Origin of the sequence: Aestuariibaculum lutulentum, assembly GCF_032926325.1 — a bacterium.
Taxonomy (GTDB): Bacteria; Bacteroidota; Bacteroidia; order Flavobacteriales; family Flavobacteriaceae; genus Aestuariibaculum; species Aestuariibaculum lutulentum.
In genome coordinates this window covers 2952229-3067571 of record NZ_CP136709.1, presented here as the reverse complement: position 1 = coordinate 3067571, position 115343 = coordinate 2952229, and the positions used below count along the sequence as shown (strand labels likewise).

The 115343-nt window shown below is 34.7% G+C and carries 94 protein-coding genes and 2 tRNA genes (2 of these 96 only partly in view); 36 read left to right on the top strand and 60 right to left on the bottom strand.

What is annotated here, in order from left to right:
* The 26 genes from R1X58_RS13130 to R1X58_RS13005 form a co-directional block, all read right to left on the bottom strand.
* Window positions 1–1526: the 5' portion of a glycoside hydrolase family protein gene (locus R1X58_RS13130; protein ID WP_240574408.1), read on the bottom strand. Its footprint begins 337 nt before the window's first position; only the first 1526 of its 1863 coding nucleotides appear in the window; the start codon lies at window positions 1524–1526; its stop codon lies beyond the left edge, outside the window.
* Window positions 1527–1545: 19 nt separating this feature from the next.
* A complete protein-coding gene (locus R1X58_RS13125; RefSeq protein ID WP_240574411.1) occupies window positions 1546–3870 on the bottom strand; it encodes a beta-glucosidase in 2325 nt (774 codons plus the stop codon).
* 88 nt (window positions 3871–3958) lie between these two features.
* Window positions 3959–4378 (bottom strand): DUF2141 domain-containing protein, encoded by a 420-nt coding sequence (locus R1X58_RS13120; RefSeq protein WP_240574414.1) that lies wholly within the window; start codon window positions 4376–4378, stop codon window positions 3959–3961.
* 11 nt (window positions 4379–4389) lie between these two features.
* Window positions 4390–5202: an SDR family NAD(P)-dependent oxidoreductase gene (locus R1X58_RS13115; protein ID WP_240574418.1), complete on the bottom strand. Its 813-nt coding sequence runs from the start codon at window positions 5200–5202 to the stop codon at window positions 4390–4392.
* Window positions 5203–5212: 10 nt separating this feature from the next.
* Entirely contained in the window at window positions 5213–5977 is a 765-nt protein-coding gene (locus tag R1X58_RS13110; RefSeq protein WP_240574421.1) for an SDR family NAD(P)-dependent oxidoreductase, read from the bottom strand.
* Window positions 5978–6225: 248 nt separating this feature from the next.
* Window positions 6226–7350: an AraC family transcriptional regulator gene (locus R1X58_RS13105; RefSeq protein WP_240574424.1), complete on the bottom strand. Its 1125-nt coding sequence runs from the start codon at window positions 7348–7350 to the stop codon at window positions 6226–6228.
* A 182-nt stretch (window positions 7351–7532) separates the two neighbouring features.
* Window positions 7533–10472, bottom strand: coding sequence for a TonB-dependent receptor (locus tag R1X58_RS13100; protein ID WP_240574427.1), 2940 nt, complete (start codon window positions 10470–10472; stop codon window positions 7533–7535).
* 429 nt (window positions 10473–10901) lie between these two features.
* Complete coding sequence (uidA, locus tag R1X58_RS13095) at window positions 10902–12758, bottom strand: beta-glucuronidase (RefSeq protein ID WP_240574430.1); 1857 nt, start codon at window positions 12756–12758, stop codon at window positions 10902–10904.
* 98 nt (window positions 12759–12856) lie between these two features.
* Window positions 12857–13282 carry a hypothetical protein gene (locus tag R1X58_RS13090; RefSeq protein ID WP_240574432.1) on the bottom strand — a complete coding sequence of 142 codons (426 nt, stop codon included), beginning with the start codon at window positions 13280–13282 and terminating at the stop codon, window positions 12857–12859.
* A gap of 208 nt (window positions 13283–13490) precedes the next feature.
* The gene (locus R1X58_RS13085) at window positions 13491–14540 is read right to left on the bottom strand and encodes a GntR family transcriptional regulator (RefSeq protein WP_240574451.1); all 1050 of its coding nucleotides are present in this window, start codon (window positions 14538–14540) and stop codon (window positions 13491–13493) included.
* A gap of 24 nt (window positions 14541–14564) precedes the next feature.
* Complete coding sequence (uxuA, locus tag R1X58_RS13080; protein ID WP_240574459.1) at window positions 14565–15743, bottom strand: mannonate dehydratase; 1179 nt, start codon at window positions 15741–15743, stop codon at window positions 14565–14567.
* A 19-nt stretch (window positions 15744–15762) separates the two neighbouring features.
* Window positions 15763–16590 carry an SDR family oxidoreductase gene (locus tag R1X58_RS13075; protein WP_240574461.1) on the bottom strand — a complete coding sequence of 276 codons (828 nt, stop codon included), beginning with the start codon at window positions 16588–16590 and terminating at the stop codon, window positions 15763–15765.
* 32 nt (window positions 16591–16622) lie between these two features.
* Window positions 16623–17483 carry an alpha/beta hydrolase gene (locus tag R1X58_RS13070; RefSeq protein WP_255802933.1) on the bottom strand — a complete coding sequence of 287 codons (861 nt, stop codon included), beginning with the start codon at window positions 17481–17483 and terminating at the stop codon, window positions 16623–16625.
* A gap of 10 nt (window positions 17484–17493) precedes the next feature.
* On the bottom strand, window positions 17494–19716 hold the full coding sequence (locus R1X58_RS13065; protein WP_240574464.1) for a glycoside hydrolase family 3 N-terminal domain-containing protein: 2223 nt from the start codon (window positions 19714–19716) through the stop codon (window positions 17494–17496).
* 30 nt (window positions 19717–19746) lie between these two features.
* On the bottom strand, window positions 19747–21891 hold the full coding sequence (locus R1X58_RS13060) for a hypothetical protein (protein ID WP_240574466.1): 2145 nt from the start codon (window positions 21889–21891) through the stop codon (window positions 19747–19749).
* Between the two features lie 16 nt (window positions 21892–21907).
* Complete coding sequence (locus tag R1X58_RS13055; protein ID WP_240574468.1) at window positions 21908–25687, bottom strand: beta-galactosidase small subunit-related protein; 3780 nt, start codon at window positions 25685–25687, stop codon at window positions 21908–21910.
* Between the two features lie 44 nt (window positions 25688–25731).
* On the bottom strand, window positions 25732–26397 hold the full coding sequence (locus tag R1X58_RS13050) for a LamG domain-containing protein (RefSeq protein WP_240574470.1): 666 nt from the start codon (window positions 26395–26397) through the stop codon (window positions 25732–25734).
* A 55-nt stretch (window positions 26398–26452) separates the two neighbouring features.
* Window positions 26453–27331 carry an alpha/beta hydrolase gene (locus R1X58_RS13045; RefSeq protein ID WP_240574481.1) on the bottom strand — a complete coding sequence of 293 codons (879 nt, stop codon included), beginning with the start codon at window positions 27329–27331 and terminating at the stop codon, window positions 26453–26455.
* 18 nt (window positions 27332–27349) lie between these two features.
* On the bottom strand, window positions 27350–28675 hold the full coding sequence (locus tag R1X58_RS13040) for a family 43 glycosylhydrolase (RefSeq protein ID WP_240574483.1): 1326 nt from the start codon (window positions 28673–28675) through the stop codon (window positions 27350–27352).
* A 6-nt stretch (window positions 28676–28681) separates the two neighbouring features.
* Window positions 28682–30451, bottom strand: coding sequence for an alpha-L-rhamnosidase-related protein (locus R1X58_RS13035; RefSeq protein ID WP_240574485.1), 1770 nt, complete (start codon window positions 30449–30451; stop codon window positions 28682–28684).
* A gap of 256 nt (window positions 30452–30707) precedes the next feature.
* A complete protein-coding gene (locus R1X58_RS13030) occupies window positions 30708–32228 on the bottom strand; it encodes a carboxylesterase/lipase family protein (RefSeq protein ID WP_317292985.1) in 1521 nt (506 codons plus the stop codon).
* Between the two features lie 55 nt (window positions 32229–32283).
* Window positions 32284–33984 carry a carboxylesterase/lipase family protein gene (locus R1X58_RS13025; RefSeq protein WP_240574489.1) on the bottom strand — a complete coding sequence of 567 codons (1701 nt, stop codon included), beginning with the start codon at window positions 33982–33984 and terminating at the stop codon, window positions 32284–32286.
* A gap of 241 nt (window positions 33985–34225) precedes the next feature.
* Complete coding sequence (locus R1X58_RS13020) at window positions 34226–35776, bottom strand: RagB/SusD family nutrient uptake outer membrane protein (protein WP_240574491.1); 1551 nt, start codon at window positions 35774–35776, stop codon at window positions 34226–34228.
* 23 nt (window positions 35777–35799) lie between these two features.
* On the bottom strand, window positions 35800–39081 hold the full coding sequence (locus R1X58_RS13015) for a SusC/RagA family TonB-linked outer membrane protein (protein WP_240574493.1): 3282 nt from the start codon (window positions 39079–39081) through the stop codon (window positions 35800–35802).
* Window positions 39082–39318: 237 nt separating this feature from the next.
* Complete coding sequence (locus R1X58_RS13010) at window positions 39319–40476, bottom strand: FecR family protein (protein ID WP_240574495.1); 1158 nt, start codon at window positions 40474–40476, stop codon at window positions 39319–39321.
* A gap of 184 nt (window positions 40477–40660) precedes the next feature.
* Window positions 40661–41185, bottom strand: coding sequence for a sigma-70 family RNA polymerase sigma factor (locus R1X58_RS13005; protein ID WP_240574497.1), 525 nt, complete (start codon window positions 41183–41185; stop codon window positions 40661–40663).
* 243 nt (window positions 41186–41428) lie between these two features.
* On the opposite strand from R1X58_RS13005, the gene R1X58_RS13000 reads away from it, so the two are divergent.
* Together R1X58_RS13000 and R1X58_RS12995 are read left to right on the top strand one after the other, a co-directional pair.
* Window positions 41429–41953, top strand: a complete 525-nt coding sequence (locus R1X58_RS13000; protein ID WP_240574506.1) for a Crp/Fnr family transcriptional regulator — start codon at window positions 41429–41431, stop codon at window positions 41951–41953.
* 71 nt (window positions 41954–42024) lie between these two features.
* Window positions 42025–42621 carry an NAD(P)H-dependent oxidoreductase gene (locus R1X58_RS12995; RefSeq protein ID WP_240574508.1) on the top strand — a complete coding sequence of 199 codons (597 nt, stop codon included), beginning with the start codon at window positions 42025–42027 and terminating at the stop codon, window positions 42619–42621.
* Between the two features lie 98 nt (window positions 42622–42719).
* Here the strand turns inward: R1X58_RS12995 and mnmE are convergent, their stop codons facing one another.
* The 6 genes from mnmE to R1X58_RS12965 form a co-directional block, all read right to left on the bottom strand.
* A complete protein-coding gene (gene mnmE / locus R1X58_RS12990; protein WP_240574510.1) occupies window positions 42720–44117 on the bottom strand; it encodes a tRNA uridine-5-carboxymethylaminomethyl(34) synthesis GTPase MnmE in 1398 nt (465 codons plus the stop codon).
* A gap of 5 nt (window positions 44118–44122) precedes the next feature.
* Entirely contained in the window at window positions 44123–44953 is an 831-nt protein-coding gene (locus tag R1X58_RS12985) for a CvfB family protein (protein ID WP_240574512.1), read from the bottom strand.
* 108 nt (window positions 44954–45061) lie between these two features.
* Entirely contained in the window at window positions 45062–45400 is a 339-nt protein-coding gene (locus R1X58_RS12980; protein WP_240574514.1) for a DUF2853 family protein, read from the bottom strand.
* A gap of 141 nt (window positions 45401–45541) precedes the next feature.
* Window positions 45542–47302 (bottom strand): 2-succinyl-5-enolpyruvyl-6-hydroxy-3-cyclohexene-1-carboxylate synthase, encoded by a 1761-nt coding sequence (gene menD / locus R1X58_RS12975; protein WP_240574516.1) that lies wholly within the window; start codon window positions 47300–47302, stop codon window positions 45542–45544.
* Window positions 47303–47352: 50 nt separating this feature from the next.
* Window positions 47353–48471: a chorismate-binding protein gene (locus tag R1X58_RS12970; RefSeq protein ID WP_240574518.1), complete on the bottom strand. Its 1119-nt coding sequence runs from the start codon at window positions 48469–48471 to the stop codon at window positions 47353–47355.
* A gap of 3 nt (window positions 48472–48474) precedes the next feature.
* Entirely contained in the window at window positions 48475–48900 is a 426-nt protein-coding gene (locus R1X58_RS12965; RefSeq protein WP_240574520.1) for a PaaI family thioesterase, read from the bottom strand.
* A 98-nt stretch (window positions 48901–48998) separates the two neighbouring features.
* Here R1X58_RS12965 and R1X58_RS12960 point away from each other — a divergent pair, with 98 nt between their 5' ends.
* Window positions 48999–49571: a GNAT family N-acetyltransferase gene (locus R1X58_RS12960; protein ID WP_240574522.1), complete on the top strand. Its 573-nt coding sequence runs from the start codon at window positions 48999–49001 to the stop codon at window positions 49569–49571.
* Here R1X58_RS12960 and R1X58_RS12955 read toward each other — a convergent pair.
* The 6 genes from R1X58_RS12955 to R1X58_RS12930 all read right to left on the bottom strand — a co-directional run bounded on the left by R1X58_RS12955 (window position 49548) and on the right by R1X58_RS12930 (window position 54864).
* The gene (locus R1X58_RS12955; protein WP_240574523.1) at window positions 49548–50156 is read right to left on the bottom strand and encodes a Pr6Pr family membrane protein; all 609 of its coding nucleotides are present in this window, start codon (window positions 50154–50156) and stop codon (window positions 49548–49550) included. The two genes, R1X58_RS12960 and R1X58_RS12955, sit on opposite strands and share 24 nt — an antisense overlap.
* An 18-nt stretch (window positions 50157–50174) precedes the next feature.
* Complete coding sequence (locus R1X58_RS12950) at window positions 50175–50981, bottom strand: hypothetical protein (RefSeq protein ID WP_240574525.1); 807 nt, start codon at window positions 50979–50981, stop codon at window positions 50175–50177.
* Window positions 50982–50984: 3 nt separating this feature from the next.
* Window positions 50985–51413, bottom strand: a complete 429-nt coding sequence (locus tag R1X58_RS12945; RefSeq protein ID WP_240574527.1) for an META domain-containing protein — start codon at window positions 51411–51413, stop codon at window positions 50985–50987.
* A 163-nt stretch (window positions 51414–51576) separates the two neighbouring features.
* Complete coding sequence (locus R1X58_RS12940; RefSeq protein WP_240574529.1) at window positions 51577–52563, bottom strand: aldo/keto reductase; 987 nt, start codon at window positions 52561–52563, stop codon at window positions 51577–51579.
* A 62-nt stretch (window positions 52564–52625) separates the two neighbouring features.
* Window positions 52626–53573, bottom strand: a complete 948-nt coding sequence (locus tag R1X58_RS12935) for an NAD(P)H-dependent flavin oxidoreductase (protein ID WP_240574538.1) — start codon at window positions 53571–53573, stop codon at window positions 52626–52628.
* A gap of 67 nt (window positions 53574–53640) precedes the next feature.
* The gene (locus tag R1X58_RS12930; protein ID WP_240574540.1) at window positions 53641–54864 is read right to left on the bottom strand and encodes a class I SAM-dependent rRNA methyltransferase; all 1224 of its coding nucleotides are present in this window, start codon (window positions 54862–54864) and stop codon (window positions 53641–53643) included.
* Window positions 54865–55032: 168 nt separating this feature from the next.
* Between R1X58_RS12930 and R1X58_RS12925 the strand changes: the two genes are divergently transcribed.
* Window positions 55033–55728, top strand: a complete 696-nt coding sequence (locus tag R1X58_RS12925) for a Crp/Fnr family transcriptional regulator (protein WP_240574542.1) — start codon at window positions 55033–55035, stop codon at window positions 55726–55728.
* Window positions 55729–55873: 145 nt separating this feature from the next.
* On the top strand, window positions 55874–56608 hold the full coding sequence (locus R1X58_RS12920) for a hypothetical protein (protein WP_240574544.1): 735 nt from the start codon (window positions 55874–55876) through the stop codon (window positions 56606–56608).
* Window positions 56609–56674: 66 nt separating this feature from the next.
* On the opposite strand, the gene R1X58_RS12915 is transcribed toward R1X58_RS12920, so the two are convergent.
* Window positions 56675–58708 (bottom strand): tetratricopeptide repeat protein, encoded by a 2034-nt coding sequence (locus tag R1X58_RS12915; RefSeq protein ID WP_240574547.1) that lies wholly within the window; start codon window positions 58706–58708, stop codon window positions 56675–56677.
* Between the two features lie 133 nt (window positions 58709–58841).
* Here R1X58_RS12915 and R1X58_RS12910 point away from each other — a divergent pair, with 133 nt between their 5' ends.
* The 9 genes from R1X58_RS12910 (at window position 58842) to R1X58_RS12870 (ending at window position 70670) form a co-directional block, all read left to right on the top strand.
* Window positions 58842–60686, top strand: coding sequence for a sigma 54-interacting transcriptional regulator (locus tag R1X58_RS12910; RefSeq protein WP_240574549.1), 1845 nt, complete (start codon window positions 58842–58844; stop codon window positions 60684–60686).
* A 186-nt stretch (window positions 60687–60872) separates the two neighbouring features.
* Entirely contained in the window at window positions 60873–61427 is a 555-nt protein-coding gene (locus R1X58_RS12905; protein ID WP_240574551.1) for an OsmC family protein, read from the top strand.
* Between the two features lie 72 nt (window positions 61428–61499).
* Window positions 61500–64949 carry a 4Fe-4S binding protein gene (locus R1X58_RS12900; protein ID WP_240574553.1) on the top strand — a complete coding sequence of 1150 codons (3450 nt, stop codon included), beginning with the start codon at window positions 61500–61502 and terminating at the stop codon, window positions 64947–64949.
* 302 nt (window positions 64950–65251) lie between these two features.
* Window positions 65252–66145 (top strand): c-type cytochrome, encoded by an 894-nt coding sequence (locus R1X58_RS12895; RefSeq protein WP_240574554.1) that lies wholly within the window; start codon window positions 65252–65254, stop codon window positions 66143–66145.
* A 2-nt stretch (window positions 66146–66147) separates the two neighbouring features.
* The gene (locus R1X58_RS12890; RefSeq protein ID WP_240574555.1) at window positions 66148–66822 is read left to right on the top strand and encodes a Tat (twin-arginine translocation) pathway signal sequence containing protein; all 675 of its coding nucleotides are present in this window, start codon (window positions 66148–66150) and stop codon (window positions 66820–66822) included.
* A gap of 18 nt (window positions 66823–66840) precedes the next feature.
* Window positions 66841–67254: a DsrE family protein gene (locus tag R1X58_RS12885; RefSeq protein WP_240574556.1), complete on the top strand. Its 414-nt coding sequence runs from the start codon at window positions 66841–66843 to the stop codon at window positions 67252–67254.
* Window positions 67255–67480: 226 nt separating this feature from the next.
* Window positions 67481–68446, top strand: coding sequence for a hypothetical protein (locus R1X58_RS12880; RefSeq protein ID WP_240574557.1), 966 nt, complete (start codon window positions 67481–67483; stop codon window positions 68444–68446).
* 48 nt (window positions 68447–68494) lie between these two features.
* Window positions 68495–69790, top strand: coding sequence for a DUF418 domain-containing protein (locus R1X58_RS12875; RefSeq protein WP_240574558.1), 1296 nt, complete (start codon window positions 68495–68497; stop codon window positions 69788–69790).
* 139 nt (window positions 69791–69929) lie between these two features.
* Window positions 69930–70670, top strand: coding sequence for a hypothetical protein (locus tag R1X58_RS12870; RefSeq protein WP_240574559.1), 741 nt, complete (start codon window positions 69930–69932; stop codon window positions 70668–70670).
* Window positions 70671–70682: 12 nt separating this feature from the next.
* On the opposite strand, the gene R1X58_RS12865 is transcribed toward R1X58_RS12870, so the two are convergent.
* The 7 genes from R1X58_RS12865 to R1X58_RS12835 form a co-directional block, all read right to left on the bottom strand.
* Window positions 70683–74054 carry a tetratricopeptide repeat protein gene (locus R1X58_RS12865; RefSeq protein ID WP_240574560.1) on the bottom strand — a complete coding sequence of 1124 codons (3372 nt, stop codon included), beginning with the start codon at window positions 74052–74054 and terminating at the stop codon, window positions 70683–70685.
* Between the two features lie 156 nt (window positions 74055–74210).
* Window positions 74211–74396: a YgaP family membrane protein gene (locus tag R1X58_RS12860; RefSeq protein WP_240574561.1), complete on the bottom strand. Its 186-nt coding sequence runs from the start codon at window positions 74394–74396 to the stop codon at window positions 74211–74213.
* Between the two features lie 18 nt (window positions 74397–74414).
* Window positions 74415–74720, bottom strand: a complete 306-nt coding sequence (locus R1X58_RS12855; RefSeq protein WP_240574562.1) for a hypothetical protein — start codon at window positions 74718–74720, stop codon at window positions 74415–74417.
* A 36-nt stretch (window positions 74721–74756) separates the two neighbouring features.
* Window positions 74757–77951, bottom strand: a complete 3195-nt coding sequence (locus tag R1X58_RS12850) for an efflux RND transporter permease subunit (protein WP_240574563.1) — start codon at window positions 77949–77951, stop codon at window positions 74757–74759.
* Between the two features lie 125 nt (window positions 77952–78076).
* On the bottom strand, window positions 78077–79153 hold the full coding sequence (locus R1X58_RS12845; protein WP_240574564.1) for an efflux RND transporter periplasmic adaptor subunit: 1077 nt from the start codon (window positions 79151–79153) through the stop codon (window positions 78077–78079).
* Window positions 79154–79162: 9 nt separating this feature from the next.
* Window positions 79163–80473 (bottom strand): TolC family protein, encoded by a 1311-nt coding sequence (locus R1X58_RS12840; RefSeq protein ID WP_240574565.1) that lies wholly within the window; start codon window positions 80471–80473, stop codon window positions 79163–79165.
* A 138-nt stretch (window positions 80474–80611) separates the two neighbouring features.
* Window positions 80612–81454 carry a universal stress protein gene (locus R1X58_RS12835; protein ID WP_240574566.1) on the bottom strand — a complete coding sequence of 281 codons (843 nt, stop codon included), beginning with the start codon at window positions 81452–81454 and terminating at the stop codon, window positions 80612–80614.
* Window positions 81455–81679: 225 nt separating this feature from the next.
* Between R1X58_RS12835 and R1X58_RS12830 the strand changes: the two genes are divergently transcribed.
* The 6 genes from R1X58_RS12830 to R1X58_RS12805 all read left to right on the top strand — a co-directional run bounded on the left by R1X58_RS12830 (window position 81680) and on the right by R1X58_RS12805 (window position 85813).
* Window positions 81680–82447, top strand: a complete 768-nt coding sequence (locus tag R1X58_RS12830; RefSeq protein WP_240574567.1) for a DUF3108 domain-containing protein — start codon at window positions 81680–81682, stop codon at window positions 82445–82447.
* 7 nt (window positions 82448–82454) lie between these two features.
* Window positions 82455–82967: an FUSC family protein gene (locus R1X58_RS12825; protein ID WP_240574568.1), complete on the top strand. Its 513-nt coding sequence runs from the start codon at window positions 82455–82457 to the stop codon at window positions 82965–82967.
* A 120-nt stretch (window positions 82968–83087) separates the two neighbouring features.
* A complete protein-coding gene (locus R1X58_RS12820) occupies window positions 83088–84143 on the top strand; it encodes a M28 family peptidase (protein WP_240574569.1) in 1056 nt (351 codons plus the stop codon).
* Window positions 84144–84207: 64 nt separating this feature from the next.
* Entirely contained in the window at window positions 84208–85218 is a 1011-nt protein-coding gene (locus R1X58_RS12815) for a M28 family metallopeptidase (protein ID WP_240574570.1), read from the top strand.
* A gap of 118 nt (window positions 85219–85336) precedes the next feature.
* Complete coding sequence (locus R1X58_RS12810) at window positions 85337–85513, top strand: hypothetical protein (RefSeq protein ID WP_240574571.1); 177 nt, start codon at window positions 85337–85339, stop codon at window positions 85511–85513.
* A gap of 215 nt (window positions 85514–85728) precedes the next feature.
* A tRNA-Ser gene (locus R1X58_RS12805) sits at window positions 85729–85813 on the top strand.
* Window positions 85814–85979: 166 nt separating this feature from the next.
* On the opposite strand, the gene R1X58_RS12800 is transcribed toward R1X58_RS12805, so the two are convergent.
* The 3 genes from R1X58_RS12800 to bshB1 all read right to left on the bottom strand — a co-directional run bounded on the left by R1X58_RS12800 (window position 85980) and on the right by bshB1 (window position 87366).
* Window positions 85980–86156: a histone H1 gene (locus R1X58_RS12800; RefSeq protein WP_240574572.1), complete on the bottom strand. Its 177-nt coding sequence runs from the start codon at window positions 86154–86156 to the stop codon at window positions 85980–85982.
* Between the two features lie 271 nt (window positions 86157–86427).
* Window positions 86428–86503 (bottom strand) — tRNA-His (locus R1X58_RS12795).
* A gap of 143 nt (window positions 86504–86646) precedes the next feature.
* Window positions 86647–87366 (bottom strand): bacillithiol biosynthesis deacetylase BshB1, encoded by a 720-nt coding sequence (gene bshB1 / locus R1X58_RS12790; RefSeq protein ID WP_240574573.1) that lies wholly within the window; start codon window positions 87364–87366, stop codon window positions 86647–86649.
* Between the two features lie 355 nt (window positions 87367–87721).
* On the opposite strand from bshB1, the gene R1X58_RS12785 reads away from it, so the two are divergent.
* Complete coding sequence (locus R1X58_RS12785) at window positions 87722–89563, top strand: SLC13 family permease (protein WP_240574574.1); 1842 nt, start codon at window positions 87722–87724, stop codon at window positions 89561–89563.
* Between the two features lie 30 nt (window positions 89564–89593).
* Window positions 89594–91225 (top strand): phosphoenolpyruvate carboxykinase (ATP), encoded by a 1632-nt coding sequence (pckA, locus tag R1X58_RS12780; RefSeq protein WP_240574575.1) that lies wholly within the window; start codon window positions 89594–89596, stop codon window positions 91223–91225.
* Window positions 91226–91299: 74 nt separating this feature from the next.
* Here pckA and R1X58_RS12775 read toward each other — a convergent pair whose 3' ends face one another.
* Genes R1X58_RS12775 through R1X58_RS12760 form a run of 4 tightly spaced genes read right to left on the bottom strand, consistent with a single transcriptional unit; the run spans window position 91300 to window position 95915 of the window.
* The gene (locus tag R1X58_RS12775; protein WP_240574576.1) at window positions 91300–92580 is read right to left on the bottom strand and encodes a bile acid:sodium symporter family protein; all 1281 of its coding nucleotides are present in this window, start codon (window positions 92578–92580) and stop codon (window positions 91300–91302) included.
* Window positions 92580–93242, bottom strand: coding sequence for an aspartate/glutamate racemase family protein (locus R1X58_RS12770; RefSeq protein ID WP_240574577.1), 663 nt, complete (start codon window positions 93240–93242; stop codon window positions 92580–92582). Before R1X58_RS12770 ends, R1X58_RS12775 begins: the two co-directional genes overlap by 1 nt.
* Before the next feature lie 23 nt (window positions 93243–93265).
* Window positions 93266–94663, bottom strand: coding sequence for a four-carbon acid sugar kinase family protein (locus R1X58_RS12765; protein ID WP_240574578.1), 1398 nt, complete (start codon window positions 94661–94663; stop codon window positions 93266–93268).
* Window positions 94653–95915, bottom strand: a complete 1263-nt coding sequence (locus R1X58_RS12760; RefSeq protein WP_240574579.1) for a ribulose-bisphosphate carboxylase large subunit family protein — start codon at window positions 95913–95915, stop codon at window positions 94653–94655. Before R1X58_RS12760 ends, R1X58_RS12765 begins: the two co-directional genes overlap by 11 nt.
* Before the next feature lie 174 nt (window positions 95916–96089).
* On the opposite strand from R1X58_RS12760, the gene R1X58_RS12755 reads away from it, so the two are divergent.
* Window positions 96090–96746 (top strand): HAD family hydrolase, encoded by a 657-nt coding sequence (locus R1X58_RS12755; protein ID WP_240574580.1) that lies wholly within the window; start codon window positions 96090–96092, stop codon window positions 96744–96746.
* Here R1X58_RS12755 and R1X58_RS12750 read toward each other — a convergent pair.
* The 5 genes from R1X58_RS12750 to R1X58_RS12730 all read right to left on the bottom strand — a co-directional run bounded on the left by R1X58_RS12750 (window position 96738) and on the right by R1X58_RS12730 (window position 101640).
* The gene (locus R1X58_RS12750; protein ID WP_240574581.1) at window positions 96738–97160 is read right to left on the bottom strand and encodes a DM13 domain-containing protein; all 423 of its coding nucleotides are present in this window, start codon (window positions 97158–97160) and stop codon (window positions 96738–96740) included. The two genes, R1X58_RS12755 and R1X58_RS12750, sit on opposite strands and share 9 nt — an antisense overlap.
* Window positions 97161–97210: 50 nt before the next feature.
* Window positions 97211–97381: a hypothetical protein gene (locus R1X58_RS12745; protein ID WP_240574582.1), complete on the bottom strand. Its 171-nt coding sequence runs from the start codon at window positions 97379–97381 to the stop codon at window positions 97211–97213.
* 1 nt (window position 97382) lies between these two features.
* A complete protein-coding gene (gene mscL / locus R1X58_RS12740) occupies window positions 97383–97829 on the bottom strand; it encodes a large conductance mechanosensitive channel protein MscL (RefSeq protein ID WP_240574583.1) in 447 nt (148 codons plus the stop codon).
* Window positions 97830–97932: 103 nt separating this feature from the next.
* A complete protein-coding gene (ccsA, locus tag R1X58_RS12735) occupies window positions 97933–101115 on the bottom strand; it encodes a cytochrome c biogenesis protein CcsA (RefSeq protein ID WP_240574584.1) in 3183 nt (1060 codons plus the stop codon).
* A gap of 132 nt (window positions 101116–101247) precedes the next feature.
* A complete protein-coding gene (locus R1X58_RS12730; protein WP_240574585.1) occupies window positions 101248–101640 on the bottom strand; it encodes a group III truncated hemoglobin in 393 nt (130 codons plus the stop codon).
* A 59-nt stretch (window positions 101641–101699) separates the two neighbouring features.
* Here R1X58_RS12730 and R1X58_RS12725 point away from each other — a divergent pair, with 59 nt between their 5' ends.
* From R1X58_RS12725 to R1X58_RS12680, 10 genes are all read left to right on the top strand, one after another.
* A complete protein-coding gene (locus tag R1X58_RS12725; RefSeq protein WP_240574586.1) occupies window positions 101700–102467 on the top strand; it encodes a Rossmann-like and DUF2520 domain-containing protein in 768 nt (255 codons plus the stop codon).
* A complete protein-coding gene (locus tag R1X58_RS12720; RefSeq protein ID WP_240574587.1) occupies window positions 102448–102957 on the top strand; it encodes a KdsC family phosphatase in 510 nt (169 codons plus the stop codon). The genes R1X58_RS12725 and R1X58_RS12720 overlap by 20 nt, the downstream gene beginning before the upstream one ends.
* A 20-nt stretch (window positions 102958–102977) precedes the next feature.
* Window positions 102978–103295, top strand: a complete 318-nt coding sequence (locus R1X58_RS12715; protein ID WP_240574588.1) for a hypothetical protein — start codon at window positions 102978–102980, stop codon at window positions 103293–103295.
* 7 nt (window positions 103296–103302) lie between these two features.
* Entirely contained in the window at window positions 103303–104217 is a 915-nt protein-coding gene (locus tag R1X58_RS12710) for a geranylgeranylglycerol-phosphate geranylgeranyltransferase (protein ID WP_255802937.1), read from the top strand.
* Window positions 104217–104810 (top strand): Maf-like protein, encoded by a 594-nt coding sequence (locus tag R1X58_RS12705; protein WP_240574590.1) that lies wholly within the window; start codon window positions 104217–104219, stop codon window positions 104808–104810. Before R1X58_RS12710 ends, R1X58_RS12705 begins: the two co-directional genes overlap by 1 nt.
* Window positions 104811–104866: 56 nt before the next feature.
* Window positions 104867–105406, top strand: coding sequence for a mechanosensitive ion channel domain-containing protein (locus R1X58_RS12700; protein ID WP_240574591.1), 540 nt, complete (start codon window positions 104867–104869; stop codon window positions 105404–105406).
* A gap of 20 nt (window positions 105407–105426) precedes the next feature.
* The gene (gene corA / locus R1X58_RS12695) at window positions 105427–106494 is read left to right on the top strand and encodes a magnesium/cobalt transporter CorA (RefSeq protein WP_240574592.1); all 1068 of its coding nucleotides are present in this window, start codon (window positions 105427–105429) and stop codon (window positions 106492–106494) included.
* 89 nt (window positions 106495–106583) lie between these two features.
* Complete coding sequence (locus R1X58_RS12690; RefSeq protein WP_240574593.1) at window positions 106584–109109, top strand: PIG-L family deacetylase; 2526 nt, start codon at window positions 106584–106586, stop codon at window positions 109107–109109.
* A gap of 114 nt (window positions 109110–109223) precedes the next feature.
* Window positions 109224–110984 carry a sodium:solute symporter gene (locus tag R1X58_RS12685; protein WP_240574594.1) on the top strand — a complete coding sequence of 587 codons (1761 nt, stop codon included), beginning with the start codon at window positions 109224–109226 and terminating at the stop codon, window positions 110982–110984.
* A gap of 4 nt (window positions 110985–110988) precedes the next feature.
* Window positions 110989–111975 carry a Gfo/Idh/MocA family protein gene (locus R1X58_RS12680; RefSeq protein ID WP_240574595.1) on the top strand — a complete coding sequence of 329 codons (987 nt, stop codon included), beginning with the start codon at window positions 110989–110991 and terminating at the stop codon, window positions 111973–111975.
* 55 nt (window positions 111976–112030) lie between these two features.
* Here the strand turns inward: R1X58_RS12680 and R1X58_RS12675 are convergent, their stop codons facing one another.
* The gene (locus R1X58_RS12675) at window positions 112031–112522 is read right to left on the bottom strand and encodes a hypothetical protein (RefSeq protein ID WP_240574596.1); all 492 of its coding nucleotides are present in this window, start codon (window positions 112520–112522) and stop codon (window positions 112031–112033) included.
* A gap of 215 nt (window positions 112523–112737) precedes the next feature.
* On the opposite strand from R1X58_RS12675, the gene R1X58_RS12670 reads away from it, so the two are divergent.
* Window positions 112738–113430, top strand: coding sequence for a DsbA family oxidoreductase (locus R1X58_RS12670; protein ID WP_240574597.1), 693 nt, complete (start codon window positions 112738–112740; stop codon window positions 113428–113430).
* Between the two features lie 57 nt (window positions 113431–113487).
* Here R1X58_RS12670 and R1X58_RS12665 read toward each other — a convergent pair whose 3' ends face one another.
* A complete protein-coding gene (locus R1X58_RS12665) occupies window positions 113488–114336 on the bottom strand; it encodes a DUF2911 domain-containing protein (protein ID WP_240574598.1) in 849 nt (282 codons plus the stop codon).
* A 178-nt stretch (window positions 114337–114514) separates the two neighbouring features.
* On the opposite strand from R1X58_RS12665, the gene R1X58_RS12660 reads away from it, so the two are divergent.
* Together R1X58_RS12660 and R1X58_RS12655 are read left to right on the top strand one after the other, a co-directional pair.
* A complete protein-coding gene (locus R1X58_RS12660; protein ID WP_240574599.1) occupies window positions 114515–115171 on the top strand; it encodes a TetR family transcriptional regulator C-terminal domain-containing protein in 657 nt (218 codons plus the stop codon).
* A gap of 9 nt (window positions 115172–115180) precedes the next feature.
* Window positions 115181–115343 carry the 5' portion of an ABC1 kinase family protein gene (locus tag R1X58_RS12655; protein ID WP_240574600.1) on the top strand. The gene runs 1151 nt beyond the window's last position, so only the first 163 of its 1314 coding nucleotides appear in the window; the start codon lies at window positions 115181–115183; its stop codon lies off the right edge, out of view.

Sequence of the window (115343 nt, the reverse complement as noted above, 5' to 3'; positions counted from 1 at the left end):
CTTGATACCTCTAACCTGTTTTTCTTCATCTTTGACACCATAAGTACAGAATTTCCATATGGCGTAAATTTTCTTGTATGAATCATATCTCCTCCAGCTGAATCCCTAGTAACTAATTGATCTTTCCTTCCTTCTGTTTGATGTCTTAAAACCCAATTAAAAGGATATGAATTCTTACTATTAAGATACCAATAGTTGATAGACATAACGCCCGCTGCTTGACGCAAACGATCATTTTTCATATTACCATAATCGTCAAATAGAGGTCCTGGATAAACCCCCATTTCTGTAATAAAGGTCGGTATCTCTGTGGATATGCCTCTACTTGTCATTTCCTTTTCTAAGATTGATCTTTGGTCTTTAACTAAACTCGGATTGTCTTTATAAAATTTATATTCCTTTCCTGGTTTTGTAAAATATCCGTGATATGAAATGAAGTCCAATCGCTTATCTTTAGATGAATCCTTACTATATTCCTCTAAAAATGTAGTAATCCAATTTAAATCAAACTGAGCAGTTGAAGGCCCTCCAACTTGTAATGGATATTTAGGGTTAAGGTTTTTATTTACTTCATTAACTGCCTGATAAAACACCTTATAAACACCATAGTATTGTGTTGGAGTTAATCTCTTTTCGTAATCTGGTTCATTTAATACTTCAATGTAAGTGAAAGCAGGATACTTTGATTTTAAATCCGTTAGTATGTTTACCAAAATCTTTTTACTCTCATCTACCGAAACACCCCAATCACCTGTAATTCCACGTCCATTCATATTGAACATTAAGTGATCAGAAAGCTTACTTGTATCCTCAATGTAGTCGGCATACTTACTATAATCGTAGGTTTTAGTTTCTGGATTATAGAAGTCTGCATCATAAATCCACAATTTATAAATTTTACCGTGCAATCCCTGTTCATTATAAAATGTCACATCTGCATCTCTCTGTTCTGTAAATAAGTGGTGATCTGTTAAATTATTATAACGCTCTGTTCTTATTAATTCTCCTATCTTTTTATCGGCATCTACTTTAATAGTTGAATTAACAAAATTTGTTGCCACAGCTGTTGCTACTTCACCTGATCCAGACGCTCCCTGAGCCATTAAATTTCTACGAATTTCTTCTGGTGGACCTCCAGTACTTGGATCTGGGATTTCAAAATCAAAATCACTGCCTTGTGCTAATCTTTCTGCTTTTAAGTTAAACCTGCCAAGCAATTTTGCCTTCATGTAATCTTCATCTCCTTCAACCTTGGTTAGTATAATATTTGCTGGAGTACCTGCCGTTGTAAAGTATACTGTTAAAGTTGAATCTGTAGATTCCTTTTTATAAATTAAATCCGGGTCACCATCGTCATTCTTAAATGCTCCAACTAACTCTTCTCCTTCATATTTAAATTTCAAATACATTTTGCTATGTGCAAACGATCCTTCTCCTTTAAGATGCCATAGACCTTCATAATCTTGATTTTGAGAAAAAGCATTGAATGCAAAAACAAGTAGTATAATTGTATATAATCGTTTCATTTTGTCTTTACTTAATTATTTATTGTTTAGCTGATAATTCGTTAATCTTTACTTGTGGAATAAGCGCCCTATTTACCTTTTGCACTACTCTATCTTTTCCTAGATTAAATGATTTCTCTGCTTTAATATCTTCACTAGACACACCTATTTTCACTATATATTGCCCAGCTTCAGCAATCCAGGCAGATTCTTCTGCGTCAAAAGATGTTAAACTTGAAATATCAATTTTAAAGGTTATGGTTTGTGATTCTTTGGGTGCTAAATTTTTAGTTTTAGCAAAAGCTTTTAACTCCTGAACAGGTTTCTCAAGATTACCAGTTGGTGCTGATACATATAACTGCACCACTTCTTTTCCACTTAATTCTCCTTCATTTGTTACAGTAATACTAGCTTCTAGTTCATCCTTGAATTCTGTACTACTCAAGGATAAGTCACCAAAAGAAAAGTTTGTATAACTTAATCCGAAGCCAAAAGGATAAGATGTTTCTACTCCAAAAGTATTGTAATAGCGATATCCCACATAAATACCTTCTTCATAGATTACGTGTTTAGGATTATCAGCCGGAGTACCTGGGAAATTATTTGCTGAAGGTTCATCTTCATATTTCATAGGAAATGATGCCGTCAATTTTCCTGAAGGATTAACATTCCCACTTAACACATCTGCAATAGAATTCCCAGCTTCTTGACCAGGTTGCCAAGCTATTAAAATTGAATCCGGTAAATCTTTCCAACTGGCTGTTTCAATAACTCCTCCTATATTTAGAACCACAACAACCTTCTTTCCTTTTGCATGAAATGCTTGTGAAACATTATTAATATTACTTAGCTCTACCTCTGTAAGCTTAAAATTCCCTTCGATACTTCTATCTGCGGTTTCACCTGATATTCTAGCTATCGTTATTATTGCTAAATCAGATTCATTTGCCATTGTTTGAATTAATTTTTCATCTAACAACATTTCAGGAGCTCTTTTCTTTCTTCCCCTAGTCATATCTATCATTCCTGTAGGAGGTGTGTTTTCAGAAATATAAGCAGTATATGTATCTTCAAGTGATTTTGAAACATTGAAATTTTGATTTTTCAACCCCTCAATTATATGTACAGTAGGCCCAGCTCTCATCACAAATCCACTACCTGATCCACCTACGATTGTTTCATATGACCCGTTACCGAACAATGCTAAATTTTGCCCTTTATCTAATAATGGTAATGCTTGATTTTCATTTTTAAGTAACACCATACCCTGTGCAGCTGCACTTCTGGCTATGCTGGCATTTTCTTCAAGATTAGGCTTATTTGAATACTTATAATCTTTGAATTTTTGAACTTTCATAGCCCCTTTTAAAATCCAACTTATGTTTTCATCCAATACCTTTTCATCTAATTTCTTATCCTTTACCGCCTGTAACAACACGGTATCTTGATAAGGTCCTGGCATTAACAAATTAAGTCCAGTTTTCATTTGTTTAACAGGATCTTTACCTGCTTCCCAGTCTGACATAATTATACCTTCATATCCCCAATCTTCCCTAGCTACTTTAGTAAGTAAATCATAATTTTCAGTGGCTAAATTTCCATTCACTGAATTATAAGAGGCCATTAATGTCCAAGGATTTGATTCCTTAATAGCAATTTCAAAACCTTTAAGATAAATTTCTCTCAATGCTCTTTCACTTATGATAGCATCTACTTCAATACGATTAGTTTCCTGGTTATTTGCCACAAAATGCTTTAATGATGTTCCAGCGCCTTGAGATTGAATTCCATTTACAAGAGCCGCCCCCATTTTTCCAGACAATAATGGATCTTCAGAAAAATATTCAAAATTACGCCCAGTTAACGGGTTTCTATGAATATTGATAGCCGGAGCTAAAAGGATATCTAATCCATACTCAAGTGTCTCATTACCCATGCACTCTCCAATTTTATGTACAAGATCTACATCCCAAGAACTTGAAAGTGCTGTACCAATAGGATAGGCTGTACTTCTAGACATAAAACTTACTCCTGCCGGGCCATCAACCATTTCAATTGTATTAACACCAAGACGAGGAATTTCCAACGTCCTACCTACTGCACCACTAACATACACCTTCGATTTTGCAGCTAAACTGCCTGGTACTGGTTGATTAGGAATTGGAAAGGGTGAATTTTTATCAATAGAATCTCCAAATTTTAAGCCTGTACCAACAACTAATGCCACCTTTTCTTCTAAGGTCATGGCTTCAATTACATCCTCAATGGAAGATTTGCCTAATAATGGAGTGGTTTTACTTTTACACGATGTTAATGCCAGTACTGATACTGCCATTACCGTGATGTAAACTTTTATTTTTTTCATTACTTATTTGTTTTTGGTCTTTTAGTTTAGTTTGGATGCTTCATTTTACATTCTTCTCCTAAATTAGAATTTATATATACTTATAAAATCACAATAGATTTATTGTTATACTATCAGTATTCCCAACTGACACACTACAATCCTGAAAATCGGGAGAAGAAAATCTTGGTTTAAAATTTTTTGAAAAGCCATACGGCTCTTTTGGTATCCCAAAAAAGTTTTTGTCGATATCTTTATTATTATTTATATCATGATATATTATAAATGCATATTCAGCATTAGGTAAATCTTTTATTGTGAATTTTTGAGATTGTGATGTTACTTTAAACCTGTAAATTCTAAATTCTTTACCTTCCTTCAAAAATGACTCATTAGTATCAAAAACGCTAACTTGAATTTCTCCTACACTTTTTTTTATGTTAGGGACACTAATTGTAAATGCTTGCTGAGAGAATACTGAGAAACTACTCAAGAACATTAATATATAGAGATATTTAATATTTCCCATTGATTAGAATTTTAACTTTGAGGTAACTCTATACCCTTCATTTGTTTTATTATTATATTACTTGCCAATCGAGGTGAAATTCTATATAAAATATCAAGCATCGTTGAGTCCTTTCCAACCGTAGCTCTATATTTATTTTTTTCCATTGCCTTTATAATCATAGTAGCAGCCTTTTCAGGTTCAAGGGCCATTTTACTGTCTTTGGATGTTTCTGGATCTACACTATTCTTTAAACCAGAATTAGCCATGATATTCGTTTTTATCGCTCCTGGATGAATTACCGTTGCTCTCACATTTGTATCCTTTAACTCTGCATATAAGCCTTCCGTTAAGAGTTTTATTGCTGCTTTTGATGCACCATATATAGTTTGCCCCGGAAAAGGCATAAATCCTCCAAGACTCGATACGTTAACAATATGCCCTTCCAGTCTTTCTAAGAAATATGGCAAAAATGCTTTAACCAAATAGAGTGAACCGTAAAAATTAACATTCATAATCTGCTCAATTTTATCCATTCCAAGCTTATCTACATGTATAAAAGGCTGGATAATTCCTGCATTATTAATTAAACCATCAACAGCTCCATGTATTTTTATTACTTCCTCTGGAAAACCATTCACCTTCTCCCAATTGGTAATATTCAAATTATGAATTGAAAGATTTGAATTAAACTTACCTGATAAACTTTTAGTTTCTTCAAGTGCATCTTGATTTATATCAATTGCCGCAACCTTAGCTCCTTTCTCTAGCAGATGTAAAACTAAAGCACGACCAAGACCTCCTCCTCCTCCTGTAACTACAATTACTTTGTTATTTACTTTCATGCTCTCTTAATTAAGATCTCATTATTGCTCCACCATCAACACAAATAGATTGACCAGTTATCCATTCTGATAAGTCAGAAAGAAGAAATGACACTATAGCTCCCATATCTTTAGGTGTTCCTACTCTAGGCGCTGGTATCATTTGTAAAACCATATCCACCAAATGTCCAGAGTTCTGAATTCCACTTTCTGTCAACACTAATCCTGGTGAAACAGCATTACATCTAATTCCTTGTTTACCATATCTTGCAGCAATGTTACGTGTTAAAGCTCCTATTCCCGCTTTGGTAACCGAATATGCGACTTTATCGTGCATACCTGCATAAACAGCATCTGATATAGTATTTACGATTGAACCACCTCCTGAAGCAATAATATGAGGTATGGCATATTTTGAAGTTAACAGATATCCGGTTAAATTAATATCAAGATTCTTTTGCCAAATCTCTAAGTTTATATCCACCGGATCTGTATCCTTAGCAACTTCATCCGGAGCTATATTGGCAGCAACATTAAAAAGACCATTAATTTGACCATACTTATCAATAGCCAAATCTACAAGAGCCTTAACATCGTCTTCTTTTGAAATATCCATTTGTATTGCTACACCATCACCTCCGGCTTCCTGTACTACCTTTACGCATCTTAATGCATTTTCATTGATAATATCACCAACAACTATTTTTGCTCCGTATGATCCTAAAAGTTTAGCAGTCCCATCTGAGATTCCTCCTGCACCTGCAATTACAATAACTTTATCTTTTAATCCTTCCATTTTATATTTAGTTTATTTAAAATCATTTATAGCAGTAATTAAAAAGCAAAAGCCAGTTTAACTACTTTGATTAAACCAAATATAAATAAAGACTATAGGAGAAATGTTTTACTAATTATGCCCATACCAAAAATACGTTCCATATTCTTGGCTAGAGAGAACGCATTTTATAGGACACTGAAAGACAATGTATTACACAAAGAAAACAACACTGTTTTTTAAAAAAACTTTTAAAATTTCCAGGTAATTTAAGAGTGCTTTTTCTTATATTCTGTTGGTGTCATTCCTGTATACTTCTTGAAAAATATATTAAACGCCGTTTTAGAATTAAAACCACTCTCAAATGCAATACCAACAAAAGATAAGGAGTCATATTTTGGTGATACAATCATTTCCATTGCAAGCTTAACTCTATACTCGTTTACGAATGTGTAGAAATTTTTCTGAATATTTTCGTTTAATACCTGGGTGATATGATGCTTTGGTATGTCTGTCGCTTCTGACAATGCCGCAACATTCAATTCGTTATTCTTCCAGGCCTCAGAATGATCCATATAATCAATAAGTCTTAGAGCATATTGCTCTGCCTTCTTAGGTGATAATCCAGACTTCGTATATCTTTTTGACTCAGATTCATCGCCCTTTTTCAAAAAGTTCAATTTAGGAGAACGAATATTTGTTGCTAACTGATTTTGTTTAAAGCCCCAAAAGCTAATAATATAAACAAACAAAAGTAATGCTCCACTTCTAAAGGCTTCTATATGAGGCATTGCTGCTCCTAGATAATATTTTGTACTGATGTAAATAATATAATTGTATATCACCAAAAATGAAACAATTATAAATATCAACCAGTTCAAACTATTCTTGTAGGATTGGAAAGAGAAATAATTCTTAATCTTTCTTCTATAATTAATGATAAAAATTAAAGCTAAAAGACAATACACCCAAATATATAATTTGAAAACATACCCTACCTCATTAGGTGAATTGATATTGTTTAACTCCTCCTTAAATTCTTCTATCCCTTGAGTAAGTGATGGAACAAAATATATTAGAACAACGCAACCAACTAATAGAGGCACAAAATGCAAATAATCAATACGTTGAAACGTCGAATAATCTGAAACGACATATTTTGTATAGATATATAAAAAAATAGGAAAAGATGTAGACAATGTTAATGATATTGGCCAAAAATCCTGAGTTGCTTCGTAATGTAACTTCACAACATTAAGAGCAAACATTCCTCCAATTGCTAAAAGCCAAAAACCCAATATCCGATTAGCTATATTTCTAGGTTTTTTAAAATAAATAATAAATGCAGAAAATAAAGATTGTGCTAATCCAATATAAATAAAAGCAATATCCATGAATGTCTTTTGGTCGATAAGATTTCTAACCAAATAAACAAAATATCAATCAATAATAAAAATATAGTTGTTACTAATACCTCCTAAGAAACAGAGAAATTAAGGTATTATCAAAAACTAATGAATAAAAAAACCGTCAAGAATTTATATCCTGACGGTTTCATATTTTTATTTAATATTTATTAAAATTTAAAACTAGCAGTTAAAAAGTAAGCTCTTGGAGGTATACTCTGCGTGTAATAAACCGCATTTGGATTTGCCAATAACTGTTCCCTAGTAAAAGCCTCTGGATTAAGTGATGTTGGATCTGTTCCTGGAGGCATAAAAGCATTTACACCAATTGAATTAAAAATATTATTCATATTGAATTGTAGTCTGAACATTTTAGAAAATTCATAGCCCATTGATAAATCAAATTGATGATATGCTGGTAATTCAAAAGCTTTAATAGTATTAGCCGGTCTGTCTCCAACAAAAGACCAATCAACCGTTGAATAGAATTTTCCTATATTATATGATGGAGAAATTCTAAAATTCAATGTTGAAGCTCCATCATTGCCTTCGGTTAAATCAATTATAACATCATCGGCTTCTCCTGGAGCTCCTGTATCGTAAGTTTGAGCAATTATAGGAGCACGATGTTGATAGGTAAACACACTACGAAGATTGATATTTTTATGTAACGCAACGTTTCCTTCAAGCTCAATACCATAAGCCTCATTTTTATTATAAAGAACTGGTGTATAATAAATATCTCCAGCATCATCTCTACCAATAGATTGTACATAAATGTTATCCAACAAGGTATAGAATGGCGTTAAAAATAAACTATACTTTTCTCGATTCATTTTTATACCTCCCTCTATTTGTTGAACCCTTTGAGGTTTTGGGGCCAATAAACCTTGAGAACCATCAGAATCAATACTTAAAAACTGAGATAAATCTGCTGGTAATTCACCTTGTGAAAAACGTCCGAAAATAGCAAACTCATCAGAAAACTTATAGTTAAGACCAAGTGAATATGAAAATGCCGTGATAGATTCATCGTAGGCAAATGTAGAAGCATCCCCTACTAAATAGTTATCATATAATGTTAATGGATTGCCATCTGTTCCTCCTGTATCAGACTTTGGTCTTGGATATTGAGGAGTAACAATATTCTCACCGTCTACCCAATCTTTCTCATATCTTACACCCCAGTCAAAATTTAAGTCTGGCGTTATTTTCCAATTTTGTCCAAAAAATCCAGCAAGCTGAGTTTGCTTTAGATTAAAAAACGATGTAGGAGCAATAAAACCACTTCCCCCAACGACACCATCAGGATTTGTAAGTTGAAATTCATTACCATATGGATCTAGGTAGCTTATAGTCGTTAAACTTGGTATAGGAGATGTTAATTGAGGAAATGCTATTCCTCCACTAGATGAAAGTCTGTCTACATTTGATGTAGAAAAGTAAGCTCCAGCAGTGAAACTCATATTCTCAAATTCCTTAGTAATCATCAATTGATCGATTACTTCAGAAACATTGTTATCAAAAACGGTTAACGGATTAAACAATAATGAATTAGGAGCATATTCTCCTGCAAGCTCTCCACTTACATGGTCAAAAGAAAGCCCTGTTGCACTGGCACTAAATCTAACCTGCATTAATTCTTGTCCTGAAGCCTGATCTCTGAAAATTACATTACCAAATGGCGTCACATTTAGTCCTTGATTATCAAACAAACCTAAAGAACCATATAGTACAGCAGCTCCACTTCCTGGAATTACCTGACCAGTAGTTGCTATAGGAGTTGGTATAGAGGTTTGATTCCAGTTACTTCCCTTATCTGAATACCTGAAATTATTTTTAAAATTCCAACCATTATCTAACTCATAATCTAGGTTAGCTCCAACTGAAAAGTCGGTAGAATGAATCAAATCTTCAGAATCAAAAGTACTATAAACACCTGACTGATTTTGTTCATATCTTGATATAACAGAAGGTATTAAAACAGAACTCGTTTGAGTAACCCCAGGTGCCATTCTAGGATTATCAAAATCAACTGTTGGTAAAAACTCAAAAGAGGAGTTTCTATCATTTAAATACTTCGCATAAACTTTTAAACCTCCATTATTAAATGGCATATATAAATTAGCCTTTAATTGACCACCTTTATTCATTTCATAACCCGGGTATCTTGCACCATCTGCTTCTCTCCAAAATCCTCCTATGTTATAAGTTATGGATCCTCCTTTTACCAAAGGCCCTCCTACATTTATATCAGTTCTATAGTATGGATTTTTTCCATCTCCTTCCAGACCAAATTTTGCCTGAACTTCTGCTCCGAATTCATGACCTCCAACTTTAGAAACATAATTATATATACCACCTGGAGCATTATTTCCTAAAATAGATGCTGTTCCACCTCTTACTGCTTCAAGTTTTGATAAGGTAATATCTGATCTTAAAAAGTAATCAGGTCCATAGTTATTATACTTTGCACTTGTTACAGGCAAACCATCTTCCTGGACAGAAACATAAAAATAGCCTCCCAATCCTCTAGATACAATAGTATTTTTAATTTCACCTGCCGAAGAGTTTACATAAACACCTGGTACGTTTTTTAATAAATCTGTTGCACTAACAGGCACCTGACGTTCAATTAATCCTTCCTTAAGTACCGAAATTGCTACAGAAGACTCCATAGCTGTTCTTTTATCAAAAACTCCGGTTATTATAACTTCATCAAGAGTTTCATTACTTTCTTTTAAAACAATATTTAGCTTTCCTGTTCCTGTAACAGAAACCTCTTGCTTCTGATATCCAATATAGGATACCACTAAAGTTACTTTACCTTCTGGAACATCTAAGAAAAACTCACCATCAAAATCAGTCATTGTTCCTGTGGTTGTTCCTTTAACTAATACACTCGCACCTGGCAGTGGCATACCAGATTCATCTACAACCTTTCCTTTTATACTTTTCTGTATTAATTTTAAATTCTCAGATTTATTTAAATCCTTTACATTAATATTATTTTCAATCGCTTCAGAACTCATCGAAACGGAAAACAAAACAATGGATGTACACAAGTACCTTTTAAAAGTGTTTTTAAAACATTCACTTAAATAGTTCATAATTCTTATTCTTTAGTTATTAATTGGTTTTTGTTAATCAAATTGGTATTGCTAAATGTATAAAACAACTTCTTTCAAACTATTCGGATAATTTAGCATACACTACAAATACGTTCCTATTTTATAACAACAATTGTTCATCTAATGTAGGGCCTTGTCAATCAACCAATTACAGCTGATTAGAAAAACCTCTTCAGCTACGTATTTTTAAATTTGATACTAGTAAAAACCATAAACCATTCTTTTAATCTGGATTTCCAAATGCCTATTATTTTCGATATACTGTCTTCTCTTTTATTCCTTATCATTTAAAAACTCTTTGAAAGATAATTTATATAAAATTGAAACAAAAAGGGTCAATTTTCATTTAAAAAAATAAAAATTGACCACTTAAATAAACTCAACAAACATTCTATTTTTTTTAATAGACTACAATTCCTTCCATCTATTTCTAAGAAACCAAGCAGCTAATTTAGGTCTTCTATCTCTTGTAAATACACCTTTAAGATTATACCCCCCAAACCGGATTAAACCTTGGCTTGTTTTAAAATCAGCTAAGTTCCAAACATGCATTCCGGTTACAAAATCCTTTTCATCTGCCACGTCTAAATACGCCTTAATAAACTCCTTTTGATATTCTTCGGTGAACATTTCTGGATTTACCGCATGCAATCCGGCCTGAGCATCAGCTCCAAACTCAGTAATCATACATGGCTTTTTAAATTTTCTATGTAATCTATCCAGTTCCTTACTTATAGCATTCGCACCTGTCTTAATATCTCCTGGCGAACTGTACCACCCCCAATACCTATTAATAGCTATAACATCGGTAAGATTAAACCAATCTACAGGGCCAAACATCACTCCAACATACATGACAAGTCTAGTAGCATCCAATGATCTAACTTGTTTAAATAATTTTTCAAACTCTTCATATGCCATTTTTTTATCATTATCTTCTGTATAACCCATTTGGCCTAATTGAGCTTTATCATTTGGTTCATTTGCAACACACCACATAATTATAGAAGGATGGTTTTTGTCTCGGTAAATCATCTCGGTGATATACCTCTTCATCGCGCGTTGTCTTTTTTCCATCGATTCAGGGTCACCTAAAAAATAAAGTCCAACTCCCGGTGTTTCTCCTATAACTAAAAACCCCTCTCTATCTGCCATATTATAGTTTTCTTCATCATAAGGGTAATGCGTTGTTCTAAAAGAATTAGCTCCTGTCCATTTCATCAATTCAAAATCCTTAACTATCAAAGAGTTTGAGCTTGATCTTCCTAAGACTGGAAAATCTTCATGTCTTCCAAAACCTTTTAAAAAAACGGGCTCATCATTTAATAAAATACTTTTTTCGTTTACACTTACCTTTCTAACTCCTGCTTTAAGCTCATATATATCTACTGGATTTCTTTTGTCGCCTAGTGTTACTTTTACCGTGTAGAGAAATGGATCTTTTGGCCCCCATAATCTCACATTGGGTACTTCTACCTTTACAACTCCTTGATTTTCTATAAATTTTATAGAACTTTCTATAACCTTTTCTCCCCCATAGACATAAACATTCCCTGTTTTATAACTTCCAATTTTCTCAACATTTATATCTATCACTCCCACATATTCGTTATAATCTGTTTTAACAGTAATATCTCTGATAAATGATTTAGGAACGGAGAACAACTCGACAGACCTATTAAGTCCTGAGTAAGGGAAAAAGTCATAGTTTGATGCAGGTAAGGTCTCAAACGATCCTCCTTTCACATTACCTGTTGGAACTCTTTCAGGTGACAATTGATTTTCAACCTGTATTATTATTTTATTTTTTTTATCCCAATTTATATAACCGGAGATATCGAATGCAAAAGGCACATGGCAACCTTCATGGTATCCCACAGAAATTCCGTTTATCCAAATATTAGCCGTGTAAGTTGCATCATTAACTCTTAAAAACACTTTTTGATCTTTCCAGTTTGAAGGAACATAAGTTTCGGTTTCATACCAAACCCAATCTAAGTAATCCCGCATATCATCAAACTGCTCATTCCAACTGCCAGGTACAGCAATAGATCTGGTTTTAGTTAAGCCATTATACCATTGTTCTTTAACTCCAATATTTAAAGAATCCTTTTTAAACTTCCAGATTCCTGAAAGATCCAAAACGTTACGCTTTGTATTTTGTATTGGAGATAAGGCTATATCTTTTGGGTCACTAAGATTATCGTTTTGAGAATTTAGCAAAGAAGAAAATGCTAAAAACAGTAATAGAATAGAATGTTTCATAAGGGTAGATTAAAAAATATTAGACATAAAAATCCCTACCTAAGATTTATACATTCTTAAGTACAAATTTTGTAATAGTAAAAACTGTGAAATATAATTTACTCTACAACACGTTCGCCCTTAGCATCGAACATATCCATTAGAGAACCAGTAATAACATTATCTTTAACTTTTTCTAACTGAAGATATACATTATAGCCACCTGCTAACCAATAAACTTTAAGCTCATTGTCTTTAATTTCTATTTTATCTGCTTTAACAGGATTCGGTCCAGAGCCATCAGTTTGAACGCTCCCCACGTATTTGTCATCTATTTTTTTAATTTCTAAATTCATAATAACATCTCCATTTGGAGTTCCATCAACCTGCACCTTCCATTTACCAATAAAATAGTCATTAGAATTTATATCATTTTCAATAAGAACTAAATTTACATCAACTGGATATTGACTTATATTTGAAGCAAAAGTATTGAATGTTAACAGTGTAAAAATACTTGAGATAATAATTGGTAATTTTTTCATAATTAAATAGTTAAGTTGGTGAAAATTTTTATTTAACTCTCAAAAAAACAGATTCAGTTTCGGAGTCAAATTAAATTTAATTAAATCTTGACAATATCTAGTTTTTCTAAAATGGCTCAATTCTAAAAAGCGTACATGTTTTTTAGCAATAATGTTCATGTATTCTAGGACACTGAATAACAAACACTTAAAACACCCCTAAACATAATCAAACAGAACTACGATCAATAAAAACAAAAGGGTTTTTTCTTCTACCTTTTTTATTATTAAGAATCATATTTGCCGCCGACTCCCCCATTTTTACAAAATTTGTAGATATCACCGCGATATTTAATAATCGCTTGAATGGTGTTTCATTGTACGATATAACCCCTACATTCTCTCCTAAATTTAATTCTTTATTTGCAGAAATACAATCCAATAAACTAACTAAATGATCATCAGTAATAGTGATAAACAAATTACCAGGTTCTATAATCTCACTTTCATCCACTTTGTTTATAATTTTAAAATCAAATGAAAACTCATTACAAAATTTTATAAAACCGTTACATATCTTGTTTAGGTAAGGATAAGTTTCACCCTTTGATATTATTAAATTGATTTTGTTATACTTTTTAATTTTATTAGACCCTTCCTTTAGTGACCTATATATGTCATTTTCAAAATCTTGATAAATCTCAATAATATCTCCATCAATATTCATGTCATTGTTATCCAGTAATATAATTTTATTAGATGGAATACTGTTTATCAATTTGGTGGACTCACTTTTAATACTTGCCTCCTCAGGACTAAGTATTTTAAAATGAGGCATAATCACATAATAGTCGTATTTGTTTAAATTTTTATCTATTAAACTTAAAAATAAAGATTCATTGCAATGATAAACTTCAAAATCTGTATGATAATCATCTCCTATTCTATTGATAAAAGCGTCGTAAACTTTTAATTTATAAGGACTCAACTTATTAATCAAGAATAAAACACTAGCCTTAGAAACAAGTTCATTTGTATTTATAAAAGAACCTAGGCCCTTTTTACCAACAATAATACTTTTTGACTTTAAAACCTTATAAGCCTTTTCTACAGTATCTCTTGACACATTATACTGCTTACTAAAAACATTAATTGAAGGAAGTTTTGTATCATTTTTAATGTTTCCTCTAGCTATATTATCAGTAATACAATTCGCTATTTGTAAATAAAGTGGTGTTTTATTCTCCGTGTTAAAATTTAAGTCCTTAAGTAGATTCATAGTAGAAATTTTAAGGGGTTATAATTAAGCCAAACTCTTACTGATTCCGAATTCCAACCCTCGAAGTTCGGCTAAACCTCTTAGCCTTCCTATTCCTGAATAACCAGGGTTGGTTCGTTTGTTTAAATCATCAAGCATTTGATGTCCATGATCAGGCCTCATAGGTATTAATGCATCCTTTATTCCCAAAGCTTTTCGTCTATACTCTTCAAGAACAACAGCTTTTACAACTCGAAACATATCTACATCGCCTTCTAAATGATTAGCTTCGTAAAAATTACCCTTCTCATCACGTTGCGTACTACGGAGGTGAAGGAAATGAACACGGTCTGCAAATCGATTAAAAATTTTAACCAAGTCATTATCTGCTCTTACTCCTAATGATCCTGTACAGAATGTGATACCATTTGATCTATCCGGCACTTCCGTGAAAAGATGAGCGTAATCCTCTTCAGTGCTAACAACACGTGGTAATCCTAATATTGGATATGGTGGATCATCCGGATGAATACACATTAACACCTCATTTTTTGAAGCCACTGGAATAATCTCTTTTAAGAACGACACCAAATTCTCTCTTAATTTTTGAGCATCGATATCTTTATATGTATCTAAAATGGTTTGAAATTGCTCTAAAGTATAACCTTCCTCTGCTCCTGGTAAACCTGCAATAATATTTTTAACCAAAGTTTCCTTTTGATCATCAGACAAGGTATCTAAATAGGCTTTAGCTTCGACTTGCTGTTCTTTAGAATACTTTGCTTCTGCTCCAGGTCGTTTTAATAAATACAACTCAAAGGCAGCAAATGCATTAACGTCAAAACGCAGTGCTCTTGACCCGTCCGCTACTTCAAATTCTAAATCCGTCCTTGTCCAATCTAAAACTGGCATAAAATTGTAGCATACGATAGTAATGCCACAACTTGCTAAATTTTCAATACTGGTCTTATAATTCTCAATATAAGTTTGAAAATTCCCGGAACGTGTTTTTATGTTTTCATGTACCGGAATACTTTCTACAACACTCCAGGTTAACCCAGCATTTTCAATAAGTTCTTTTCGTTTGTTTATTTCTTCAACTGTCCAAACCTCTCCATTTGAAATGTGATGCAGTGCAGACACAATTCCTGTTGCTCCCGCTTGTTTTATATCTGATAACGACACCGGATCTTTCGGTCCGTACCAACGCCATGTTTGTTCCATTTTCTATTTTCCTTTTTAATTAAACTCCACTATAAGCACTAAATCCCCCATCGATTGGAATTACAACTCCAGTTACAAAGGATGATTTCTCATCACATAAATACATTGTAGTACTAATTAAATCCTCAGGTTCTCCGTAACGTTCCATTGGTGTTTGATTAATTATTTGTTGTCCCCTTTGAGTTAAACTACCATCTTCATTTGTTAGTAAAGTTCTGTTTTGATCAGTTAGAAAAAAACCAGGAGCTAATGCATTTACTCTAACCCCTACTTTAGCTAAATGAACCGCAAGCCACTGTGTGAAGTTTGAAACTGCCGCTTTAGCTCCACTATAAGCAGGTATCTTTGTCAATGGAGTAAAAGCATTCATAGACGAAATATTTAATATACTACACCCTTTCTTTCCTATCATATCTTTAGCGAAAATCTGTGTTGGTAATAATGTTCCGATAAAATTTAAATTAAAAACGAATTTAATTCCCTCTGGATCTAAATCGAAAAACGTTTTAAACCCTTCTGTTGTATTTTCCAAATCCTCAATATTTAGATATGGATTTGAAGTCGTTCCTAAAGGGTGATTTCCACCTGCTCCATTGACTAAAATGTCACATGATCCAAATGTTTTATTCACTTCTTCTTTTGCCTTTTTTAACGACTCTTCATTCAAAACATCGGCCATCACCCCTATAGCATCACCTCCTTTTGACTTTATCATATTAGCCACTTCTTCGGCTGCATCTAGTTTTAAATCTAAAACAGCAACTTTATGTCCTTCTTCTGCAAATGCCATTGCTATTGTGCTACATAACACCCCTCCGGCTCCAGTCACTACAACTACTTTACTCATTATTAGTTTATTTATGGTTAGTTAATTATTGATTAAAATCCTTGATTTATCATCCAATCTTTAAAAAGAGTTGTCCAAATATCAGATGACTTATTTTGTTTGTTTACTGAAAATCCATGGCCTCCATCATAAAAACAATGCATTTCTATCGATTTTCCAGCATCTCTCCATTTCTCGTATAGTCTTGGGTTTCCATTAGCAATAACATCGTCTGAAGCCCAGGCTAAAAACATGGGTGGCGCATCATCCGGAATATCATTTCCTAAAATTGCTCCACAATAAGCATAAATAGGCACTACAAAATCTGGGCGAGTTACAGAATCATAATTTTGAGCTACAGAACTTACAATCGTTCCTCCTGCCGAATATCCTATTATTCCAATTTTGTTTGGATCAACGTTATAATCATCACAATGATTCCTAACATACTTTATAGCCTCTAAACCATCAGTAACTGCTAGTTTTACATAAGGCGTAAATATCGAATCTCTTTGGGTTTGATTTGCTATATTCAATTCTGGATTAGGAAATGGCATTAATCGATATTTTAAGATAACAGCTGTAATTCCATTCTCTAAACACCATTTGGCAGTCGCAGTACCTTCTGTTTGATAAGCTAAACCTTGAAATCCGCCTCCAGGACATATAATCAGAGCTGTTCCTGTAGATTTAGTTGGCTCTGGCTTATATACAGTAATCGTAGGAACAGAGACATTTCTAATAGTAACAATTTCACCATTTTCATCTAATCTAGCACTTTCTTTTAAGGTAAATATTTCCGAACCTGGTGGAATCGAATCTTTATAAAGAGGAATCACTTCTTGACTATTTCCAATCAGACAGCTAAATATTAATATAGCAGTCCAAATTCTTAAATCAATAATTATCTTCATTTTAAATTCTTTATTCTTCTAATAGGTTAATTACTATTTTTTTATTGTCAACAGAAATATGATACTCACCTGATTCAAGTATTTTATTCCCAGAACTATCGACAAAACTTAAATCGCGAATAGGATTCAGATGAAATTCAAAAACTTCTGTCTTTCCTGCCTTAATTGATTTTTTCTCAAAAAACTTTAACTCCTTGTTAGGTCTTGAAATTGAACAAACAGGGTCCGAAACAAACCAATGCACAACATCTGCCCCATCAACATTAGATGCATTGGTTACCGGAATTTCAATTATTAGATTTTCATCTTTCCTCAGGTTAGTTTTTGAAGATTTTAAATCTCCATATTTAAAGTTTGAATAGCTTAATCCATGAGTAAAACCATAAAGAGGCTCTTTTGTAATATCCTGATACATACCTGACGTGGGACGTGCCTTTTTCCTCATATTATAGTAGATAGGTATTTGTCCTGTAGAAAAAGGAAAAGTCATCGCAAGTTTTCCTGAAGGGTTAATTCTTCCTGATAGAATACCAGCAACTGGTTTCCCTCCAATAACTCCAGGTTGCCACATTTCGATAATCCCATCAGAAAGCGGAGCTAAGCGGCTTAAATCTAATGGTCTCCCATTTGATAATAATAAAACAATAGGTTTCCCTAATTCACTTAGTTTTAAAAGTAAGTCCTCCTGAATTTTTGGAAGGGAAATTGTAGAACGTGAAGCATTTTCACCACTCCACGATTTTTTTTCTCCTAAACAAACAACGACTACCTCAGCCTTTCTAGCTACGTTAATAGCTTCAGTATATCCAGAAGTATCATTGCCATCAAAATCACAGCCCTGAGCATAAAATATTTTAGATTGTACAAACTCAGATTCTATTGCTTTATAAATACTTTCCACATCCTTGGCATCGCCATAAGCAGACCATGACCCCAAAAGATCTTCTTGATTTTTAGCCATCGGTCCTAAAACTGCTAAAGAAGAAACTTTGTTATCCAAAGGAAGAATATTATCTGAGTTCTTTAGTAGCACCATGGTTTCTTCAGCCAATTTTTCAGCTGTTGAAATATACTCAGGGAGCAGATAACGATTATTCTCACGAATTATAGGAACATATGGTTTATCAAATAAACCTAGTTGAAATTTAAGCTTTAAAACCCTGCTAACTGCATCATCTACACGATTTATCGAAACCTTGTTTTCTTTTACTAAATCAGAAATATGGTCAAGATAAAGTCGATCAGCCATATCCATATCAACACCTGCATTAATTGCTTTTAAAGTAGCTTCCTTATCTGAACCAGCAACACCTTGGTTTATTAGTTGTTTGACTGAGTTCCAATCCGACACTACAAAACCATCCATTTCCCATTTTTCTTTGAGTATTTCAGTTAACGTATAATAATTTGCACTAGCTGGCACCCCACTAATGTCGTTAAAACCGCTCATAACAGTCGCTGCTCCCGCATTAACTCCTGCTTCAAAAGATGGCAAATAGGTATCCCAAAGTGTTTGTTTTGAAATTTCGGTGTATATATAATCCTGGCCTCCCTCTGAAGCGCCATATCCAACATAATGCTTTAAACATGCGGCAATGGAGTTCTCATCTGCCAAATCATTACCTTGATATCCCTTTACTGAAGCTTTAGAAAAAACAGCATTTGTATAAGGGTCTTCACCATATCCTTCAGCAACTCTTCCCCATCTCGGATCACGAGCGACATCTACCATTGGAGAAAATGTCCAATCGATGCCCGAAACTTTTGACTCTTTGGCTGCCATTGCACAAGCTTGTTCAACCAATTCAGGATTCCATGAACATGCCTGAGCTAAGGAAATGGGATAAATTGTTTTAAACCCATGTATTATATCGTTGGCAAAAATTATTGGGATGCCTAAACGTGACTTCTCCATTGCCTTCTTCTGCAAATCGTTTCTAAGATTTGGATCTTGATTCACATAAATTATAGAACCTATCAATGGTGAAACCTTAGCCATTTCTCCACCAATATTATTCGCTGTCATATGTTTTCCAAAAGCCACCTGATTTAATTGATAAACCTTCTCTTCAAGTGTCATCCTTCCCAATAAATCTCTTACTCTATCTTCTATTGGAGCTTCTTGATTTTTGTAAACAACCAAATCTGAACTCTTCTCTTCAGAAGAACCACATCCAAATTCTGTTAGCAAACAAAAACCAATTACAGCTATAATTGCTTTACGGTATTTCATATATTTTTTCATAAAAAGCAATCAATTAAATTATGGCGCGGGATGTAGACCTTCCCATTTCACTGTCCAACTTCCATCATCAGGAAATCCTGGCGCATGTTTGTCTGGAGCTCCATCCCATCCAGCTGCCATCATAGCAACAGCATACAATAGTCCTCCGTTACCAGGTAAATATGGACAAGGCCCTCCGGTACACACCCCTCTTTCGTCGTAATAATTTTTCGTACCGGCATCAATAAGTAAAGCATCTACTGCCATTTTTGGTTCACCTAAACGAGCAGCTGCCATGGCAGTCCATGGAAAATCCCAACCCCAACAGCGCTTCCATTCCCAGGTTTCCCAAACTTTAAGTAAACTTCGATGAGCCGTTTCATAATCCATAGTATCATTTGGAGGCAACATTCCCCAAACTCCTACGGTATTAGGGTGTTCCCAGTTACGCTCTGTATAGGTATCTTCCCATTCTTTAGAATGAAGATATAAGCCATCCTTTACAGGTAATTCTTCAAGATTAGCTAAAACATCTTCCCAATCAGGGTTACGTTCTAACCCCATACGCTCCCTCCAAATTTGAGCATGTTCTAACCCCCATTTCCAATAGGCCAAATCAAAAATATCGTCTTTAGTTACACCCTGCTCGCTAGGAGGCATGACTGGTTCTAAATGATATACTCCTGTCTCTTCATCTCGAACGGCATAATCTACCATATGCTCCGCGGTTCCGTCAATAATTTCAGCCCATCGCTCAAGAGTTTCCTTATTGGGATTTAATCTATAATCTAACTCTGCAAAAAAGATTGGGTGTGGTTGTTTCCAAATCAAAATTTGATTGCCTACCCAAGGTGCTGTTCGGCCTTCAGGTCCAACAGATTTTTGCCATTTTAAACCTTTATAATCTAATTGTTCTGCTAAAGCACGTGCAGAAGGAATAAATCTTTCATATACATTAAGAGCTTCCTGAGGCAAATCCCATCTATCCCATAAAGCATAATGTGACAAATGCCACCAAATCATTTCCATATGAAACTGACCTCTCCAAGAATCTATTCCCATTAAACCAACTTCTGCCGGAGGATTACTTCCTTTAGATTGTGCAGCCATTAAATATTGTGAAAGCACAATTCGTCTCTCCAATTCCTTCCATCTTGGATCTTTACTTTCAGATAAATCAATAGCCCCACCACTTTTCCAAAAAGATGGCCAATATGCTTCACTTGAAGCTTTAGTCTCATTTACGTCAGGCAAATTATATGATATTGGACTTTTTGAAAAAGCACAGGAAAACTTAATACTATTCGTATTATCGGCTATTAACTGACACGTATTAGGAGCTTTATTACTATCAAATTGAATAGCAGTATCAGAGCTCCAATTAATCGTTGCATAATAACTAACATCATCCATTTCTCTCTTAAAATCAGCCTGATTACTCTCATTTGGGTCATTCAATAAAATTGTATTGTTGCCTTGATGCTCATCGAAATCACCTACCCAAGCAAGTCTTCTATTTATAGATGGATATGGAAAGTCTATGCTTATTTGTAAAACACCTTTTTTAAGCAATTCTGACTCAACATCAACAGAAACCAAATCTTTATCAGGGTGGACACTAGTTGTAACATTAACTTGTTCTCCATCTATGGTAAAACTTGAAGTTAAAACACCAGACCATAAATCATAGGTTCTATCTATGTTCTGAATATCTTTCTCTTCTAATTCATTACCATCTGTTCTGATTAAACGTATTCTTCCTAAGTTGTAACTATGAGGATTATCAAACATCCATTGCCGCAATTCTGATTTATCCTCAGGAAATTCATCAAGACCTGTATTTCTTCCCTGTTGGAAGGTACCTGTTTCAGGTATATCTTCGGCTGAAATACCTTCCGGAAGAGGAAATGAATGCCAAGCCCAATGAGACATGGAACTACCTCCAAATGTTTGCAAACCTGTTCCGTCGGCATTAAAACAAAACTCTCCATTCCCTAAAGGAATTTGTCCATTTACATCATTCAAATTAATATTATGTCTTGTAACCAAAGCATAGCGATCTATTGGTTCATCAGGCTTTTTTTTGTCGTCTGTTTTACAAGAGTAAATTGATAAACACACAAGCAAAAGCATATTTAAAGCCTTTATATTTTTATTGAATATTGAAAATTTATAAGTTTTCATATTTTGATAATTTACCTTAGTTGCTTATTGGTTTAATTGTTATGGTTCTTTCGTATTTTTTAGGAAATACTCTATAAGAATTAAGAACTGGTTGCGACGTATCTCCAACACCAGTGGTGTCATAATCTAAATTAAGAGTTATACCTTCCGCCTTTTTTAATTGAAATGCGTACAGTGCTTTTGTTATATTCTCTGTTGTAAATGCATGCGCATTGAAATTGAAGTGATCATTCATTGAAAATTCTAGACCATTCCCTTCTTTATCAGTCATTCTTAAATAACGATTATCCATTCTTAACCCGTAATCCTGAGGCACTAAATAAGGCTCAAACATATTATCTACAGTAGAATTGTAAATTCCCAATTTATATCCAGTCTTTCTGTCAGGATAATTCTCCTGAGGACCTCTACCGTACCATTCTACCTGATCATAGCTATTATCCAACATCAGAGATATTCCTATTCTTGGTAGAAGCTGCGGCATTTTACCTTGTGGCATCACCTGATGGTTAACCTCTACAAGACCATCTCCATAGAAACTATACTCATAAATACTTTCAAAGCCTCCTAATTGCCCTGCTGCTCCTCCCTCAATAAGAAAATCTAAGGAAGAGGCTTTACTATCCTGACGTGTAAGAGCTACTTCTCGAACATAAATTGAAACCACTCCATCTGCTTCATTTGCTCTAACTTCTAATGGAATAAAATCCAGTTGATCGATACCATTAGAATATAAATCCGTTGCCATAGTTCTTCCATATTCAGGTTTCCATGATGGTGCGATGAAACTATAACCAGCCCATCTGTCATTTTGGTTATTAACCGGGGCTCTCCATACATTTAATTTAATAGGAGCTACGAGTAATTCTTTTCCATTAACAACCATAGACTTTAATTCTCCTGTAGTCTTATCCAATAGGTAGGTAAAATTATCTCCGTGGATTACATAATCTCCTTCCTGATTTTTAAGAGATATTGAAGCATCAGTCTCGTAAGATTTTGTTTTTAAAACATTCCAGTGTTTTAATTCAAATTGATCCCATGAAACCTCATGCCCCTTTACTGCCCATATCTCATCTTTTCTTAAAACGGAACTAATATTTAGTCTATATTCTTTTCCAGGAATAATGTTAGGCTTTGTATAATTTATTATTGTAGTCAGTCTCGATCTAGGCTGTAAATCCAGATCTATAACTCCTTCTTGAAGCACTTTATCATCTTCTGTTAATGTCCAAGTAGTTTTCCAAAAAGAAGCATTTGTAAAATCACTTCTATTCCACACCTCAACAATTCCTTTATCGTTGTTTAATAATCTAAATGATAAAGGTTGTGGAGATTTTTTCATTTGCCATAATTCTGGTTGAGGCTGGCGATCTGGCCAAATACTACCATAGGTTCTTGCGGCCATACCATTGCTGTAATAAGTCCCTCCATTACTTTCTTCTTCAAAATCCAACCATAAAACAGTATCTGAAACATTAATTTCTTCTGTTGGATTTACAGCCTTATCTAATACTCTAACATTATCAATCTGAGCATCACATATATAAACCTTAGTATCCTGAGTATGTATTTCTGCATTTCTTCCAATATTTACAGGGAAAGGTAAATTTTTAATATTACCACTTACAGACTTAACAGCTACCTCAACTTTATCAATAAACAATTTCATTTGTTTACCATCATAAACTGCTGCTATGTTATGCCAGTTATTCTCCCAATCTGATGGTAAATCGGCACTTAATACATGTTTGGCTTTTGTGAAAATGTAAAAATCCAAAGAATCATTTCCATTTTGTACTAAACCAAATTGGTTACTTCCTTTAGTTAAAAATGACCCGGAACTACTATTAAGAGGTCTTGGATATACATCCATAGATATCGATAGTTGATCTCCAGAAATTTCTAAATTGTTATTTCTATAAACTTCTACCCATTCATCATGTCCATTCAGGTCAAGCACTTTACTTGATTCACTATCTACAAGTTTTGAATTACCCATGGCATGCAAAGGTGTATTATATGGAGATTTGTCCTTTAGAATACGAACATTATCTGTAAGTCCATTACTTACGAAATCCCAAATAGCACCTCCCATAACTCTTGGGTGTGTATAAATTCCTCTCCAATATTCATCCAATGCTCCTCCTCCATTACCTGTAACCGATAAATATTCATCCATAAATGAAGGACGACTATCTGTTGTATCTAAACCCAGGTTGATTTCTTCCTGCATTGGTGACGGATAACGAGGCCCAATAATATCCTCTGCCGGGTGAACCATATCATTTCCTCCATACATCCACAATCTCGTTGGATCCAGCTTTTTTCCTTCCTTAACAACTTCTGTAATATTCATGCCTTCACCACTTTCATTTCCGGCACTCCAAAACAAAATACTTGGATGATTACGATCTCTAAGAACAGCTTTTCTAGTTCTATCTTTATACATTTCTGTATACTCTGGCATATCTGAGACGAATTGAGTAGCATGACACTCATTACCTACCTCATCAACAATGAACAGACCATATTCATCAGCTAGTTCTAAATATCGATTTACCGGGATATAGTGTGAAATGCGAACAAGATTGAAATTAAATTGTTTTAAAATTTCCATATCCTTTCTGATTGTAGCCTCATCGACTACATGTCCCATCTCAGGATGTTGCATATGGGTATTTGTTCCATTAAGCTTTATTGGCAGACCATTGAAATAAAAAACATTACCTCGAATTTCAGTTTTTTGAAAACCCATTCTGGTATCAATCTGATCTACAACTTCACCCGAGCTATCTAATAACTGTAATTTTAAGTCATATAGAACAGGTGTATCAGGTGTCCATTTAAGAGGTTTTTTTATTAATTCATTTAGATTAATGGTTTGTTTTCCTTTATTCAAACTGAATTTTGAGCTTTTTAAAACCGAAATATTTTTTCCATTTTTTTGCAAAATAGCCTGAACCTTGTAATTATTTATTTTCTGACCATAATTTTTAATATCAAGATTTATCGAAAGTTTAGAATCTGTATAAGTTTCATCAAAATCGGTGATAACCTGCCAATCAAAAAGTCTTACTTTAGGCGTTGCATATACCCAAACATCATCAAAAACACCTGCCAATCTCCAATAATCTTGTCCTTCTAAGTAGTATCCATCTGAAAATTTCAAAACAAAAATCGCAATGGTATTTTCACCTGGTTTTAGATAAGATGTGATATTATATTCTGACGGCTCGTGCGCTCCTTCATTATAGCCTACTTCCTGACCATTTACCCATACGAAAGATGCTGAAGCTACTTTCTCTAAATGTAAAAACACTTCATCTCCATTCCAATCTTGTGGTAGGTTAAAAGATTTCCTGTAAGCACCTGTAGGGTTGTATTCTTTAGGAACCTCCGGAAGAACAATAGCAAATTCACTTGCATTTTTTTTACTCTCCTTATTTTCTACAAATTCATAACCTAAGCCTATATTTCTAAACATTCTATCACCGTACCCATGCATTTCCCAATTTGAGGGCACAGAAATATCGTCCCAATTTGTATCGTCAAAATCATCTTTATAGAAATCCCCTGGTATCCCTTCTGGAACATCACTATACATAAACTTCCAGTCTCCGTTAAGTAAAATATTTTTTTTAGGAATATTAAAAGCCCTTGCTTCTTCCTGTCCCTTTTCAAAAACATCGGTATTTTCTATATAACTAGATAAATTATTTAGAAAACCTCCTTCCTGGGCCAATACCCCTGTAATATTAATTAGGAAAACTGTTAGTAAAGTTATTCTTCTCATTATTAGCTCTTTTTATTTTTAGTCTCTTTTAGTTTTGATATTGGTTATTTTATACCTGTAAAGTCTTTGGAGTTTAAATACTTGTCTGTAATTGTAATGCTATATATAGCTCCTTTAAACCAAGACAGTTTATTTTGGCGTACACCTATAGAGGTTTGTCCTTCTGTTATTGGCTTATATTCAACATTTCCTTCCAATTCCTTTTTTCCATTAACATAAGTGGCTTGTTCCCCATCTTTAACTGTAAAAGCAATATGATACCACTCCCCTAAAGGATGGGAATATTCTGGTGACATTAAGACCACCCATTTTTCTTTAGATTCAAACATGCCGTCCAGATACCAGGTATCTTCACCTGATCGCATTTCCATTAGTGAACGATCTTTACTAACTGTACCGGTATGAAAATAGCGTTGCTCCTCAAAACCACCTTTATCAAATCGAATAATCATTTCAACTGTAAATTCATTAAGGTTTTTTATGGGCATATCTTCTAAAAACAAAGCATCATCCACACCATCAAACTCAACAGCTTTACCATATGGTGATTCTATCAATTTAGGGTTTCCATTCACTAAAACGCCCTCTTTAGATTGAAGCAAATCTGACATTACCCAAACTATCTTACCATTATCTCGACTAACCCCTGAACAGGAGATAAACATCAAAACTAAAGAGAGATTCATTACATAGTGACTAACACGTTTCATATTTTGTATAATGTTTTTATAATATTATTTCTTTCTAATTTTTCAGTATTAATGATTATTCTCCTTTCAAAACTGTAAGACTTAACCATTCATGAAATCTGTCTATCCAACTATCAACAGGCAGGTTCTTTTTATCCATTCCAAAACCATGACCTCCCTTAGAATACACATGAAGTTCTGCTGATTTACCAGCATCCCGCCAAGCCTTAAAAACTTCCGGACTATTAGCAGCAATAAAATCGTCGGCAGCACATAAAATAAACACTGGAGGTACACTTGCTGGTACTTCGGCATCATTTAACCATCCTCCATAAATTAATCCTGCAAAATTCAATTGATCTTCAGGTGAAACATTAAGGATAGTATGCATGGTTACACCTGCTCCTGCGGAAAAACCAATCATTCCAATTTTATTGGGGTCAACACCGAAGCTTTTACTGTTTTCTCGAACATACTGAACAGCTTTAATACCATCATCCCCACCATAAAAAACTGGTTTTTCAGGCACCTCTCTTTTACCCTTTTCTTTTTTTAATGACTTCCCAAAGTTATTCCAGAACTCCTTAAATTCAGATTTATCAATTGGTGTTTTATTAAGTCTGTATTTTAAAACAAATGCCGTAATCCCTTTTTTAACTAACCACTCTGCAACTGCAGTTCCCTCACTTTCATAAGACAACCATACATTCCCTCCTCCAGGACAAATTATTACAGCTGTTCCATTGGCTATTGACTCTTCTGGAACATACACTTCTAATGTTGGATCTACCACATTCCTAAGCATTCTTGTATTTGTTCCTGAATTATAAAATTCAATTTCCTGATAATTCCAATTTTCAGAACCCGGAGCTTTTCCTTCATACAGCCGTATAATCTCTTGCGAATTACCAAGCGTAACAGAAACAAGCATAGCAACCAGTAAAAAATATTTCATAATAATTTGTTCTTGAGATTATTCATTAAACTTAAACCAATCCAAATCCAAAAGATCTTTACCTTCTCCTCTAAAGCTTATAAAAACAGCGTGTTCTCCTTCTATTGGTTTTATTGGAAAGTTTATTACTATCCATTCTGAGTTCTCAACTTTTTTTATTGTATAACTTCCTAAGGTAGGTCCCCAAGGCTGATCTTGTTTTATAACAACAGTCCCTCCATTAAGAGGTTTTATTCGCATTTCAATAGAACTCGCTCCTCCTTTAAAATTAAAATTTTTATAAGCCACATTATCTGAAGGATTAATAGCTGTTAACATTTCATTCCCTTCTTCAAACAGAACAATCCTAACATTTCCATTCAACAGACAGGCTCTTTCCGCTTCAGTTTTAAGAAAGGCATTCAAGGGAGGACCTGCACCTTGGGATGTCATTTCTACTTCGTTAATTGTTCCATCTTCATTAAAGAAAATTGGCTCTATACAAGCTTTTCGCATTGTACTACTATTGTGTGTTGATCTGTGATAAAAAACAAACCAGTTACTATTAAACTCGACTATTGATCCATGGTTATTCCAGTTCGACGGGTCTGAATTATCGTTATCAATTATTACTCCCTGATATTTATATGGTCCTGTTGGGTTTTTACTGGTAGCATAGCCAATACAAGTTGGTCTGTTAGCTCGACTTATATCTGTATAAACCAAGTAATAAAGACCATCTCTCTTGGTCATAAAAGCTCCCTCATGGAAGTAATGCTCGTTTTCGGTAAGTATATTTGAAACAATTGATGATGTATCAACTTCTACCATGTTAGGCCTTAACTTAGCTATCTTAGCATTAAATTGCCCCCATACGTAATATGCTTGGCCATCATCATCAATAAAAACTGATGGATCTATTTCTTCAATACCGCCAACATCTAGTTTAACTCCTTTAGTAAATGGCCCTTGTGGATTTTCACTTATGGCTACACCCTCAGCAGAATTCTTATCAGAAAGACAATAGTATAAATAATACCTCCCATTGTTATACTGGCAATCTGGCGCATATAAATAAGCATCATTATAAGCTACCTGATCACTATCTCCTTTTGAAGAAAATGAATTTGAACTTACCTCCCAATTAACTAAATCTGAAGTACTTAAAATATCATAGCTATTAGAGCAGTAATACTCTGTGCTCTCATCTTTTGAGCCATAAACATATAACTTGCCATCGTTCCAAACTTTAGCCGAAGGGTCAGCAAAATATACTCCTGATGGTACTATAGGATTTTGTGCTTCAATAGTTTTAGAAAACAAGAAACTTAAAACAAGAGCTATATAATATTTTGAGTAAGCCATAAAGATCTATTCGTTTGAATTAACTAATTCAACTTCTATCTCCTGAGGTTTTTTATAAGTTGTTTTCACAGATCCATTCGGTAATTTTTCATGTCTTAACTCTAACAATCCATAAGGGGTTGGGAAGGTGCCTTCCACCCAATTTAAATCACCTAAATGTGGTTCAATAACTATCTTCTTGCATCCCGGATCAACGACATTAACCCCCAAAACATAACGACTTAACCATGCCGTAGGGCCTGATGCCCAACCATGACATAGGCTATGTCTGTAACCTACGTAACAATAGTCTCCATATTCACCATGAACATCAACTTTATTGTCCGGAACAACCTCATCAATACGCGCTGCATTTTCTTTCCAATCTATATTAAAATCTTCCCAAAACGTGGTCGCACCTAAATCTAACATAGCTCCCCAATATTCACGAATATTATCTATAGCTCCTTGATAGTCGCCTGCCATAGCTCTTGCTATAAGCATATAATACCCATAAAAAGTTGACATATTCTTTACACCATTTTGAGCTAACATGCTTTTATTTGAAACTTCCGGAGAAACCAAATTCGCCATAGCTAATAATGCGGCTGCCTGTTTTGACCCTGCCATTGATGGGGTGTGTTTTTTCAATTTTTTAACTGAAGCCTCACATAATTGTACTGTCTCCTTATCTCCTAGAATTTCACTTAGCTCTTTACCTGCTTCAAACCCTAATAACATAAGCGAATGAAGTCCAGCATGAATAGCATCTTTATTTTCACTTGATGGCCAGTCTAAAAAGCGTTCTCCATCTAAACTTTCACTACCATCCTCTTTTATTTTATCCGATAGCTGATTTAATAATCCTGTTAAATATTCCTTTTGTTTTTTAAGGTATTCTAAATCTCCCTGATAATAATACCAGTCTCTTTGAATAAGAATCCACCAAATGGAATATGACCCAATGCCATTCATATAATTTGGTAATGGCGTTTGTTTTTTAACAAAATCTAATGTTTTAGGCACGACTTCATTATATCCAAACACAGAATTAATAGTCATAACTTCTGGATGCATGTCTCCAACCCAAATTAATCGATCTCTTTTAATCCCATCCCACAAATAGTCCTGCATGTTTAAATGAACTGTATATGCACCTGTCATCCAAATATCATTGAGCCTTTGGTCATTACATTTAAAAGAACCTTTATAAGGAATATCTCTATACCTAAATACAGCACTTATTTCTTTAATAAAAACTCGTGAATTTGGGTCAACTAAGTCAATACGAACAAATCGGAAACCTGATTCTCCAACATTTATCCTACCTAGTTTAGGAACTAAAATTTCAAAATCTCTTATGGCATGGTCATTTGTTGCTCCATTTTCACCAACATTACTCATTACTTCGGCCACAGACTCTCCAAACCTAATACGTAATGTTCCCGCTGGATTCATATTTCCCCTTGGAAGAACTATTTCTATTCCGCCTTGAATTTCTCTTCCAAAGTCCAGAATAATACCATGCTTAGAAATACTGTCATTTCTAATCATTAAAAAATCATTCCTCCTCAAATCAGCTTGGCCTGACCCAGGTTTTAATACATATTCTGAATTCTTTATAAACTCTCCTGATTCATCCGTTTTCCAGACAATTCGAGATGGCGTTATGTATTTTGTTGTTAGACTTGTACTTCTCACTAATGCGGTATCCATGGATTGAAATACCGGAGGTAGCTGAGCTTCTGCTTTCAATACAAAAGCTAAACAAATCATAATTGTAAATACGTTTTTCATTATGCGGTTTAAATATCTTATTTAGTTTTTTACAATGACTGGTCAGGTCATTAGGGCTGGTTTCAATACAATTAATTTACAACTTAAATTCCACCTAATTGAAACCCTTTATCTCAAATATATCCAACAATTAATTAAATCAAGTAAAGCTAATCTCGCCCATATAAGAGATGCGTTCATTTGGTTTAGGAACACTGTTCGCATTATTTAGGATATTGATTAACAACAACTTGAACCAAACATCTTAAATTACAACTTAATCACTTGGTTTATCTTTTTTAAGCATTATTTCTATCAATTCGCGTTCCTCCTTGTTCGGGTTATCCTCTACTACACTTTCATCTACATCAAAAATCATTGTGCTTCGTGTATCCAATGAATACGAAGGCCATTCTAACGCTGTTGTACTTGGATCACTCTTTCTTGCAAATTCAGCCCAAGCATTAGCCATCTGTCTTGACAATTGCTCCGATTCCGGATAAAGCGTTAATCGCATCACTAAAGGAAGATCATAAGTATGAAAAGCTCTGAGTTTCCCATTTTCAATTGGAGTATTATACTGGCTTAAATACATCCATACCTTTGATTTTTTATTAGCTAATTGCAATTCCGCTAATTTATTGGCAGACCTCCTAAAGCTGCGATCTGATGATATTCTAAAATATAAATCACTCAAAGAATCTTCCGGATAATCTCGTTGATAGAGTTTCAGTAGCCCATCCACATTATCTTCAGAAATTCCATCTTTAATTAGATTGTTTTTTAAACCCTTTAAATCCAAAGTAAAAAGTGTTGAATCTTGTTGTCTGAATAACGTGGTTTCATCCTTGCATGTTCCTATTAATAAGGGAATACCAATTGATTCGTCAGGAGCATCAGGATAAAAAGGATGTCTTTTTAAGGAATAACCATCTACAACAGGACCAAAACCAAAAGCTTTTTGCATGAGTATATCAGCCGGAACAGATAGTAATTCCTCTACAGAACCAACTTGAATTTCAGACATAAAGTCTCTGATTTTTGTATCAGCCTCCTCTTTCTCGCTCATTTTTATTCCAGCACCACTCATTATGGCTGCCTTATGAAATAATCCCTTTGCCCCAGGCATAGCCAAAAGACAACTTACTTTTGCAGCTCCACCTGATTCTCCAAAAATCATAACATTATTAGGATCTCCACCAAAGTTTTGAATATTGTCACGCACCCATTCTAACGATGCAATAAGATCCAATTGCCCTGGATTTCCTATTTTATATTTATCATCAATCCCTCCTAGATAAGCATAACCAAAAACACTCAAACGGTGATTAACACCAACTAAAACAACATTCTGCTCCTTAACGAACTTATCGGAAAAAACACTAAGCAAACCGCCTCCATCTTTAAAACCTCCACCATGAAAATAAACCATAACTGGAAGTTTTCCTTTTAAATCAGAACTAAGAACATTTAGGTTTAAGCAATCTTCGCTCATTCCCTGTTTTGACAATTCAAACCTATCTTCTCTACCTCCAGAAAACCAAGGTCCTAATTGATTCGTTTCAAAAATACTTCTGCCTGTTTGGTAACATCGATCACCATTAGTTGTACATTCTCTTACTCCACTCCATTTTTCAGGCCTTTGGGGTGGCAAAAATCTGTTCTCTCCACCAGTATCTGCACCATAAGGGATACCACGGAATATTTTAACACCATTAAACTGATAGCCCTTAACTTTCCCATATGCAGTTTCTGTAATGAGTTCTGAAGTCTTAGATTTACCTGAATTACAGTTCACATTAATAAATCCTAAAACCATAAAAAATATAAGTCTATAAAAATTAAGTTTCATATTAGCTTCGGTTTAAAATTTTATTAGCAAGATCCCTAGCTTCCCGATCTGGATCATTACGAACCTCACAGATATCGTTTAAAATCATAACAGCTCCCTTTTCATCATCGTATGCAGGCCAATGTGGAATTCCTGAATGATTTGGATTTCCCGTTCTTGCAAAATTGGTCAAAGCCAACCCCATTTTTTCAGCCAATTTACGTGGCCTACTTCCTCCTCCTGTAATCGTATCCATAATGTCTGTAGTATTAAACCAAAATGGCAAATCGCTATTATGATAAGCTCTAGGTCTACCATCATATAAAGGGGTCGCCCAATCAAATAAATAATTGTAAACCACACCTCCATTAGCTGATTGCCTTTTAGCCTGCTTGATTTGACCATTTCTACCTGCCAACAACGACCATATTTCAACTGGTTTTTTATTGGGAAATGCCTTAGCGTAAGCCATGACTACATCTCTGGTTTTCTCACCAAAATTCAAATTCCCAACAAAATATCCCTTACCTCCTTGGTTATTTTCAATACGATTTATTAATTCTTCAAATGAAATATCTTCTAGTTCTGGATTATCACGACTTGGAGAGAACTCGGCAGTCGTACTTCCTATTATCATTGGAATTCGAGCTGAAATTAAAGGAGCCTGTGGTTCAAATGGATGTTGGGGTATATTTAAATTATCTAAACACGGTGAAAACACTCCAGACCTTAAACCCGGATTATTTCTTGTTACTTTATACAGATCAACCCACGACATCTCCTGAAGTTGATCAATTTGTTTTGATGAAATACCCAATGCATCAATAAAGGATTGAGCTATTTGAGCTTGCGTATCATAACTGGATAATTTTAAAGCTGCTCCACTAATAGTTACTGCTTTATGAAAAAGACCATTAGCAGCAGGCATTGCCATTAAAGTACTAACCTTTGCCCCTCCTCCTGATTGGCCAAATATTGTAACATTAGAAGGGTCTCCTCCAAAATTAGATATATTTTCATTTACCCATTTTAAAGCCTGAACACAGTCCAGCATACCGGCAGTACCAGAGTCTTTATACTTTTCACCACCTATCTCTCTTAAATTAAGAAACCCAAATAGGTTTAATCTATGATTAACCGTTACAACCACTACTTCATCTAGAGCACTAAGATTCTCTCCTATATAAGCTTCTATTTGAATTGATGAGCCTCCTGCAAAACCTCCACCATGAAACCAAACTAACACAGGTCTTTTGGTATTATCATTAATTTCAGGAGTCCATACATTTAGAGACAAACAATCTTCACCATATCTTTTTTCTGCCCAATCAAATGTAAACCAATCATTAAAATGACTAAAATCTGCCTCCATAGGATCTCCCAATCCACCTCCTTGTGGGGCAGCGTTGCCCCAGGCTAAAGCATTACGAATACCCGCCCAACTTTTAGGTTCAATTGGAGCCATGAATCTATTTTTACCCGCAGTTGAATCTCCATACGGTATGCCTTTATAAGTATAAATATTATTACGTCGAAACCCTCTTATTTTCCCATATTTGGTTTCAACAATAGCTCCTTTCTCAGATACCTCTACAACTTGTTTATCTTCATCCTTCAGCTTTTTATTCTCAGAAGAACAAGAAACCAAAGATAATCCTCCAACACCTAGTGACGTTGCACTAGCTCCTACTACTTTTAAGAACTCTCTTCTATTATTTTGCATATTTAAGTAAGATTAAGTTAGGACAAATAGAGCCCTATAGAATTTTAAAATTCTATTCCAATAGGGAATAATTTTTAACAAACTATGAGATTAGATGAAAGAAACTTGTGTCAAATTGTAGACTAACACAAATTAAAAAGGTCTTCTCTTTAAATAGTAAAACTGAAGATTAAATACCTTAATTTGACACAAGTTCTTCCTGAAAGTCAATTAACTTTCAAATAATAAACAAAAAACTAAACTAATACCCTGGTTGAGGAAAACCTCCCATTAAATCAATCTCAGATTGAGGTATAGGATAATTGACCATATGAGGTTGCATAATTCTATTTGATACATTTGTAGAGTTTGAACCCACCATAAAATGTAGATTTACCCTTTCTACTAATAGCCCCAGTCTTTTAAGTACAAACCAACGAGAATGTTCTAATGCCATCTCACGTGCATGCTCTTCTAAATAAGTATCTAAAGTGATAGAAGTATAGTCAAAAGAAGAATCGTTATTGAAAGCTCTTCTTCTAACCTTATTAATATATTCCAAAGCTTTAGCATCTGTACTTCCACCTAATCTCCAATGTGCTTCTGCTCCAAATAGTAATGTTTCAGCAAATCTGTAATGAATATAGTTTTGATAACTATCTGTTGAAGTTGCTGGTTTATTTTCGTCATGGAACTTTCTTAAACTAAAATGGAATCTTCTATAGTTATCTTCTGTAGATACAAAAGGCTGTCCATAATTTGGATGATCAGGGTTATTTACTACATATGTGCTAGGGTCATAATAATATGTTGTAAATCTATTGTCGTTATCCTGGTCATATAATGACTCAAGGTAATCGTTAGGGAATGCCCAACCAAACGACTGACCTCCATATTCAACGGCCTGAATTATTTCGCCACTTCCAGCTTCATAAAGTCTATTAACAAACATACTTGCAAATGCTGTTGCACCTCCACCTGCTGAAGCATTACCACTAGCAAGTTCCTGATCAAACATATATGTATATAAAGACTCGGCATGAATTCTGTCTCCAGAAAATACTTCATCTAATCCTACTAAATAATGAGTAGCATTTTCTACAATAGCATCATACTGATCTGCAGCTTCCTGCCAATCTTCCTGCCACATAGCAGCGTTTCCTCTAATGTGTCTAACAACACCTTGACCATAACGTCCTAACTCTGCTGTCCAATCAAGTTTAGAAATAGCGAAATCTAAATCACTATTAACTAAAGCCCAAATATCAGCAGGATCTGCAGGCACATATTCTACAGCTGTATTTGGTTCTGTTTTAAGCACTATATTATTATAAATCGTATAAGCCTCCATATAAACCTCTGCTCTCATAGCACGTGCCTGAGCTACCAGTTTATCTTTCTTATTCTGATCCATGTCAATACCCTCAGCCTTTGCAATTATAACATTACATCTTTCAATAATTTGATACAATTGATTCCATTTTCCTGTAGGACCTATACTAGTAGGACTATATTGACTAGGATCGTACGCCCAACTTGATGCTATCCTAGCTATACCTAAATCAGTTGCTATTCGGAAAAACCCACTAGCCTGAATTGGCGCATCAGTCCCTGCCGGGTAATATAACTCACGCATAAGATTATAAAGGCCTGTAATACCAGACTCTAATCCTGCCTCAGTTGATAAAAATTCTGAGTCTATAACATCAATCGGTGTTTCTTCTAATAAATCATCACAAGACACGATTAGTAAAATTGACAATAATAGAATATAAACACTTTTTATTTTATATAAATTTTTAATTGTTTTCATCTTTCTTAACATTTTAAAGTTCATTAAAATCCAACTTGAATACCTGCAGTTACCGAAATAGCCTCCGGATATGAATACGCATCGTTTTCAGGGCTAAAAGACTGAAAATCTGTAACAGTTATCAGGTTTTGACCTGTAACATAAAACCTAAGCTTACTTAGTTTCAGATTTTCAAGAATACTGTCAGATAAGGAATACCCTAAAGTCACATTTTGTAATCTGAAAAATGAAGCATCTTCTAAACCTGCTGTAACGTTACCTGAATCCATAAATCTTCTTCCTCGAGCTTCCAATGGTCTAGGACGATCTCCTGTTGGGTTTTCAGGAGTCCAGTAATTAACCTTTACTCCAGATAAAATCCCTCTTGGATTACCTCCTGTTTGATAATCTACCAGGAAAGGGTTGAATTTGGTAACTCCTTGAACTGTATATAAACTGCTAGAAAAATCGAAATTTTTATATTCCATGTTTAGAGTAAACGTTCCATACCAATCAGGTGCCTGACTAGTTATTACACGGTCATCTCCGTTTAACTCACCATCATTCGGATCTCTATCCCAAACCTGAATATCACCTAACTCTGCATTAGGCGTGTTGGAATTATCTATTTGTTCTTGTGAACTAAAAACACCTTGGTATAAGTAATCGTAATAAACATCTATTGGTTGACCAATAAACCATTGATTAGCTACATCATCATCTTCTCTTCCGTCTCCATCTCTATCTTCTCCATACAGGCTAATTATTTTATTACGGTTACTATTAACCACAATTCCTGCACTTAAAGTAAAGTCCTTTTTTCTAATGATATCGGCGTTAAATGAAGCTTCAATACCTTGATTCTCTATTTCCCCAACATTTGTTTTACTGATAGAATAACCAGAAACCGCCTCTAATGCTCTATCTACAAGTAAATCTTTAGTTCTTGTATTATAAAACTCAACTGTACCACTTAATCTATTCTCTAAAAAACCATAGTCAATAGCTAAGTTTAAAGTTGTTGATGTTTCCCATTTAAGATCCGGATTAGGAAGGCTTGGCCCTGGTAATAAACCAGCGGTTTTTGCTCCGTTAATTATATAATCTCGAGGTATTAAAGTATTTAAACTTTGGTAAGGCTGAATCCCTTCGTTACCTACACTACCGTAACTTGCTCTTAGCTTTAAATTATTTACAGCGCTATCGGTTAAAAACTCTTCTTTATGTACATTCCAACCAGCTCCAACTGCTGGGAAATAACCCCATTTGTTGTTATCACCAAATACACTGGATCCATCAGCACGCATTGATGCTGTTAAGTAATATTTTCCGCCAAAATTATATTGTCCTCTGGCAACAAATGAAACTAAATTTCTTTCTAAACCACTAATAGTTGTTTGATTTGTTCCTGCAGAAGCAATTCCATAAATCCCTAGGTTATCATTCGGAAAATTACTCGCCTGATTTGTTAAAGATGTAGTTTGAGTATTTAAAACACTTTGTACAAAAGTTAGATTTAGATTATGGTTATCATTTTTGAAATCAAAATCATAATTAAAGATATTCTCTAACTGCCATGATTTATTCTCATCGTAAGTAATAGAACCTAATCCAAATCCTCCGGCCTGTATACCTAACAAAGATTTAGAAGAGTTATAAATAATAGATTTTCTATTTATTGTATTTCTGCTGGCGTTAAATCTATAGTTTAAACCTTTAAATGGTTTAACATCTAAAAATACATTAACGATATCACGTTTGTCTTCAATATTATTTGTTATCTCATTTAAATCTAACAATGGGTTAAAACTATCTTGAACTTCACTTGGATGAATTTTCAAGCTTCCGTCATCATTATAAACCTGCCCTAGTGGAGATGTAGTAATTGATCTCAACAACATAGAAGCAGCATCATCTGTATATGCTACACCTGGATTATCCTTTTCAGATATTTGATATGAAGTATTTAAACCAACTGTAAACCATTCGTTAATTTTTTGATCTAAATTTAATCGGATTTGTCCTCTGTTGAATTCGGAACCTTTAATTAGACCTTCCTGCTTTAAATAACTGAAACTAGAATATACCTTAGTTTTTTCTGAACCTGCAGAAACACTAACATCTCCATTTGTAATTACTGCTGAATTATTAATAATCTTATCCTCCCAGTTAATGTAATCACCTGATGCTATAGTTTCTAATTCAGAAGCAGAAAACACCTGATCATCTGGTAAAAACACTCCACCATTAGATGCTCTAAATGCTTCTCTTTTATAAGCGATGAATTCATCACCATTATAAGTATCAAAATGTTTTTGTAATGATTGTACACCTGTGTATCCATTAAAATTCACCTGAACTTTACCTTCTTTACCTCTTTCAGTGGTTATTAAAATAACACCATTAGATGCACGTGCTCCATATATAGCTTGGGCGGCAGCATCTTTAAGAACTTCCATAGAAGAAATATCATTAGGGTTAACATCATTCAAACTAGTTACCTGAACACCATCAACGATAACTAATGGATCATTACCTCCGTTAATTGATCTTTTTCCTCTAATTTGGATTGTTGTGCTACTACCTGGGCTGGCATCAGACGTACTAATTAATACCCCTGGCGCTTTACCTCTTAACATCTCCCCAACATCCGAACTAGGTACTTTAACAAGATCAGCTGTTTCCACTTTAGATACAGAACTAATTAAATCACTTTTTCTTTGAGCTCCATATCCTACTACTACAACTTCATCTAAGGCAGCTGCATCTTCTTGTAAAACCACCTTAATTTGTGATTCTCCATTTAATTTATACTCCTGAGATTTAAATCCAACGTACGAAACAACTATTGTTGTATTTAGATCAGAAACTTCTAAACTAAAATTCCCATCAAAGTCTGACTGAGCTCCATTTGTAGTTCCCTTTTCTAAAACATTAGCTCCTGGTAATGGTTGTCCATTTGCATCTGTTATTGTTCCTGATACGGGAAATTTCTGCTGCATCAAGGTGCTCACTTTCGGCTTAGGTTTAACAATAATACCCTTTCCGTCTGTTACTATAAACTCACAATTTGTTTGAGGTAAACTTTTAGTTAATAAATCACGGGTTTTTATTACGCCCTTTTTAACTTCCACCTTAGGAAAGTTATCGAACATACCTTCTTCATAAATGAATTTGTATTCGGTTTGACTCATTATTAAGTCGAAGACTTCATCTACAGTTAATACTTTATCTTCTTTGATCTCAATCTTAGAATTTTGAGATACAACATGATTAGGGATAATAGCAAAAACTGCTGTGCAGAAAAAGAAAATGAATGTCCTCATAATAATTAGCAATAGCTGCTTTCTGCTTAGAAAGCAACAATTAGTAAATTTAATTTTCATAAATTAGTCGATTATTTAGTTAGTTAATAAAAATTAATTAATTGGTAATGCTTAAAGGGGATAAAGCATAAAAACTTGCTGGTTAGACAACTTTATCCTCTTCTTTTTATTCCTTAAGTTTATATCATAGGCAAATCTTGATTTAGTTGATTATATTTTATAAAATTTAGTTTCTCTTTATTTAAGTGTAACCGTTTTTCCCTCTATAGAATACCCATTTATTGAGGTGGAATTTATGATAGACAGAATCTCCTCTAAACTTTGATCTTTATCTAAAATCCCTTTGAATTTAATTTCTTCAAGCTCCTTATTTTCAAAAACAACATTAACGTCATACCATCTGGACACAACTTTCATCATATCTTTTAAACTTTCATTTCTGAAACTAAAGATTCCCTGTTTCCAGGAAATAATCTGGTTAACATCTACTTTTTCTACCTTAAAAGATTTTTGTTTTTTGTCTAGGATTGATTGCTGATTTGGCAAAAGATTTTTGGAAGATATTCCATTATCAACCAATACCTTCCCTTCTACAAGCGTTGTAAATACCGCTTCCTCATCAGAATAAGCTTTTACATTAAACTCTGTACCAATCACTTCTATTTCCTGAGATTTATTTAAAACTTTAAACTTAGCTCCTCCATGCTCTGTACTTGGAGAGACATCAAAATAGGCTTCTCCATAAACGAGCTCTACTTCTCTGGTTGTTCCTTGTTTGAAAGCAACAGGATACTTTAACTGTGATTCTGAATTTAACCAAACTTCAGTGCCATCGGAAAGAACTATATAAAATTGACCTCCCCTAGGTATCGTTAAATAGTTATATAAAATTTTGGCAGATTTCCCGTTTTGCTTTTGATAAACAATCTTTTCTCCATTGCTCTGAGCATTGTTCGTTTGAAATGGATTCTTTTTATCAAGTTCTATAACAGAACCATCCTCTAATGTTAAAGTCGCTTTATCTGTTCCTGGCAATATTGGAGTAGTTACTACTTGAGGTACTTCTATAATCTCATTGTAAGTATTGTTAACTTTAAAATAAACCAGGGCACAAATACCTATAATTGCAGCAGCAGCTGCAAATTTATAGATGGCTCTTATAGGTAATTTATAAACCGGGATACTCTTATTGGATTTAGATTCAATTGCTCCCCATGCTTTTTCTTTATCTATCTGAGAATAGTCTTCTAGACGATCTATTAAATCCTCTATTTTAATCTCATCGACATGCGTGTTTTCTTTATAAAATTGTCCAAGTTGATTTTCATCTGAATCTGACAAAAGACCCAACTTCTTTTTTATAATTAATCTCGATATATTGAAGATTTCGATCATTACTTTTTATCACTGTTTTATTAAGGAACAACTCAATTACTAAAAAGTACTATCGAATTTTGATTTTTTTTTAATTTTTTAATTAAAATATTGTGAATAGGTCTATTAAACTTACCGTTTTAACAGCAAAAAACACCTACAAGCCTTTATAAACAAAGAGATTATGATATTAGCAAGAAAAAAATTAATTGATTAGCAAAAAATAAATAATTGCGCTTAAATCTTTAAACTCTTCTCTTAAAATGTTATAAGATTGTGATTTTAGTGTTTTAACAGTTTGAAGTTTAATCCCCAATCTTTCTGAAATTTCTATATTTCTTAACCCTTTTAAGCTCAGTTTAATAATCTCTTTCTTTCTAACGGGTAATTTTTCTATAGCAATATATAACTGACGTACTACCTCCTCTTCTAAAATCTGATTTAAAAACAGATTATCATCGTCCAAAGATTTAATAGTACTCTCCTGATATTTGATTTTTACTTTTTGATGTTTAATTACATTGTAACATTTATTTCTAACTGCTTTATATAAATAAACCTTAATGGAAATATCATCAGAGAATGAATTATTGCTCTCCCACATAGTAACTAAAACATCTTGTACCAAGTCTTCACACTCTGCTTTAGATTCCAAAAATCTATTGGCATACATGACTAAGGCCTCATAGTAGAGGTCAAAAACTTCTTTTAATTTGTCTTTAGTTAACATTAACTATTAATCTGTCTTGAGGGATTTAACTGTTTAGCTCTTTAGCACAAATTAATACAAATTTTTATGAATTGACTAATTATTAATATGAATTGGTTGCTGCAATTTTAAACCTTTAAGTAATTTACTACAGGGGTTTTTAAATACATTCGTAGAAAATATTTAACTTGCTTTAATGTTAACTATTTCTTTTTAAAGCGCATTTGAATTGAATTTTCGTCACCTATACGCTAAACAACACCTATGAATACATTGCAATGGAATAAATTCAAACACCTGCTCACAAAAGAAGAAATCTCAGCTAAAACAATCTTACTTAATGAAGGTGAAATTTCAAGAAAAGTGTTTTTTATTGAGAAAGGCTGTTTAAGATCTTGGTTTAACAATAATGGAAAGGATATCACATTTCAGTTTTTCACAGAAGGTCAAATCGTGGCATCTATTGAAAGTTTTAAATCAAACCAACCAAGTTTATTTACTATCGAAAGTATAGAATCCTCTGTTATCTATTGGATGTCCAAAACCGAATTCGATAGAATCTTAGAAGAATCTCCAGACGTAAAAAAACAATTTGAAGATCTCACCTTCGATAGACTAATCACTTACCAAAAACTATTTCTTTCCAGAATAAAAGATAATCCGGAGAAAAGATATCTAAACCTACTTGAAACTCATCCTGAAATTATTTTAAGGGTTCCACAGCACTACATAGCATCCTATTTAGGCATAACGTCTGTTTCCTTAAGCAGGATTAGAAACCGAAGATAGATTTCTTAACAATTGTTATCGTCAAAAAAATGAATTGATAGGACATTTGTACAATATTAAAAACAGTACAAATGAAAGTAGTAATAATATTCAACCACCCATACGAAGGTAGCTTTTGCAATGCCATTTTAGAATCTGTATCTAGAGGTCTTATTAAAAATGGCCATGACATTGATTTAATACATCTTGACAAAGAAAATTTCAACCCTGTAATGACATCTAATGACCTCAAGGCCTTTAGGGATAAAAAACCTGTAGATCCTAAAGTTATAGAGTACAACAATAGAATTAAACAGGCCGATCACCTTATATTTATTTTCCCCATCTGGTGGGAACTCATGCCTGCCATGACCAAAGGGTTTATCGATAAAGTCATCTTTCCAGGAGTCGCATACGACTATTCCAATACTCAAAATACGCGGATGAAACCGCTTTGGAACAACCTTAAAGGCATAACCATCTTAACAACCATGAACACGCCTAAATTCCTCTATTGGGCTATTTTTGGTAACGCTATTAAGAAAGCAATGCTATTAGGAACATTCTGGAAGCTGGGATATAAAAACCGAAAATGGATTAGTTTCAATAACGTAAAACAAGTCTCCCCAGAGAAAAGAGAGCAATGGTTAACTAAACTAGAGCATCGATTTATGAAAATGAATCAATGATCTAAACATTTAACGGTATTTTTTTTTAAAAGTACAAACAAAGAAAACCCTTATAAAATAAGGGTTTTCTTTGTTTTTGTTTGTGATGTTTTGTGTGATTATTTTCCGATACAGAAATTAGCAAAAATATTACCCAGTAACTCATCGTTCGTAACCTGACCAGTAATTTCACCGAAGTAATACAAAGCCTGACGAATATCGATAGCCAATAAATCTCCAGACAAACCAGAATCTAAACCGTAGCGCACTTTTTCAATCTCTTCTAAAGCTTTTAACAACGAATCGTAGTGTCTTGTATTTGTTACAATGGTATCGTTATTTCTTAAAGCTCCGGTATTTACAAAACTTAGCAATTTATCCTTTAATTCTTCGACACCAAATCCAGTTTTTGCCGATAATAAATGTAAATCTGAAATCTGAATTTTAATGTTTTCTATCTCGGTTTCTGAAAGCTTATCGATTTTATTAGCTATAATAACAATTGGCTTTTGCGGATATTTGTTCTTAATTTTTTCAATTTCAATCTTAAACGATCTAATGAAACCGTCTTCTTTAAGATTGGTGCTATCTGCTAAGAAAACCACAACCTGAGCTTGCTCGATTTTTTCAAACGTCTTTTTAATACCGATGCTTTCAACCACATCCTGAGTTTCTCGAATACCTGCAGTATCTATAAACCTGAAACCAATTCCTCCTATTGAAATTTCGTCTTCAATGGTATCGCGAGTGGTTCCTGCAATATCTGAAACAATAGCACGTTCCTCATTTAAAAGGGCATTTAACAAGGTAGATTTACCAACGTTTGGTTCACCTACAATAGCAACAGGAATTCCGTTTTTAATAACGTTACCTACAGCAAACGAATCGATTAAACGCTTTAATACAACACTAATGCGGTCTACTAAATCTTTAAACTGTGATCTGTCTGCAAACTCGACGTCTTCTTCAGCGAAATCTAATTCTAATTCTATTAAGGAAGCAAAATTCAATAACTCTTCACGAAGTTTCGCGATTTCAGATGAAAATCCACCACGCATTTGTTGCATGGCGATTTGATGAGACGCCTCATTATCACTGGCAATTAAATCGGCTACAGCTTCCGCCTGACTTAAATCTAGTTTTCCATTTAAAAATGCTCGCAATGTAAATTCTCCAGGCGTTGCGGTTCTACAGCCTTTTCTAAGAAACAACTGAATAATTTCCTGTTGAATATAATTAGAACCATGACAAGACACCTCAACCACATCTTCACCGGTATAGGAGTTCGGGTTTTTAAAAACCGAAACCAACACCTCATCAATCGTTTTTGGTCCATCGACAATATGTCCTAAATGTATGGTATGGGTTTTCTGTTTGGTAAGCGATTTATTATTTACAACCGACCTAAAACAACTATCGGCAATAGTAATAGCATCTTTACCTGATAAACGGATAACAGCAATGGCACCTGCTCCCGAAGGTGTTGCCAAGGCAACTATGGTATCTTGATTAATCATAAGGTTTAAACTAAATAAATGCCGTCTGGTTTAATCTCAATTTTCTTGTCTTTGTATAATGAACCTACTGCTTTTTTAAAGTTCTTTTTACTCATTTGAAGCAGATCCTTAATATCTTCAGGGTTCGATTTATCGGTTAAGTCTAAATAACCGCCATTATCTTCTAACTCCTTTAAAATACGCTCGGCATTTGGCTCGATATTTCTATAGCCAATTTGCCCCAATGATATATCTAATTTATTACCGGGACGAATCTTCTTAACGACACCTTTTAACTTATCGCCTACGCTTAATTCTGTAAAAATTTGATCGTTATAAACTAAACCAGTATGTTTTTTATTGACAATAACGTTCATGCCAATTTCTGAAGGATGTGAAACAATTAAATCGACTTCATCAAACTGCTTAACGGTAAGTTCCTTATTGCTCAAAAAACGGTTGGTTTTACTCGAAGCGACTAACCTTTCAGTTTTCTCGTCCATATAACAATGCACCAGATACCATCCTTTAGGCTTCATTTTAAAGGCTTGTTCTTTAAACGGACAGAATAATTCCTTTACCAGACCCCAATCTAAAAAAGCTCCGAAATCGTTTACCTGACTGCATCGCAATAAAGCGAATTCGCCTAATTTAATATAAGGCATATCGGTAGTGGCTACCGGACGTTCTTCATTGTCTAAATACACAAAAACATCTAGCTTATCCCAAATTTTAAAAGTTTCTGGAACATACCTGTTTGGTAGTAAAACCTCGTTATTTTCTTCATCTACTAAGTAAATACCATGATCGGTTTCACGTAGAATTTCTAATGTATTAACTTGCCCTATATTTATCATGCTGCAAAGGTAATAATATTAACACGAGTTTTTCCAATAAATATAAGACATAAAAAAAGCGCTGCAATATATAATTACAACGCTTTTCTATGCATAATTAAGTGTATTCTAATAAACAGATTCTTTACCGAAGTGCTTCGTTAATAAGTAATAAACCACCGCTCTGTATTTATTACGATTAGATTTACCATATTGCTCCATAACAGCATCAATACCTGCGTCTAAATCTGGCCCGTCTGCTAAACCTAATTTTTTAATTAAAAAATTGTTTTTTACAGTAGCTACCTCTGCTTCATCTGATCCTGAAACTGTTGCTGCATCAGCGTTATAAATTGCAGGTCCACAACCTATTGTAACTTTTGTTAATAAACCCATATCGGCATCAATACCACATTTCTCTTTTAAATCGGCAGCATATTTCGCAATAAGCTCATCTCTTTTACTCATAATAATGTCTTTTATAAATTAATAAAATTAGTTGTTTTAAATATACTTAATTTTATGACACTGTAAAAGGGAAATAGTCACATATAACACAGATTTTACATACGTCAATTAACAAAACGCGAGCAAATCTATAAAATACCGTTACTTTAAAAACTCAAAATAATTTAAAAGGACTTTGTCGTTAACTTGTTTAGGCGTAAAAACCTCAAGTAATTTTGGTCTTTCACCGTTTTCGTAAAAACCTTCTAAAGCATACTCCAAAGAGGTTTCCTCGTTAGCTGTTATATACTCGAAACCATACATCTCACTTAAATGCTTTGCTGTTAAATTATGATTGGTTTCAAAGTAAGTATCGAAATTTTCAGTATCCTTATGCCCAGGAAGAATTCTAAAAATACCGCCACCTGTATTGTTCACTACTATAATTCTGAAATTAGCCGGTATATAGTTATTCCAAAGTGCATTACTATCGTATAAAAAACTTAAATCACCAGTAATAAATGTGGTTTGCTTTTCATTGGCAACTGCACAGCCTATCGCTGTAGACGTACTACCATCGATTCCACTGGTTCCTCGATTACAATACACCTCCAGAGTTTTATTTATTGTAAAAAGTTGAGCATAACGAATTGGTGAACTATTGGCTATTTGTAATATTGTGTAATTAGGAACAGCATTGAACAAATAATTAAAAACCTTAAAATCACTAAACGGAATTTGATTTAAATACTGATTATGTTTTTCCATTCGTTGAGTTCTTACCTTCTTCCAGTCAGAATGATAATGGCTCTTTACATAATGCGTAAGTTTTGGTAAAAACGTTTCGAAAAACTGATTTGGTGTAACCTCCAAGTGATTACTTAAACAAAAAAATGTATCGTTGGCATCCTTCTTACCAATATGCCAGTGTTCCCTAGGCTGATATTTACGTAAAAATGCTTTAATTTTTTTAGAAACAATCAGTCCTCCAAAAGTTACAAGAATATCAGGCTGTAGCTCCTTTTCTTCTTCCTCTGTTAGAGGCGCAATCATTTGATCGATACTCGGGAAAAAGCTGTCGTGATATAAATTCGATGTTGTCTCTGTAAATACAATAACACTATCGTCTTCAGCCAATTCATCAAGCCATTTTCGTTCTATCTCATTAGGTTGATTTACTCCAACCAAAACCATCTTTTTGGTAGCAGCATTCCAATCTTCCAGACATTCCTGCAGCGTATACGTTTCAATCGTTTTTTGCTTCACTGAAAACTCTGTTACCTTAGGCGATACACTTAATTTATCAACCGTTTGATACAACGGTTCATCAAAAGGAATATTAATATGAACCGGACCTTGTTTTATAATGGAATGATTTATTGCCGTTTGAATTTCTTCCTCGTTATACGACTGAATATCTTTCTGAAGTCCTAAAAAACGCTCTAATCGGTCTTCAATGTTCTTAAATATTGGTAAATCTTCATTCCCAGGAAGGTTATTCTCATCCTTTAAATCTAATTTCAGATTCGCTGAATACAGAATATGATTATCAAAAACGTTTTTCTGATTTATCGTTTGTCCATCACCAATACCAATTAAATGCTTTGGTCGATCTGCCGACAAAACTACTAACGGAATATCGCTGTAAAACGCTTCAGCTACCGCCGGATAATAATTCAACAAAGCACTACCCGATGTACATACCACAGCTGTTGGCTCCTGTATTTGTTGCGCAATACCTAAAGCAAAAAAAGCAGCACATCGCTCATCGACAATACTATAACACTTAAAATACGGATCGTTGGAAAAACCAAGTGTTAATGGAGCATTTCTACTTCCCGGAGATATTATAATATGTTGAATGCCTTTAGCCTTACAAAGCTCTATAACAGTTTGAGCAAGAGGGATATTTGGGTACATCATAGCTTTTTAATGAGTATGTAAAAGTAATAATAGCGTAGCAAATACCCTAATTACAAAACGTTTTTCATCACTTTAGATTTCGATACCGTTTCTTCCCATTCGCTTTCCGCATTTGAATGTGATGTGATACCGCCTCCAACATAGATAATTGCAGTACTATTTTTAATTTGCATGCAACGTAAATTCACATACAACTGGGTACTTTTCTTAGGAATGGCATATGCCCGGTTTTCTATATTACGTCGCCCTGAACGGGGTTTAGCGACGGTTTCTAAATTTAATTCACCTAAAAAACCTGTATAATATTCTCTATTATAGTTTTCATTTTTTAAGATAAACTCTTTTGACTCCTGTTTAGGCAAACCACAAACGGCTGGCGTTGGATGAATTATTGAAATGACATCCTTTAACGCTGAATTAGAGTCCAGTCGTGCTGAAATTAGAGTTCTTAAATGAACCAGATTACCGGCTTTTACCGTCTCTGTTTTCGAAACTTTTAAATGGCCTACTGAAGGCTTAATGCTATCTACAATAAAATCAGTTACAAATTGTTGTTCTTCCCTTTCCTTATTCTGCCAGGTCACATCAAGTGTACCGTTGTATTCCTGAGTGCCGGCTAATGACATAATTGAGAACTGCTGACCTTCAATTTTTATCAAAGTTTCGGGAGTCGCGCCTAACCATAAACCCACTTTTGGATGATACCAGCAATACGCAAAGGCTAAAGGATAATGATTAAGAAGACTTTTAAAAATTTCAATAGGATTAGTTTCTTTAATTTCTACGTCTTCCTGTCTTGATAACACTACTTTTTCAAAAGCAGCATCTTTAATAGCTTCAACCCCTTTGTTAACCAAATTAATATGAAAGGCCTTTTGCTCGCCTGTCACAACAGATAACGGCTTACCGTTAAGTTGTGTTGGTATTACCTCATAATCTGAACAAATAATTTTTGAAGCATTATCTGCAGGCAACAAAATAGCATCTAAAGTATCATCGAAAGGTGCAAAAACAAATCCTTTCTCTGTAAAATCTTTGGTAATATGTAACGTATTATCCTTTTGTAAAAACGCCGATATAGATGATTCTCCTGGTTTTCTATAAGCAACAAAAGGCAACTCGTTATTGTATTGGGTTTCAATACAGGTAAAAAAATTAAATAAGGTCATTAACTATCTTTGTTTTGGTAACGAAATGGTAGATAATTTACAAACCGAGATTAAATTATTGTCTTCATCGGTTACTTTGATATCCAGCAACTGGGTTGTTCTTCCTTTATGAACAAACGTTGCTTTAGCATAAACAAAGCCCTCACGAATACTTTTTAAATGGTTTGCTGAAATTTCTATACCACGCACAAAAAACTTTTCGGTATCTATAAAAATATGCGAAGCAAAACTCCCTACACTTTCTGCTAAAGCGGCTGTTGCACCACCGTGCAAAACACCATCAGGCTGGTGTACTCTCGAGTTTACAGGCATACGAGCCACTAAAAAATCATCACCATAATCTACAACTTCAATTTCTAAGGTTTCCATTAAAGTATTTTTGCAAGCTGCATTAGCTTGAGCTATTACATTCTCTTTAGATAATGGCATTTAATATTGTATTTTTATTAGCGCAGGTAAAAATACAAAATGCTAATCAAAGGCATGAAAAATTAACCTTTAATTAAATTTACCTTATTAATAATTTTATGAAAGCACCTACTTTAGAAAATAACCGTGTTAAACTAACCTTATTAGATTTAAGCAACTACAAACACCTTTTAGATATTGCACAGCAACCCAATCTTGTTCAGTATTCGCCGAGTAAAATTGACACCCCGGAAGACTTAAAAGATTATGTACAAACTGCGGTTGATGCATATTACCACCAAACAGCAATCCCTTTTATTATTTTTGACAAACAACTGAACTCATATGCCGGAAGTACTCGTTTTGCTCTAGTAAACTGGCAAAACAAACTTTTACACATTGGCTGGACCTGGATTGGCAAAGAATTTCAAGGAAGCGGATTAAATACACAAATGAAATACCTAATGCTTGAATATGCTTTTGAAACGCTGAACTTCGACAAAGTTTGCTTCACCGTAGATGAACGCAATACAAAATCAAGAAAAGCAGTTGAAAAATTAGGAGCAACCTTAGAAGGCATCCTAAGAAAAGATGTTTTAATGCTGGACGGTTTTAAGCGTAGTACTTGTTATTATGGCATTTTAAAAGAAGAATGGCCAAAAATAAAATCAACTATAGTAGCCCAGCTTTAAACGTTGTCCTAAACCAATAAACATAGAAAATAGCATTAAAAACAGCAAACACATTAAAACACTATTAATTAAGGTCTGTTGCCAACCTATTTCCAAAACATTAATAAACGGGTACGGATAAAACCCGGAAAACATACCTCGTGTTAATATATATATTAAATACACCAACGGGTAAATCAACCATTTCGGAATTAAAGACCAAACAACATGTTTGGCTCCATCGTACAAAAACCAATACACCACGGTTAAAACAGGAATAATACTATGAAGTAATTCGTCTATAATAATCTGAAAACCTTCAGGTGTCCAGACCGATCTCAATAAGGTTTGATATACTACGCAAACCACCGTAATATAAACCGCAATTGGTGTTAACCATGTTTTGTAATCCACCTTTTGAAAGTTTAAACTTTTCATGGTAAAAAACAGTGCTACAATGGTGTTTGTTAATATGGTGAAATAACTAAAAAACCGTTCTATCGATTCAACCGAAGACATGGTTTTATCCATTAGCATCAAAAAAAACTGCATTATTACGGCAAACCAGCCCAATATAGCAATACTATAAGCCAACCGTGTTTTCATAAATGGTTAATATAAATGTTATTTACAATTGGTTTTCACCAGAGGCATTTTAGAAGAATAAGCAATACTATCTCTAAACTTAAAGGCTGTTCCCGTTTCGTTTAAGGTGCCGAATCCTTCAATTAGAGTATCTTTTTTCACTAAAAACGCGACTTCCCTAACGCTTTCTATACCTTCCGATATAAAAGTAAATGTACCCAGAAGCTTATCGCGATACAACTTCCCTCTAAAATTACCCATGTTCTCATCTTTTTCGTGATACCTGTAGTTTAACCGACCGTAAACATCGTCACTCACATCGGTAATTTGAAATAGCAACTCATTTCCGTCTCCACTATATACGTAGCAACCTGTCTGCAAAGATGTTGTGTAATAACCACAGCCTGCTAAGGTATGATTTGCTGTTTCTCCTGTATAATTATAATTAATAGTTACAGCATAAGGAAACGACTCGCCTGACATAGCGTTTATACAATTGCGTTTTGAAATCTGAATCGTTAAAACCACAGCTTCTGTTTCTACATGATAACGCTTTACGTTAGCATCCATAGCACGAACAGGATCAATATGCGGTGTTATAATGGTATCACTCATCATCTTCAATTCAATTTTATTATCTGCAATTTCCAAACCCCAAAATGTTTCGGTTCCTGCTGCTTTAAAATAAGAACCAGACTCAAGTGTTTCTGAATATTCTTTTTTTGTTTGAACTTTCAACGTGTCTGATAATTCAGTATCTGAAGTTTCCAATTTTTCAGTATTCTTATTTTTACATCCAATGAGTAAAATCAAGAAACCTATGAATACAAAAGCAAACCTAAACATGACTTATGGTGTTACTTTTTTGAAGCGCATCATAGGTAAATCGCCCATCAATAAATTCAATTTTCCATCGGCATCAATACTATAAGCATCTATTTTCTTCATAGTTTTAAGAAATACCACTTCTCCTCCACCTTCACAAAACATTAAAGTTGTTGGTCCCGGCTCTCCGAAAGACAATTTATTTCCTTCTAAAGTATAATCTGCCGAATATCCATTACAGCCATTGTTTCCCATAACTTTCCCTTCTTCTTTACTAAAAGTTATTTGAGGTTTTTTGTTCGGATAAAGACCATCAAATGCTATTCGAGGTCCTGTAACATATTCTAGTTCCCATGATGAATTATATATGGCATCTGTTGTAGACTGTGATGTTTTACATGAAAAAACAAATAGAAGACAAGCAATACAAAAAGTTAAGCTTAAGTATTTCATAAGTTAAGGTTTTTAATATGTTCCTTACGAAGTTAGCTTATTAATAACTTAAAATCAAACGTTTTAACGATTCCAAATATCTTTTAACATAAAAAAAACATAGCAACCATAAATAGAGTATTTGATGGTTGCCATGGTTTATATTTTATTAAAAATGAAAAGATTAATATCCGCCTCGAATACAGTCGTGAACCTTTTCTTTATATAACTGAGTTAATGCCTGATGCACAATGGGAGATAACGTGTTTAAACCAGATGCCTGGGCATTACCTATAACCTGTTGCTTTGAACTGGCTCCCGGAATAATTGTACTCACAGCTTCATGGTCTAAAATCCAGCGTAAAGCTAATTGCACCATGGTTAATTCATCGGGAAGTATATTTTTCTTTATTTCTTTAACAAACTTTAATCCCTTTTCAAAAGGAAGGCCTGCAAAAGTTTCACCAACATTAAACGCTTGACCGTCGCGATTAAAGTTTCTGTGATCATCTTCAGCAAAAATGGTATTTTCATTAAATTTTCCGGTTAACAAACCACTCGCTAATGGTAATCGCACAATAATTCCCACGCCTTTGTCCTGTGCCTGTGGCAATAATTCGTCTACCAATTTCTGACGGAAAATATTGAAAATAACCTGTAAGGACAATAAACCTTCCTGTTGTAAACAAATTAAACCTTCTTCAACGGTTTCTACACTTGCTCCAAAATGCTTAATTAAACCTTCCGATTTCAATTCACGTAACCAATCGAATACCTCTCCGTCTTTTAAAGACTGTGTTGGAATACAATGTAGTTGTAATAAATCTAAACTATCTGTTCCTAACCGTTCTAAAGAACCTTCAACAGTATTTCGTAATACCTCCTTGGTATATTTATCTGGGAAAGCATTGGCCGCTCTTCCAAATTTAGTAGCTACCCGAATTGGATTTTCACAGGTTTTTAAAAATTCGCCTATTAAAGCTTCACTTTTTCCGTTACCGTATACATCCGCGGTATCAAAAAAAGTAATATCCCTTTTTACAGCTTCGTTTAAAATTTCGAATGCCAATTCTTTCGACAAATCTTGCCCCCAATCGGCACCCAATTGCCAACATCCTAATCCAACCTCACTAACCTGAAAGCCATTTTGTCCTAAATTTCTATATTTCATTATTGTTTAGTTTCTTCTTTTTACCAAACAAAGTTAAAACAAACTATTAAGAATTAAATATCTTATTCAACTAAGCGTTTTACAATTAATGAAACAGGCAAAACTTCAGTGGTGTGCTCAATGCTTGGGCCCGCCACCCAAACCGTTTTATATGTCGCTTTGGTAGCTGCATTTTTTGTAGCATTCATCCCTATTGAAAACCGAATCATTTTCACCCACTTTTTAAGTTTTTTATGTCGGTTTAAAACCGATTCAAGCCAGGTAGCTTTGGTTCCTATTTTTTGAACATAAGGCGTATTAATAACTGTACATGGTGTACCTGAAATACGCTCAGTCATAACAATATCGCCGACACCATATTTAATACAGGCTTGTTTATATTCGTCGGTGACATTAGCCTCTACCGAAGCAATAAACGGACTTCCAACCGAAACTCCAGCAGCACCGTAATTCAGCATCCTGTCAACATCGGCTTTACATCCCACACCTCCGGCAGAAATAACAGGGATTTTACATTGCGCCGTTAGTAATTTTATAAGTGTTTCAGGTGATAAATCGCCACGATGTCCTCCGGCTTCATTATTAACGGCAATTACCGCATCGGCCCCCAAAGCTTCCACTTTTCTGGCATACTTTAAGTCCACCACATCACAAAATACTTTAATACCATATTTATGAGCTTCCTTAATAGTTTCTTCAGGACTCCCTAATGAAGTTATAATAAAGTCGCAGCCTTCTTCACAAAGTACCCGTAACTGTTCCTTATATTTAATATTCGATTTGTTAACGATTAAATTAAATCCGAATGAGCCTCCTTGAACTTTAGATGCTTTTAAGTCTTTTATAGCAACTTTTAATTCGTCTAAAGTTCGGTAATTAAGTGCAGGAATACACCCGGCAATACCCTCGTTCATAGCTGGCTTAACCATTGCAGTATTCGACACCAAGAACATTGGCGCCTGAATAATTGGGTATTTTATATTAAGAAGTTTGGTAAGTTTAGTTGACATTTTAAAAATGAATTTCAACAAATATACCAATTATTATGCGTGCATAACACTTAAAGTAATGTAAATATTAAAATTGATAATATCCACATTTTAGGTAAGCGCCTTCTTCAAATGCTACAGGATGATCGATATCATGATACGTTTTTAATTTTATTGTATAAGACCGTTTTACATTACTTAGAACCTGCTGATTGATATCGAAAAAAGCCTGTGTTGTAACTCGAGACGAGCAAGAAGCCAAAACCAAAAGACCGTTTTTTGCAGTGAGTTTTTCGCCTAATTCTGCTAATTGGGCGTATTTTTTCTTTGCCAAGTCTACTTCTGAAGCCTGTTTTGCAAAACTAGGCGGATCGATAACGACTACATCAAAAGTTACTTTGTTATCGATAAGTTTTTGAAGCTCCTCAAAAGCATCACCAGTAATAATTTTATGTTCTCCGGTATAGTCATTAAGTTTACCGTTTTCCAAAGCAATTTCTAAAGCCTGCTTACTAATATCTAAACTGGTAACCGATGTTGCTCCGTTATATAATGCATGTACCGAAAATCCACCGGCGTAGCTAAATACATCTAAAACCGATTTTCCTTTACTCCACTCTCCTACCTGTTTTCTATTGGCTCGATGATCTAAAAAATAGCCTGTTTTATGCCCTTTAATAACATTTGCAGAAAACTTCACATTGTGCTCAACAAACTCTACTACTTCATTTTCAAGTGTCCCGAAAACCACTTCTCCATTTTCCAGATTATGTAATCTAGACTGCTCCAGACTTCTACTTAAACGCATCACTACCGTTTTAGCACTTGACACCTCCTGCAAACTTGGAACAATACTTTCTAAATATGGCAACCAGATTTCTGAATAAATTTTCACCACTAAAACCGAATCATACACATCGGCAATTAAACCTGGAAATCCATCATTTTCACCAAACAACAAGCGATAGCTATTGGTATTGGTTTGAAGTAATTCGTATCGTTTGGCAAATGCTTCTTCTATTCTATTTTGAAAAAATTCAGCATTTATTTCAACCTTTTCAAAACCACTATTAAGCATTTTTATACGAATTGGTGAATTTTCATCGTAAAGTCCAATACCTATAACACGATTCTTACTTTTATCGAAAATAATAGCTAAATCTCCCGACTTGGCATCATCTTTAATCTTGGAAATATTATTTGAAAACACCCATGGATGTCCTTTTAACACAAACTGTTCGCCTTTAGTATTTAGTTTAACGGCTAATCTGTTTGGCTTGTAAGTTGATTTTAATTTATTGGAAAAGGACATGATTTTAAACTATAAATTTCAAGTGTCAAAAGTATTTCATTTAAAACGCTTATTAAAACAATTCTAACCAAAAAATTAGGGTTACTTAATTAAAAATGATTAAATTTGGTAACCCTGAGGCCTTAGCTCCTCCTTAATAATCTTTATTAGCACTAATTGTTTCCTAAAATGGCCAAAGAAAATAAAGATTATATCATCCCTATTTTGAAAGAAAATCCTTTATTCAAAGAGATTTCAGATGAAGAATTATGTGCTTTCCTTAAAATTTCATCTGTAAAAAAATGGCCTAAGAACACTTGTTTATTTGACGGAGACAGTACGCTTTACAATTTTTATATCATCATATCCGGAAAACTAAAACTCTATTATTACAACAAAGCTAAAGATCGTAAAATCACTCTGTTTTTATTAGTTAAAAACGATGCTTTTGATGTTTCTCGTCTATTAAATTTTTCACAACATAAAGTATACTACGAAACTTTAACCTGTGCCAACATACTTACTACAAATTCGATTTTATTAAAACGATGGATGATGGATAATCCTGAATTTTACAAATCCTTATTACATTATACACTTATTAAACTTAAAGACTTAGAAGAGTATGTTACCAGCTCCTCTATTGATGATACTTCAACGAAACTAGCAAAACTTCTCATAAATAACGTTAATCATTCTTCAAATCAGATTGAAAAAATCAACGACTTACCACATAAGGAATTAGCTCAACTTATTGGTACCACACGCGCCGTATTAAACCGTCAGATTCAGGTTTTCAAAAAAGAAGGCATTATAGATATCAGAAATAAAAATATAGAAATCAAGAACATGGATTTACTTTTAGATAAATTAAAAAACAACTGATAATCCAAATGTTAAACATTTATTAAAACAACAAAAAGTGCTACTTGGGTAGCAAACAACTGTGCATTTTCCGACTAGTTTTACAGTATAAAATTTTTCTCCCTGAATAATAGTGGTAGCAAATTGTTTAATTAAATCTATTATTATGAAAAATTTTTTACTGGCTCTAACTATTTTAGGATTTGCCAACCTATGTTTCTCTCAAATTGAAGATAAACGCCATCCGCTTTATATGGCGTCGACTATGGATGATTACTTTAAAGAATCTCCTACAGCAAAAGAAAAAGAAGCAAATATCAATAAGATATTGCGAGAAAGAGAACCTAATTTTGCTTCAGCAAGCAAAAATTCAAGTTTTGAAGAAAACCTTTTAGCTGTCTTAAACGACAACTTTATGATTAATGACAATTATGTTTTTGAATCTTTAAAAGAAAAAGCTTCGTCTCCTGAAACAACAAAAAGTCACTTAAATGATGAGTATTACAATGCTGTTGCTGTTTCTGCAGACTGTGAACGTATAAATGCCTTAGAAACTCTTGTTGCTAATTTCGATATTACCAAACATCAATTTTATAATGAACGTTCTAATAGATTTGAAATTGGATTTAAAGAAGGTGATGATAAAAGTGGACAGATAACTGCAGTTTTTGATGCTGAAGGTAATCTAATTAAATCATTTGAACGCTTTAAAGATATCAGACTTCCTCGTGTTGTTTTAGATGCCATAAACGATGAATACCCTGGTGCAATTATAAAAACCAACACATACATTGTTTCATACAACGAAGACTCAGGAACAAACAAAATTTATAAGGTAAAAATAGATGCAAACGGAAATAAAAAATCTTTGAAGATAAATAGTAATGGTAAGTTTATTTGAGTTATTATTTGAATTAGTCAACTAAAAGCACAATCAAAATCTCTGGTTGTGCTTTTTAATTTTATGTTAATTAACCTTATTCAGTAAAGCCTGAAACCTAGGTTCTTCTCTTAAAGGTTTAAATCTTACATCTTGCTTTAATCCCCAAAAGAAAAGCCCCTGACCTCCTACTTCATAATCCTTTTCTAACCAGGTAAGAGTATTTTCGACATCGCCTAATCCCATATAAATGGTTGCAATCATAAATGGAGGCACATAAACCATCTTATTTTTGTTCAGTTGATATTCTAATATTTCTCTGGCTTTTTCATACTCGCCAATTTTCCCATAACAATATCCAAGCATCCAGTTAGTATTAGATGCTACACTTCTTGATGTATAAAGGTCTATGGCTTCCTGATACTTACCTAAACCTGATAAATTAGTAGCCTTCATCCAGATAAGCATATTATTGTTTGGAAACAATTTTAACGACTCATCCATTTTATCAATCGCTTTTTGAAATTCCCCTAGATAATAATAATGTTGTCCCATGTCGCCTAAATACTTAGAAGACAACGGATCTAATTTAATTACTTTATTAAAATTTTCTTCCATCAACTTAAGGTTTCCTTCAAAAGCATAAATCCACGCTAACTTATCGTATGCACTAACATAACTAGGGTTAATCTCTGTTGCCTTCTTTAAGTACAATATGGCTGTTTCTCTTTGATATTTATAATAACTAATTGCTCCTAAAGCACCGAATGTTCCTCCATCACTTGAATTAATAGCTAAAGCTTTTAAAGCGGGTATAGAGGCAAGCTCTAACATTTTTTTAGGGGATTCCCTTCCCCAGAAAATATATTCAAGATACGTTTCTGCTAATCCAACATAAGCTCTGCAAAAATTAGGATCCAGTTCTGTGGCTCGTTTAAATAATTGTTCGGCTTTTTTAAGTTCTTCAACCTTACCTCCTCCACGATGCAAAAAAGCTTGTCCTTCTTTAAACACACTATAAGCCTCAGGGTTATTTGTTGGTAAATTATTTAAACGGGATTCTTCGGTTTCACTCAATCGAATTTTAAGAGCATTAGCAATATCTTTTGATACATCGGTTTGTAATTTAAAAATCTGAACCATGGTATTGTCGTAATTGTTAGCCCATAAATTTTTATTACTTGTAGCATCTACCAAATTAGCATTAATACGCACCTGATTATCATTAACACGAACACTACCTTCAAGAATATAATTAACATCTAACTCCTTCGCTATTTGTTTAATGGATTTAGCAGTGCCTTTATAATGCATAGCCGATGCTCTAGAAATCACTTGAAGATGTTGAATTTTAGAAAGATGTGTTATAATATCTTCAGTAACACCATCGGTAAACGCCTCAGAATTTTCATCTAAATTCACACTGTTAAATGGTAAAACGGCAATGGTTAAATCATTTAATTGGTTATTATCTAAATTTTCAGGTCTCGTAAGCAATAATGTTGTGATAAAAGCTAACAATATGACTAACAAAACAGCTGCTTTTCGTTTAAAGCTTTTGAATGATTTCCCTATTCGTTCTTCTGTTTTACCATTAATCTCAGATAAACTCGGAACAACAACACCTTCATTGGCTACTGCAAAAACAGGCATGGTTTGATTCACATTTTTAAATTCGAAAACATCAAGATATTTAGTTTCAAATTCACTTTGGTTTCTTAAATCATCATTAACTTTATCTGAAATTAAAATACTTCCTGGAACCGCCAATGATTCTATTCTAGACGCAATATTCACAGCATCACCTATAACATCGGTTTCCGTACGAATAATATCACCTAAATGCACTCCAATACGAACTGGTATAATTGGTTCTTCCTGAAAATGCTGCTGCATTTTAATGGCACAATTTATAGCCGAAATTGAACTTTTAAAAACACTTAAAGTTCCGTCTCCATAATATTGAATAAGTTCTCCACCACATTCTGTTGTAGACCTATTAAATATTTCTCGATGTTTTTGTCGAATATGCACAGCTTGTTTTTCATCCTTTTGCATCAAGGCTGTATACCCTTCAATATCGGTAAACATAATTGCTACAAGCTGTCGTGTTTGTGTCATTTTATCTGAGTGGAAAATGTTTAATACACTAATTTAAAACATTATCCTTAAAAACAACATATTTCACATAATTACTTAACTAACAGAATTCTACACGATATTTATTTATATTTATGGAAGTAATGCAACCAATATGCCAGACGTTTTTAATAATAGTGTTTCCGAATTTCTTACCGGGGTTCCTTTTTTTACCGAGGTTTCCAGACCTTCTTTAGATAAACTATGCAAAGCATCTAAAACTGAAACCTTTTTAAAAAATGAAAGCATACTTACGAAAGGAGATGTTGGTGATTCTATGTTTGTTATCCTTGAAGGCCATGTTAAGGTTCATGAAGGAAATCATATTTACTGTTTTCTTAAAGCTGGTGAATGTTTTGGTGAATACGCTTTAATTGATGATCAAAGACGTTCGGCATCGGTGACTACCGTTGAAAAAACAAACGTCCTAATTATTGATCGTAAAAACTTTGTCAACTTAATAAAAACCGACACTGGCTTTGCCAACGGTATTTTATCTGTTTTAATTAAACGGCATCGGGAACTCGATATTATTCAGGAACGATTGGCCAGCTCAAAAAAAGATATTGAAATTGCTCATTCTAAAATGAGCGGACTCATTAATGGCGCGATGGATGCCATTATTATGTTTAATCAGAATTTTAAAATCACCCTTACCAATCCCTCTGCAAACAAATTACTGGAAAACGACGATGTGCTACAACGAAACGTGCTGTTCTTTTTTGATGATGACAGCGCCGATTTAATTGAAACCATAGTTAACAATGAAATTGATAATGATACCATAAACCAATTCCTTCCTCAGATAATAAAGGTTATAGGTTCCAACAATACCGAAACATTAAACGAAGGTACTATTAGTAAATATGGTGTCGAGAATGATTACTATTATACCTTAATCTTAAGAAATACAGAAGATAGAATCCGTGCCGAAAACAAAATCAATCAATTAACTAATCAGGCACAGTATCTTGAAGAAGAAATTCAGGAGCTTACCAGTGGTTATGGCATTATTGCCGAAAACCAAAACATGAAAGCGGCTTTAAACCTTATTCATCAGGTTGCAAAAACTAATGCCACGGTATTAATTCATGGTGAAACCGGTACTGGAAAAGAACTCGTTGCCAGAGCTATTCATAAAGAAAGCGACCGAAGCGATAAACCCTTAATTAAAATTAATTGTGGAGCTATTCCTGCCAATCTTATAGAAAGTGAATTGTTTGGTCATGAAAAAGGCGCCTTTACCGGAGCCACAGCCAGCCGAAAAGGACGATTTTTATTAGCTGACAGAGGCACTATTTTTCTTGATGAAATTGGCGAAATGCCTTTAGACCTTCAACCCAAACTGTTGCGCATTATCCAGGAAGGCGAATTTGACCCTGTGGGAAGCTCTGAAACTATTAAGGTCGATGTACGTATTATTGCCGCCACCCACCGTAACCTAAAAACTTTTGCTAAAGAAGGCAAATTCAGAGAAGATTTATATTACCGCCTTAATGTATTTCCTATTGAAGTTCCTGCTTTAAGAGAGCGTGGTGAAGACGTGGTTTTAATTGCACAGGAAATGGTTAACCAGTTTTCAAAAAAAATGGGAAAACTTCCTCTTGCCCTATCTGAAACTGATAAAACCTTATTGATTCAATATCATTGGCCGGGAAATGTTCGTGAGCTACAAAACCTGATTGAACGTGCTGTTATTGTTTCAAAAAACAAAAGTCTCAATTTACCCAGTATTATTCCTCTTCAAACAAATGAAGAAACCAAAACTACAAAACCCACACCTGATAAAATTTATACTGCCGGAGAATTAGCTTCTTTGGAAAAAAACAATATTCTCAAAGCGCTAAAACAGACCAAGTGGAAAATATCCGGCGAAAACGGTGCAGCTGCTCTTTTAAAAATACCTCCTACCACTTTGGCTTCAAAAATTAAGGCCTTTGGTATAGAACGTCCTCTGTAAATTCACGAAATCTCGTAAATACACTAACGAAATTTCGTAAATATACGATTTTCAGTTAGTTAACTTCACATCTTTCAATCACGCAAATCATTGATTTTCAGTATTTTAAAAAGTTTGGCACGCCAAATGCATTTACTATGGCAACGAATCAATTAATCAAATTAATCAATTTAAAATTTAGAAAACATGATTACAACAGCAAATGTAAAAAACGGAGTAAACGTAGACCAATTAGTAGAAACCATTGGAGCAGTTCAACAAAATCCAGAATTAGCAAAATTCCAATTCAGATCTAAAAACAACTGGATTGATGGCGGACATTGTGTATCAAGCATTAAAGAATTTTACGGCGTAGGACAAGAAGATACTTCTCGTCAAGAAACCTTCACTATGGAATGTGACCACCCAAACGTTTTATTAGGTAACGACACTGCTGCTACACCACCTGAAGTTGTATTACACGCTTTAGGATCTTGCTTAACAGGAGCTATGGTCTACCACGCCGCTGCAAACGGTATTACCATTGAAGGTGCCGAATCGTCTTTAAAAGGTAACTTAGACTTACACGGATTCTTAGGATTAGATCCTGAAGTTAGAACCGGATTCGACGGTATCACCTTTACTTTAAAAGTGAAATCTGATGCAAGCGTAGAACAACTTGAAAACCTTGCTAAATTCTCTCCGGTATTCGACATGATTACCAACCCAACGCCTGTTAAAATAGAAATTGTAAAACAATAGGCTAACCAAAAAAATGGCTACTATAAACTAACCGGTAGCCATTTTTTTATCACTTAATTTTTAACCAGCATCATGAAAACTTCAAAATACAGTATCCTAAACGCCAATCAGGCTGTGGCTAAAATCGCCTTCAAAACCAATGAAGTGATGCCTATTTACCCGATTACTCCAGCATCAGAAATGAGCGAACTGGTTGAGCAATGGGCTGCTGAAAACAAAATAAATTATCAAGGTTTAACACCTAGTGTTTATCAAATGCAAAGTGAAGCAGGTGTTGCCGGCGCCATGCATGGTGCCTTAATAACCGGAGCGTTATCATCAACTTTTACAGCCTCACAAGGCTTACTGTTGATGCTACCGAACCTTTATAAAATTGCAGGAGAACTTACCCCTAATGTTATTCATGTTGCCACTAGAAGTATTGCAACTCATGCTTTATCTGTATTTGGAGATCACAGCGATGTTATGGCTGTTAGACAATCCGGCTATGCTATGCTTGCCAGTGCTTCGGTTCAGGAGGCTCATGACTTTGCTCTTATCGCCCAGGTAGCCAGTCTGAAAAGTAGAATACCTTTTATTCATTTTTTTGATGGTTTCAGAACCTCACACGAAATTTCTAAAATTAAAACTAATACCGATGAAATCATTCAGCAACTTACCCCTTCCGAAGCTATTCAAGAACATCGTGATCGTGCTTTAAATACAAATAAACCAACTATCAAAGGAACATCACAAGCTGCCGATGTGTTTTTTCAAAGTCGGGAAGCGACAAATACCACATATAACTCATGTCCCGATATCGTTCAACATACAATGGAAATATTCGAAACCCTAACCGGAAGACCATACAAATTATTCGAATATATCGGACATCCTGAGGCAGAATCAATCATCATATCTATGGCATCTTCAACTGAAACCATTGAAGAAACCATTCAGTATTTAAACCAAAAAGGTGAAAAACTAGGCTTGATTAAAGTGAAATTGTACAGACCTTTTAGCACTAAACATCTTATTGAAGCCTTACCAAAAACTTGCAAATCCGTAGCCGTTTTAGACCGAACCAAAGAACCAGGATCTAACGGTGAACCTTTATATTTAGATGTGTTACAGTCTTTAACTGAAGCATTTCAAACTCATCAAATACCTCATTTACCCCAAGTCATTGGAGGTCGCTATGGCTTATCTTCAAAAGAGTTTACGCCAACCATGGTCAAAGCAATTTTCGATAACCTTAAGGAAAACAGCCCTAAAAATCATTTTACCGTGAGCATTACTGACGATGTAACTCACTTAAGTTTAACCACAAAAGAAAATCTTTATATAAATCAATCTTATCAAGCTATATTTTACGAAACCAAACGCAAATCGCTTGGCGAAAACTTTAAACAGATATTAAAGCTTATCGGTTCAAAAAAACATACGTTCATTCAAGGCTATACAGAGTGTGATTATAAAAAATCGAACTCCAGAAATGTATCACATTTACGAATAGACAACAAACCTATAAAAGCTCCGTACCTAATTGAAAATGCCAACTTTATCGCCACTGATAGCGTAAACTTTATAGAAAACGATATGGTTATAGAAACTCTAAAACCAGGCGGTTTATTATTAGTAAATTCTGATTTAACGACTAAAAACTTCTGGACATCATTATCTCAATCGGTACAAACGAAAATCATTAAAAAATCAATCATTTTAAAGATTGTAAACATTGAAACTATTCAAGATTTAGAAATTACAAGTAACCTTAATGTTTCAGCATTACAAGTTTGTTTTTTGGCGCTAACAAATCAGTGTTTAGATGCCGAAACCATAGCATTGATAAAACAACATATCCAAAAGGTTGATACTTCCGAAGTTATATTAAACTCAGAAAATAGCAATCCATTTTCTAACACCTTTTTAGGAAAACTAATTGCTAACCAGGGGCATTCTATTCCCGTTAGTGCACTACCTTTAGATGGCACCTACCCCACAAACACCTCACAATTCAACTCTATTGAAGCAACATCTTATATACCAGAGTGGAAAACTGATTTATGTACACAATGCGGAGTTTGCAGTATGGCTTGTCCACAAGGGGCTTTACGCATTAAAGTCTTTGACGATATTTATTTAAATCAGACTCCTAAAGGTTTTAAATCTATTAAAGCCACAGAAACAGAATGGGAAATCTATCTTTTAAATTATACTATTCAAATCAATCCTAACCAATGTAACGGCTGCAATAACTGTGTTGATGCCTGTAGCTCAAAAGCTTTAAAATTAACAGATAAACAAGCTAAAACAAATGACGACAACTGGGATTATTTCAATTCTATGCATGAATTTGACCGAACAAAAATTGACACTACAAAAATGAGTCAGCAGCAATTACAGGAACCCTTATTTAAATACCCTATGGGCGTTAAAGGCTGTGGTGAAGCACCTTACTTAAAACTATTATCGCAACTTTACGGCGACCGATTATTAATTGCAAATGCTACGGGTGCCAGTTCTATTTTTGGAGGTGCATTACCAACCACCCCCTGGAGCACAAACAATAATGGACAAGGTCCTGCCTGGGCAAACTCTCTATTTGAAGATAATGCCGAATTCGGTTTAGGTTATAAATTATCTATTGACCAACAGTTAGCACAAGCCAGACAACTTTTAAAACAATTGTCTCCCGAATTACCTTTAAAACTGGTTTACGATATTTTAAATAATAAACAAACCAATGGAAAGGAAATACACAATCAGAGAACTTATGTGAACCAGCTAAAAACAATTTTAAAAACAATTGAAACTAATAAACACAAACAACTCTATAATTTAGCAGATAATTTTATTAAAAAAAGCATCTGGATTGTTGGTGGTGATGGCTGGGCTTACGATATAGGATTCAGTGGTATCGACCATGTATTGGCTTCTGGTAAAAATGTAAATATTCTGGTTTTAGATAATGAAGTTTATGATAATACTGGTGGACAAGCCTCTAAAGCCACTCCTTTTGGTGCCGAAGCTAAATTTACTTTTAATGGCAATAAAAAACAAAAAAAGGATTTAGGTTTAATGGCTGTGAACTATGGCAATGTTTATGTAGCATCAATTGCTATTGGGGCAAATCCGAAACAAACTTTAAAAGCCTTTAATGAAGCAGAAAGTTTTAATGGACCATCAATTATCATTGCTTACTGTCATAGCGAGTCACATGGTATCGACATGACTAAACCCAGTCAATATCACAAAGCAGCAGTACAATCCGGACAATGGCTGCTTTACCGTCATGACCCAAGACGTCTAAAATATAGTCAACCACCTCTACAACTAGATTCTAAAGCACCAAGTATTAAGATTACAGACTATCTGAAACTGGAACAACGATTTTCAAAACTATTCAAAGATGATAATCATTCAGCTGAAAAAGCACTGGTAACTTATCAAAATCACATTAATAATAAATTTAAAACATACCTAAACATATCGCAACCCAACAATCTGATAAACAACAAAATAACTTATACTAACAACTAAACTTATTTTTTTGTAATTTTAAGTAAGATTTTTACTCAACACCCTAATTTACAGATTGCAGCAAACCATTATTCTTTGGTTTATTTCGGTCACATTTACCTTACCTACCTGTTTGCCCCTTTCTATAGAAAACCTTAACTACTGCTTATTTTTTTTAAACCCTAACAATGCATAATCAACCCATTAAAATAATAAATAAAATAGGTAGACTAATCGTTATATGCTTTAGTGTTATTGTCGTTTTATCCATCTTTTTGGTTCTCATACTTTTCGATGTTATCACGCTAAACACTCCTAAACAGATGCCTAACATCTATTACATGAATTATGATGTGGCGTCATTGAACGATTCCGAAGCTAATACTATAATTAAATACGGATACGAATTATTCAACGAGACGCCTAAATACATTGGTCCCGATAACGGAAACCCCAATATGGCTTATCAGGGAAATCGCTTAGCCTGTAAAAATTGTCATCTCAACTCAGGAACAAAACCCTATTCGGCTCCCTTAATAGGCATCATTCAGCGCTTTCCACAGTTTAGAGGACGAGAAAATAAAATAGGCACCATTGAAGAACGTATTAATGGATGCATGGAACGGAGTATGAACGGCCATATGCTTCCAGCAGATAGTCAAGAAATGAAAGCTATCGTAAAATATCTGGAATACCTGAGCCGATATGCCCCGAAAGATGGTAATATTGAAGGTCAGGGGTTTGTAAAACTAAAAATACCTAATCGTCCTGTGAATTTAGCTCATGGAAAGATCGTCTTTGAAAACAATTGTGCCGTATGCCATACCAGTAGCGGTTTAGGTGTTAAAGATAGTAACGGATTCACCTATGAATATCCACCTCTTTGGGGAGAAGATTCGTATAATCATGGCGCAGGAATGGCTAGAGTAATTACTTCTGCCCAGTTTATAAAAGCCAATATGCCTTTCGGAACCACCTATGATGCTCCTGTTTTAACCGATGAGGAAGCTTACGATGTTGCTGGATATGTAAACATGCAGCAACGCCCGTTAAAATCAAATCCTGAAAAAGATTTCCCCGATTTAAAAAAGAAACCCGTCTCTACCCCTTACCCGCCTTACGCCGATATTTTTTCAACTGAACAGCACCAGATAGGTCCATTTCAACCTATTATGGAATACTACAAAAAAACCTATAACATTACTAAAACCAAATAATTATGAAAACAACAAACAACACTAGACGACAATTTTTAGGCGCACTTGCCTTAGGAGCAACAGCCAGTACTATTTCGGTATTAACGAATCCGATTTACGCCAGTACCACTATTTTTGACGAATCAAAAATGAATGAAACTTACGATTGGTTCGACCAAATTAAAGGAACTCATCGTGTAGTTTATGATGGTTCAACGCCTCACTACGGATTGCCGATACTCTGGAACTGGGCCTTCTATTTAACAAATAATGAAACTGGCTCACCTGATACCGATATTACAGCCATGACTGTTTTACGCCATAGTGGACTATGTCTGGCACTTAACGATGAAATCTGGAAAAAATACAAACTAGGTGAAATTTTCAATGTAAAAGATCACACAAAAGAATTTGCTGTTAGAAATCCATTCTACGAACCACAGGATGGCGATTACCCAATAAACGGTCCTGGTGGACTAAAAAGTTTAGACGAACGTGGCGCCATGTTTTGTGCATGCGATTTGGCAACTAAAGTTTATAGCGGCAAAGTAGCCGAAAAAATGGGCTTAGATCCAACTAAAGTATATCAGGAATGGGTAAATGGTATGTTACCAAACGTTAAGCTTGTTCCATCAGGAGTTTGGGCTCTTGAAAGAGCGCAAGCACATCAATGTGCCTATATCTTCGCTGGTGAATAATATTAAAACGTAATAAAAATGAAAACAGTAATCAGCTGTATCTGGGCATGCCTGCTCTCTTTGATTGTCATCGCTCAGGAAAAACCCGTAAAAATAGTATTCGATGTTACCAGTGGCGATACCAAAGTACATCAAGCCGCTGTTCGGCATGTTAAAGCCATGTCTGAAGCCTATCCGAATTCACAATTCGAAGTGGTGATGTACAGCGGCGCTATGGATATGGTTTTAAAAGACAAATCGGTAGTCGCCGATGATGTTGCCAAACTGGTTCAAAAAGACAATATCGACTTTGTCATTTGTCAGGGCACCATGAAACGTCATAATACCAAAGACGAAGATCTTATTAAAGGCGTCAAACAAGTACCCGACGGTATTCTGGAAATTGTATCTAAGCAAAAAGAAGGTTGGGGTTACATAAAAGAAAGTCAGTAAATTCCTTTTATAACCCATAAAAAACCGCTTTATCAAGCGGTTTTTTTTAAACACACCATCAGCGATATATCATTAATAATCAATAAATTAATTTATCACTCCCTGTAATTTTATTGAAGAAAATTACCTATATTTAACATATTGATTCTTAGCAAGAACACTGAAATCATCCCTGATTTATAATAGCGTATTCTGTTTTCTAAATTTTATAAAACAAAACACTATTATGATTTTAAAATTCAAACTTTCAAAACACATTATCTTAATTACTCTCAGTTTGCTTTTAATAGTATCCTGTAAAAAGGAGACAAGTAAAAACAACAATCACATTAAAGAATCTAATTTAAAGTCTTTAGATGAAAATATTGTGAACGTAACCACAAACGTGATGGACTTTATAATACCAGATACTCTTCTATCAGGATGGACTACATTTCGTTACAACAATAAATCGACAGAAACCCACTTTTTTATCTTAGAAAAATTACCCAACGGCGTCAATTTAGAAACTTACAAAAACGAACTTGTTCCACCTTTTAAATCAGCCTTTTCAGCATTAATTAAAAATGATTTTGAAGCCGCCATGAAAGCTCTTGAACAAACTCCTAAATGGTGGTATGATGTTAAATTTTATGGAGGTGTTGGTTTACTATCTCCCAAAAGCCAGGCTGAAACAACGCTATTCCTTGATCCGGGAACATACGCTATGGAATGTTATATTCGTATGCCTGATGGCATGCCTCATGCGTTTTACGGCATGCTTAAAGAAATTACTGTTACCAAAGAAAAAAGTAATGCTAAAATACCTGAGGCACAATATAATATTATCGTGTCAAGTGAAACAGGAATCACATTTCAAGATTCTTTAAAAGCCGGAAATTATCAGTTGAGTGTTCATTTTAAAGACCAAAAACGTTATGAAACCTTTCTTGGGCATGATGTGAATCTGGTTAAAATTGAAAATGATACACTTATTCCAATTCTTAATAAATGGATTAATGCTGGAGATATCACATCTCTTAGATCTCCTGCGCCTTCAGGATTAACCTTTTTAGGTGGTGTTGAAGACTTAGAAGCGGGCGAAACAGGATTTTTTCAGGTTTTTCTGGATAAAGGACACTATGTCCTTATCTCAGAAATACCAAACGCCTTAGAAAGAAACATGTTTAAGGCTTTCACCGTATACAATTAACCCTTCCTATTTATAAAATGCTTTTTCCAAAAACCTAAAAACCGCCATATGACCACAAATGAACAAAACTTATCCCCTTTAAAACCTACAGACCGAATTCAATCTCTAGATATTATGAGGGGCATTGTCCTTCTGGGAATTCTTATTATGAATATTAACGGTATGGGACTTGCACGAGCCTATGCAGACCCTACCATTTCTGGTGGTTATACTAGTTGGGATTTAACAACCTGGATTATTGCTAACATGTTTTTTGAAGGTACCATGCGCGCTTTGTTTTCGCTACTTTTTGGTGTAGGCATGTATATTCTGTTAGATCGCTTAGAAAAGAAAGGTGCAGGGATTAAAGCAGCAAATATTTATTTCCGACGATTATTATGGTTATTGGTTTTTGGATTGATTCATGCCTACTTATTACTCTGGTTTGGAGAGATTCTGTATAATTATGCGTTGATGGGCTTTTTAGTTTTCTCCTTTAGATACATAAATCCTAAAACACTAATTGCAATTGCTGCATTTTTAATTATCGCTGGAACAACCTGGGATTACTTCGATATTAAATCGGATTTAGAATTTGCTGAACAAGCAAAAATAGCAAATCAATACAAATCTGAAGGAAAAGAATTAACCGACGATTTAAAAGAAGCTTCAAAAAAATGGGAAGCCATGCAAAAGAAAAGAACTCCGGCCTCAATTGAAGAATATAATGAAAATATGCGCAAGGGTTATTTTTCGGTAGTCGCATTTTTAGCGCCATTTAACACTAAATTTAATGAACATGATTCGTATCGTTATGATTTATGGGATGTGTTAAGTATGATGCTTTTAGGCATTGCTTTATTTAAATTAAATATTCTTTCGGCTGAAAAATCTTTTAAGTTTTATAGCGTAATGGCACTCATCTGTTATGCCATTGGATTATCCATAAATTACCATGAAACCAAACTGATATTAGATAACAACTTCTCTTATTCAGCCTTTGCCAAATCATTTTACACCTATCAACTAGGACGCGTAGCCACATCTCTGGGACATGTAGCTCTTATAATGATATTTTGTAAGCTACCTATATTAAGATGGCTAAAAACAAGTCTTTCGGCGGTAGGCAAAATGGCTTTAACTAATTATGTTATGCATTCGGTTTTTGCTATGTTTATATTTACCGGGGTTGGTTTGGGGTTATTTGGAACATTGCAGCGTCATGAACTTATGTATATTGTTTTTGCAATATGGATATTTCAACTCATTGTCAGTCCGATTTGGCTAAAATATTACCAGTTTGGTCCTTTGGAATGGCTATGGCGAAACCTGAGTTACTTAAAACGTCATCCATTAAAGAAATAATCTTGAAACTTCTTTTGATTTTCAACCATTTGATAAATACTTTATAATCAATAACATACATTAAGGTTTGTTATAAATAAAAATACATAACCTTATAAAACCATTTTATTTTACGTAACTTACTAGAAATAAACAGGTCATGCCACGGAAAAAGAAAGATCCAAACGTCGAGAACATTGATAATCCTAGACGAGATGTCATAAAAACATTAGGTCTCGGACTTAGTCTGGCAGCGCTTCCTGCTTTTATTTCTGCTAAATCTGTTGAGATTTCATCAGAGGCTTTAGATCATGGGGAATCTATCATTCCTCTCGAGGAGCGTGATTTAGTTGAAATGCAAAAATTTATTGAAGACTGTATTACTGCTAATAAAGATTCTAATCCTCAGGAAGCAGTAAAAGAAGTTTTAGCCAAAGAAGTTTCAAACACTTCTCAAATGTTAAAGGCTATAGGACACCCTACCGAAGCAGGACTTAAAGTTTTTCTTCGCTCTAAAGATTTAACCATTTTTGCCGCTTCATGGACACCACAAATGAACCTCATGCCGCACAACCATCTGATGTGGGCCAACATTGCTATTTACACCGGTCGTGAAGATAATATCTTATGGAAACGCACTGCAAAAGGATTAGAGGCCAACAAGGCTAAGTGCCTGTTCGAAGGCGATGTGGCTATGCTTAATGCAAATGCTATTCATTCGGTAACCAATCCGTTAAAGCGATTTACTGGCGGAATACATATTTATGGCGGCGACTTCTTTGCTACTGAACGCAGTCAATGGGATCCGGAAACACTTGACGAAGAACCATCTAATGGCGACGTTATTAAAAATATTTTCAAAGAAGCCAATGAACAATTGCGCAACATGAAGAAACATTAAATGTTTTTAATCTTATTTATCAGGTATTGCATTAACATAATCCCAATCTTCGGGAGCACCTGAAAGGGTATATTCTGCCGATTTGGTTAAAAAATATTTTGCCACCAAATCGGTTGGATGCATCGCCAATACACTATCGAACGCAACTGAAGATTTAGGAAATTCCTTTGCAAAAAAATGAGTCATTCCCCTTTCGAATTGCTCCATAGTTTTGCGTTTCAATGCAATGCTTTCGTCCTTATCACCATCAAAACATTCATAAATCCCCATGGTATTATACTTTCCTTTCACCCTAACTTTACCTAAATATCTAAAATTAAAATCTTCTTTATTACTTATTTTCGCCAGACTACTATCGCTGATAATAATTTTTGCTCCATAATATTTTGTTACGCCTTCCATTCTTGAAGCGGTATTTACTGTATCGGCAATAATCGCTGTATCATTTCGGTAAACATCCCCAATAATACCCATAACAAGCTCGCCGGTATGCAAGCCCATACCAACTGAAATGGGTCTAAATCCCTCAGAAACTCTTCGTTTATTGTATTCTATAATTACCTTTTGCATATCGATAGTGGCCTGTAACGCATGAGCCGCATTTTCTGGAAAAAGCGCCATAATACCATCACCTAAATATTGATTTACAAAACCTTTATTCTTTTTAATTAAAGGTCCCATGCGTCCAACATAAGCATTCACAAATTTAAAATTTTGTTCCGGCGTCATACTCTCTGACAGACTCGTATAATCTCGAATATCGGTAAATAAAACAGTGACGTGCTTTTCAATATGATCGCCCAAAACCACATCGGTAATGGCTTCTCGCCCTACAGATTTTAAAAATTCGGCTGGCACAAATCGACTTGTAGCTTTATGAATTCCATTTAAATTAACATGTGTTCTAATTCGACTAAGCAATTCATTTTTAGAAAATGGTTTGGTTAAATAATCGTTGGCGCCTACATTAAAACCAGCAACTAAATCGCTCACTCTGTTTTTAGCTGTAAGTAAAACAATGGGCAACTCGCTAGCGGAAAAGTCTTTTCTAATCATTTCACAAACCTCATACCCGGAAAGATTCGGCATCATAATATCAAGGAGAATCAAGTTAAAACTTTCAGTTTTCATTAAATTTAACGCCTCTTTGCCACTACCAGCTTCAACAACCGAGTACCCGGCTACGGTTAAGTGATTTTCTAAAACCCGACGATTTATAGGTTCATCGTCTACCACTAAAATCTTAATATCTTTGTTTTCCGAAGGCAAGACTTCTACCTTGCTATCTTCTCTATCTGCTTTAATTTTCTGAACCTTATCGTTTGATGCTACTCTTTTTATAATCGCTACATCCTTTCTATCTGTTTCACTTAAAGACAAAGTAAACGTAAACGTTGATCCTTCTCCAACTTTAGATTCTACGTTAATAGTACCGCCATGTAACTCTACCAACTGTCTGGTCACCGACAAGCCTAGTCCAGTGCCACCATACTCCCGCTCCACCGATCCATCTACCTGCTCGAAAGACTTAAAAATGCTTTCAAATTTATCTTCCGGAATACCAATACCAGTATCGGAAACAGAAATTTTTATTTTGTTTTCTTCCTGATGCGCCTTGACCTGAACCGTGCCTTTTTCGGTGAATTTTATGGCATTCCCTATTAAATTATAAAGTATTTGCTGAATACGATTTTCATCAGCCTCAACCAAATGAATATCTTTAGGAACAGAATTAATGAGCTGAAGCGATTTCCCTTTGATTAAACTTTCTGACACCTTCAAAACCAAATCTGTAATAGCATATAAATCGACCGGATGAACAGACAATTGTAAGTCGTTGTTTTTCAACTTTGAAAAATCTAAAATATCATTAACCAGATTCGATAAACGCTTGCCACTATTAACAATCATATCGAGATTCTCGATAGCTTTTAACGACATGGGGCCAGCTGCACCATCTTTTAAAGATTCTGACAAGCCTATTATCCCATTTAAAGGGGTTCGCAGTTCGTGTGAGGTATTGGCTAAAAACTGGTCTTTTAACTGATCGACCTGTTTTAATCTTGTAACAACTTCTCGCTCTTGTTTTAACTTAATACTTTTACGTCTGGAGCGCCAGTAAATAAAACCAATAAGCAGCAATCCAATGGTAGTAAACACCACTAAATTGGATTTGTTGCGTTGTTTACTAATACTTTCGGCATACTGTAATTCCTGCTCCGCCTTTTGTTTGTTAAATGCAATACTATCTGCCAGCTTTTCACGCTCAAACTGGTATTCCATTTCCTGACGTGTAATTTCCTGAGCCTTTTCATTATTGAATAATGAATCTTTTGCGACAATAGATTGCTTATAATATGATAATGCCTTACTATAGTTTCCCAGATTTTGCCATGCGTTACTTAAACACTCACATGCCTCCTTTTCAACCAAAAGCATTTTGGTTGCCTTTGCTAATTCTAAGCTTTTCTGACAATCTAAACGGGCTTTTTCAAATTGGTTTAAACCCATATAAGCATTTCCTCTGGTTAGGTATATACTCACCAATCCATCACTATCATTAATTTCATTTTTAATCTGAATTCCCTTATTTAAATATTCCAGAGATGTTTTAAAATCGCCTTTTAAGTTATTCAACTCTCCTATATTTTCGTAAGCACGACTTAAAGATATTTTATTATCTAATTCTTCAGATAGCTCAATACATATTTGAAAGTTCTCAAAAGCTTCATCGAATTGTCTCAAACTATTATGAACCAAACCAATGTTATTATAAGCATGAATTAAGGCACCCTTATCGCCAATTTTCTTTTTCAGATTTAAACTGTAGGTATAGTATTCTAAAGCTTTTTCATTATTATTCTGCCTGAAAAACACATTTCCTAAATTGTTAGTCAGCCGTGCTAAATTTGAAGTATCATTAGATTTTTCAGCTATTTTCAACCCTTTTAATTCATTATCGATAGCTTTGGTGAAATCGCCTAATTCATAGTATATAGATCCTATATTATTATAAGTAGTCGATAAAGCTTTAACATCACCTAATGCTTCAAGGATATTGTGGCTCATTATAAAATACCTTAACGCCTCTTGAAAATTACCTTGATATGCATAGGTGTTTCCTATAAATCGCAGTGTGGTAGCCTCCCAGTTCTTATTTTGTTTTTGATTGGAAAACTCTAATAATGAATTTGCATAATGGCGGGCACTATCCAAATCTTTTCTGAATAATAACATGAAAGCATCAAGCCCCGACTCAAACCTTAAAGAATCTGATATTTTATCGTTTTGAAAAGCAGCTTGTAAACTGTCTAATTTAGTCGATTGACTAAAAGAAACAGCAAAAGAAAGAAGTAATACAATTCTAAAATAATTGCATTTCATTGAAATTTAAGGTTTGGCTGATTACCCTATAAAGTTAACAGTTAATATCTTACAGTGAAAATATTTTTTCACAAGAAATAACCTTAACACATTAATAACTTAAACAACATCAATTTTGAGAACCAACCAAACCTTGTTCAATTTCAAATAAAAACATTAATCTTTAACACCTAATTTCTCTAAAATGGTATCCATTAAACACCATTTGGTTAAAGAGGATTGTAATAAATTAGCGCCTACAAATGCCGTAAACCACAACCAGTTTTGATTGACATAAATCGCTAATAATAAACTTACCAGAATAAAGGTTCCGGCAATACCACGTACTATTCTATTTTTCATTTTTACCTATTTTAATTCTTATATAAATCGTTCTATTGGAAGCACAATAGCCCTAATTGGATTATTGGTTTCCATATGACTATTAAATTCTTTAATTCCCTTAAACAAAGCATCAATACGATCTTCTTCTGTGAAAGAAAAAAACATATTAGACTCATTACCTTTGGATTCTCCGGCAAACCAGTTTGAAGCCACTATTAAAGGGTTGGTTGTTTTATAGCCGTCAATATCCGACTCACTAAAATTTTCTATTTGCGCTTTTTTGAACAGTTTTATAATATCATTATGAAACTCCTCTACTGCTGTTACTATTACTAATTTCATGGTCTGTAATTTTTATATGAACTACCCCTTAATAGATTATTTATAATTTTTTCGTTCAATCATGTAATACACTAATGGCACTACCAACAAGGTTAATACTGTAGATACTATGGTACCTCCCATTAACGAAATGGCTAAACCTTGGAATATAGGATCGAAAAGAATAACAAACGCCCCAATAACTACCGTTCCTGCGGTTAGTAAAATTGGTGTTGTTCTTACGGCTCCGGCCTCGATTGCTGCTTGTTTTAACGGCACGCCTTCTTCTAATCGAAGGTTAATAAAGTCGATAAGTAATACCGAATTACGAACCATAATACCTGCCAATGCAATCATTCCAATAAATGATGTTGCCGTGAAAAAGGCGCCCATCATCCAGTGACCTAAAATGATACCGATTAACGATAACGGAATAGCCACCATCATAACCACTGGTGCTTTAAAGTTCTGGAACCACCCTACAATTAAGATGTAAATCAAGATAATGGCTCCTAAAAAGGCAATTCCTAAATCTCTAAATACCTCTAAGGTAATTTGCCATTCTCCATCCCATTTTACAGTATAATCGTCTTCGTAATCTGGTTGTCCTAAATACATTTCATTCATCTCATAGCCTTGAGGCAAATCAATCGCTTTAAGTTTTTCTTCCATACCTAAAATCGCATACGCCGGACTTTCCAGTTCCCCGGCCATATCAGCCATCACATACACCACGCGTTTCTGATTTTTTCTATAGATGCTTTTAGCGCTTGTCGTTTCAACAATATCGACTAAATCCGCGATTGGCACTAAATTTCCTTGTTGTGATTTCACCTTTAACTGTGAAATATCCTGAATGGTCGACTTTTCTTTTTCATCTAAACTCAATACCACACCCACCTGATTCACGGCATCTTCGTCGTATAAGGTTGTTATAGGACGATTCGCCAGAGCCATATTCATCGTGTACGCTATCTGCTTAGGCGCCACACCGTAAAGCATCGCTTTTTCCTTATCGATTGTAAACTGATATTCTGTTTGATCGGCTTCTACCATCCAGTCGATATCCACCACATCTTCAGTGTTATGTAATATACTTTGAATGCTATCTGCAATCTGCATTTGCTTGTCGTAATCTGGTCCGTAAACCTCAGCAACTATGGTTGATAATACCGGAGGTCCTGGTGGAACTTCAACAATCTTCACATTGGCATTGTATTTTGAAGCAATCTTTTGAATATCCGGACGTAACAGCTTAGCAATATCATGACTCTGTGCCGAACGTGCTTCTTTATCTAAAAGATTAACCTGAATATCGGCCATATTACTACCTCCACGTAAATCGTAGTGACGTACCAATCCATTAAAGGTTATCGGAGCAGATGTTCCGATATAATTCTGATAGTTCACCACCTCCGGACGTGTCGATAAATATTGCGAGATTTCCTGAGCCACTAACGCAGTGCGTTCTAATGTGGTGCCTTCCGGCATATCAATCACCACCTGAAATTCGTTCTTATTATCAAACGGTAACATTTTTACAGCAACCGATTTGGTAAAGAACATCATCATGGTTCCAAGTAGTAAAACAAATGTACCTCCTAGAAAGATCCAGCGTTTTGCTTTATTTTCCATTAATGGACGCTCGAACTTGTTATAGAACTTATAAATTACTGTTTCTTCTAACGCTTTTTTAGGTTTCTCTTCAACACCTTTTTTATCCTTTTCTCTTAAGAAAATATATCCTAAATATGGTGTTATGGTTAAGGCTACGAATAACGATAAAATCATCGCGATAGATGCCCCGATTGGCATTGGCGCCATATAAGGTCCCATTAACCCAGATACAAACGCCATTGGTAACACGGAAGCAATAACAGTGAACGTCGCTAAAATAGTCGGGTTCCCCACCTCGTTAATGGCGTATAACGCCGCTTGTTTAAATGGCAGGCGCTTCATTTTGAAATGCCTATGCATATTTTCGGCGATAATAATGGAATCGTCGACCACAATACCAGTAACAAACACTAACGCAAATAAGGTAATTCTGTTTAGCGTATAATCTAACATGTAGTAGCTTAACAAGGTCAAGGCAAAAGTAATTGGTACCGATAAAAACACCACTAAACCACCACGCCAACCCATGGCTAACATCACCACAAACGTTACGGCAATAATCGATCCGATAAGGTGTAACAATAATTCCGACACTTTATGCGATGCGGTTTCACCATAGTTTCTGGTGATTTCCACATGAACGTCGTCAGGTATTAAATTTTGTCTTAAATGCTCGACTTTATCAATAATCACATCGGCAATTTTCATGGCATCAGCACCTTTGCGTTTTGCCACCGAAATAGTCACTGCCGGATACTCCGAATTAAAATCTGATGCCTTTTCACTACCCTGACCAAATCCAAGGCTTACATAGTTTTGAGGTACTTCTGGCCCGTCAAAAATAGAGGCTACTTGTTTTAAGTATATTGGCTGATTTTGTTGTACACCAACCACAAGATTCTCTACATCGGTAACACTTTCTAAAAACTTTCCAGTGTTGACTACAAACTCGGTATCGTTTTTATCGAAGGTTCCAGAATTTAACTGGGTATTATTGGCTTTAATCATTTCAGAAACCGATAAGAAATCCAGACCACTGGCGGCTAACTTATCATTATCTAAAACCACGCGAAGCTGGCGGCTTCTTCCTCCTATTTTATGGGTTATGGCCACATCATTCACCTTTTTAATTTCGGCTTCCAACTCCTGAGCCATTAACCCTAACTGATAATCGTCGTAATGTTCACTCCACAGCGTTAACCCTAACATCGGTACATCGTCAATAGCACGGGTTTTTACCAACGGAAAGGTAACCCCTTCCGGCATTTGGTCCATGTGCTTATTAATCTCATTGTACAGCTTTACAAACGAGCGCTCAATATCTTCACCCACGTAAAACTGAACAATCACCATGGCCTGTTCTTTCATCGAGGTTGAATACACATACTCTACCCCTTTAATATTCGAAATTAATTGCTCTAACGGCTTTACCACTCTCGACTCGACCTCTGTTGGGCTCGCTCCAGGATACCCCACAAAAATATCGGCCATAGGCACATCAATTTGCGGTTCTTCCTCACGCGGAATTAAAAACGAACTATACACTCCAATAACCATAAAAACGATCATTAAAAGCACAGTAAGCTTCGAGCCTATGAAAAGCTTGGCTATTTTTCCTGCTAAACCTTCTTTCATTGTTTTAATTTTTTTGGCGTTTTAACGGGCTGTTCGCTGTATCATTTTTATTGTTTAACATTTCGACTGCGCTCAATGTGACAATAAAAAAGGATGCCGCTGCCATCCCTAACGCAGATTTATAGTTATTGAATTGAAATTTTTGCTCCGTTGTAAAGTTTACCTTCCGCCGAAACGATATACGATTCATCAGCCGATAAACCAGATAATACTTCCACCTGATCACCAAACGTTCTTCCTAAGCGTAACCAGCGTAAAATAGCCGTATTACTTTGGCTCACGGTATACACACCAGACAACTGACCATTAGTAATCACCGCTTCTGTTGGAATTAAAACCATAGCCGTTTTAGCTTTACGCTCCACAGGAAATTGTACTGAAGTAAACATACCCGATAAAATATTCGCATCGGTTTTCTCTAAAACCACTTTTACTAAATACTGTCCACCTGTCTGACTCGCCGAAGTACTTACTTCGGTTACTTTACCTTTTAAACTCTTGTTGATAGATTTCACTAAAACCGTCGCTTCTGTTCCTTTCTTAATTGCTGAAATTTCAGTTTCAGGAACCATAGCTATCACTTCGTAATTTCCCGGAGCTTCAACGGTAATAAGCGGCTGACCTGGATTGGCCATATCCCCTTTTTCTGCCATTTTACTGGTTACAACACCACTAAACGGTGCTGTAATATTAGTATAAGCAAACTGTGCATTCACTTCATTTTCCATTTGCTTAGCAGCCTCTAAACGGGCTTTAGCCATTTCGTAACGCGCGGTCATATCGTCGAATTCCTTTTGCGATGCACTGTTATTGTCGTATAAACTTTTAAAACGTTTATAATCTTTTTCGGCGTTATTAAAAGCTGCGGTTGCTTCAGTAATACCGGCATTAACCTGCGCTTTTTTAGCTTGTAAATCGGTATTATTAATGGCAACTAATAGCTGTCCTTTTTTAACGTTGTCGCCAACATTTACCAATACATTATTAATGTACCCCATCGTTCTGGTGCTTAAGGTAGCGCTGTTCTCCGCTTTAATTTTTCCACTTACGGCCAAAAATGGTGAGTTTCCATTCGCCGCAACCTGATTTACTGTTACCACTATGGCTGGTCTGTTATCTGCAACAGCCTTCTTGTCATCACTTCCACAACTAGCGAATAAAACAGCTAGTGATAGTATTGTTAATGTGTATATTTTTTTCATCTCTTATCCTTATTCTTTAGTTAAAAATTCTAAGTATGCCTGCGCATAGTTATATTCAAAAATTGTTTGATAGTATTCTAATTGTTTTTGTGAAAACTGGGTTTCAGCCATCAATAAGTCTGAAGTTTTCTCTAAGCCTTCTTTAAATCTATCTGTTCTTATTCTTAAAGATTCTTCAGATTGTTCTAACGCCAGTTTTGTTAAATTCAGCTTGTTTTCAGAATCCTGCAACATGCGTTTTGCCTTGTTTAGTTCCAGCTTACTTTGCGATACATACTGATTGTATTCTAACTTCGATTTTTCGTATTCGGCTTTACTTTTCTGTGCTTTACCAAAACGTTTCGACCCCTGAAAAATGTCCCAACTCAACTGCGCACCAACCACATAACCACTGGCATCGGCTCTAAATATTTTATCGTCGTACATCTCGTAACTTCCAAAAGCATTTAATCGAGGTAAGAACGTCATTTTATCAGCTTTACTCATGTCCTTATAAGCCTCACTTGCTAATTCCATAGCCTTGATATCGCTACGGTTTTCTGAAATACTTGAATTTTGAAAATCTAAGGCTTCAACTACCAAATCTTCGCTTGGCTTATAAACCATATAGGTTTCATCGTTCATTAAAAATGACAGGTAATTTGAGGCATTCTGAACGTTACTTTTCGCATGTTGTAACTGCGCCTGAACTTCGCTTACACGAACTTCCACGTTAAGGACATCGGCACGTTGTAAGTAGCCTTGCTTAAAACTATTGTCAGCTAAGGTTTTATTGGCATTGGCAGCCTCTAAAGCTTTATTTAAAACATCAACCGCTTTGTAGGCTAACTGCAATTGCATATAAGCCTTATCGACTTCAAGCGCTAAATAATCTGATGTACGCTGCGTTTGTAACGACATCGCCTCCATTTTTGTTTTAGCGGCTTTACGCTGATAAATACCATCGGCATTGATTAAAGGTTGCTGAACTTCAATTTTCGTTGCGAAGTTTTGAGTTTTTGACGGATCGTTTAACAAGGCCGGATCGAAATCTGAAGCCGTTAAAATCTCCTGGTTTAATTTAGAACCAAAAGCCATAAGCGGATTTGTTGTAGAAATTCCGGTATGGCTTGCGGTTATATTTGGTAAGAATACAGCATTTGTTTGCCTGAAATCGGCCTGCGCTTTATTGAATTCTTCCTCCGATATTTTTATCGATGTGTTTTCTTCCTGAACTCTGCTTAACGCTTCTGCCTTAGATAACAGAACAGTTTCCTGTGCCTGAGACACCAAAGCGAGACTGAGAAAACTAAATATTAATACACCTATTTTGTTCTTCATAATTACTTAAATTAATAATTCAAAAGTAGGTCGGTAGATATTTATTTTCAGTAACTTATGTTACTTCAATGTGTAACAAAGGTTACATAATCAATTATCTGGAAGAGATACCAATCTTATTTAATATGTATTTGTGGGCTATTCGCGTTTTGGTAAAACTAATAAAGGAATATTTATATTAAATGCGAAAGTTTCTGCCTGATGTTCTACAAAAACCGTTTCTAAAAACGAGTGTTTTTTATTTATCATGGCAATTAACTTTATATCGTTATTGGTTATATATCCCTGAATGGCATCGAAAATATCCTGAACATTAGTTTCTATCATTTTATAAGATACATCTTCAAAGTGTTCATTGAAAAAGTCAACATCTCGAAACAGTTCTTTAGGATCTGAATTTTCCAACACCACATGTAAAACGCTAAGCTTACTACTATTTTTAGCTATAATTTCATCAAGCAGTCTTAATTCCTGCATGTTATATAAGGATTGAAAACTGGTGGTGAAGGCTACATCCTGCAAACCTGTAAATTCATATTCATCAGGAATTACCAATACCGGAACTTCACAGTGTTGCAATACTTTAACCGTATTACTACCAAAAAGCTTTTTACTTAAACCTGATGCTCCTTTGGTTCCCATAATAATTAAATTCACATCATTATTAATGACCGCCTGATTTATGGCATCGGTAAAATTATCATAATCGACTAATGAAAAGAATTCATGCTTTTCATTTTTATAAGTTTTAACCAACTTAGCTATTAATTTGTCAACAGATACTTTTGCTGCTTCAACAACTGTATCGTAAACAACGCCTGTTGGGTTTGCCATCATTAAATCATCAGATATATAAGATCCCACACGCTGTACATTCATAATATAAAAGTTACAGGTTTGGTTTTTAAACATCTTCATTGCATAATCGATAGCATTTAATGAATTATCTGAAAAGTCCGTAGGTAATAAAATCGTTTTCATAATTAAAAGTTTTTCTTGTCACTCGCTGTTTCCTATCTGAATAATAAACAATTAAAATTCAGATATATAAAAATACAATTTGTTAGGCATACAAATCATGACAATTATCAGTATTCCTACATCAACACTTACAAACAAACAAAAATTAGCATAATCGATTAAAGCATTGTATTTTCGGCACAATAAATGATACTCCTGTCGTTATACATTATAATCTATAATCATATGAAACGCATCCCATTTCTATTCATGCTATTCTTAGCATCTTTAACTGCCATAGCACAAAACACAGCGGTTGGTTATAACGAAAAACTAATCTATACTGCTTCCTATAATATGTCTGGTGTATTAAACGACATTGCAGAAGTAACTATGGAAACCAGCCCGGTAAAAACGTCTAAAGCGACCTTATTACGTTTAAAATGTACAGCCGTAACTTACAGCAAGTGGGACAATTTTTTTAAAATTAGAGATTTATACGAAAGTTATGTAAGCCCAAAAACTCTTACTCCTTATTTATATTCACGCGACATTAACGAAGGTGGCTATTATAAATACATGAAATATACTTTTAGCCATAGCACCGGAACCGTTAAATCGTTAATGAAAAAGAAAAATAATTACGAGGAAAACAAAACCGTAAAAATAAATGCAGGGACAAAAGACATTGTTTCTACGATTTATAATCTAAGATTAATAGATTTTAGTGCCATGAAAGTTGGTTCTAAAAAAAGTTTTACTATTATCTTTGACCGCGAAGAAACCAAAGGTCAGGTAACATACTTAGGTAAAGAAACCATTAGTACAGCTATTGGTAAAAAAGAATGTTACAAATTAGCTGTTGGATCTAGTGACAATGTGTTACAAGGAACAAACAGTAACCTTATTTGGCTTACTGCCGATGCTAATAAGATTTTGGTTTACGGTAAATTTAAAATTCCAGTGGGTAACGGTGAATTAAAAATTAAATCGGCTACAGGATTAAAAAATTAATTTTAGAATGAAAAAAACACTAACCATATTTGCTGTTATAGCTTCTGTTTTCGCTGTCATATTATCAGTATTACCAGTTTCTAATCTCGCTATTTTCCCGGGAATTGCAGCTCTTTTGTTTGCCGGAGGTGCCTTCTATTTAGGAAAGAAAACAGGAGAAGTAAAAAAACTAGTTCAGTTTTCATTTCTATTAACTATAATGGCTTTGGCGGTTACCACTTACAAAGCTGCTTTTACCGTTACAGAAGTAGAAAATACCGAAGCATTAGAAGCTAAAGAAGAGGAGTTTGAAGAAGCTGCTATTGAAGAATTAGAAGGTCTAGAACTTGAAATTGATGAAGCCGAACTAGGTGATTTAGAAATAGACGACGCAGCCATTGAAACTATTGAAATCGATGAACCTCAAATAGAATCTTTAGAAATTAATGAGGCTGAATTAGAAAATCTTGAAATAAAAGCTAATGAGATTATAGAATCTGAAATTGAAGCTTCAGATTTAGAAAACTTAGAAATTAATTAGTAAGTAATTTCCTGTTTTTATTATATTTGGGATAGGAACAAAAAATGAAACTCACACTTTCAACATTTTTCTGCCCCAAAGAATGATGGTTGTAAGTTTCATGTGATATAACACAAACACATGAAAATCTTCTGCATACTCTCTGCACTTACCCTCGTGGGTACATGTGCTACACCTAAGTATACTACTAAAATTGAAAATATTAAAAATAGTATACAGTTGGTCGATAAGCCTTGGGTTACCAAATATGCAAGCACCATCACTTCAGAAGAACTAAAAACACATCTCTACAAGTTTGCGTCTACAGAATTTAAAGGGAGACGCGTGGGCGAACCGGGACAAAAAAAAGCGGCTCATTTCTTAAAATCCTATTATCAAACAGAAAACATAACCTCCCCTTTGGGAGATACCATTAATTATTATCAAAAAATACCTCAAGATTTTTTCCTTAAAGACATAAAACCTACCGAAAATGTCATGGCATTTATTGAAGGAAGTATAGTTCCTGAAGAAATAGTTATTATATCTGCACATTTAGACCATTTAGGCATTAGCGATAAGGGGGAAACGTATTTTGGTGCCGACGATGATGCCTCGGGAACAGTGGCGCTTATGGAAATGGCACAGGCTTTTAAACTGGCTAAAAAAGAAGGTCACGGTCCGAAACGCAGTATTTTGTTTCTACATTTAACCGCCGAAGAAATTGGAAAAAAAGGTTCAGAATACTATACCTTACATCCCGTATTTCCGTTAGAAAACACCGTAACTAATCTGAACATGGATATGATTGGTCGTGTAGACGATGTTCATAAAAGCAATCCCAATTACCTTTATTTAATTGGTGCAGACCGAATTAGTAAAGAATTACATTATATTTCCGAAGAAGTAAATAATACCTTCTTTCATATCGATTTAGATTATCGTTATAATGCTGAAAATGACAGAAATCAGTACTATACCAGATCTGATCATTATAATTTTGCGGCTAAGGGTATCCCGGTTATTTTCTATTTTAATGGCGAACACAGCGATTACCACCAACCTACAGACACACCAGACAAAATAGAATTCGATTTATTAGAGCAGCGTACACGATTTATTTTTGCCACCGCATGGCAAATTGCAAATCAAAACCACCGATTACTAACCGATGAGAATAACCATTTGTTAAATTAATTTCAAAATCGGGTAAGCTATAAATTCATTTTTGTAATATTATAGTCTAAATAAATTTAACTTCATGAAACGACTAAGTGTCTTTTTATGTACTGCCCTATTAATTACATCGTGCGGTACATCGCAAAACAATAAGCAACAAGATAAAGAAGATTTATCTTCAACTTATGCTGCAACCATAACTTCAGATGAATTAAAAGAAGCCTTGTATACCTATGCTTCAGATGATTTTGAAGGTAGAAAAACAGGTGAACCTGGGCAAAAAAAGGCGGTAAACTTCCTAAAAGATCACTACGAAAGTTTAGGTATAGAATCACCAATTGCTAAAGGCGATTATTTTCAAGATATTCCAGAGTCGTTCTTTTCAAATAAGGCTAAAGCTTCTGAAAATGTAGTGGCTTACATTAAAGGATCTGAAAAACCAGATGAAATTATAGTAATTTCAGCACATTTAGATCATATTGGTGTTAATGGCAATGGAAAAATTAATAATGGTGCAGACGACGATGGTTCAGGAACCGTAGCCATTTTAGAAATTGCAGAAGCCTTTAAAAAAGCAGCCAATGAAGGACACGGACCAAAACGTAGTATTTTATTTTTACACGTTACTGGTGAAGAAATTGGTTTATTTGGTTCAAGATACTATACCGATGTCGACCCTATTTTTCCATTAGAAAATACAGTTGCCGATTTAAATATCGATATGATAGGACGAGTTGATAAAAAGCATGAAGATAATCGTAACTATGTGTACCTTATTGGATCGGATAAACTAAGCACCGAGTTACACAACATTTCTGAAGAAGTAAACAAAAAGTACATTAATATGGACTTTGACTACAAATATAACGACGACAACGATCCTAATCGTTTTTATTATCGTAGCGACCACTACAACTTTGCAAAAAATAACATTCCGGTTATTTTCTATTTTAACGGCACCCACGACGATTATCACAGACCATCGGATACTCCTGATAAAATTCAATACGACTTATTAGAAACCCGTGCACGTCTGGTATTTCATACTGCCTGGGAACTGGCTAATCGAGAAGAAAGAATAAAATTAGATTAAACTTATAATTCATAAAAAAGCCTCTCATTAAGAAATGAGAGGCTTTTTTATTTTCCTCAATTTCATAACAAAACCCAGTAAACTTTTATAAAACGCCTTAATTAATTAGTTTTACAGCATGGAATACACAAAATTAAAAGACCAGCTACCCGAAGACGAAGGTAAATACAACGTAAATATTAAATCAGGAAAAGGATTTAGAGAAAGCATAGCTATCTGGACACCTCATGTTGGATTTGTTCTAATTGATGATAGTTTAGTAAACGATGAATATATTGAAGGATGGCATATTTAATAGTCTAAAACTTGACCAATATCAAAACTAAGAGAAGAATTATGTACTTCATAATCACTTTTGAAAAATTATTTAACATACAATTTACTAAAGCCCAACATGTTTACTTTCCGGAATGAAATTTAAACAAACTAAAACGTAAAAATGTTTGATATAATAGTAAAAGGTTATTATATTTGCACCCGCAATCAGGGAATACCTGATGAGACACTCAAGGAGAAATGGCAGAGTGGTCGAATGCGGCGGTCTTGAAAACCGTTGAGGGTCACACCTCCGGGGGTTCGAATCCCTCTTTCTCCGCAACAAAAGCCCGTAACAGTAATGTTTACGGGCTTTTTTATTTTAGGTTGATATTATAGTTGACAGTTCTCTTGTCTTTATACCGAAATTAATGCAGTGAGTCCATTGGATATAAAAAAATCCCTTTAATAACTTAAAGGGATTTTAATTAGAATAATTAAAGATATTATTTCTTTGAAGCCTCTAAAGACACCTTACGAAATTCTTTCATTAATTTTGTCATTTCTAAAGTAGCTTTACGAGCTCTTGTTCCTGCAGCTTTATTTCCACTTTCTACTTGAGCATTAGCGTCTTTTGCGAATGCTTCAAATTGAGCATTGATTTGTTCTAAAAGTTCTTTCATGAATTAAAGGTTTTAAATTAATGCTAGCGAAAATAGGGTAAAAAGATTTTTAAAAACAATCTTTTTTACAAAAACAACAAATAATTATTAGTTCTATATCAGTTATAAAACCCTTTCCTACCAAAAACAACTAATAAGTCATTGTAATCCATATTTTTAAGAATAAACACAGATAGCAAGTAAACTTACACTCCAAACAGAATTTCTAATAACCTTAAATATTAAAGCACAAAAAAAGCCTTTCAATTTAATTGAAAGGCTTTTTACTTTTGGGTGGAAGATCGGTCTCGAACCGACGACCTCCTGAACCACAATCAGGCGCTCTAACCAACTGAGCTACAACCACCGTGTTGTGCATTTCGTAATGCGAGTGCAAATGTAAACGTTTTAAGCGTTTCTGCAAAAGTTTTTTCGAAAATTTTTCAAGTATTTTTCACTTTTAAAACTAACTTATTCATCTACTCAAACTTACATTTAAAAAAAATTCACGCTAAATTAAATCGAATAGACTATTTACCCCAACATAACGCTCTACCGTAAAACCTTCGGCATACTCGACACTTATTAAACGCCCTAAATCTCTGGCTCGATAAATAACACTATCTGTAAAATTCTTGCTTGAAATAGGCGTTTGAGGCTCTTTACTATCTTCACTAAAAAACTGAGTTTTATAAGCCAACACCGATTTCATCTTTAAATCAATAAAATCGGAAACATCGACAACAAAATCCGGTTCTATATTCTTCCATTGAATAAAATGATACACTTGCTTTGGTCGCCACGGTTTTTGTACTTCTCCCTTTTCGTTTAAAGTTTCAATTTTAAGTAATCCGCTTAAAAAACAAGCATCACTTGCCAATTTACTACCTTTTCCATGATCAATATGTCTATCGTCAATAGCATTACAGATTACAATATCTGGCTGGTATTTTCTAATTTTTGAAATTAAGGCCAACTGATGCGCCTTATCATTTGCAAAAAAGCCATCCGCAAACCTCATATTCTCTCGTACCATGACATTAAGAATCTCTGCGGCAGCTAAAGCCTCCTCGTCTCTTGTTTCAGCAGTACCACGAGTCCCTAATTCCCCTCGAGTTAAATCTATAATACCAACTTTTTTTCCGTTAGCTACCTCTTTTGCTATGGTCGCACCGCATCCTAACTCAACATCATCTGGATGGGCCCCAATAGCAAGTATGTCTAATTTCATATGCTATAATTTTTATTAAATAGAACCTGATTTCCCTTACCAATAAGTTACTTATTCCTGAAAAATTTTTAATTTTTATCAAAAAAACAAAAAAGCTTACAAACAATTAACTGCGATAATCTTTTAAATCCATAAAAAACAGAATTACTACCACGTTTTCGCTTACGTTTTTACTACAATTTTACTATTAAAACTTCTAATAATTGAAAAAATAACACTTAATAAAAAGTATGACTTTAGTCATAATTATTAGTACGTCTGTACAGTAATTTTAACAAAGAATTAAGAACCAAACCAGATAAAGCCTACCTTTAAGGAAAATGGTTATTGTAAAATTAATAAACAAATATTAGATATGATCTATTTAATGCTCTTCATTTTAGCTGCAACTATTGCCCTTTTTATTTGGGGAAAATTCACCCCTGATATCGTTGCCCTAATCTCAATGTTAGCCTTATTTTTAACTGGAATTTTAGATGCCACTGAAACACTAAGCGGATTTAGTAATCCTACGGTTATAATGATTGCCGCCCTCTTTATTGTAGGCGAAGGTATTGCCCAAACCGGATGGACAGCTATGGCGGGTAAAAAGTTTGTAGAATGGGCGGGCAAAAGTGTTCCTAAACTTCTTGTAATTATCACATTGGGAGCAGGAATATTATCCGGTTTTGTTAGTAACACCGGTACTGTAGCTACACTAACTCCTTTAACCATATCATCAGCCTGGAGCATTGGTACGCTACCTTCAAAAATGCTTATGCCTGTTGCTTTCGGTTCAAATACAGGAGGACTTTTAACTTTAACAGGAACGCCTCCTAATATTATTGCAAGTAATGCTTTAGTGGAATCAGGTTTCGAAGGCTTTTCATTCTTTGAATTTGCTTTAATTGGTATTCCTCTGTTAATTGTCTGCCTACTTTACTTCAGATATATAGGGTATAAATTATTACCGAATAACAAAACAAACAATAAACCTGTAAATATAGAATCTACCCTTCATAACTGGATTGAGGCCTATAAGGTACATGATGACTACTACAGACTACGTATTCGCTCCATATCTCCTCTTATTAACACTAAAATGGAAGAATGGCAGTTTGAAAAAGAATATAATGTTAATATTATTCGTATTAAACGCAGACATCCTAATGTGTTAAAAGGTATTAATAGTTTTATTGAATTTCCTAATCCTCAAACCGAATTATACTATCACGATATCATTACGGTTAAAGGAAGTACAGAAGCCATTAATAAATTGATGATTAGCTTCAGACTTGGTTTATTGCCACTGGAACCTATTACAGACGAGTTAAAACACAACTTGATTAATCAGGAAGTTGGTATGACCGAAGTTATTGTAAATCCTAATTCTATGTTAGTAGGTAGAAAATACAAATTAGGAGACTACTTTAAAAGATATGGTATTCAGCTTTTAGCAGCTTCACGAAATAATAAACCTCTTCAAGATAAAGACATTGTGGTAAAAGCCGGAGATGCCTTTTTATTACGAGGAACCTGGGAAGCCATTGATGATCTTAAAAAACAACACGAACACCTTGTTATTATTGGTAGTCCTGAAGGTATGGCTAAAAACGTCGAGAACTTAAACTTTAAATCTTATATCGCTTTAGGCACCTTAATATTCATGATTTTATTAATGGTATTTAAAGTAGTACCTGGATCTATTGCTGCATTAATTAGTGCTGGTATCGTTTTACTAACAGGTTGCGTGCCTATTTCAAAAGCATACAAAGGTATAAGCTGGACCAGTGTTGTGATGATTGCCGCCATGATACCAATGGGTATTGCGTTACAAAAAACAGGAACAGCTCAATTAATTGCTAACGGATTGGTAGAACATTTAGGAGGCATTCACCCTATTGTACTTTTAGGTGGTATATTTTTACTTACCACAACGTTTAGTCAGGTTATTAATAATTCAGCTACAGCGGTTTTAATGGCGCCAATTGCCATGCTAGCAGCAAGCTCATTAAATTTAGATCCGCATCCGTTTATGATCGTCATTGCAATTAGTGCTTCAACAGCCTTTTTAACCCCGATAGGCACCACAACAAATGCCATGGTTATGACAGCCGGAGGATATAAGTTTATGGATTATTTTAAAGTAGGTGCCCCCCTATTACTCCTGCTATTTGTATTAACATTATTATTAGTGCCTGTAATATGGCCATTATAATATTATCAAAACATTTAAAACCAATTACAAATGGAAGACTCAGCAACTATTGAAGTTCATGCTAGCTTAGAGCAGTATGGCTTAAAAGATGTCAATGTACATTGGAACCTACCACCAGAAGAGCTTCAACGTATCACTGTTGAAAACAACATGGGAAAAGAAACCGCTAATGGCACCCTAGCCGTTAATACTGGAAAATTTACTGGACGCTCGCCGCAAGATCGTTTTATAGTAAGAGACAGCTATACCGATAAAAAGGTATGGTGGGGAAAAACCAATAAGCCAGTTTCTACTGAAAACTTTAACAGTTTAAAACATGAAGTCATTCAATATCTTTCTGGAAAAGAAATTTATGCCCGGGATGCCTTCGCTTGCGCGGAACCAGAATTTAAAACAAAAATTCGCGCCATAACCGAACTACCCTGGTCAAACCTGTTTATCTATAATATGTTTTTACGCCCAAGTGCAAAAGAACTTGAAAACTTCGAAGAAGACTGGTTAATCTTATGTGCTCCGGGTTATGTTTGCCCAGATCCTGAAGCTTATGGCATTCGTCAAGGGAATTTTTCAATCATCAATTTTAGCCAAAGAGTAGCGTTAATTGGAGGTTCGGCTTATACCGGAGAAATGAAAAAAGGTATTTTCTCTGCTCTTAATTTAATTTTACCGGTGGAGCGAAATGTACTCCCAATGCACTGCTCTGCCAATGTCGGGAAAAAAGGTGACACTGCTATTTTCTTCGGTTTATCGGGCACAGGAAAAACCACGCTTTCGGCAGATCCTGAAAGAAAACTTATTGGTGATGACGAGCATGGCTGGACAGAAGACAATGTTATCTTTAACTTTGAAGGCGGATGCTACGCTAAGGTTATCGATTTAAGCGAGGAGAAAGAACCTGATATTTATAGAGCGGTAAGACCTGGAGCTATGCTCGAAAATGTTGTTTTTAAAAATAATGGAGAGGTGGATTATTTGGATAGCTCTATTACACAAAATACACGTGTAAGCTACCCTATTTATCATATTGATAATATTCAGGAAACACTTTATGCTAATAATCCTAAAAATATCTTTTTCTTAACCTGCGATGCTTTTGGTGTATTACCACCGGTATCCAAATTAACTCCTGGCCAGGCAGCTTATCACTTTATTTCTGGATACACCGCAAAAGTTGCCGGAACAGAGGCTGGAATTACTGAACCTGTACCGTCATTTTCTGCATGTTTCGGTGAACCGTTCATGCCTTTACACCCAACTATATATGGAGAAATGCTGAGTGATAAAATGCAGGAAGCTGGTGTTAATGTGTGGTTAATTAATACCGGTTGGAGTGCCGGACCATACGGTGTAGGATCTCGTATAAAACTAAAATATACCAGAGCTATGATTACTGCGATTCTTAACGGAGATTTAGATAACGTAGATTATGAACAAAACCCAATTTTTGGTTTATTCATGCCGAAATATTGTCCTGGCGTACCATCAGAAATACTGGATCCGATGAATACCTGGTTGCAAAAAGGAGCCTATATAGGAAAAGCTATTCAGTTAGCACATTCCTTTCACCTAAACTTTGAAAAATTCGCCCTTCAGGCCTCAAAACAAATAATGGAAGGTGGTCCATTAATTGACGAACACCACCACTTAGAAGAACATATTTAATAGTTGTTTTTTTTATTGGAACTGTACAGGAAACTTAAATTGGTCGTTTCCTGTACAGTATTTTTTTTATAAAATCACACTTTATTCAAGACTTCCTTTCGCTTTCTCCAAAAATTAGCTAAAACAGAACCAGATATATTCATCCAGGGACTAAATACAGCAGCAGCCAATCCAACTGTAGCTAATTTACCCATTGAACCTGCTAAACCGGATGCCATGCCTCCATTTTGTAAACCAACTTCTAAAGCAACGGTTCTACATGAGTTTTTATCTAATCCTAAAATCCGGCTTATCCAATATCCAAAGGTATACCCCAAAGCATTATGCATCATAGAGGCCAACAAAATAAAAGCTCCAATAGTCATAATATTATCCCTGCTTGCTGCGGTAGTTACCGTTGTAAAATAGACAATACCAAACATAGATAGTATAGGCATAAAATCATGAATTTCAGTCTTAAAACTAACCAAATGAAAATATAATTTCCCAACAACTACGGCACCTAATAAAAAGTTTATAAGAGCTATTATTTGCAATATGGTTTCTGAAAAATTTAGTTCTAAAAATGACCAAAACCCAAATAACATTGCCAATAACCAACTTAGAGACAAGTAAAAGAAAATATCTATACGCTTTCTAATATGTTTTGAATTTTGAGAATATAACTCATAGAGTAACGCAGATCCAATCGGTACTATAACAATTTTTACTATTTGCACGCACATGGCCAGAAAATCGATTTCCACATAAGTACCAGCCAAAAGCTTCATCATTAAAGGCGTCATAATAGGCGCTAACAAGGTAGCTACCGCCGTTAAAGTTACTGATAACGTTAAATTAGCTTTGGCTATAAAAACCATAACATTCGAAGCTAAACCGCTGGAACAAGAACCTATAAGAATAATGCCTGCAGCTATTTCCGGTTCGAAATTAAATACTCTGGTAAGCATATAGCCCACAATCGGCATAATAGTAAATTGACAAAGCACACCAACTAAAACACCTTTACCCATGGTTTTTATTCCATAAAAATCTTTCACACTCATCTGTGTACCCATTCCAAACATAACCACCTGAACAACAGTAAGGATCAACCATTTGTTTCTTAAGTCGAAGTTTCCCCATTGTAAAAATGCTGAAGGATAAAACATACCACATACAATAGCTACCAAAATCCAGGCTGTATACTGGTAACTCTTTAACGATCTAACCGATCGCATACCTATCGCTAAAGCCAAAGCAGTAATCACCGCCAGAGGAGCAAACAAACTGTCCCAACGTGCTATTACAGCTACCCCCAGAATGATTAATGAAATAATCCCTAACGACAGTAAATATCGTTGAATTTGCACCATTACAGCAACTGTGCCAAGTACTCCATAGCAATTTCGGGACTTGCTAAAATGGGTACTTTTTTATCTGCTTTAGATAATTGACCAACCACTCTAGCCATAGAGGCCTGAGCTAACAAAATAACATCGACACTTTCTGCGAGTTCCTTCAACGCTGTTGCTACCATAGTATCATGTACTTCCGGATGTCCTCCCATTAAAGCCTCAAAAGCACCTTCACACAGATTTGAAGTAATGTCCACATCTTTCCCTAAAGCTATAGCGCGTCTTCTTACCAAATCGCTTGTTGGCGCTAATGTTGTTGGTAATGTAGCAATTACGCCTATGCGTTTCCCTGATTGTACTGCTTTGTCAACCATAGGCTGATCGACTCTTAATACAGGAACTTTAGTTAAAGGCACTGAACTTTCAACAGCATCTCCAATAGAAGAACAGGTTACCATAATGTAATCGGCACCAGCTTCTTCAGCAGACCCCACATAATTTACAACACGTCTTGATGTATCTGGTGTAACCTCACCACGTTCAATAGTATTCTTAATTAGACTATCATCTACAATATTGAAAATCTTAAGATCTTTATCTTTTAAATATCTATCGATTAATTCTTGAAAAACCGGTACTAAAGTGGCCGATGTGTGTATTAATGCTAATGTTTTTGGCATAATTAGTTTCTTATTTTTTAGTTTTAAATTGATATTTCACCTTTTTGCAGAGCTACAAAGTACGTCTCGTCACCTACCTGACCACCTTTTAAATTGACCTCGATTTGATCTACTGGAGAATTTAAAGCGAATGCCCGACACATAGGTGCTCCCGTATAAACAGGCGCAATCATTTCAACTGCTTTTATTCCCAACTCCCTAGCCACATAGCTGGATGTATCTCCTCCAGCAATCACCAGACGTTTTACAGGTACTTCTCTTAAGGCCCCCAACGCAGACTGTCCCAGAATTTTCCCAAAACGCTTAGCGGTTTGAGATCGAATGGTTAACTCGTCTAATCCCTTATTTTGAAAAAATGTTTTTGTTTGTAAAACACGATCGTCCTCTGGTCCTATGGCCGTATGTAAAATAACGCTCTTTCCTAATTTCAAATAATTGGAAATAAGCGTTTGATAATTTTCTATAAACTCCTGCTCTATTTCAGGACTCTCCAAAGCATCCACCGTTATGGCAACAGCTTCAAAACCCTGCGACAAAGCATATCTTATTTGTTCAGCAGTGATTGGCGATACACTTCCTGATAAAACCAACATAGGAAGATGTTGTTCCAAAGTACCCCAGCTTGTTCTTTTTTTCAATATGCCTTCTTTTTCCCAAAAATCACCAAAGGCTTTTTCAACTCCCGAAGAACCAACCGAAAAAAAAGCTTTACCTTTTACCACTGTATTATCAATAACCTCTCCTATAATCTGCATTTGTTCTTCATACATCGCATCAAAAAACACAATAGAATGTTTCTCTATTTCTGCTTGTAGTTTACTTTCTATTTCTCTTAGAGGTTTACCTAAATCAACCAAATCTATCAACCCTATAGATTGATTTGTTTGTTTTGATAAATGCATTCTCAGATCACTTTCGCTAGAAGGGGTAATCGGGTGTTTACGCATCGAAGGGTGTCTGTCTAGTCGATAAATATCTCCCTGACTACCAATCCCCATTCTTGCATATAAATTACCAAAGGCCGAAAACCGGCCCAAATTTGGTGCTGCAACTAAAATAGATGTATATTTATTTTGAAACACCTGTGCCCCACAGTCAATTGCAACTCCTATGTTTCCAATTCCAGGAGAAGAATCAAAAGTTGAACATACTTTATAATGTATGTGTCTCGGTTTTAAACTTTTTAAGGTTTCGAAGGCCTTTATTAGCTCTTCTGACATTTCATTGGGTCTCATAGATCTGGTCATTCCCGCAACACCTATAGCATCCAAATCTGAAAAATGCTCTAATAACTCCAGAGTTGGAGGCTCCAAAAACAAAACGGTTTTTGCTCCTGCCCGACTCAAAAACTCTAAAGCATCTGTAGAACCTGTAAAATCGTCACCGTAAAAAGCAAGTAGAATCTCTTTCTTATTGTGCATTAACCTCTTTTCTTCCAAATTTTAAAACAGATTCACCAAACTCCTTGTATTCCTGAGCGGCCTGCTCTAACGTCATTCCGCTTACAGCAGCCTTCCAGGCCTGACGTAAGGCACTCACTCCTCCCACAGGTCCTGAAGGATGAGCCATAATACCACCACCTGCCATGTATAACAGATCTGTTGATTTGGTACGCTCATAGGTTTCAAATGCTTGTCCTCCCCATTGTCCGGAAGACACCACAGGTAAAACCGATTCACTATTTAAAAATGGTTTATGACAAGATTTAATAGAACGAACCACAGAATCATCAGACTCCCAGAATTTATTTTTAATACCATTAACATGCATTTGATCTACACCCGCTAATCGCCAAATTTTATTATATGCCGGGAAATTAATTCCTAAAAAAGGATGCCTGTTGAGCATTCCCCATCCATTTCGGTGTCCATGAATCGATAAACCTCCCCAATTGCAAATTTGTTTTGTAGCCGCCCAGCCCACACTATTTACACTTACCATTGCACAAGTACCACCAGCATTTACGACCGTTTCATAATTAGTTTGCATGGTTCTGCAATCGCCTGTAATATTAAAGGCATACATTATTTTCTTTCCGGTTTTATCAGCGTGTTCATTAATCACCCTCATGACTTTTTCGACACGTTCAGCAAAAGGCGAATTTGCTGATGATGTTAAAAGCTCATCATCTTTTATAAAATCAATACCTGCTTCAGCCAATGTTCTAACTAAATCTGCAGTATAATCAGGTGTCAATCCAACACTAGGCTTAATAATGGTTCCTACCATAGGACGCTTCGGTCCCACACCAGCAAGTTCTTTGGTGCCGCGCAATCCAAATTTTGGACCTCTAAAATGTTCTCGATAAGAATTAGGTAATTCAAAGTCATCCAATTTTAAACCAGTGAATTGTCTAAGCTCATACAAATTACCCTGCAGTGTAGAAATTAATGCGGGTATATTGTATTCAAAATTCTCTACGGACCAAGATACTATAACTTTCGCTTGCTTATAAATCTTACCTGGCAAAAAATCCCCAGGCATACTTGGTGTAGGGACTTCATCCAATAATTCAATATGCTCTACCCGTGCAGCAAAACGTGCTCGAAGTTCTTCTGTTTCTCCCGGAACAGATACAAAAGTTCCACTTGATTGCTCACCCGCTAAAACTGCGGCAGCTTGTTCTACCTCATAGGGTGTTTCTATAAGGTAAGTTGCAAAAATTCTTTCCATTTAAATAATTAGCTATCAATTAATTTAATTAGGGTTGTAGGTAAAATTGGCGCAAATTTTTGTTAATACCATCCTGCTGTAACCTGTTTCGAAATCGGTCGTTAGCAAATTCTATAAAAGATACGCATTTTTAGTCATCTATCATAGTATATCTTTATATTAGCGCAAAAAACGATGTTAAAGGCTGTAATTTTTGATATGGATGGCGTTATAATTGATAGTGAACCCCTACACTACAAGGCTTACCATAAAATGTTTGAAGATGTAAACGTGAAGGTTTCTGCTGAACTTTATGAATCCTTTACCGGAAAATCCACCCTTAATGTCTGCAAACAGGTATGTGAAACTTTTAATTTAAATGAAACACCAGAAACTTTAGTTAGCATAAAAAGGAAACATTACGAATATATTTTCGATAACGATAAAGATTTCGATTTAATCGATGGCGTTTTGAATCTGATAAAAGATTATCACGCTAACGGACTGACTTTGGTTCTTGGTTCTTCAGCTTCCATGCCTAATATCGAGCGTATTTTTAAACGTTTTGATTTGAACCAATATTTCAAAGCGAAATTAAGCGGTGCCAATTTAAAAGCTTCTAAACCGCATCCTGAAATTTTTATTAAAGCTACCGAAGCTTCAGGATTCAAAGCTCACGAATGTATGGTTATTGAAGATTCTACAAATGGTATTGAAGCCGCTAAAGGGGCAGGTATTTTCTGTACAGGTTACGACAGTAAGCATTCCAAAAATCAGGATTACAGTAAAGCCGATTTAGTAATAAAGTGCTTTAGTGAAATTCCTTATGATCGGGTAAAAAACTTAATTTAGTACCGCATAACCAAAGTTTACTGAAAACGGAACACACCATATGATAACATGATTGTATTGATTATAGTCTATATTATCGGGTAAGTTATATTCGTAATTTCCTTCAATACCTTTTAAAGCACCTAATGAAATATAACTGGACGCCGATGTATCTGTTGCAAGATAAACTTCCAGACCTGGACCAGAATCGGTTTTGAAATTAGTAAAGGATACTATTTTTTTATCTTTATCAATAGTTACCTTTCCTGAAGTAGGATGAGCACTAGAAATAAAATTTCCAGAGTAAGCAACTTCGACTGAAGACATCTCCTCCATTTCCATATTTTCTTCTGATAACATTTCAGAATCATCGGAAGTTGAACAAGACATAATTAACAATAATAAAATAAAACCAAACAAATAAGGACGTTTCATAACAATCAGTTTTAGTTAGTTCCTTAATTGGTCGAAATTAATTTAGAAGTTTACACCTCATCATTACCATCATCTTTACTTTCTTTAATTTTTTGCTTCAAAGCTTTAAGGCGCTCTTTTCGTAATTCAGCTTCTTTGCGTTTTTTATTCTTTTTTTGATCGACCAATCTGGAATGTTTGGCTTTATTTTTTGTGTTTTTATCGCGACCTGTTTTTGCCATATTATTTTTTTGATTTCATTAAATTATTCTGCTCTTCCATCAACGTTGTTAGCTTGGTTAAAAGCTCAATATCTTTTGGAGTAGTAACGGTTTTATCTTCTACATCCTGCGATTTGTTTCTTAGGCGATTCATAAATTTAACAACCATAAAAATGGTAAACGACACAATTAAAAAATCGATTAATGTTTCCCCTAAAATACCATAACCTATAGCGACTTCATCGGTTATAATTTTTCCTGATGCATCTAAAACCGCTTCTTTTAAAATGATGCGTTTATCGTGAAAATTGACGCCATTAGTTAATAACGACAATGGTGGTAAAAATACTTGTTTCACCAGTACATCAATAATTTTATTGAAAGCTGCCCCGATAATTATTCCGACAGCCATATCCATCATATTGCCTTTAACGGCAAACTCTTTGAATTCTAAAAACAATTTCTTCATAAGTTCACATTTTAAATATTACGTTCACTTTAAAACTAAAAAATCTTGCTAACATAAAAGCACGTTAGCAAGATTAATAGCTTATAAATTGGTCTTAAAACCTTTATTTTTTGTAATATTTACTGTATCCGCGGTAAGCGAAGAATCCTAAAACGGCTACAATTGCACAAGCAATGCCTATAAATTTCAAGCTTACAATCTGATCTCCGCTGGCGTAACTATGTAATCCCGCCAAGTAGAAATTCACACCAAAATACGTCATCATAATACTTGCAAAGGCCACAATAGACATTAAGTTATAAAACCAGCGTCCGCGTAATCCCGGTACCAAACGCATGTGAATAACAAAGGCATACACCATAATACTAATTAATGCCCAGGTTTCTTTAGGATCCCAGCCCCAGTAGCGCCCCCAGCTTTCGTTAGCCCACATACCTCCTAAAAAGTTTCCTATAGTAAGCATGGTTAAACCAACGGTTAAAGCCATTTCGTTAATTATGGTAAGCTCCTGAATATTTAAATCGAGTTTCTTTTTATTCTTTTCGTTGGTGAAAATCATTAATAATAATGATACCACACCTAAAATCATTCCCAACGTAAACGGACCGTAACTTGCTACGATAACCGCCACGTGAATCATTAACCAGTAACTATTTAATACGGGCTGAAGGTTAGCAATGGCCGGATCCATCCAGTTCCAGTGCGCTACCATTAAAATCATTGACGTTACAAAAGCGGTTGACGCCAAAGTTAAATCGCTTTTTCTTCCAAAAGCCAATCCGAAAAACATGGTTGCCCAAGCGACATAAATCATAGACTCGTAAGCATCACTCCAAGGGGCATGCCCCGAAATATACCAACGCGCAATTAATCCTGACGTATGCAATAAAAACAGGCCAAGAATAATGAATTTAAATACCGTTACCGATATATTTAAAGCTTTGTTTTTTTCTTTAAAAATCTGAACAATCAATAAGATAAACAGCAAAGACCCTGCATACATATACCAGCTAAACAGCTTTTTAAATACATCGTATTTATTGTATAATATTTCGGTTTTTATTTTTTTATCGCTTAGCATGACAGAACCGCCATACTGATGCTGTGTTTTCTTAAAGGCTTCTAATAATTTTGATGCTTCTGAAAAATCTCCGGATTGCTTTGACTGATTTAGCGTAAACAAATAGGCTCTGAAACCATTTCTAACAAAATTAGAATACAGTGAATCCTGAATTTTATAATTTCCGAATTTATAATCGTAAGCCGATACCCATTTATTATTTGCATCGTTTGGAATTGGGAAAATCTTTAATGAAGCTCCTTCTATAGTATTGAATAATAAACGAACACGCTCGTCGGTTTCCTTTATTTTTTTCTGATACCCATTTGGTACAGCTACACTGTAAGCATCATCTAAATAAGGCTCTAATTTATAGGTTCCATCTTCATTTAAAAAATCGATCAACGCAAAATGTTTCCCTTCCTTACTAACACCAATAATGCTTCGTAATGAATCGGTTTCCATGGGGCGTAAATAAATAACAGGAACATTGTACCAAAGTGTTGGACTTTCCTGAATAGATAAAAATACCTGATTGGCATCAAAACCTTCGTAAGTATCACTTTTACTTAATTTACGCAACATTTCAGAAGCATACGTATTCACTGGCATCATTCGTCCACCAACATCCTGAATGACTAAATGACCAAATTCATCGGCGACATCTTTTGGCGTTATATTGGCCGCTAAAATAGAATCTATTTGCGATTTAGAAGGCTTGGTATGATCGTGACCATCGTGCTCTGAATGGGTTTGCGCAAACGTCGAAAGTCCAAAAAGCAATACAACAACACTTAGCATTTTTGCTTTTTTAGCTTTTACTTTTTCAAGCATGACTTTTAATTCTCCAAAACGCGACCCTTTAACAAATAATATGGCTAATAATCCGGCATATAATAAGAAATAGCCAATGTACGTTAGTAATGTTCCCCAGTAATCATGGTTTACAGAAAGTATGGTTCCTTTTTCATCGGGATCAAAACTCGATTGAAAGAAACGATAACCACGATGATCAAGAATGTTATTCATGAAAATTTTATAATCGAAGTTACCTTCCTGCTCATCGATAACAGTAACTTTACTTGAATAGGCTGAGTTTACATTCGACCCTGGGAATTTTTCGGCTTCAAAATCATTCAATTTAATTGAAAAAGGTAATTCCAAAACTTTAGACCCGTATTTAAAAGCAAAATCAAGACCTCCAATTTTGATTTGCTTGAAAGCATTATTCATCCCTTTTCCGCCTAACAAACCAACGCGTTTGGTTTCTCCGCCTGTTGTGACTTTTAAAACCACTCCATCTGAATCATTTTTCAGCATTTGAGATTTCTGAACCACATCAAACTCACCTTTTACTATCGGCTTAGGAAACACCATTTGCATATCGCCAATCACATAACGCGAACGCAACATTAATGGCTGCAGGCTGTCTTTAACCAATTTCCCCTGAGCCATAGTAGCCATAACCATGTATTCGCCTTCAAATGGCGATTGTATATTTAATTTTCCGTCTTGGTAAGTAATATTAATTGCTCCGGGTGTTGGCTTATTTAAAGCAAACAATACACTGTGAATACTTTGTATCTCACCAACCTTTAAAAAGTGATTGTGTGGCGCACCGCCTCCGGCTTCAACAATTTTCAAGTATTCTTCACCATCTTCAGTTGGTACAATATCTTCTTCGGCGCCTTTTACGAATTTCTCTAATTCTATGGTTACAGGTTGCTGGTCGTAACGCGTTTCAACTTTAAAATCGTTATCTAATCGACCTGAAAAATCAACTTTGTGTTCTAAAGGTAAACGTTGTGGCACACCATCAATTTCGTAATCACCATCAATGTAAGTCGTGATGTATGTTTCTCTCGACAAGAAGGCATTCTCTGTTTCTCCTTCTCTAATCGCCATCATACCTTCAAAACTAATGTAACGCGTTATTCCTGCACCAATAATGATAAAAATAAACGCCAAATGTAGTAATAAGGTGGCCCACTTTTCTTTTTTATGCAAACGATATCTGAAAATATTACCAAAAAAATTGATAACAAAAAGCACCATAATAGCCTCAAACCACCAGGTATCATAAATTAAATTTCTGGTATATGCTGTTGGTGATGTATCTTGTCCGGCATCTAAAAACGTACCTGTTGCCATAGCTGCGGCAAAAGCGATAAATAAAACAGATGTTAGGCGTGTTGAAAAAAGAATTTTGGAGAGTTTATTTTGCATAATTGGTACCCTTTTTTGAGGTCGTGCAAATTTAAGTATTTCAATTAACTTAAAATTGTTAAAATTGGAAAGAATTGTTAATCAAATCCTAATGTTTAAAAGGCAACTTAATTTATAATTTAAGGTGAACGATCACTCAGATTGGCGTGCTTTAAAAATTTCCATGTAAAGAAACGTTCCCATTTTTCTGGCACGTCGTTTAGCATTTTCAGCATAATCTCCTTGAAAAAGTTCATCGATGGTTTGAAACCAAAGATTTAACCATAGTCCGAAATGTACATCGGTAATCGAATGATTATTCTCCTGATCAACTTTTACGTGTACCTCTAACGGATTACCTAAATATTTAGTCTTTAAGAACAAACTCGATTCCCAAAAAGTGGTTAGTTTTTCAATATGCGTCTCCCAGTCGGTGATAACAGCATTAAAAAATGGTCCTAAAACAACATCTTTTCTTATTTTATCGTAAAACGACGAGACCAATAAATAAACATCTTCGCGGGTGGTGATATCTTTTTTAGTCATAGAAAACAAAGATATAGCTTTAGGTTTTTATATCGCCCAATATTCTCTATTTTTGCCATATGATTTCAGTAGTAATTCTTGGTGCTGGCAATGTGGCCACACATTTATACAAAGCCTTTAAAATAACCGGTGACGTTAAGGTTACACAATGGTATAATCGTAATATAGAAGCTATTAATGCGTATAAAAATGAGGTTTCTATTACCGATGATTTATCGCAACTTGTAGAAGCCGATGTGTATATTATTTCAGTTAGTGACGATGCTGTAAAAGGATTGACAAAAAAACTATCTTTTGAAAACCGATTAGTTGTTCACACTTCGGGAACGGTTAAAATTAGTGACATCGATAAAAAAAATCGTCAGGGTGTATTTTACCCATTACAAAGTTTTAGCAAATCGGCTAAAATAGATTTTGCTAATGTACCTTTCTGTATCGAAGCTATTAAAAGTGAAGATTATCACTTATTGAAAGATATAGCCATTGCTTTAGGAAGTCCTTCTAAAAAAGTAAACAGCGATCAGCGTAAAGTGTTACACTTAGCCGCTGTATTTGTAAATAACTTTACGAATCAGCTTTACCGGGTAGCGCACGAAATAACTGAAAGCGAAGGCGCCGAATTCGAAATGTTAAAACCTCTTATTTTAGAAACTGCTAAAAAGGTACAGGATTTATCACCATATGTGGCGCAAACCGGGCCGGCAAAACGCAACGACAAAAAAACATTAAACAAACACGCAAAACTTTTAACAAATAGGCATCATAAAGACATTTATGATTTGCTGACAAAATCAATTCAACATACCCATGGAAGAAAAAAGCTATAAAGAGTATTTACAACACATAACAACCTTTATTTTTGACGTTGACGGTGTTTTAACCGATGGTTCTTTAAATGTGACCACAACAGGTGAATTATTAAGAACCATGAATGTTCGAGATGGTTTTGCTCTTAAATTTGCTGTAAATGCTGGTTACAACGTAGCTATTATTTCCGCTGGACAAAACGAAGGTGTAAAAGTTAGATTAGAAGCTTTAGGTGTTAATCCTGTTTTTCTGAATGCCAGCAATAAAGCCGAAAAATTTACAAACTACACTCAGGAAAACAACATAAAACCTGAAAATGTACTTTATATGGGTGATGACATTCCAGATCACGCTGTAATGCAATTGGTTGGTTTACCTACTTGTCCGCAAGATGCTGTTCCCGAAATAAAAAGCGTTTCAAAATACATTTCTCACAAAAAGGGTGGCGAAGGCGCTGTTCGTGATGTTATCGAACAAGTACTTAAAGTTCAAGGAAAATGGGTATTTTAACAGCTTAAATAATTTAAGTTTTGAAAAGAATAAGCAGACGGATTGCCAATAATTTTGGTTACATAGGTTTTGGTAATACCCAAAACGTATTTAATCAGAAATCGGCAATCCCGTTTTCTACGTTAAAAGATAAACTTCACAGCACATCACACGACCATCACCAACTGGATTTTCTACATCACAGTCTTACCAAAGCAGAAAAGGAAAACATAAAACAAAAAATCAGAAGAGAAAGCAAAGTACAAAATCAAAAAATATTTGCTGTTTTTAGTGTTCTTTTTATAGGTGTGCTATACTTTATAAAGACACTTATAGATAGTTTAATGGCTAACATTTAATTTCCCCTTGAAGTTTTTAAACCTAATTCGCTGGAAAAACCTACTCATGATTACCTTTGTGCAATTACTTATTAAATATGCACTTTTAGAGCCTTATGGTGCTTCAACAAGATTAGATAGTTTTGGAATTTTCATTTTAATAGTAGCAACTATTTGTATTGCAGCGGCAGGTAATATAATAAATGATACTTGTGACATTCATACAGATTTCATCAACAAACCTGATAAACTCATTGTAAGCAAAAGCATTTCTGAGCAGACCGCTTACAACTTATTCATCGCTTTCAATGTTATTGGAGTTGGATTGGGCTACTACCTGTCATACAGCATAGGCAAAAGTAGTTTCTTTGCCATTTTCGTTGTTATTTCAGCGTTGCTTTATATTTATTCAACTTACCTGAAACAATTGTTTTTAATAGGTAATATTGTCGTTTCAATTTTGGTTGCTTGCAGTATTTTGATCGTTGGTCTGTTTGATATTCTGCCTGAAATAACAGAATTAAACAGGCAAACGCAATTGTTCTTTTTTAAAATTATTTTCAACTATGCCGTTTTTGCATTCAGCATAAATCTACTTCGTGAAATAGTAAAAGATTTAGAAGATATTGATGGAGATAAAAAAACGGGAATGCACACATTACCCATTGTTTTAGGAGAAAAATTAACCAAAAACATTTTGTTCACTTTAAGCCTTATAACGGCCACAACTCTGTTTATTTATGTTTTCAATAGTTTATATAAAAACATCATAGTCAGCCTGTATTTTATCACGTTAATTATCGGTCCTTTAATTTTCACCTCCATTAAAATCTTTAGTGTAAAAGATAAAATCACTTATGGTCAAGTGAGTAACCTTTTTAAAATAATTATGCTTTTCGGAATGCTTTCATTACTTTTATACAAGTATATTTTACTTAAATAATGCTGAACGAAAAACTAAAAAATCACCATATTATATTAGCCTCAGGTTCACCAAGACGACAGGATTTTTTTAAAAATCTGGGCTTAGATTTTGAAATTAGATTAAAACCGGTAAAAGAAGACTACCCTTCTCGCCTTACCCATTTTGAAATCAGTAATTACCTGGCACAGTTAAAAGCGCTACCGTTTAAAGATGAATTAAAACCTAACGACATACTAATTACCAGCGACACCATAGTTTGGCATGACAACAAAGCTTTAGGGAAACCTGAAAATGCAAATGAAGCTTTTAGCATACTTAAATCGCTGAGTGATAATACCCATCAGGTAATTACATCGGTTTGTTTTACAACTACAAGTTTTGAAAAAACCTTATACAGTATTACCGACGTCACTTTTAAGGCATTAACCGACGAAGAAATCTGGTATTATATCAACACCTGTAAGCCTTTTGACAAAGCTGGTGCTTATGGCATTCAGGAATGGATTGGTCAAATTGGCGTTACCGAAATTAAAGGCTCATACTTTAATGTTATGGGCTTACCAACGCACTTAGTTTATAAGACATTAAACAGTATTGCCGAAACTTTTTAATCTTACTTTAATTCGATTAAAATTGAGGCTCATGTTTAATTTTAAAAATTAATATTATGGTTTTAGACATTTTACAAGACAACAAAAAAGAAATTATATTTTCTACTATTGTCCTCGTTATACTTCTTATTATCTATTACACTTTAAATTTTGCAGTGACTAAAATTGCAAAAAAAAGCGGTTTTAACGATGCTCGTATCCGACTGGTTCGGCGCTATATTCACGTTACCTTATTCTTTACCGGACTCATTACATTGGCTTATATTTTTGGCACAGATTTTAAAGATTTAGCCGTTATTTTTTCATCGGTTTTTGCTGTTATTGGTGTTGGTTTCGTTGCCGTTTGGTCTATTTTAAGCAACATCACTTCAGGAGTTATTATGTTTTTTAACTTTCCGCATAAAGTGGGCGATAAAATAAAAATTCACGACAGCGATTTTCCTATTGTTGGCATTATTGAAGATATTGCCGCTTTTCATCTTCATTTAAGATTAGATAATGGTGATTTGGTAACCTACCCTAATAACTTAATGTTACAAAGAGCGGTAACATTAATCAAAAAAGACGCTATTGAGGATGATGCCGATGCTGTTTAAATATTCTATATATTTATAACATGGCTAAGAAAAGAACAAAAAAACAAAACAAAAAATCGGGTCTTGCTCCTGGAAGTGTTATTTACACCGGAGATAAATCCGATAAAAATCTGTTTATTGAAGTCTTCGATTACAATAAAGAGCAGTGTATTGAAAAGGAATTACACAGCATTGAAGAAGCTTTCGATTTTAAACTTACCGACTGTGTTTCGTGGATTAACATTAACGGTTTAAACCATGTTGATTCAATTGAAAAGCTTGGAAACCACTTCAGCTTACATCCTTTAGTAATTGAGGATTTGGTAAGCATTTCCCAAAGGCCTAAAATTGATGAATATGAAGATTATTTATTTGTTGTCCTTAAAATGCTTCATCTTGATGCCGAAGAAAAACTAAATTACGAGCAGGTCAGTTTTATTTTGGGGCCTAATTATGTGTTATCATTTCAGGAATCTGAAGGCGATGTTTTTGGTTCGGTAAGAGAACGTATCCGCCAAGGTAAGGGCCGCGTACGAACCATGCAATCAGACTATCTGCTTTATATTCTTATGGATGCTATTGTCGATGAATATTTTAGCGTTATTGAAACTTTAGGAGATAAAATTGAAGATTTAGAAGCCGATATTTTTGAAGGAACCATCGATGAATCTGCAACAAAAAACATTCAGGAGCTAAAGAAAGAAGTTCTTAAAGTTAGACGTTCCATTTTCCCGCTTCGTGAAGTAATTAATCGTATTGAAAAACATGAGAGTGACCTCATTCAACAACGAACAAAAACCTATTACCGTGATATTTACGATCACCTCATTCAAGTAACTGAAAATATAGATATTTACCGAGAAATGATCTGGAGTTTAATGGATATGTACATGACAACCATTAGCAACAAGATGAACGAAGTCATGAAAGTACTTACCATTATGGCTTCTATTTTTATTCCATTAACCTTTATTGCCGGAATTTATGGTATGAATTTCGAGTACATCCCTGAACTGCATTATAAGTATTCTTACTTTATTTTGTGGGGGGTTATGATTGTCCTTTTTATAGCCATGCTTATTTATTTCAAACGTCGAAAATGGCTTTAAACCTGAGTATTTTAACGTTAAAGAAATTCTAAACCCTTCGATTACCGCTATTAACTTTGGTATATTTGGATTTAGCTAACAACTCAACTATGCGAAAACTTACCCTATTGTTCCTTATTTTTTTCCTAACCTTTTCGTTTACACAGGCGCAAAAACCGAAAACACCTGCTTCATCAGAGATTTTTGAATCTATTCAAAAACTAAACTTTTTGGGTTCTGTCTTATATATTGCTGCGCACCCCGACGATGAGAATACTCGTCTTATTTCATACATGTCTAATCATGTTAAAGCAAGAACTGCGTATTTATCGCTTACTCGAGGTGATGGCGGTCAAAACCTTATCGGACCAGAAATAAGAGAGCTTTTAGGCGTTATAAGAACCCAGGAATTATTAGCGGCTCGCCGTGTTGATGGTGGCGAACAACTTTTTACCAGAGCTAACGATTTCGGGTATTCAAAACACCCGGACGAGACTTTGGAAATCTGGGAAAAAGATGAAGTTTTAAGCGATGTAGTTCTCGCAATTCGAGAATTCCAGCCAGATATTATCATAAATAGATTCGACCATAGAACACCAGGAACCACACATGGACACCATACCAGCTCTGCGATGTTAAGTTTTGAAGCTTTCGATTTAGCTAGCGATAAATCGGCCTTTTCTGAACAATTAGAAACTACAGAAATCTGGCAACCAAAACGCTTATTTTTCAACACTAACTCCTGGTTTTACCGTAGTCAGGAAGACTTCGATAAAGCCGATAAAAGTAACATGCTAAGCTTTGATATTGGGGTTTATTATCCGCTTAAAGGTTTATCAAATAACGAAATAGCATCTATTGCCAGCAGTCAGCACCTGTGTCAAGGCTTCGGAAGGCTTCATCAGCGCGGTTCTCAAAAGGAATATATTGAATTTTTAAAAGGCACGCCTGTAACAGATAAATCGGATGTATTTTCTGGTATCGATACGTCGTGGAATCGAATTAAAGGCGGAAAAGCCATTGGCGATATTTTATATGCTGTTGAACAGCATTTCCATTTTAACAATCCATCGATTCATATTCCTGAATTATTAAAAGCATATCATTTGCTTCAAAACATTCAAAATGAACATTGGAAAATTCAAAAAACAAAAGAATTAAAAGCCATTATTGAAATGTGTGCTGGTTTATACTTGGAAGCTTCGGCTGAAACACCAACAAGTACCCCTGGCTCTACAGTAAGAATAAATATTGAAGCCTTAAACCGAAGCAATCAAAATATCGTTTTAGAAAGCATCACCCAAACCGATGGTAAAATCTTAGACAAACATCTTGTACTGAAAAATAACAATTCAGAAAAATTTGAAAATACATTTCACATTTCTGAAAATTCCGACTATACGACTCCTTACTGGTTAGAAAAGAAAGGAACTTTGGGCATGTATACCGTTGAAAATAAAAACCTGATTGGAAAACCTGAAACACCAAGGAATGCTGTCATCAACTTCAACTTAAAAATAAATAATACACCTATCACAATTAGTAAACCGGTTATTTATCGCTATTCAAAACCTGACAAAGGGGAATTGTATCGTCCGTTTGAAATCATCCCCGAAGCATCAGCTAAAATCACAGAAAAGGTTATTATTTTCGATAACGGGCATGAACATAACATTACACTTGTTGTAAAGGCTGGACACCATAATTTAAAAGGTTCAGCTGAAATTTGTCATCCAGAAAACTGGAAAGTCTACCCTGAAAAACAAGACGTAAACATTGCTAACAAAGGCGAAGAACAAATACTAACATTTACCATTATTCCACCTAAAAATCAGGATGAAGGTTATATTAGTCCTATCATTCATATTGGTGATAAAACCTATACCAAAGAACTTATTGAAATCAATTACGAGCATATTCCTTATCAAACCGTATTGCTTCCGAGTGAAAGTAAAGTGGTTAGATTAGATATAAAAAAACATGGAGAAAACATCGCTTACATTGCTGGTGCAGGTGATGTGGTGCCGGAAAGCTTAGAACAGATAGGTTATCAGGTACGTGTTATAAACCCTGAAGATATTACCAGAGAAACTTTAAGCCGTTTTGATGCTGTTGTTGTAGGTATTAGAGCCTACAACACTATTGACAACCTTAAATTCAAACAACAAATTCTTTTCGACTTTGTAAAAGAAGGCGGAAATATGATTGTTCAATATAATACCAATCGCGGATTAAAAACCGACAATTTAGCTCCATATAGTTTATCCCTTTCGCGAGATCGAGTAACCGATGAGAATGCTGAAGTTAAAATTTTAGACCCGAAGCATCCGTTATTGAATTCACCTAACAAAATCACACAAAAAGATTTTGAAGGCTGGACTCAGGAACGAGGCTTATATTTTCCCGATAAATGGGATAAGGCTTTCACTCCTATTCTGTCAATGCACGACAAAGACGAATCGGATAAAGAAGGTAGTTTATTAGTGGCACAATACGGAAAAGGCTACTATATTTATACAGGATTGAGCTTTTTCAGAGAATTTCCAGAAGGTGTTTCAGGGGCTTACCGCCTATTTGCCAATATGCTTTCTATTGGAAAAGATCATTTACAACCCAACCAAAAACTAAACGACTAATTATGGAAAACAATGACCAACCCAAGCCCAAATGGTTAAAATTATATTCTCTGGTATTAATCGCCAATGCCATTTATTTTTTCATATTCTATCTAATTACCAAGGCTTTTTAATATGCAGACATTAAACTGGATAGATTGGGTCGTTCTTTCTTTAACTCTTTTTGCCATAGTCGCTTACGGTACATGGCAAACCCGTGGTAGTAAAAATGTAAAAGATTACTTAAAGGGAGGCAGCGCTTCGCATTGGTGGACTATAGGCTTATCGGTTATGGCTACACAAGCCAGCGCAATTACCTTTCTATCAACCCCCGGACAAGCATTTAATGAAGGTATGGGCTTCGTGCAATTTTATTTTGGCTTACCTATTGCCATGATAGTTATTTGTATGGTGTTTATTCCTTTATATCACAGATTAAAAGTTTACACCGCCTACGAATTTCTTGAAAATCGCTTCGATCTCAAAACCAGAACTCTTACTGCGATCTTATTCTTAATTCAACGGGGCTTGGCCGCTGGAATTACCATTTTTGCTCCGGCTATTGTCCTTTCGGTAGTCCTAGGGTGGGATTTACTAACGCTTAACATCATTATTGGTGTCATCGTAATAATTTACACGGTTTCTGGAGGAACACGTGCAGTGAATGTAACACAAAAACACCAAATGGTTGTTATTTTTATAGGTATGCTAGTCGCTTTCTTTTTAATTGTTAGCGATCTTCCGCAAGATATTACGTTTAGAGAAGCTGTGGATATTGCTGGTGCCAGCGGGAAAATGGAAGCTTTAGATTTCTCTTTTAACCTTAATAACCGATATACGTTTTGGAGTGGTATTATAGGCGGCACCTTTTTAATGCTTTCCTATTTCGGGACAGACCAAAGCCAGGTACAGCGTTACCTTTCTGGAAAATCGGTTAAAGAAATGCAACTTGGTTTAATTTTTAACGGACTTTTGAAAGTACCCATGCAGTTCTTTATTTTGTTTATTGGTGTTATGGTATTTGTGTTTTATCAGTTCAATGAAGCACCAATTAATTTCAACCCAACCGCAACAGAACTGGTCTTAAATTCTGAATATTCAGAAGACTATCAAACACTTCAAAACCAACAAAAACATATTTTTCAAGAAAAAAAAGAGCTCATTTATTCTTTTGTAAATCAAGACAATCAGCAAGCTAAAGAACAACTGATTGAGATTAACGAAAAATCAAATAAACTAAAACAACAAGCAAAATACTTAATTGAGCAAGCTGGTGAAAAACAACAGATTAAAGTTGAGAGTAACGATGAAGATTATGTGTTTATTCATTTCATTTTAAACAATCTACCCAAAGGTTTAATAGGCTTACTCCTGGCAGTAATTTTAAGTGCAGCCATGTCAAGTACTGCCAGTGAATTAAATGCGTTGGGCTCAACTACTACTATTGATTTATACAAAAGGAATGTAGGAGAAAAAACCGAAGAACAAATGGTTTCTGCATCAAAATGGTTCACTTTACTTTGGGGTATCGTCGCCATAGGCGTAGCCTGTGTTGGTGAGCTTGCTGAAAATTTAATTCAGCTAGTAAACATTATTGGCTCCATTTTTTACGGTAATGTGCTTGGAATATTTTTAGTCGCTTTTTTCTTTAAAAGCGTTAAAGGAAACGCCGTTTTTATTAGCGGTATTATAACCCAGATAATCATTATCGGATTATACTTTTTAAACCTTTATGAATTTATAAACTTGCCGTTTCTTTGGTTAAATTTCGTAGGCTGCATGGTTGTTATCATTTTAAGCCTAATTATCGATTTCAACAAAACAACTCACATCGACAAAGGTATTTTAGTAGCCTTAATAGGCATACTATCTTACTTTGGCTCTCTAATTGTCTAAACTTATGAAAACGCCAATTGAAAAAAGAAAAATACGTTGGGGCATTATAGGCCTGGGAAAAATAGCAGATAAATTCGCCACCGATCTGGCTACCATTCCTGATGCTGAACTTTATGCTGTAGCTTCCAGAAATCAAGAAAAGGCCAACGAATTTTCTAAAAAGCATAACGCTTTAAAAGCCTATGATAGCTACGAAACTTTAGCGAACGACCCCAATGTTGATGCCGTATATATTGCGACACCGCATACTCTGCATAAAGAAAACACCATCATGTGTTTAGAAAAAGGCATTGCCGTATTGTGTGAAAAGCCTTTTGCTATGAATGCTGAAGAAGTAGAAGAAATGATTACTATAGCCAAAGCAAACAAAACGTTGCTAATGGAAGCACTATGGACCTACTTTTTACCTCATTACCAATATGTTTTAAAGCTTTTAAAAGACAAAACGTACGGAGAAGTACAATCGCTGTCGGCTGATTTCGGATTTCATCGCCCTTACGATACTAACACCAGACTTTTCGACAAAGCCTTAGGTGGTGGGAGTTTATTAGATATTGGCATTTACCCTATTTTTGTAAGCTTATCAACTTTAGGACTTCCTAAAAGGATTTCTGCGAATGCCACTTTTTTTGAAAATGGAGCAGACTCTACTTGTAGCATGACATTTAATTACCCCAATAATGTGAATGCCTATTTAAAAAGTTCACTCATTGAAGAACTTCCTACACAAGCCATTTTTGAATGCGAAAAAGCAATAATTAAAATAAACACACAGTTTCATGCTCCAACAACCGTATCTATCATTAAAGATGGACAAGAAGAAATAAAAGATTTTAATTATAACACTATTGGGTACAATTTTGAAACCATTCACTTTAACAACTTACTTCGTGAAGGAAAAACTGAAAGCAGTATCATGACATTCGACTTTAGTCACAATCTTATAAATACACTGGATAAGCTTAGAAAACTTATAAACCTGGAATATTAATGAAAAAGCAAAATCCCATCGGAAAGGGATTTTGCTAAAACATACCATAAATAAATTAATATTTCATTAAACCTTCAGAATCCAGTTTCAATTTTCGTGTATTATTTCCTTTTCTTAATAGTACTTTATAAGTCTTATCAGAAGATTTTCCTCGATCATAATAAACAGTATAATGACTTTGGTCTACCAACCAATCTGGAAATTCAACAGAAACTGCATTTCTAATATGCTTTGGAAGTCTTACATTTTTATATTTCTCTACCGTACTTAAAATAACTCCCTCCTTATCGTAATAGGCACCTATATACCCCTCTGATCCAACATGCCACACTTTAAAAGCCTCATCACGCCCATCAAATTTATAGGAATTTGACACATCATGTTGAGCAGCTTTAATTTCTAACTCTCTTATACTATTGGCTATATCATCCTCCAATACATTAGCTAAATAATTTCTATTGATATTAGTTACCACTATATCATCCAGTATCACTCCATGAAACTCCCAACCTCTATCTTGAGAAAAACCAAGATTAACAAACCACATAAACAAAAAAACAATTAATAAATTTTTCATGACAATAGATTTAAATTAAACAAAATACTATTGCTATTATTTAGGGAGAAAAATTCAATGTCAAAATTAGGTTTTTAATTAAATCAGCCATGCTACCTAAGTAGCTACTTTTAATATTTTTGTTTTGAATATTCTGAAAGTTTCAAATACAGAACTCGTCTAATTGCAAATACAAAGAAAAAATTATGCACATAAAAATATGGTCCGATATACGTTGCCCCTTCTGTTATATCGGAAAAAGACATTTTGAATCTGCTTTAAACAGTTTCCCTGAAAAAGAAAAAATAACCGTAGAATGGAAAAGTTTTGAGCTTGATCCTAATTTAAAAACAACAACTACAACAGATGCCTTAACGCATTTTGTAGAGAGCAAAGGCATTGATTATGAAAGCGCCAAACATATGTTTAATAATGTGACGGCAATGGCTGCTAATGCAGGATTAGATTTTAATCTGGAACAATCTGTTCCTGCAAACTCCTTTAATGCGCTTCGCCTGTTACATTTTGCCAAAGAAGAAGGACTAGCTAACAAAACAAAAGAAGCACTACTTAAAGCACATTTAACTGAAGGTGAAAATATTGATGATCATACGGTTTTATTAGATCTTGCAAAATCTGTAGGCTTAAATACTTTCAAAGTGAAACAGATGTTAGAATCTGATGATTTCGCCTACGACGTAAGACAAGACCAAATGGAAGCCAGAAATCTGGGGATTAACTCTGTGCCGTTTTTTGTTTTAGATAACAAATATGGAATTTCCGGGGCACAACCTGTTGAAGTATTCTCTAAAGCTCTTCAGGATGCCTGGGATAAACACCAAAATAATTTAATAATAGTTGCGGACGACAACTCCTGCGATATAAATGGAAACTGTTAGTAAAATAAAAAAAGCGCCTTAAATATGGCGCTTTTTTTATATCATATTGAAATACCATTACATAGCACCCCACTCTTTTAAAGAATCTTTGTTCATTTTCACATAATCAGCATTTCCGGCAGCTTCAGCGCCAGATAAAGATTTCTTAGCAGCAGCAATAGCTCCTTTCTTATCACCGGCCTTTGCATAAATTAAAGACTGTTGTCTTAACTGCCAAAACGGTGCTTTATCGCCAGCCATCTCTATCGATTTATCAATCCATTCCTTCGCTTGATTAATGTCTTTACCTTCTTGTAAATAATATACAGCCGCAGAATAATAATCACCTGCACCCGGCCCATTCATCGTTTTTTCAATAGAAGCTGAAACTATAGACTCGGTTGGCACATCAATTTTTACGCCTACATAAACATCTTCCCATAAAATACCTAATATTGCCGAATTGTTTGTTAAATCGTCAAAGGTCATGGTAAACGTTTCAATCTTTACCGGCATTTTGTAAACTTCAGCTTTAGCCTTAGCCACTACTTTAGAATCATCCCATTTTTGAGGTGTTCCCCAGTTTGACGTATCACTGTAAAACACAACCTCCCACGAGTCCTTTCCTGGCGTTGCAAAAACAGCATACTCCCCTGCCTTAACTTTAGAATCGCCAATAGTTACATCGGTGTTAAAACTAATTTTTGTGTTGGCATTGGCTCCCAAACGCCATAACTTATTATAAGGAACCAAATCTCCAAATATAACCCGCCCTCTCATGCTTGGGCGACTGTATTCTAAAGTCATATTAGTTAATCCAACCATTTGTTCAATTTTAGAAGTCGGACTAGGTTGCGGTGTTTTAATCTGTGAAAAGCCTGTGAATGACATGGCCACAAATAAAACAGAAGCGATAATTTTTTTCATTTTGATGTAGTTGTTTAGTTATTGAATCTTAAAATTAATAAAACTTCTTATACTCCTCTAAAAATAATCAAATCTCACGAAACAAACTCGATTAATTAAAATTAACAAAATATTTTGTTTAACTTTAACTTTAAAAGATTAAACATTTTGTATCTTTACCAATAAATACGCTTCTGTTATGGCTAAAAAAAAATCTATCTCGAAGGAAGACTTTATGTCTTATTATATGAATTATGTTCTGGAACATAACGCACGACCAAAGACTATATTTTCATTATGTAAAGTTATGGGAACGGAAGAACCGTTGTTCTACGGATTCTTCGGTTCTTTTGAAGGTTTAGAAAAAGGCATTTTCAATCAGTTCTATGTAAACACCAAAACTCTACTTGAAAAAGCCCCTGATTTCAGGGCTTTCGATTCCAGAGACAAGCTTCTGAGCTTTTACTATACTTTTTTTGAAATACTGACTGCTAACAGAAGCTTTGTAGTTTTTATGCTAGACGGTTATAAAACAGATTTGAAACGTTTAAAAGTACTTTCTACACTAAGACAAAGTTTCATTGAATTTATTGAAGACTTAAACATTGAAACTATTGAAACGAAACAAAAAGACATTGATAAATTTCAGCAAAAAGCATTGACCGAATCTGCCTGGTTTCAACTAGTAGTTACAATAGAATTCTGGCTAAATGATACCTCTGCAAAATTTGAAAAAACAGATATCTTCATTGAAAAATCGGTTAATACCAGTTTCGACATTATCAATACAACACCAATAAAAAGCATAATCGACCTTGGAAAATTTCTGTTTAAAGAAAAAGTACAAATGTCTTAAACAACAGCCATGAAAACCATAGATCACATACCAACATCCAAAATTCAAAGGGCCACGAAACTCGTTTCTACTGGTGCTAAAGTTGGCGTGAATTATTTAAAATATTACGGCGACAAAATCACTAAATCTGAGGCCGAAGCCTTAGAAACGCTTAACAAAAATAATGCTGAAG

What these genes read in the sequence shown, in the direction of transcription:
- R1X58_RS13125 (WP_240574411.1), bottom strand. Translation starts at nt 3,870, where the DNA reads ATGAAAAAAATAAAAGTTTACATCACGGTAATGGCAGTATCAGTACTG.
- R1X58_RS13120 (WP_240574414.1), bottom strand. Translation starts at nt 4,378, where the DNA reads ATGGGAAATATTAAATATCTCTATATATTAATGTTCTTGAGTAGTTTC.
- R1X58_RS13115 (WP_240574418.1), bottom strand. Translation starts at nt 5,202, where the DNA reads ATGAAAGTAAATAACAAAGTAATTGTAGTTACAGGAGGAGGAGGAGGT.
- R1X58_RS13110 (WP_240574421.1), bottom strand. Translation starts at nt 5,977, where the DNA reads ATGGAAGGATTAAAAGATAAAGTTATTGTAATTGCAGGTGCAGGAGGA.
- R1X58_RS13105 (WP_240574424.1), bottom strand. Translation starts at nt 7,350, where the DNA reads ATGGATATTGCTTTTATTTATATTGGATTAGCACAATCTTTATTTTCT.
- R1X58_RS13100 (WP_240574427.1), bottom strand. Translation starts at nt 10,472, where the DNA reads ATGAACTATTTAAGTGAATGTTTTAAAAACACTTTTAAAAGGTACTTG.
- uidA (WP_240574430.1), bottom strand. Translation starts at nt 12,758, where the DNA reads ATGAAACATTCTATTCTATTACTGTTTTTAGCATTTTCTTCTTTGCTA.
- R1X58_RS13090 (WP_240574432.1), bottom strand. Translation starts at nt 13,282, where the DNA reads ATGAAAAAATTACCAATTATTATCTCAAGTATTTTTACACTGTTAACA.
- R1X58_RS13085 (WP_240574451.1), bottom strand. Translation starts at nt 14,540, where the DNA reads ATGAATCTACTTAAGGACTTAAATTTTAACACGGAGAATAAAACACCA.
- uxuA (WP_240574459.1), bottom strand. Translation starts at nt 15,743, where the DNA reads ATGGAACAAACATGGCGTTGGTACGGACCGAAAGATCCGGTGTCGTTA.
- R1X58_RS13075 (WP_240574461.1), bottom strand. Translation starts at nt 16,590, where the DNA reads ATGAGTAAAGTAGTTGTAGTGACTGGAGCCGGAGGGGTGTTATGTAGC.
- R1X58_RS13070 (WP_255802933.1), bottom strand. Translation starts at nt 17,483, where the DNA reads ATGAAGATAATTATTGATTTAAGAATTTGGACTGCTATATTAATATTT.
- R1X58_RS13065 (WP_240574464.1), bottom strand. Translation starts at nt 19,716, where the DNA reads ATGAAATACCGTAAAGCAATTATAGCTGTAATTGGTTTTTGTTTGCTA.
- R1X58_RS13060 (WP_240574466.1), bottom strand. Translation starts at nt 21,891, where the DNA reads ATGAAAACTTATAAATTTTCAATATTCAATAAAAATATAAAGGCTTTA.
- R1X58_RS13055 (WP_240574468.1), bottom strand. Translation starts at nt 25,687, where the DNA reads ATGAGAAGAATAACTTTACTAACAGTTTTCCTAATTAATATTACAGGG.
- R1X58_RS13050 (WP_240574470.1), bottom strand. Translation starts at nt 26,397, where the DNA reads ATGAAACGTGTTAGTCACTATGTAATGAATCTCTCTTTAGTTTTGATG.
- R1X58_RS13045 (WP_240574481.1), bottom strand. Translation starts at nt 27,331, where the DNA reads ATGAAATATTTTTTACTGGTTGCTATGCTTGTTTCTGTTACGCTTGGT.
- R1X58_RS13040 (WP_240574483.1), bottom strand. Translation starts at nt 28,675, where the DNA reads ATGGCTTACTCAAAATATTATATAGCTCTTGTTTTAAGTTTCTTGTTT.
- R1X58_RS13035 (WP_240574485.1), bottom strand. Translation starts at nt 30,451, where the DNA reads ATGAAAAACGTATTTACAATTATGATTTGTTTAGCTTTTGTATTGAAA.
- R1X58_RS13025 (WP_240574489.1), bottom strand. Translation starts at nt 33,984, where the DNA reads ATGCAAAATAATAGAAGAGAGTTCTTAAAAGTAGTAGGAGCTAGTGCA.
- R1X58_RS13020 (WP_240574491.1), bottom strand. Translation starts at nt 35,776, where the DNA reads ATGAAAACAATTAAAAATTTATATAAAATAAAAAGTGTTTATATTCTA.
- R1X58_RS13015 (WP_240574493.1), bottom strand. Translation starts at nt 39,081, where the DNA reads ATGAGGACATTCATTTTCTTTTTCTGCACAGCAGTTTTTGCTATTATC.
- R1X58_RS13010 (WP_240574495.1), bottom strand. Translation starts at nt 40,476, where the DNA reads ATGATCGAAATCTTCAATATATCGAGATTAATTATAAAAAAGAAGTTG.
- R1X58_RS13005 (WP_240574497.1), bottom strand. Translation starts at nt 41,185, where the DNA reads ATGTTAACTAAAGACAAATTAAAAGAAGTTTTTGACCTCTACTATGAG.
- R1X58_RS13000 (WP_240574506.1), top strand. Translation starts at nt 41,429, where the DNA reads ATGAATACATTGCAATGGAATAAATTCAAACACCTGCTCACAAAAGAA.
- R1X58_RS12995 (WP_240574508.1), top strand. Translation starts at nt 42,025, where the DNA reads ATGAAAGTAGTAATAATATTCAACCACCCATACGAAGGTAGCTTTTGC.
- mnmE (WP_240574510.1), bottom strand. Translation starts at nt 44,117, where the DNA reads ATGATTAATCAAGATACCATAGTTGCCTTGGCAACACCTTCGGGAGCA.
- R1X58_RS12985 (WP_240574512.1), bottom strand. Translation starts at nt 44,953, where the DNA reads ATGATAAATATAGGGCAAGTTAATACATTAGAAATTCTACGTGAAACC.
- R1X58_RS12980 (WP_240574514.1), bottom strand. Translation starts at nt 45,400, where the DNA reads ATGAGTAAAAGAGATGAGCTTATTGCGAAATATGCTGCCGATTTAAAA.
- menD (WP_240574516.1), bottom strand. Translation starts at nt 47,302, where the DNA reads ATGATGTACCCAAATATCCCTCTTGCTCAAACTGTTATAGAGCTTTGT.
- R1X58_RS12970 (WP_240574518.1), bottom strand. Translation starts at nt 48,471, where the DNA reads ATGACCTTATTTAATTTTTTTACCTGTATTGAAACCCAATACAATAAC.
- R1X58_RS12965 (WP_240574520.1), bottom strand. Translation starts at nt 48,900, where the DNA reads ATGCCATTATCTAAAGAGAATGTAATAGCTCAAGCTAATGCAGCTTGC.
- R1X58_RS12960 (WP_240574522.1), top strand. Translation starts at nt 48,999, where the DNA reads ATGAAAGCACCTACTTTAGAAAATAACCGTGTTAAACTAACCTTATTA.
- R1X58_RS12955 (WP_240574523.1), bottom strand. Translation starts at nt 50,156, where the DNA reads ATGAAAACACGGTTGGCTTATAGTATTGCTATATTGGGCTGGTTTGCC.
- R1X58_RS12950 (WP_240574525.1), bottom strand. Translation starts at nt 50,981, where the DNA reads ATGTTTAGGTTTGCTTTTGTATTCATAGGTTTCTTGATTTTACTCATT.
- R1X58_RS12945 (WP_240574527.1), bottom strand. Translation starts at nt 51,413, where the DNA reads ATGAAATACTTAAGCTTAACTTTTTGTATTGCTTGTCTTCTATTTGTT.
- R1X58_RS12940 (WP_240574529.1), bottom strand. Translation starts at nt 52,563, where the DNA reads ATGAAATATAGAAATTTAGGACAAAATGGCTTTCAGGTTAGTGAGGTT.
- R1X58_RS12935 (WP_240574538.1), bottom strand. Translation starts at nt 53,573, where the DNA reads ATGTCAACTAAACTTACCAAACTTCTTAATATAAAATACCCAATTATT.
- R1X58_RS12930 (WP_240574540.1), bottom strand. Translation starts at nt 54,864, where the DNA reads ATGTCCTTTTCCAATAAATTAAAATCAACTTACAAGCCAAACAGATTA.
- R1X58_RS12925 (WP_240574542.1), top strand. Translation starts at nt 55,033, where the DNA reads ATGGCCAAAGAAAATAAAGATTATATCATCCCTATTTTGAAAGAAAAT.
- R1X58_RS12920 (WP_240574544.1), top strand. Translation starts at nt 55,874, where the DNA reads ATGAAAAATTTTTTACTGGCTCTAACTATTTTAGGATTTGCCAACCTA.
- R1X58_RS12915 (WP_240574547.1), bottom strand. Translation starts at nt 58,708, where the DNA reads ATGACACAAACACGACAGCTTGTAGCAATTATGTTTACCGATATTGAA.
- R1X58_RS12910 (WP_240574549.1), top strand. Translation starts at nt 58,842, where the DNA reads ATGCCAGACGTTTTTAATAATAGTGTTTCCGAATTTCTTACCGGGGTT.
- R1X58_RS12905 (WP_240574551.1), top strand. Translation starts at nt 60,873, where the DNA reads ATGATTACAACAGCAAATGTAAAAAACGGAGTAAACGTAGACCAATTA.
- R1X58_RS12900 (WP_240574553.1), top strand. Translation starts at nt 61,500, where the DNA reads ATGAAAACTTCAAAATACAGTATCCTAAACGCCAATCAGGCTGTGGCT.
- R1X58_RS12895 (WP_240574554.1), top strand. Translation starts at nt 65,252, where the DNA reads ATGCCTAACATCTATTACATGAATTATGATGTGGCGTCATTGAACGAT.
- R1X58_RS12890 (WP_240574555.1), top strand. Translation starts at nt 66,148, where the DNA reads ATGAAAACAACAAACAACACTAGACGACAATTTTTAGGCGCACTTGCC.
- R1X58_RS12885 (WP_240574556.1), top strand. Translation starts at nt 66,841, where the DNA reads ATGAAAACAGTAATCAGCTGTATCTGGGCATGCCTGCTCTCTTTGATT.
- R1X58_RS12880 (WP_240574557.1), top strand. Translation starts at nt 67,481, where the DNA reads ATGATTTTAAAATTCAAACTTTCAAAACACATTATCTTAATTACTCTC.
- R1X58_RS12875 (WP_240574558.1), top strand. Translation starts at nt 68,495, where the DNA reads ATGACCACAAATGAACAAAACTTATCCCCTTTAAAACCTACAGACCGA.
- R1X58_RS12870 (WP_240574559.1), top strand. Translation starts at nt 69,930, where the DNA reads ATGCCACGGAAAAAGAAAGATCCAAACGTCGAGAACATTGATAATCCT.
- R1X58_RS12865 (WP_240574560.1), bottom strand. Translation starts at nt 74,054, where the DNA reads ATGAAATGCAATTATTTTAGAATTGTATTACTTCTTTCTTTTGCTGTT.
- R1X58_RS12860 (WP_240574561.1), bottom strand. Translation starts at nt 74,396, where the DNA reads ATGAAAAATAGAATAGTACGTGGTATTGCCGGAACCTTTATTCTGGTA.
- R1X58_RS12855 (WP_240574562.1), bottom strand. Translation starts at nt 74,720, where the DNA reads ATGAAATTAGTAATAGTAACAGCAGTAGAGGAGTTTCATAATGATATT.
- R1X58_RS12850 (WP_240574563.1), bottom strand. Translation starts at nt 77,951, where the DNA reads ATGAAAGAAGGTTTAGCAGGAAAAATAGCCAAGCTTTTCATAGGCTCG.
- R1X58_RS12845 (WP_240574564.1), bottom strand. Translation starts at nt 79,153, where the DNA reads ATGAAAAAAATATACACATTAACAATACTATCACTAGCTGTTTTATTC.
- R1X58_RS12840 (WP_240574565.1), bottom strand. Translation starts at nt 80,473, where the DNA reads ATGAAGAACAAAATAGGTGTATTAATATTTAGTTTTCTCAGTCTCGCT.
- R1X58_RS12835 (WP_240574566.1), bottom strand. Translation starts at nt 81,454, where the DNA reads ATGAAAACGATTTTATTACCTACGGACTTTTCAGATAATTCATTAAAT.
- R1X58_RS12830 (WP_240574567.1), top strand. Translation starts at nt 81,680, where the DNA reads ATGAAACGCATCCCATTTCTATTCATGCTATTCTTAGCATCTTTAACT.
- R1X58_RS12825 (WP_240574568.1), top strand. Translation starts at nt 82,455, where the DNA reads ATGAAAAAAACACTAACCATATTTGCTGTTATAGCTTCTGTTTTCGCT.
- R1X58_RS12820 (WP_240574569.1), top strand. Translation starts at nt 83,088, where the DNA reads ATGAAAATCTTCTGCATACTCTCTGCACTTACCCTCGTGGGTACATGT.
- R1X58_RS12815 (WP_240574570.1), top strand. Translation starts at nt 84,208, where the DNA reads ATGAAACGACTAAGTGTCTTTTTATGTACTGCCCTATTAATTACATCG.
- R1X58_RS12810 (WP_240574571.1), top strand. Translation starts at nt 85,337, where the DNA reads ATGGAATACACAAAATTAAAAGACCAGCTACCCGAAGACGAAGGTAAA.
- R1X58_RS12800 (WP_240574572.1), bottom strand. Translation starts at nt 86,156, where the DNA reads ATGAAAGAACTTTTAGAACAAATCAATGCTCAATTTGAAGCATTCGCA.
- bshB1 (WP_240574573.1), bottom strand. Translation starts at nt 87,366, where the DNA reads ATGAAATTAGACATACTTGCTATTGGGGCCCATCCAGATGATGTTGAG.
- R1X58_RS12785 (WP_240574574.1), top strand. Translation starts at nt 87,722, where the DNA reads ATGATCTATTTAATGCTCTTCATTTTAGCTGCAACTATTGCCCTTTTT.
- pckA (WP_240574575.1), top strand. Translation starts at nt 89,594, where the DNA reads ATGGAAGACTCAGCAACTATTGAAGTTCATGCTAGCTTAGAGCAGTAT.
- R1X58_RS12775 (WP_240574576.1), bottom strand. Translation starts at nt 92,580, where the DNA reads ATGGTGCAAATTCAACGATATTTACTGTCGTTAGGGATTATTTCATTA.
- R1X58_RS12770 (WP_240574577.1), bottom strand. Translation starts at nt 93,242, where the DNA reads ATGCCAAAAACATTAGCATTAATACACACATCGGCCACTTTAGTACCG.
- R1X58_RS12765 (WP_240574578.1), bottom strand. Translation starts at nt 94,663, where the DNA reads ATGCACAATAAGAAAGAGATTCTACTTGCTTTTTACGGTGACGATTTT.
- R1X58_RS12760 (WP_240574579.1), bottom strand. Translation starts at nt 95,915, where the DNA reads ATGGAAAGAATTTTTGCAACTTACCTTATAGAAACACCCTATGAGGTA.
- R1X58_RS12755 (WP_240574580.1), top strand. Translation starts at nt 96,090, where the DNA reads ATGTTAAAGGCTGTAATTTTTGATATGGATGGCGTTATAATTGATAGT.
- R1X58_RS12750 (WP_240574581.1), bottom strand. Translation starts at nt 97,160, where the DNA reads ATGAAACGTCCTTATTTGTTTGGTTTTATTTTATTATTGTTAATTATG.
- R1X58_RS12745 (WP_240574582.1), bottom strand. Translation starts at nt 97,381, where the DNA reads ATGGCAAAAACAGGTCGCGATAAAAACACAAAAAATAAAGCCAAACAT.
- mscL (WP_240574583.1), bottom strand. Translation starts at nt 97,829, where the DNA reads ATGAAGAAATTGTTTTTAGAATTCAAAGAGTTTGCCGTTAAAGGCAAT.
- ccsA (WP_240574584.1), bottom strand. Translation starts at nt 101,115, where the DNA reads ATGCAAAATAAACTCTCCAAAATTCTTTTTTCAACACGCCTAACATCT.
- R1X58_RS12730 (WP_240574585.1), bottom strand. Translation starts at nt 101,640, where the DNA reads ATGACTAAAAAAGATATCACCACCCGCGAAGATGTTTATTTATTGGTC.
- R1X58_RS12725 (WP_240574586.1), top strand. Translation starts at nt 101,700, where the DNA reads ATGATTTCAGTAGTAATTCTTGGTGCTGGCAATGTGGCCACACATTTA.
- R1X58_RS12720 (WP_240574587.1), top strand. Translation starts at nt 102,448, where the DNA reads ATGGAAGAAAAAAGCTATAAAGAGTATTTACAACACATAACAACCTTT.
- R1X58_RS12705 (WP_240574590.1), top strand. Translation starts at nt 104,217, where the DNA reads ATGCTGAACGAAAAACTAAAAAATCACCATATTATATTAGCCTCAGGT.
- R1X58_RS12700 (WP_240574591.1), top strand. Translation starts at nt 104,867, where the DNA reads ATGGTTTTAGACATTTTACAAGACAACAAAAAAGAAATTATATTTTCT.
- corA (WP_240574592.1), top strand. Translation starts at nt 105,427, where the DNA reads ATGGCTAAGAAAAGAACAAAAAAACAAAACAAAAAATCGGGTCTTGCT.
- R1X58_RS12690 (WP_240574593.1), top strand. Translation starts at nt 106,584, where the DNA reads ATGCGAAAACTTACCCTATTGTTCCTTATTTTTTTCCTAACCTTTTCG.
- R1X58_RS12685 (WP_240574594.1), top strand. Translation starts at nt 109,224, where the DNA reads ATGCAGACATTAAACTGGATAGATTGGGTCGTTCTTTCTTTAACTCTT.
- R1X58_RS12680 (WP_240574595.1), top strand. Translation starts at nt 110,989, where the DNA reads ATGAAAACGCCAATTGAAAAAAGAAAAATACGTTGGGGCATTATAGGC.
- R1X58_RS12675 (WP_240574596.1), bottom strand. Translation starts at nt 112,522, where the DNA reads ATGTGGTTTGTTAATCTTGGTTTTTCTCAAGATAGAGGTTGGGAGTTT.
- R1X58_RS12670 (WP_240574597.1), top strand. Translation starts at nt 112,738, where the DNA reads ATGCACATAAAAATATGGTCCGATATACGTTGCCCCTTCTGTTATATC.
- R1X58_RS12665 (WP_240574598.1), bottom strand. Translation starts at nt 114,336, where the DNA reads ATGAAAAAAATTATCGCTTCTGTTTTATTTGTGGCCATGTCATTCACA.
- R1X58_RS12660 (WP_240574599.1), top strand. Translation starts at nt 114,515, where the DNA reads ATGGCTAAAAAAAAATCTATCTCGAAGGAAGACTTTATGTCTTATTAT.